99 protein-coding genes, 1 pseudogene and 5 other annotated features (2 of these 105 only partly in view) are annotated in these 115,343 nt (G+C 43.4%); of the genes and pseudogenes, 13 read left to right on the forward strand and 87 right to left on the reverse strand.

The window, feature by feature from the left end:
- The 32 genes and pseudogenes from mreC to CS921_RS01660 form a co-directional block, all read right to left on the reverse strand.
- Positions 1 to 819, reverse strand: the 5' portion of a protein-coding gene (mreC, locus tag CS921_RS01505; RefSeq protein WP_099221268.1) for a rod shape-determining protein MreC. The gene continues 87 nt to the left of window position 1, outside the view; 819 of the gene's 906 nt are visible here — the first part of the coding sequence; it begins with the start codon at positions 817 to 819; its stop codon lies off the left edge, out of view.
- An 81-nt stretch (positions 820 to 900) separates the two neighbouring features.
- On the reverse strand, positions 901 to 1,914 hold the full coding sequence (locus tag CS921_RS01510; protein ID WP_099221269.1) for a rod shape-determining protein: 1,014 nt from the start codon (positions 1,912 to 1,914) through the stop codon (positions 901 to 903).
- Positions 1,915 to 2,113: 199 nt separating this feature from the next.
- The gene (gene radC / locus CS921_RS01515; RefSeq protein WP_099221270.1) at positions 2,114 to 2,779 is read right to left on the reverse strand and encodes a RadC family protein; all 666 of its coding nucleotides are present in this window, start codon (positions 2,777 to 2,779) and stop codon (positions 2,114 to 2,116) included.
- 16 nt (positions 2,780 to 2,795) lie between these two features.
- The gene (locus CS921_RS15830) at positions 2,796 to 3,140 is read right to left on the reverse strand and encodes a prepilin peptidase (protein WP_099221271.1); all 345 of its coding nucleotides are present in this window, start codon (positions 3,138 to 3,140) and stop codon (positions 2,796 to 2,798) included.
- A gap of 109 nt (positions 3,141 to 3,249) precedes the next feature.
- Positions 3,250 to 3,501, reverse strand: a pseudogene (locus CS921_RS15835) (prepilin peptidase); the annotation flags it as partial.
- Between the two features lie 179 nt (positions 3,502 to 3,680).
- Positions 3,681 to 4,973, reverse strand: a complete 1,293-nt coding sequence (locus CS921_RS01530) for a bifunctional folylpolyglutamate synthase/dihydrofolate synthase (protein WP_099221272.1) — start codon at positions 4,971 to 4,973, stop codon at positions 3,681 to 3,683.
- Positions 4,974 to 5,037: 64 nt separating this feature from the next.
- The gene (locus CS921_RS01535; RefSeq protein ID WP_099221273.1) at positions 5,038 to 7,683 is read right to left on the reverse strand and encodes a valine--tRNA ligase; all 2,646 of its coding nucleotides are present in this window, start codon (positions 7,681 to 7,683) and stop codon (positions 5,038 to 5,040) included.
- Positions 7,684 to 7,723: 40 nt separating this feature from the next.
- Positions 7,724 to 7,943: a binding site (T-box leader), on the reverse strand.
- A gap of 41 nt (positions 7,944 to 7,984) precedes the next feature.
- Positions 7,985 to 9,274 carry a glutamate-1-semialdehyde 2,1-aminomutase gene (gene hemL, locus CS921_RS01540; RefSeq protein WP_099221274.1) on the reverse strand — a complete coding sequence of 430 codons (1,290 nt, stop codon included), beginning with the start codon at positions 9,272 to 9,274 and terminating at the stop codon, positions 7,985 to 7,987.
- The gene (gene hemB, locus CS921_RS01545) at positions 9,271 to 10,257 is read right to left on the reverse strand and encodes a porphobilinogen synthase (protein WP_099221275.1); all 987 of its coding nucleotides are present in this window, start codon (positions 10,255 to 10,257) and stop codon (positions 9,271 to 9,273) included. Before hemB ends, hemL begins: the two co-directional genes overlap by 4 nt.
- Before the next feature lies 1 nt (position 10,258).
- Positions 10,259 to 10,951, reverse strand: coding sequence for a uroporphyrinogen-III synthase (locus tag CS921_RS01550; protein ID WP_162921661.1), 693 nt, complete (start codon positions 10,949 to 10,951; stop codon positions 10,259 to 10,261).
- A gap of 10 nt (positions 10,952 to 10,961) precedes the next feature.
- Positions 10,962 to 11,894, reverse strand: coding sequence for a hydroxymethylbilane synthase (gene hemC, locus CS921_RS01555; RefSeq protein ID WP_099221277.1), 933 nt, complete (start codon positions 11,892 to 11,894; stop codon positions 10,962 to 10,964).
- A complete protein-coding gene (gene hemA, locus CS921_RS01560) occupies positions 11,857 to 13,188 on the reverse strand; it encodes a glutamyl-tRNA reductase (RefSeq protein ID WP_099221278.1) in 1,332 nt (443 codons plus the stop codon). The genes hemC and hemA overlap by 38 nt, the downstream gene beginning before the upstream one ends.
- 124 nt (positions 13,189 to 13,312) lie before the next feature.
- Entirely contained in the window at positions 13,313 to 13,900 is a 588-nt protein-coding gene (gene yihA, locus CS921_RS01565; protein ID WP_099221279.1) for a ribosome biogenesis GTP-binding protein YihA/YsxC, read from the reverse strand.
- Positions 13,901 to 14,017: 117 nt separating this feature from the next.
- The gene (thrS, locus tag CS921_RS01570) at positions 14,018 to 15,940 is read right to left on the reverse strand and encodes a threonine--tRNA ligase (protein WP_099221280.1); all 1,923 of its coding nucleotides are present in this window, start codon (positions 15,938 to 15,940) and stop codon (positions 14,018 to 14,020) included.
- A 67-nt stretch (positions 15,941 to 16,007) separates the two neighbouring features.
- Positions 16,008 to 16,237, reverse strand: a binding site (T-box leader).
- Positions 16,238 to 16,294: 57 nt separating this feature from the next.
- Positions 16,295 to 17,221 (reverse strand): primosomal protein DnaI, encoded by a 927-nt coding sequence (gene dnaI, locus CS921_RS01575; protein ID WP_099221281.1) that lies wholly within the window; start codon positions 17,219 to 17,221, stop codon positions 16,295 to 16,297.
- A gap of 5 nt (positions 17,222 to 17,226) precedes the next feature.
- Positions 17,227 to 18,633: a replication initiation and membrane attachment family protein gene (locus tag CS921_RS01580; RefSeq protein WP_240422283.1), complete on the reverse strand. Its 1,407-nt coding sequence runs from the start codon at positions 18,631 to 18,633 to the stop codon at positions 17,227 to 17,229.
- 6 nt (positions 18,634 to 18,639) lie between these two features.
- The gene (gene nrdR, locus CS921_RS01585; protein WP_099221282.1) at positions 18,640 to 19,104 is read right to left on the reverse strand and encodes a transcriptional regulator NrdR; all 465 of its coding nucleotides are present in this window, start codon (positions 19,102 to 19,104) and stop codon (positions 18,640 to 18,642) included.
- Between the two features lie 61 nt (positions 19,105 to 19,165).
- Positions 19,166 to 19,768: a dephospho-CoA kinase gene (coaE, locus tag CS921_RS01590; RefSeq protein ID WP_099221283.1), complete on the reverse strand. Its 603-nt coding sequence runs from the start codon at positions 19,766 to 19,768 to the stop codon at positions 19,166 to 19,168.
- 15 nt (positions 19,769 to 19,783) lie between these two features.
- Positions 19,784 to 20,605, reverse strand: a complete 822-nt coding sequence (gene mutM, locus CS921_RS01595) for a DNA-formamidopyrimidine glycosylase (protein WP_099221284.1) — start codon at positions 20,603 to 20,605, stop codon at positions 19,784 to 19,786.
- Positions 20,606 to 20,622: 17 nt separating this feature from the next.
- Complete coding sequence (polA, locus tag CS921_RS01600; RefSeq protein WP_099221285.1) at positions 20,623 to 23,250, reverse strand: DNA polymerase I; 2,628 nt, start codon at positions 23,248 to 23,250, stop codon at positions 20,623 to 20,625.
- A gap of 181 nt (positions 23,251 to 23,431) precedes the next feature.
- Positions 23,432 to 24,703 (reverse strand): NADP-dependent isocitrate dehydrogenase, encoded by a 1,272-nt coding sequence (gene icd / locus CS921_RS01605; protein ID WP_276106587.1) that lies wholly within the window; start codon positions 24,701 to 24,703, stop codon positions 23,432 to 23,434.
- A 13-nt stretch (positions 24,704 to 24,716) separates the two neighbouring features.
- Entirely contained in the window at positions 24,717 to 25,841 is a 1,125-nt protein-coding gene (gene citZ / locus CS921_RS01610) for a citrate synthase (RefSeq protein ID WP_099221287.1), read from the reverse strand.
- A gap of 29 nt (positions 25,842 to 25,870) precedes the next feature.
- Positions 25,871 to 26,332, reverse strand: coding sequence for a DUF441 domain-containing protein (locus CS921_RS01615; RefSeq protein WP_099221288.1), 462 nt, complete (start codon positions 26,330 to 26,332; stop codon positions 25,871 to 25,873).
- A gap of 169 nt (positions 26,333 to 26,501) precedes the next feature.
- Complete coding sequence (locus tag CS921_RS01620; RefSeq protein WP_099221289.1) at positions 26,502 to 26,882, reverse strand: FxsA family protein; 381 nt, start codon at positions 26,880 to 26,882, stop codon at positions 26,502 to 26,504.
- A 118-nt stretch (positions 26,883 to 27,000) separates the two neighbouring features.
- Positions 27,001 to 28,758 carry a pyruvate kinase gene (gene pyk, locus CS921_RS01625; RefSeq protein WP_099221290.1) on the reverse strand — a complete coding sequence of 586 codons (1,758 nt, stop codon included), beginning with the start codon at positions 28,756 to 28,758 and terminating at the stop codon, positions 27,001 to 27,003.
- Positions 28,759 to 29,068: 310 nt separating this feature from the next.
- Positions 29,069 to 30,028 carry a 6-phosphofructokinase gene (gene pfkA, locus CS921_RS01630; protein WP_099221291.1) on the reverse strand — a complete coding sequence of 320 codons (960 nt, stop codon included), beginning with the start codon at positions 30,026 to 30,028 and terminating at the stop codon, positions 29,069 to 29,071.
- A 274-nt stretch (positions 30,029 to 30,302) separates the two neighbouring features.
- Positions 30,303 to 31,259 (reverse strand): acetyl-CoA carboxylase carboxyltransferase subunit alpha, encoded by a 957-nt coding sequence (locus CS921_RS01635; RefSeq protein WP_099221292.1) that lies wholly within the window; start codon positions 31,257 to 31,259, stop codon positions 30,303 to 30,305.
- On the reverse strand, positions 31,249 to 32,136 hold the full coding sequence (gene accD / locus CS921_RS01640) for an acetyl-CoA carboxylase, carboxyltransferase subunit beta (RefSeq protein WP_099221293.1): 888 nt from the start codon (positions 32,134 to 32,136) through the stop codon (positions 31,249 to 31,251). The genes CS921_RS01635 and accD overlap by 11 nt, the downstream gene beginning before the upstream one ends.
- Positions 32,137 to 32,361: 225 nt before the next feature.
- Positions 32,362 to 35,682, reverse strand: coding sequence for a DNA polymerase III subunit alpha (dnaE, locus tag CS921_RS01645; protein WP_099221294.1), 3,321 nt, complete (start codon positions 35,680 to 35,682; stop codon positions 32,362 to 32,364).
- A gap of 90 nt (positions 35,683 to 35,772) precedes the next feature.
- On the reverse strand, positions 35,773 to 36,711 hold the full coding sequence (locus CS921_RS01650) for a DHH family phosphoesterase (protein WP_099221295.1): 939 nt from the start codon (positions 36,709 to 36,711) through the stop codon (positions 35,773 to 35,775).
- Between the two features lie 22 nt (positions 36,712 to 36,733).
- On the reverse strand, positions 36,734 to 38,050 hold the full coding sequence (gene ytoI, locus CS921_RS01655) for a CBS-HotDog domain-containing transcription factor YtoI (protein WP_099221507.1): 1,317 nt from the start codon (positions 38,048 to 38,050) through the stop codon (positions 36,734 to 36,736).
- A gap of 20 nt (positions 38,051 to 38,070) precedes the next feature.
- Positions 38,071 to 38,754, reverse strand: a complete 684-nt coding sequence (locus CS921_RS01660; protein ID WP_099221296.1) for a metal-dependent hydrolase — start codon at positions 38,752 to 38,754, stop codon at positions 38,071 to 38,073.
- Between the two features lie 189 nt (positions 38,755 to 38,943).
- Here CS921_RS01660 and CS921_RS01665 point away from each other — a divergent pair, with 189 nt between their 5' ends.
- Complete coding sequence (locus CS921_RS01665) at positions 38,944 to 40,038, forward strand: M24 family metallopeptidase (RefSeq protein WP_099221297.1); 1,095 nt, start codon at positions 38,944 to 38,946, stop codon at positions 40,036 to 40,038.
- A gap of 81 nt (positions 40,039 to 40,119) precedes the next feature.
- Here CS921_RS01665 and ald read toward each other — a convergent pair whose 3' ends face one another.
- Complete coding sequence (ald, locus tag CS921_RS01670) at positions 40,120 to 41,241, reverse strand: alanine dehydrogenase (protein WP_099221298.1); 1,122 nt, start codon at positions 41,239 to 41,241, stop codon at positions 40,120 to 40,122.
- Between the two features lie 246 nt (positions 41,242 to 41,487).
- On the opposite strand from ald, the gene CS921_RS01675 reads away from it, so the two are divergent.
- Positions 41,488 to 41,949: a universal stress protein gene (locus CS921_RS01675; protein ID WP_099221299.1), complete on the forward strand. Its 462-nt coding sequence runs from the start codon at positions 41,488 to 41,490 to the stop codon at positions 41,947 to 41,949.
- 186 nt (positions 41,950 to 42,135) lie between these two features.
- On the opposite strand, the gene CS921_RS01680 is transcribed toward CS921_RS01675, so the two are convergent.
- The 5 genes from CS921_RS01680 to sppA all read right to left on the reverse strand — a co-directional run bounded on the left by CS921_RS01680 (position 42,136) and on the right by sppA (position 46,745).
- The gene (locus tag CS921_RS01680) at positions 42,136 to 43,332 is read right to left on the reverse strand and encodes an acetate kinase (RefSeq protein WP_099221300.1); all 1,197 of its coding nucleotides are present in this window, start codon (positions 43,330 to 43,332) and stop codon (positions 42,136 to 42,138) included.
- 9 nt (positions 43,333 to 43,341) lie between these two features.
- Positions 43,342 to 44,355: a class I SAM-dependent methyltransferase gene (locus CS921_RS01685; protein WP_099221301.1), complete on the reverse strand. Its 1,014-nt coding sequence runs from the start codon at positions 44,353 to 44,355 to the stop codon at positions 43,342 to 43,344.
- A gap of 256 nt (positions 44,356 to 44,611) precedes the next feature.
- A complete protein-coding gene (gene tpx / locus CS921_RS01690) occupies positions 44,612 to 45,109 on the reverse strand; it encodes a thiol peroxidase (protein WP_099221302.1) in 498 nt (165 codons plus the stop codon).
- A gap of 83 nt (positions 45,110 to 45,192) precedes the next feature.
- Positions 45,193 to 45,714: an RDD family protein gene (locus CS921_RS01695; RefSeq protein ID WP_099221303.1), complete on the reverse strand. Its 522-nt coding sequence runs from the start codon at positions 45,712 to 45,714 to the stop codon at positions 45,193 to 45,195.
- 11 nt (positions 45,715 to 45,725) lie between these two features.
- On the reverse strand, positions 45,726 to 46,745 hold the full coding sequence (gene sppA, locus CS921_RS01700) for a signal peptide peptidase SppA (protein ID WP_099221304.1): 1,020 nt from the start codon (positions 46,743 to 46,745) through the stop codon (positions 45,726 to 45,728).
- Between the two features lie 167 nt (positions 46,746 to 46,912).
- Between sppA and CS921_RS01705 the strand changes: the two genes are divergently transcribed.
- Complete coding sequence (locus CS921_RS01705) at positions 46,913 to 47,713, forward strand: NAD kinase (RefSeq protein WP_099221305.1); 801 nt, start codon at positions 46,913 to 46,915, stop codon at positions 47,711 to 47,713.
- Positions 47,714 to 47,758: 45 nt separating this feature from the next.
- Here CS921_RS01705 and argF read toward each other — a convergent pair whose 3' ends face one another.
- The 8 genes from argF to CS921_RS01745 all read right to left on the reverse strand — a co-directional run bounded on the left by argF (position 47,759) and on the right by CS921_RS01745 (position 57,190).
- Complete coding sequence (gene argF / locus CS921_RS01710; protein WP_099221306.1) at positions 47,759 to 48,703, reverse strand: ornithine carbamoyltransferase; 945 nt, start codon at positions 48,701 to 48,703, stop codon at positions 47,759 to 47,761.
- Between the two features lie 4 nt (positions 48,704 to 48,707).
- Positions 48,708 to 49,865 carry an acetylornithine transaminase gene (locus CS921_RS01715; protein WP_099221307.1) on the reverse strand — a complete coding sequence of 386 codons (1,158 nt, stop codon included), beginning with the start codon at positions 49,863 to 49,865 and terminating at the stop codon, positions 48,708 to 48,710.
- A complete protein-coding gene (gene argB / locus CS921_RS01720) occupies positions 49,862 to 50,614 on the reverse strand; it encodes an acetylglutamate kinase (protein ID WP_099221308.1) in 753 nt (250 codons plus the stop codon). Before argB ends, CS921_RS01715 begins: the two co-directional genes overlap by 4 nt.
- Positions 50,615 to 50,626: 12 nt before the next feature.
- Positions 50,627 to 51,826, reverse strand: a complete 1,200-nt coding sequence (argJ, locus tag CS921_RS01725; RefSeq protein WP_099221309.1) for a bifunctional glutamate N-acetyltransferase/amino-acid acetyltransferase ArgJ — start codon at positions 51,824 to 51,826, stop codon at positions 50,627 to 50,629.
- Between the two features lie 14 nt (positions 51,827 to 51,840).
- The gene (gene argC, locus CS921_RS01730; RefSeq protein WP_099221310.1) at positions 51,841 to 52,869 is read right to left on the reverse strand and encodes an N-acetyl-gamma-glutamyl-phosphate reductase; all 1,029 of its coding nucleotides are present in this window, start codon (positions 52,867 to 52,869) and stop codon (positions 51,841 to 51,843) included.
- A gap of 172 nt (positions 52,870 to 53,041) precedes the next feature.
- On the reverse strand, positions 53,042 to 54,253 hold the full coding sequence (gene thiI, locus CS921_RS01735) for a tRNA uracil 4-sulfurtransferase ThiI (RefSeq protein WP_099221311.1): 1,212 nt from the start codon (positions 54,251 to 54,253) through the stop codon (positions 53,042 to 53,044).
- Complete coding sequence (locus CS921_RS01740; protein ID WP_099221312.1) at positions 54,254 to 55,393, reverse strand: cysteine desulfurase family protein; 1,140 nt, start codon at positions 55,391 to 55,393, stop codon at positions 54,254 to 54,256. It lies immediately after the preceding gene.
- Between the two features lie 90 nt (positions 55,394 to 55,483).
- Positions 55,484 to 57,190 (reverse strand): septation ring formation regulator EzrA, encoded by a 1,707-nt coding sequence (locus CS921_RS01745; RefSeq protein ID WP_099221313.1) that lies wholly within the window; start codon positions 57,188 to 57,190, stop codon positions 55,484 to 55,486.
- A gap of 250 nt (positions 57,191 to 57,440) precedes the next feature.
- Here CS921_RS01745 and CS921_RS01750 point away from each other — a divergent pair, with 250 nt between their 5' ends.
- From CS921_RS01750 to CS921_RS01760, 3 genes are all read left to right on the forward strand, one after another.
- Positions 57,441 to 57,932, forward strand: a complete 492-nt coding sequence (locus tag CS921_RS01750; protein ID WP_099221508.1) for a GAF domain-containing protein — start codon at positions 57,441 to 57,443, stop codon at positions 57,930 to 57,932.
- 219 nt (positions 57,933 to 58,151) lie between these two features.
- The gene (gene rpsD, locus CS921_RS01755; RefSeq protein ID WP_099221314.1) at positions 58,152 to 58,754 is read left to right on the forward strand and encodes a 30S ribosomal protein S4; all 603 of its coding nucleotides are present in this window, start codon (positions 58,152 to 58,154) and stop codon (positions 58,752 to 58,754) included.
- 153 nt (positions 58,755 to 58,907) lie between these two features.
- Positions 58,908 to 59,273 carry a YxeA family protein gene (locus tag CS921_RS01760; RefSeq protein ID WP_099221315.1) on the forward strand — a complete coding sequence of 122 codons (366 nt, stop codon included), beginning with the start codon at positions 58,908 to 58,910 and terminating at the stop codon, positions 59,271 to 59,273.
- 51 nt (positions 59,274 to 59,324) lie between these two features.
- On the opposite strand, the gene tyrS is transcribed toward CS921_RS01760, so the two are convergent.
- The 5 genes from tyrS to CS921_RS01785 all read right to left on the reverse strand — a co-directional run bounded on the left by tyrS (position 59,325) and on the right by CS921_RS01785 (position 64,536).
- Positions 59,325 to 60,587, reverse strand: coding sequence for a tyrosine--tRNA ligase (gene tyrS / locus CS921_RS01765; protein ID WP_099221316.1), 1,263 nt, complete (start codon positions 60,585 to 60,587; stop codon positions 59,325 to 59,327).
- Between the two features lie 119 nt (positions 60,588 to 60,706).
- Positions 60,707 to 60,904: a binding site (T-box leader), on the reverse strand.
- Positions 60,905 to 60,970: 66 nt separating this feature from the next.
- A complete protein-coding gene (gene ccpA / locus CS921_RS01770) occupies positions 60,971 to 61,972 on the reverse strand; it encodes a catabolite control protein A (protein WP_099221317.1) in 1,002 nt (333 codons plus the stop codon).
- Between the two features lie 265 nt (positions 61,973 to 62,237).
- Positions 62,238 to 63,320: a bifunctional 3-deoxy-7-phosphoheptulonate synthase/chorismate mutase gene (locus tag CS921_RS01775; protein ID WP_099221318.1), complete on the reverse strand. Its 1,083-nt coding sequence runs from the start codon at positions 63,318 to 63,320 to the stop codon at positions 62,238 to 62,240.
- Between the two features lie 235 nt (positions 63,321 to 63,555).
- The gene (locus tag CS921_RS01780) at positions 63,556 to 64,062 is read right to left on the reverse strand and encodes a YtxH domain-containing protein (protein ID WP_099221319.1); all 507 of its coding nucleotides are present in this window, start codon (positions 64,060 to 64,062) and stop codon (positions 63,556 to 63,558) included.
- Between the two features lie 21 nt (positions 64,063 to 64,083).
- Positions 64,084 to 64,536, reverse strand: a complete 453-nt coding sequence (locus tag CS921_RS01785; RefSeq protein WP_099221320.1) for a DUF948 domain-containing protein — start codon at positions 64,534 to 64,536, stop codon at positions 64,084 to 64,086.
- A 217-nt stretch (positions 64,537 to 64,753) separates the two neighbouring features.
- Between CS921_RS01785 and CS921_RS01790 the strand changes: the two genes are divergently transcribed.
- A complete protein-coding gene (locus CS921_RS01790; RefSeq protein WP_099221321.1) occupies positions 64,754 to 65,866 on the forward strand; it encodes an aminopeptidase in 1,113 nt (370 codons plus the stop codon).
- 71 nt (positions 65,867 to 65,937) lie between these two features.
- On the opposite strand, the gene CS921_RS01795 is transcribed toward CS921_RS01790, so the two are convergent.
- The 8 genes from CS921_RS01795 to CS921_RS01830 form a co-directional block, all read right to left on the reverse strand.
- A complete protein-coding gene (locus tag CS921_RS01795) occupies positions 65,938 to 66,483 on the reverse strand; it encodes a peroxiredoxin (RefSeq protein WP_099221322.1) in 546 nt (181 codons plus the stop codon).
- A 135-nt stretch (positions 66,484 to 66,618) separates the two neighbouring features.
- Positions 66,619 to 67,959: a UDP-N-acetylmuramate--L-alanine ligase gene (murC, locus tag CS921_RS01800; RefSeq protein ID WP_099221323.1), complete on the reverse strand. Its 1,341-nt coding sequence runs from the start codon at positions 67,957 to 67,959 to the stop codon at positions 66,619 to 66,621.
- A gap of 287 nt (positions 67,960 to 68,246) precedes the next feature.
- Positions 68,247 to 70,727 (reverse strand): DNA translocase FtsK, encoded by a 2,481-nt coding sequence (locus CS921_RS01805; RefSeq protein WP_099221324.1) that lies wholly within the window; start codon positions 70,725 to 70,727, stop codon positions 68,247 to 68,249.
- Positions 70,728 to 71,015: 288 nt separating this feature from the next.
- The gene (gene ytpR / locus CS921_RS01810; RefSeq protein ID WP_099221325.1) at positions 71,016 to 71,633 is read right to left on the reverse strand and encodes a YtpR family tRNA-binding protein; all 618 of its coding nucleotides are present in this window, start codon (positions 71,631 to 71,633) and stop codon (positions 71,016 to 71,018) included.
- Positions 71,634 to 71,641: 8 nt separating this feature from the next.
- Positions 71,642 to 72,418, reverse strand: coding sequence for a DUF1444 domain-containing protein (locus CS921_RS01815; protein ID WP_099221509.1), 777 nt, complete (start codon positions 72,416 to 72,418; stop codon positions 71,642 to 71,644).
- 42 nt (positions 72,419 to 72,460) lie between these two features.
- Entirely contained in the window at positions 72,461 to 72,772 is a 312-nt protein-coding gene (locus CS921_RS01820; RefSeq protein WP_099221326.1) for a thioredoxin family protein, read from the reverse strand.
- A 111-nt stretch (positions 72,773 to 72,883) separates the two neighbouring features.
- Positions 72,884 to 73,105, reverse strand: coding sequence for a hypothetical protein (locus CS921_RS01825; RefSeq protein ID WP_099221327.1), 222 nt, complete (start codon positions 73,103 to 73,105; stop codon positions 72,884 to 72,886).
- The gene (locus tag CS921_RS01830) at positions 73,098 to 74,171 is read right to left on the reverse strand and encodes a M42 family metallopeptidase (protein ID WP_099221328.1); all 1,074 of its coding nucleotides are present in this window, start codon (positions 74,169 to 74,171) and stop codon (positions 73,098 to 73,100) included. Before CS921_RS01830 ends, CS921_RS01825 begins: the two co-directional genes overlap by 8 nt.
- 170 nt (positions 74,172 to 74,341) lie before the next feature.
- On the opposite strand from CS921_RS01830, the gene CS921_RS01835 reads away from it, so the two are divergent.
- Positions 74,342 to 74,653 carry a PepSY domain-containing protein gene (locus tag CS921_RS01835; protein WP_099221329.1) on the forward strand — a complete coding sequence of 104 codons (312 nt, stop codon included), beginning with the start codon at positions 74,342 to 74,344 and terminating at the stop codon, positions 74,651 to 74,653.
- Between the two features lie 196 nt (positions 74,654 to 74,849).
- Here the strand turns inward: CS921_RS01835 and CS921_RS01840 are convergent, their stop codons facing one another.
- The 8 genes from CS921_RS01840 to CS921_RS01875 form a co-directional block, all read right to left on the reverse strand.
- Positions 74,850 to 75,698, reverse strand: coding sequence for a YtnP family quorum-quenching lactonase (locus CS921_RS01840; protein ID WP_099221330.1), 849 nt, complete (start codon positions 75,696 to 75,698; stop codon positions 74,850 to 74,852).
- Between the two features lie 79 nt (positions 75,699 to 75,777).
- Complete coding sequence (trmB, locus tag CS921_RS01845) at positions 75,778 to 76,416, reverse strand: tRNA (guanosine(46)-N7)-methyltransferase TrmB (RefSeq protein WP_099221331.1); 639 nt, start codon at positions 76,414 to 76,416, stop codon at positions 75,778 to 75,780.
- 7 nt (positions 76,417 to 76,423) lie between these two features.
- Positions 76,424 to 77,197, reverse strand: a complete 774-nt coding sequence (locus tag CS921_RS01850) for a phosphotransferase family protein (RefSeq protein WP_099221332.1) — start codon at positions 77,195 to 77,197, stop codon at positions 76,424 to 76,426.
- Between the two features lie 236 nt (positions 77,198 to 77,433).
- Complete coding sequence (mdrM, locus tag CS921_RS01855; RefSeq protein ID WP_099221333.1) at positions 77,434 to 78,903, reverse strand: multidrug efflux MFS transporter MdrM; 1,470 nt, start codon at positions 78,901 to 78,903, stop codon at positions 77,434 to 77,436.
- A complete protein-coding gene (locus CS921_RS01860) occupies positions 78,900 to 79,343 on the reverse strand; it encodes a MarR family winged helix-turn-helix transcriptional regulator (RefSeq protein WP_099221334.1) in 444 nt (147 codons plus the stop codon). Before CS921_RS01860 ends, mdrM begins: the two co-directional genes overlap by 4 nt.
- A gap of 225 nt (positions 79,344 to 79,568) precedes the next feature.
- Complete coding sequence (dat, locus tag CS921_RS01865; protein WP_099221335.1) at positions 79,569 to 80,444, reverse strand: D-amino-acid transaminase; 876 nt, start codon at positions 80,442 to 80,444, stop codon at positions 79,569 to 79,571.
- A 103-nt stretch (positions 80,445 to 80,547) separates the two neighbouring features.
- A complete protein-coding gene (pepV, locus tag CS921_RS01870; protein WP_099221336.1) occupies positions 80,548 to 81,960 on the reverse strand; it encodes a dipeptidase PepV in 1,413 nt (470 codons plus the stop codon).
- Between the two features lie 96 nt (positions 81,961 to 82,056).
- Positions 82,057 to 82,473, reverse strand: a complete 417-nt coding sequence (locus CS921_RS01875) for an NUDIX hydrolase (RefSeq protein ID WP_099221337.1) — start codon at positions 82,471 to 82,473, stop codon at positions 82,057 to 82,059.
- A 106-nt stretch (positions 82,474 to 82,579) separates the two neighbouring features.
- Here CS921_RS01875 and CS921_RS01880 point away from each other — a divergent pair, with 106 nt between their 5' ends.
- Positions 82,580 to 83,407 (forward strand): NAD(P)H-hydrate dehydratase, encoded by an 828-nt coding sequence (locus CS921_RS01880; protein WP_099221338.1) that lies wholly within the window; start codon positions 82,580 to 82,582, stop codon positions 83,405 to 83,407.
- 87 nt (positions 83,408 to 83,494) lie between these two features.
- Here the strand turns inward: CS921_RS01880 and CS921_RS01885 are convergent, their stop codons facing one another.
- From CS921_RS01885 to trpE, 9 genes are all read right to left on the reverse strand, one after another.
- A complete protein-coding gene (locus CS921_RS01885) occupies positions 83,495 to 85,108 on the reverse strand; it encodes a putative polysaccharide biosynthesis protein (protein ID WP_099221339.1) in 1,614 nt (537 codons plus the stop codon).
- 122 nt (positions 85,109 to 85,230) lie between these two features.
- Complete coding sequence (locus CS921_RS01890; protein WP_099221340.1) at positions 85,231 to 85,662, reverse strand: hypothetical protein; 432 nt, start codon at positions 85,660 to 85,662, stop codon at positions 85,231 to 85,233.
- Between the two features lie 63 nt (positions 85,663 to 85,725).
- Positions 85,726 to 86,490, reverse strand: a complete 765-nt coding sequence (gene trpA, locus CS921_RS01895) for a tryptophan synthase subunit alpha (RefSeq protein ID WP_099221341.1) — start codon at positions 86,488 to 86,490, stop codon at positions 85,726 to 85,728.
- The gene (gene trpB / locus CS921_RS01900; RefSeq protein WP_099221342.1) at positions 86,487 to 87,686 is read right to left on the reverse strand and encodes a tryptophan synthase subunit beta; all 1,200 of its coding nucleotides are present in this window, start codon (positions 87,684 to 87,686) and stop codon (positions 86,487 to 86,489) included. Before trpB ends, trpA begins: the two co-directional genes overlap by 4 nt.
- A complete protein-coding gene (locus CS921_RS01905) occupies positions 87,683 to 88,294 on the reverse strand; it encodes a phosphoribosylanthranilate isomerase (RefSeq protein WP_099221343.1) in 612 nt (203 codons plus the stop codon). The genes trpB and CS921_RS01905 overlap by 4 nt, the downstream gene beginning before the upstream one ends.
- Positions 88,291 to 89,052, reverse strand: a complete 762-nt coding sequence (gene trpC, locus CS921_RS01910) for an indole-3-glycerol phosphate synthase TrpC (RefSeq protein WP_099221344.1) — start codon at positions 89,050 to 89,052, stop codon at positions 88,291 to 88,293. The genes CS921_RS01905 and trpC overlap by 4 nt, the downstream gene beginning before the upstream one ends.
- The gene (trpD, locus tag CS921_RS01915; protein WP_099221345.1) at positions 89,049 to 90,068 is read right to left on the reverse strand and encodes an anthranilate phosphoribosyltransferase; all 1,020 of its coding nucleotides are present in this window, start codon (positions 90,066 to 90,068) and stop codon (positions 89,049 to 89,051) included. Before trpD ends, trpC begins: the two co-directional genes overlap by 4 nt.
- Positions 90,040 to 90,651 (reverse strand): anthranilate synthase component II, encoded by a 612-nt coding sequence (locus CS921_RS01920; protein WP_099221346.1) that lies wholly within the window; start codon positions 90,649 to 90,651, stop codon positions 90,040 to 90,042. The genes trpD and CS921_RS01920 overlap by 29 nt, the downstream gene beginning before the upstream one ends.
- Positions 90,648 to 92,012 carry an anthranilate synthase component I gene (gene trpE, locus CS921_RS01925; protein WP_099221510.1) on the reverse strand — a complete coding sequence of 455 codons (1,365 nt, stop codon included), beginning with the start codon at positions 92,010 to 92,012 and terminating at the stop codon, positions 90,648 to 90,650. Before trpE ends, CS921_RS01920 begins: the two co-directional genes overlap by 4 nt.
- 53 nt (positions 92,013 to 92,065) lie before the next feature.
- Positions 92,066 to 92,287 (reverse strand) — a binding site (T-box leader).
- A 45-nt stretch (positions 92,288 to 92,332) separates the two neighbouring features.
- Positions 92,333 to 92,582: a binding site (T-box leader), on the reverse strand.
- 475 nt (positions 92,583 to 93,057) lie between these two features.
- Between trpE and adhE the strand changes: the two genes are divergently transcribed.
- The 3 genes from adhE to CS921_RS01940 all read left to right on the forward strand — a co-directional run bounded on the left by adhE (position 93,058) and on the right by CS921_RS01940 (position 97,863).
- Positions 93,058 to 95,658 (forward strand): bifunctional acetaldehyde-CoA/alcohol dehydrogenase, encoded by a 2,601-nt coding sequence (gene adhE / locus CS921_RS01930; RefSeq protein WP_099221347.1) that lies wholly within the window; start codon positions 93,058 to 93,060, stop codon positions 95,656 to 95,658.
- Positions 95,659 to 95,890: 232 nt separating this feature from the next.
- Positions 95,891 to 96,808, forward strand: coding sequence for an ABC transporter ATP-binding protein (locus CS921_RS01935; RefSeq protein ID WP_099221348.1), 918 nt, complete (start codon positions 95,891 to 95,893; stop codon positions 96,806 to 96,808).
- Positions 96,805 to 97,863, forward strand: coding sequence for an ABC transporter permease (locus CS921_RS01940; protein ID WP_099221349.1), 1,059 nt, complete (start codon positions 96,805 to 96,807; stop codon positions 97,861 to 97,863). The genes CS921_RS01935 and CS921_RS01940 overlap by 4 nt, the downstream gene beginning before the upstream one ends.
- A gap of 110 nt (positions 97,864 to 97,973) precedes the next feature.
- On the opposite strand, the gene CS921_RS01945 is transcribed toward CS921_RS01940, so the two are convergent.
- The 7 genes from CS921_RS01945 to CS921_RS01975 all read right to left on the reverse strand — a co-directional run bounded on the left by CS921_RS01945 (position 97,974) and on the right by CS921_RS01975 (position 110,167).
- Positions 97,974 to 98,537, reverse strand: coding sequence for a DNA-3-methyladenine glycosylase I (locus CS921_RS01945; protein WP_099221350.1), 564 nt, complete (start codon positions 98,535 to 98,537; stop codon positions 97,974 to 97,976).
- Between the two features lie 269 nt (positions 98,538 to 98,806).
- Entirely contained in the window at positions 98,807 to 101,512 is a 2,706-nt protein-coding gene (acnA, locus tag CS921_RS01950) for an aconitate hydratase AcnA (protein ID WP_099221351.1), read from the reverse strand.
- A gap of 133 nt (positions 101,513 to 101,645) precedes the next feature.
- On the reverse strand, positions 101,646 to 102,260 hold the full coding sequence (locus CS921_RS01955) for a lytic transglycosylase domain-containing protein (protein ID WP_099221352.1): 615 nt from the start codon (positions 102,258 to 102,260) through the stop codon (positions 101,646 to 101,648).
- An 11-nt stretch (positions 102,261 to 102,271) separates the two neighbouring features.
- Entirely contained in the window at positions 102,272 to 102,685 is a 414-nt protein-coding gene (locus CS921_RS01960) for a general stress protein (protein WP_099221353.1), read from the reverse strand.
- The gene (locus tag CS921_RS01965) at positions 102,682 to 105,906 is read right to left on the reverse strand and encodes a DEAD/DEAH box helicase (RefSeq protein ID WP_420843730.1); all 3,225 of its coding nucleotides are present in this window, start codon (positions 105,904 to 105,906) and stop codon (positions 102,682 to 102,684) included. The genes CS921_RS01960 and CS921_RS01965 overlap by 4 nt, the downstream gene beginning before the upstream one ends.
- 71 nt (positions 105,907 to 105,977) lie before the next feature.
- Positions 105,978 to 109,046 carry an SbcC/MukB-like Walker B domain-containing protein gene (locus tag CS921_RS01970; RefSeq protein WP_099221354.1) on the reverse strand — a complete coding sequence of 1,023 codons (3,069 nt, stop codon included), beginning with the start codon at positions 109,044 to 109,046 and terminating at the stop codon, positions 105,978 to 105,980.
- Entirely contained in the window at positions 109,043 to 110,167 is a 1,125-nt protein-coding gene (locus tag CS921_RS01975) for an exonuclease SbcCD subunit D (protein WP_099221355.1), read from the reverse strand. The genes CS921_RS01970 and CS921_RS01975 overlap by 4 nt, the downstream gene beginning before the upstream one ends.
- A gap of 94 nt (positions 110,168 to 110,261) precedes the next feature.
- On the opposite strand from CS921_RS01975, the gene CS921_RS01980 reads away from it, so the two are divergent.
- The gene (locus CS921_RS01980) at positions 110,262 to 110,873 is read left to right on the forward strand and encodes a lysophospholipid acyltransferase family protein (protein WP_099221356.1); all 612 of its coding nucleotides are present in this window, start codon (positions 110,262 to 110,264) and stop codon (positions 110,871 to 110,873) included.
- A gap of 49 nt (positions 110,874 to 110,922) precedes the next feature.
- Here the strand turns inward: CS921_RS01980 and CS921_RS01985 are convergent, their stop codons facing one another.
- The 4 genes from CS921_RS01985 to CS921_RS02000 form a co-directional block, all read right to left on the reverse strand.
- Positions 110,923 to 111,441: a hypothetical protein gene (locus tag CS921_RS01985; RefSeq protein WP_099221357.1), complete on the reverse strand. Its 519-nt coding sequence runs from the start codon at positions 111,439 to 111,441 to the stop codon at positions 110,923 to 110,925.
- A 231-nt stretch (positions 111,442 to 111,672) separates the two neighbouring features.
- On the reverse strand, positions 111,673 to 112,152 hold the full coding sequence (locus CS921_RS01990) for a CcdC family protein (protein WP_099221358.1): 480 nt from the start codon (positions 112,150 to 112,152) through the stop codon (positions 111,673 to 111,675).
- A 76-nt stretch (positions 112,153 to 112,228) separates the two neighbouring features.
- A complete protein-coding gene (locus CS921_RS01995; protein ID WP_099221359.1) occupies positions 112,229 to 114,025 on the reverse strand; it encodes an ABC transporter ATP-binding protein in 1,797 nt (598 codons plus the stop codon).
- Positions 114,018 to 115,343: the 3' portion of an ABC transporter ATP-binding protein gene (locus tag CS921_RS02000; protein ID WP_099221360.1), read on the reverse strand. 435 nt of this gene lie beyond the right edge of the window; 1,326 of the gene's 1,761 nt are visible here — the last part of the coding sequence; its start codon lies beyond the right edge, outside the window; the stop codon is at positions 114,018 to 114,020. The genes CS921_RS01995 and CS921_RS02000 overlap by 8 nt, the downstream gene beginning before the upstream one ends.

A 115,343-nucleotide genomic window follows, 5' to 3' on the forward strand; every position in this document is an offset into this window, starting at 1 on the left:
CAAAACAATGACTTGATCAAGATGGTAAAGATCCGCACCTGGTTTGACATAGGCTGTTTGTGAAAGCCCCATCTTATCTGTCTCGGCCTTTTCAATCGTTCCGATATAAATACCTGCTGGGAATTTACCGCCCATTCCGGACGTCACAACTTTTTGTCCTTTTTCAAATTTCATATCATACGGGAGCTGCTTGAGCTCTAGTAATTGAGAATCTGAATCATAACCATTGATAATCCCGAATGCATCACTGTCTCCCTGCACTTTAGCAGATACCCTGTTTCTTGTATCTGAAGAAGAAATTAGTTCCACAGTAGAAGATTTTGCACCGGTTGATGTTACTTTACCAATGAGACCACCTGGCGTCATTACAGCCATATCTGGTTTGATACCATCTTTTGATCCTTTGTCAATCTCAACTTGTTCATTCCAATTGGTTGGATTTCGAGAGATAACAGTCGCATTGATTGGATCATAATCACGAATACTGTCTTGGATACCCAAAGACTCTTTAAGTTCTGCATTTTCTTTTTCTAAATCCGCTACTTCACTTTCAAGTTGCGCCACTTCTTCTAAACGTTTTTTTAAGCGTTTGTTTTCTTCGTAAGTATTTTTAAGATCAGATGCATCATCGATCACACCTGAAACAAATGAAGCTGGTTTGGAAATAATATTCTCACCGAATCCGGCTACATCTTTAACAAATTGTTCTGGCCAAGATGCATTTTCGCGGTCACGCAGCGAAAACCCAACTAGTGCTACTAAAACAATAATTGAGACTAAGAGAACAATCAAACGTTTATTGAGAAAAAATTGCGGCATCACGAACACCTCATTTCGCTAATCCTCTTTTTTCATTTGCAGTCAACAAGCTTGTCAGTCAAAATAAATGAGCATGTTCTCTTAATTCATTTTTTTCTTTTTATATAGATCCATGTTTTCAAGAGACTTCCCTGTACCAATTGCCACACAATCAAGCGGCTCATCCGCAATAATCACCGGCATTTTAGTTTCTTCAGAGATAACCGAATCTAAGTTGCGAAGTAATGCTCCACCACCTGTAAGAACAATTCCTTTGTCCATAATATCAGCAGAAAGCTCAGGTGGAGTGTTTTCTAGCGTGCTCTTCACTGCATCAATAATAGCAGCCACTGTATCCGCCAGTGCTTCACTTACCTCTTCTTTTGTCACTTCAATAGTTTTAGGTAGACCTGTTACAAGATCACGACCGCGAATACTAAACGGTGCTAATTCTAAATTAGCAGCATCAGCAGAGCCAATTTCCATTTTAATTGTTTCAGCTGTACGATCTCCAATTAATAAGTTATATTTTTTGCGAATATAATTAATAATAGCGTCATCCATATCATCACCAGCTGTGCGAACTGAACGACTTGTTACAATTCCTCCAAGAGAAATAACCGCCACTTCAGTTGTACCGCCGCCAATATCAACGACCATACTTCCTGTTGGATCCCATACTGGAAGTCCAGCTCCAATTGCTGCTGCAAAAGGTTCTTCGATTGTGTAAGCTTCTTTTGCACCCGCTTGACGAGTTGCGTCAGTGACAGCACGTTTTTCAACACCTGTAATACCAGAAGGAACACAGATCATAACACGTGGTTTGCTCGTACTAACGCCTTTTCCTGCTTTTTGGATATAATATTTCATCATTGCAGCTGTTGTATCATAATCCGCAATTACGCCGTCTTTCATTGGACGAATAGCTACAATATTACCTGGTGTACGACCAATCATATTCTTAGCCTCGCTACCAACTGCAACGATCTCCTGTGTATCTTTTTTCATTGCAACAACGGATGGTTCTCTTAAGACGATATCCTTCCCTTTCATATAGACAAGTGTATTTGCCGTTCCGAGGTCAATACCAATATCTTTGTTTCCAAATCCAAACATCTGTATTCTCCTTTTCTTTCAAAATAATCTTTTTATGTTTTACAGGGGATCTTTTACAGTGTAAAGGTTAGGTTTACCCTAATATCCCTTTGTGTTATGTTTCTATATACTCCAACACATAAACAACCACTATATTATAACATAAGAAGAGAAATCAGACATTAATTTTTCATGAGAAGGATGAAATTTTAATTTTTCTTTAAATGAAACCCTTTTCTTTTAAACTCAAGTATTGGTTTTTTCCAATAATGATATGATCAAGGAGTGGAATTCCTACCACATTACCTGCTTCAATCAAGCGTTCAGTAACCTGAATATCCTCATTTGATGGTGTGGGATCTCCAGAAGGATGGTTATGAAAGCATAAAATGGATGCGGCCGAATGGCGTAATGCAAGGCGGAATACCTCTCGTGGATGAACAATGCTGACATTTAAGCCCCCTACAAAAACAGTCTCTCTATGGATAACCTGATTTTTACTATTGAGAAAAAGACAATGAAAATGTTCCTGATAAAGAAATTTTAGTTCAGGCATCACAATTTTCACTGCATCTTCAGGGTGTACAATACGAAGATTCGAGAGTTCTGAAACAAAATGAATTCTTTTTCCAAGTTCAATAGCAGCAATAATCTTGGCAGCTTTTGCTACACCAATGCCATTAATTTCCTTTAACTCTTCTAATGTGGCAAATTGCATTTCTGTAAGTTGTCGAAACTTCATTACTAACCGCTCTGCTACTTCTCTTACACTCTCATTTCGCGTGCCAGTTTCCAGTAGTAATGCAATTAACTCTGAATCTTGTAATGCTTCTGGGCCAAGATATTGAAGTTTTTCTCGTGGTTGTTTGGGAATGGGGTAGACCATTTTTTAAAGGCCTCCTTTATTGAAAAGTCATGTAGCAAATAAAGCTAAAATAGATGAACGGAACAAATGGAAAATACGTTGTGTGGTTTACTTTTTTTACTAGAAACAATATACCGATGACAAGGGCTGCTGTCATTGTGGCTAGACAAAAAATATAGTAACTTCCTAAAAAACCCACAGCAGTACCTAAAATAATCAATAATTTGATGTCTCCTAAGCCGATCCCCCGCTTGAAAAAGAAATATAAGATTCCAAAAAAAAAGACCGCTCCCGATAAAATCTTGTAGTATAGGGAAAAATTCAAACTCTGTAAAGTATCTGAAAAGACAAACTGAGAGAAGAAAAAAATAAACGGCGACATTTGGAATATGCAAATAGTAACAATCAGTTAAAGTAAAAAAGGTCAACCACATAAAAAGCATGGAAGCCAAAAGAAACTGTGTTCCTTCCAGCTCTGAAAAAAAGCAGCAAATTGTAATAGGACAAAGTAATTCAAAAACCAAGTAACTTATTTGTATACGAGAGCCACAGCATTTTGCACGCCCTTTATTCCAGCAATAGGAAACAATTGGGATGATTTCTGTCATTCCTAGCGGCTGATGACAGACATCGCATTCTGAAAAACGAAACAAAAAAGATTGCTTTTGGGGAATCGCTTTTGCCGCCACGTGGATAAAAGAAAAGATAATGGATGAATAGACAAACAAATAAATATAAATCATGATGATCACCTCGAAGATTTACTTGCAGTCTAGCATGAATTAATAAATACTGCATCTTGGTAATTTTGAATTTTGCTTAGGTTCCGCTACGCAAAAAAAGCATTTTCTCTTTAGGACGAAAATGCTTTTTACACCTTAAAAAATTAATTTTTACTATTTGATTATTTAAAACAAGTTTTTTATACTAAGTCTACTTTAACGCAACTTTTTAAATAGCTTCGGACCTCTGAAATAAAATAAAGCGACCCTGTAATTATTAGCAACTCTTGCGAATGCGGTTCTGTCAAATACTTTTCTAACCATAACTGCCAATCAGGCGCAGCAGTAACCTTTAATTGCTGAGACGCTATTTGGAGCATACTTTCAGTCATAGCTCTCGGGTAGTTGAATGTAGTAAGTGTGACGGATGATTCTGGAACAGCTTGCAATTGCTTGATCATAGCCGAATAGTCCTTGTCACTCAAAATACTTGTAAGAAAATAGATGGTTTGATGTTTTTGCTTGGCTGTGTGAACTAATGTTTCTATACCTTCTGGATTGTGCGCACCGTCTAAAATAATCGCTGGTTGTTGACTAAGCTTCTCGAATCTTCCTGGCCAGACAGCTTTGGCTAATCCTGAGCGAATGGCGGTTTCGGATATGTTTTCATCTAGCATTAGCACAGTTTGAATGGCGAGAGATGCATTTCTTAACTGGTGATCGCCTTCAAGCCCAATTGTAAGATTAGAAATTCTTTCAGTTGTCCTGTTAAACAGCATCTTACTTGGGGCAATTTTTTCAATAAAAAAATCTTGGCCCAGCTGATAAATTTTAGTCTGCTTCCCTTCAGCAATATTTTGAAGTACTTTTTTTGCACCAGACTGCTCGACACCAGACACAACAGGCACGCCCATTTTTATAATTCCACCCTTTTCTCCTGCAATAGCCTCAATCGTTTCACCTAAAAATTCAGTGTGATCTAGGCCGATTGTTGTAATAACGCAGATTAAAGGGATTAAAACGTTGGTAGAATCCAATCTTCCACCAAGTCCAACTTCAATGATCCCATAATCAATCGTATCAAAATCAGCAAAATATACGAACATCATTGCCGTGATAATTTCAAATTCAGATGGAGCTCCATATTCAGTTTTAGCTACTTCGCTTGCCACTGGGCGGATACGTTCAGTCAAAGCAACAATTGCTTCGTCACTAATAGGTTGCCCGTTTACACTGATACGCTCATTGAATGTTTCGATATAAGGGGAGGTAAAGGTGCCTACTTTGAATCCGCTATTTTCAAGAATCTTTCGAATAAAGGTCACTGTTGATCCTTTACCATTTGTGCCTGCAACATGAATCCACTTATTTTTTTGTTCAGGATGCCCTAACTTTTCAAGCATAAGCTCCATTCTTTTTAATCCCGGCTTGATACCTAATCGAAGCGTTCCGTGAATCCAAGCAAGTGCTTCCTCATATTTGGCGTTGTCCATCTTCTTGACTCCTTTTGGAAAACAGACCTCAAGAAATTGTTTCACTCGAGGTCTGCCATTTATATTATAGATTTTTCAAATTTGCTATCCGTTCTGTCACGGATGCTTGTTTTGAAAGATAGTCTTTCTCTTTTGCGCGCTCTTCTGCTACTACTTGTTCAGGTGCTTTTGAAATAAAGCGCTCATTAGCTAGTTTTCCCTGGACACGTGAAACCTCTTTTTGCCATTTCTCTAATTCTTTTTCTAAACGTTTGATCTCTTCTTCGATATTGATCAACCCTTTTAGTGGCAAATAAATTTCCACACCCGATACTACTGCTGTCATAGCGGTGCTTGAAGGCTGAATATCCTGGGAAATTGTCAATTTATCAGGATTACAGAAACGCTCAATATAAGAGATGTTCGCTTCGATAATTTCTTGATAGGCTGGATTAGCGGGTTTTAATTCTAAATCAATTTTCTTGCTAAGTGGGGTTTGTACTTCTGCTCGAATGTTTCTAACGGCACGAATAATCTCCACTAATACTTTCATTGCCTCGCTAGCCTTGTGATCCATTTGTTCTTTTTTCACTTCCGGCCATGGAGCAACTGTAATCGAGTTGCCTTGGTGAGGTAGGTTTTGCCAAATTTCTTCTGTCACAAATGGCATAAACGGATGAAGAAGTTTCATCGTATTCTCAAGTACGTAGGCTAGTACAGAACGAGTAGTTTGCTTGACCTCTTCATCGTCACCATACAGTGATATTTTAGCAATTTCAATGTACCAATCACAAAAGTCGTCCCAAATAAAGTTGTAAAGTGTCCGACCTACTTCACCAAACTCATATTTTTCGACTAGAGATGTAACATTTTCGATTGTTTCATTTAAGCGAGTCAATATCCACTTGTCGCTCACTTCTTTGACATTGGTCAGATTGATTTCATCATAACTTAATCCATTCATGTTCATCAAAGCAAAACGTGAAGCGTTCCAAATTTTGTTAATAAAATTCCAAGTAGCTTCCACTTTTTCGAAGCTGAATTTCAAATCTTGGCCTGGAGCGGTTCCTGTAGACAGTGTATAGCGAAGAGAATCCGCACCATAACGGTCAATCACATCAATTGGATCAACACCATTACCAAGCGATTTAGACATCTTGCGTCCCTCAGCATCACGAACGAGCCCATGAATAAGTGTATCTTTAAATGGTCTTTCTCCAGTAAATTCGATTGATTGGAAAATCATTCTTGATACCCAAAAATAAATAATGTCATAACCGGTTACTAGTGTATTAGTTGGGAAGAAATGCTGAAAATCTTCATTAGCAGTATCCGGCCAACCCATTGTTGAAAACGGCCAAAGAGCTGAACTAAACCAAGTATCAAGCACATCTTCATCCTGTTCCCAGTTTTCAATATCCGCTGGAGGTTGTTCGCCAACGTAGATTTCACCTGTTTCCTTATGATACCAGGCAGGAATGCGATGCCCCCACCATAGCTGCCTAGAAATACACCAATCATGAATGTTTTCCATCCAGGTCGTATAAGTTTTTTCAAAACGATTAGGTACAAAATGCACTTTGTTTTCAGTGCTTTGGAGATCGATTGCCTCTTTTGCTAGTGGCTTCATCTTAACGAACCATTGTAACGATAAATAAGGCTCGACAACTGCTCCAGTTCTTTCTGAATGTCCAACAGCATGCAGATGAGGCTCCTGCTTAATAAATAGACCGAGCTCTTTAAAATCTTCTATGATTGCTTTTCGAGCTTCAAAGCGGTCTAGTCCAACATATTTACCTGCCGCTTCATTCATTGAACCATCTTCATTCATCACGATAAGGCGTGGAAGATCATGGCGATTACCAACCTCAAAGTCGTTTGGATCATGTGCAGGAGTGATTTTTACAGCACCAGACCCAAACTCACGATCCACATACTCATCTGCTACGATAGGAATTTCGCGATTCATCACAGGGAGCATAATTGTCTTCCCAATCAGATGTTGATAGCGTTCGTCTTTTGGATGGACAGCAACTGCCGTATCACCAGGGATGGTTTCTGGACGTGTTGTAGCCACTTCTAAATATCCTGAGCCATCTGTAAGTGGGTATTTCAGATGATAAAAACTACCTTCAATATCTTTATGAATGACTTCAATATCTGAGAGGGCTGTCCGAGCTACTGGATCCCAGTTAATAATATATTGACCACGATAGATTAGCCCTTTTTCATAAAGTGTAACGAAAACTTTTTTTACCGCATCTGACAAACCATCATCTAGTGTAAAGCGTTCACGAGAATAATCTAATCCTAATCCAAGTTTTTCCCATTGCTCGCGAATGAAGCCAGCATACTCTTCTTTCCAATCCCAAACTTGTTGAACAAATTTTTCGCGACCTAAATCATGGCGAGAAATAGACGATGCTCGGAGCTTTTCTTCCACTTTTGCTTGTGTGGCAATGCCGGCGTGATCCATTCCTGGTAAATAAAGCGTATCAAACCCTTGCATTCTTTTGATACGTGTAATGATATCTTGTAAAGTGGTATCCCAAGCATGGCCTAGATGCAGCTTTCCAGTTACATTTGGTGGCGGAATTACCACACTGAAGGGTTGTTTTTCCTGATTTCCTTCTGCTTTAAAAAATTCATTTTCAATCCACCATTTATAGCGGCCTTCTTCTACTTTCTGAGGCTCGTATTTGGTAGGCATTTTCAATTCTTGATCGCTCATTCTGCATCCTCCTTTTAAAATAAAAAAACTCCTTCCATCCGAAAAGGACGAAAAGAGTTTAGCTTCCGCGGTACCACCTTTATACTCAAAAATTGAGCACTTGAATTGTTAACGGTGTTTAATCCACCGGTTTTTCCTACTTTTAGTTCAGAAAAACAGCTCCCAGGCTACCTTCAATTAGTTCATTCTGAAAGTTCACACCAACCACTTTCTCTCTTGGAAAATGAAACTAATTTACTCTTCCTGTTCTTTGCTATTCATTATAAGAATGATTTCAGTTTAACAAAAGTTTGTGAAATCGTCAATCTTTCAAAACTTTAAAGGTATACTCGATAGCTTCCAAAGTTCGGTCAATTTCTTTTTCTGTATGAGCAGTAGACAAAAAGACGCCTTCAAATTGGGAGGGTGGCAAGAAGATACCTTGATTTAACATTTCCCGATAATAATGACTGAAAAAGGTCAGATCGCTCGATTTTGCTGTTTCAAAATTGATGACCTTCTGTTCGGTGAAAAAGAAGCCGAACATGGAACCTGCCTGATTGACTGCAACTGGAACTTGATATTTTTCACTTAATTGTGTGAGTCCCTCTTCCAATCGTTTGATCAAATCGCGGAACCGGTCATAATGATGCGGTGTCAGCTGTTTTAATGTCTCATAGCCAGCAGTCATGGCAATGGGATTTCCAGAAAGTGTGCCCGCTTGATAAATCGGTCCTGCTGGTGCAATCTGTTCCATAATTTCACGTTTTCCACCGTACGCACCTACAGGCAGTCCACCGCCAATTACTTTTCCTAGGCATGTTAGGTCTGGCGTTACAACAAAATAACCTTGCGCAGAATAGTAATCTACACGGAAGCCGCTCATTACTTCATCGAAAATTAGCAAGCTGCCATACTCAGTGGTTAAATCGCGGAGTCCTTCCAGAAAACCTTCAATTGGTGGGACGACACCCATATTCCCTGCTACAGGTTCGACAATCACACAGGCAATTTCTTCGCCAAAATGTTCAAACGCCGCTTGTGCTCCTTCCAGATCATTATAAGGGACCGTAATGGTGTCTTTCGCGAGGTCTTTTGTAACACCCGGTGAGTCTGGAAGACCGAGTGTAGCAAGGCCCGATCCGGCTTTTATAAGAAGGGAATCGCCGTGTCCGTGATAACTGCCTTCAAATTTTAAAATCTTGTCGCGTTTTGTATAACCACGTGCTAAACGAATCGCACTCATTGTGGCTTCTGTTCCGGATGAGACCATGCGAACAACTTCGATAGATGGGACACGTTCAATAACCAGTTTGGCTAGTTCTGTTTCAATTTCTGTTGGTGTGCCAAAGCTGGTTCCTTTTTGAGCGGCTGCTGTAATGGCACTCGTTACATGGGGATCGGCATGACCTAAAATCAGCGGCCCCCAAGATAAAACATAGTCGATATATTCATTTCCATCAATATCAGTTATGTAAGCTCCTTTTCCATGATCCATAAAAACAGGCGCCGCATCCACCGACTTAAACGCACGTACCGGACTATTTACACCGCCGGGCATAAGTTTTTGTGCTGTATCAAAAGCTTTCTTGGAGTTTGTATAGTTATTCATTCTCCGTGACCTCCTTTTTTAAGATAATTCGCAACATCTTTGGCAAAATAAGAAATAATCAAATCAGCACCTGCACGTTTCATACTGAGGAGCATTTCTAAAACAATTTTCTCTTCATCGATCCAGCCGTTTTGTCCAGCTGCTTTTACCATTGCATACTCACCACTCACGTTATAAGCAACTAGTGGTAAATGGGATGTGTTTTTTATATCACGCAAAATATCCAAATAGGATAGCGCTGGTTTAATTATAAGAAAGTCTGCCCCCTCAGTTTCATCACTAGCTGCTTCACGAAAAGCCTCCATTCGATTTGCAGGATCCATTTGATACGTTTTTCGGTCACCAAATTGTGGAGCGCCGTTTGCTGCATCTCGGAATGGTCCATAAAAAGAGGAAGCATATTTCACTGCATAGGACATAATCGGAATGTCTTGGAAACCAGCTTCATCAAGGCCAACTCGAATTGCCGAGACAAAGCCATCCATCATATTAGAAGGGGCAATAATATCTGCACCGGCTTCCGCTTGGCTAACGGCCGTTTGCACCAAAATCTCCAAAGAAGCATCGTTCAATATTTGGCCGTTTTCTACTAGTCCGCAATGTCCATGATCTGTAAACTCGCATAAACAGGTATCCGCTACGACGAGAAGCTCTGGATAAGCCTCCTTGATTAGACGCGTTGCTTCCTGAATAATCCCGTGCTCATGAAAAGCACCTGTTCCAACTGCATCTTTATGCGCGGGAATGCCAAACAAAATGACTGCCTGAATCCCGCACGCCACAATCTGCTCCAACTCCTCTTTGAGCTCATGCAAAGAAAATTGGAAAATACCTGGCATAGACGGAACCTCTGTTTTAGGCTCTTCGCCTTCTTTAATGAAAAGCGGATAAATAAAGTCATCCATTGTAAGTCTTGTTTCACGCACGAGTTCTCGCATTGCACGAGAAGATCTGAGTCTGCGGTGTCTATCAAATTGGTTCATATTAATTCGTCTCCTCTATAATCTTTCTAAGTAAATCCGTCATCGTATATCGGTCTGGTTCAAAATGAACAGAATAACCGCTTTTTTCAATAGCTTTGGTTGTAACTGGACCAATGGAGCCTATTTGAAAATGAGTCATTTCCGATTGGAATAATGACAAAAAATGTGCCCAAGCAGACGGGCTTGCAAAAGTAATAATGGGATTCTGTTCAACTAGAAGTTTTGCTTTATTTTGTTTTGCATCGTTAGGTGTGATTGTTGTATAGATGGGTTGAACGTCGATTTGATAACCTAAAGCCGTCAGCTGATTTTTTATTTCATCTTTTCCAAGGGCGCTTTGTGGGAAATATATTTTTGAAGGCGCAGGGAAAGCGTTCAACCATTCTTCTAAAAAAATAGATGTTTCAAATTTACTAGGCTGAAAGTGGACAGTCAAACCATTTTTCCTTAGTTCTGCACAAGTTTTTTCACCGATGGCTGCAATTCTCGCGTTAATCCGTCTTGGGGAAATCTTTTCGAAAAAAAAGCGCACAGTTGTGACACTTGTAAAAAAGAACCAATCAGCTTTGAGATTTTCCTCAGTGAAATCGAAATCAAGTGGGATAGTTTGGATGAGCGGAAAATTGATAAATCGAAAGCCACTTTCTTCAATGAGAGACTGATATTGCCGATTTTCTGCCTTTGCACGCGTCAAAACAATCGCTCTAGTCATTTTGTTTCAACTCGCGAATGACTTTTTCAGCACCGGAAGCCAGTAACTCCTCCGCAGCCAAAACGCCAACTTGTTCTGGATCACTGCCAATCTTGATTGTTCGATAAAACGTGCCACTTTCTGGTTCTGCTACCATTCCGCGAAGTCGCACCTGAGTATCATGTTTTTCAGCAAACCCCGCTAATGGTATTTCGCATCCACCGTCAAGTCGCTTCAAGAATGCCCGCTCGGCTCGAACGGTAAATGCGGTTTCTACGTCATGAATGGAGGCTAAAAGTTGACGAATCTCTAAATCAGTTTCTCGGCATTCTACCGCCAAAGCCCCTTGTCCTACTGCTGGCAGACAAATCTCAGCTGGTAAGGAAGCCCATTTTAGCTTGGCGTGATTGAGCCAGCCCATTCGTGCCAAGCCGGCCTCGGCTAACACAATTGCATCAAACGCTTCCTCATGGAGTTTTTTTAAACGCGTATCAATATTCCCTCGAATGGAGCGGATTTGAAAATCTGGTCGAAGCCTCTGAAGCTGGGCGGCTCGTCTTAAACTGCTAGTACCTATAATTGCTCCAGATGGTAGCTGATCCCAATGGTCAACTTGATCAAATACAAGGCAGTCAAACGGTGATTCACGCTTGGGAATGGCGCCAATTGTAAGTTCCGCAGCTAACTGAGCTGGAACATCTTTCATGCTATGTACAGCAAAATCAATTTCACCTGTTTGGAGAGCCGTTTCGACTTCGCTAACAAACAGACCTTTCCCTCCTACTTTGTTCAGTGTGACATCAAGGATTTTATCGCCTTTTGTGATGATTTCATAAATTTGAAATTCTAGTTCCGGCCGCTTCTTTTTAAGCTCTTGAATGACCCAATTTGTCTGTGTAAGTGCGAGCTTACTTTTTCGCGATCCAACGATTATCTTGCGAGACATCGGTTTCCCTCATTTCGATTGACGTTGTGGTTTCATCTGTCAAATTAAAAATTCGTTGAAAAATTTCGATTTCATGGGCTGCATCTTCGCGCGCCGCCATTTCTTTCACTTCTAAGATGGGCTGTTTCAAAAGCTGGTTGACAATACTTTTCATGTGTTTCCTGATGATCACATATTCATGCTCGGTTAAACTAGGCAATTTATGAGTTAAGCTCTCCATGACTTCTTGTTGTACGGTTAAGGCGTTTGTTCTTAGCGAGTGAATCAGCGGAACAACACCCAATTGTTTTTCCCACTCAAAAAACGCCGTTGTGGCTATTTCAATTTTTTGTTCAAGCGCTTCAGTAATCCGTCTTCGTTCGGCTGTATTCGCGGATACGATACCATCTAAATCATCGAGATCATATAAAAAGACATTGGGAATTCGTGCACAAAGCGGGTCAACATTACGTGGTAAAGCAATATCAATGACGAGTAAAGGGGCTGTTCGTTTTTGAATAACCGCTTCTACCATACCCTGCGTCAATAAATAGGAATCAGCGCCACTCGAAACTAACACGATATCCGCTTCTTCTAGCTGATCTTCAAGGGCTGACAGCGGGGCAGCAACCGCTTGAAATTGACTAGCTAACTCTTCTGCTTTTTGGAAAGTTCGATTAATAATCGTTATTTTTTCAGCTGATAGCGGCGCCAAGTTTTTCAGCGCGAGCTCACTCATTTGACCAGCTCCGATCAGTAAAATAGAACGCGAGGTAATATCAGTATACAGTTTTTTAGCTATTTCAACTGCTGCATAGCTGACTGAAGCGGCATGATCATTAATTTTCGTATCATGATGAGCATTTTTGGCAAAGCGAATCGCTTCTTGAAACAATTGATTGAGTAAAGTTCCTGTTGAACCGGCTTCTTGCGCCGTTTTATATGCCTGCTTTACTTGACCTAGAATTTGCGTTTCACCTAATACCAGTGAATCGAGTCCCGTCGTTACTTTGAATAGGTGTCTGACTGCTTCTTCTTCCTCAAAAAAGTAGAGGTAAGGTTCGATTGCCTGCATGTCTTCTTGAAACCATGTGGCTAAAAAACGCTTTAAATAATAACGACCTGTATGAAGCTGATCCACTACAGCAATGATTTCTGTCCGATTGCACGTTGATAAAATGACATTTTCAAGTATGCTTTTTTCCTGTTGCAAGGTTGTTAAGGCTAGCAACTCTTCGGTTTCTTTAAATGCGAATTTTTCGCGGATTTTAATGGGCGCAGTTTTGTGATTGAGCCCAATGGAGAGAATATACATCTCTAATCCCCCTTATATCAATTAGCTTTATTCTATCATTTTCAAATCTGACTTCCAAATAAGCCGTTTGTGAAAATAAAAAAGCGCTTCTCAGGAAATGATTACCTAAAAAACACTTTTTTTATTATTGATCCATTTTAGCGCTGATCGCGTGCCAAGCTTCGTCTCTACCCATTCCTGTCTCAGAGGAGAACATGACAAAATCGTCGGTTGGATCAAAATCTAATGTTTCCCGCACTACCTTCGCATTTTTTTGCCATTTACTTCGTGGAATTTTGTCAGCCTTTGTGGCTACTAAAATAACCGGAATCTGGTAGTATTTCAAAAATTCGTACATCATTACATCATCATTTGTTGGTTTGTGCCGTAAATCGACAATTTGGACCACTGCCCGCAGCTGTTCGCGTGACGTAATGTAGGTTTCAATCATTTCTCCCCATTTTTCGCGTTCTTTTTTGGAGACTTTGGCAAAACCATATCCTGGAACATCGACAAAGAACAACTGATTTTCAATTCGATAAAAATTGAGTGTCTGGGTCTTACCAGGCTTTTGTGAAATTCGTGCTAAGCTTTTTCGCTGGATCATCTTATTAATGAACGATGATTTTCCAACATTCGAGCGGCCGGCCAGTGCAAATTCCGGCAGTTGTTCATCTGGGTATTGTTCTACCCATACGGCACTGATAACTAGTTCAACTTGATTTACTTTCATCCGTTTTGTCCATCCTTCATTTCAAATTCTCTTTTCAGTATAACGGAAGAACTGTGAAAAAGCACGAAGAAAAAGCCGCTTTGACCAAAAATAGTGGCCGAGGCGGCTTTCAACGAATTAAAATTTTGTTACTTCAGCAATAATTTCTTGAATGAATTCTTGGATGCCCACTGTACGGGATTCTTTTTCTCCGTATTTACGAACATTTACTGCATCCGATGAAGCTTCCTGATCACCCAATACAAGTGCATAAGGGATTTTATGTGTTTGTGCTTCACGGATCTTATAGCCCAACTTTTCATTGCGTTCATCAATTTCTACACGGAAGCCAGCACGTTGCAGCTTATCTTGAACACTTTTAGCATACTCAAGATGAACATCTGCATTGACCGGAATGATTTCCATTTGTACGGGAGCAAGCCAAGTTGGGAAGGCCCCTTTATATTCTTCAATCAGATAGGCCACAAACCGTTCCATAGTTGAAACAACACCACGATGGATAACAACTGGGCGATGTTTGTCGCCGTCTTCCCCAATGTAAGTCAGATCAAAGCGTTCAGGAAGTAAGAAATCAAGCTGTACAGTGGAAAGCGTTTCTTCTTTGCCAATCGCTGTTTTTACTTGAACATCCAGTTTAGGCCCATAAAACGCTGCTTCACCTTCTGCTTCAAAGTAATCCATACCCATTTCATCCATCGCTTCTTTTAGCATGGTTTGGGCTTTTTCCCACATGGCATCATCGTCAAAATATTTTTCGGTATTCTCTGGATCCCGGTAGCTTAAGCGGAAATTGTAATCTGTAATATTGAAATCTTTGTAAACCTCTAAAATAAGTTCAAGTACACGTTTGAACTCATCTTTGATTTGATCTGGACGAACAAACACATGCGCATCGTTAAGCGTCATGCCGCGAACACGTTGCAGACCTGAAAGCGCCCCGCTCATTTCATAACGATGCATTAAGCCAAGCTCGGCAATTCGAATTGGTAATTCTCGGTAGCTGTGAATATCATTTTTATAAATCATCATATGATGCGGGCAGTTCATTGGGCGAAGAACTAATTCTTCATTTTCCATTTTCATCGTTGGGAACATATCTTCATGATAGTGGTCCCAGTGGCCACTTGTTTTGTAAAGTTCAACGTTCGCCATAATCGGTGTATAGACGTGATTGTAGCCAAGGCGTTCTTCTTTATCGACAATATAACGCTCGATTACGCGGCGAATCGTTGCACCCTTTGGTAGCCAAAGCGGCAATCCTTGTCCAACTTCTGGTGAATTGGCAAATAAATCGAGTTCTTTCCCTAATTTACGATGGTCACGTTCTTTAGCTTCTTCTTGCATTTTCAGAAACTCTTTTAATTGTTTTTTATCAAAGAAGGCCGTCCCATAAATCCGCTGTAGCATTTTATTATTGCTGTCCCCACGCCAGTATGCCCCTGCAACACTTAATAATTTAAAGACTTGCAATTTACCCGTTGAAGGTACATGCACACCACGGCAAAGATCGAAAAATTCACCTTGTGTGTAAATCGTGACTGTTTCATCTTCTGGAATGGCTTCAATTAGTTCTAACTTATAAGGATCGCCTAATTTTCCAAATCGCTCTACAGCTTCTGCACGGGAAACCACTTCACGTGTTATAGGCAAATTTTCACGTACAATCGCCTGCATTTCTTTTTCAATGGCTGGGAATGCTTCCTCACTGATGGCTGTTTCTGTATCGATATCATAATAAAAACCAGTATCAATCGCTGGACCTACGCCGAGTTTTACATCCGGATAGAGCCGTTTCAACGCTTGTGCCATCAAATGTGCTGTACTGTGCCGCAAAATTTCCAGCGCATCTGGATGATCAGGTGTTACGATTTCAATTTCTCCGTCTTCTTCAATGGGTGTTACCAAATCTACCAGTACGTGATTAATTTTGCCGGCCAAAGCTTTTTTCTTTAGGCTGGGGCTAATAGATTCCGCAATATCTGCTGTTGAAACGCCGCTTTCAAATTCTTTTACAGCGCCATCAGGAAATGTGATTTTCATATGATCTTCTCCTTTTATTCTAAACTTTAGCAAAAAGTGGATAAAAATAAAAAAACTCGCCCCTAAAACTAGGGACGAGTATTAAATACACGCGGTTCCACCCAAGATTTGATACACAAATTAGTGCATCCTCTTGTCACCGATAACGTAGGTGAGTCGTCTGTCATTACTAGTCCAAACGTTCCTGACAGAAGTTCAAAGGTGGTCCAAATCAAATTCAATGTGTGGAGGTTTCCAGCTACCCCTCCTTCTCTGTTCACTTGAGCTTTGAATGGTTGTCCTTATCATCACTGATTGCTTATTACTTGCATTATAAGCCCTAATATTTCATTTGGCAAGGACTTTTTCTGAAAATCAGTTTAGTCGGCGATTTTTACCCTCTAATTCAACTTCCTTAGCCAGATAGCGGATTCGTTCCATCAACCGTCTCGCTTTTAATTGTTCCTCCATACCGTTTTGCGAAAACGTGAGATGTGTTTCGAGCTGTGCCATATTGTAATTGGAGGAGAAGAAAGTCGGCAGCTGTTCCTGCATGCGGTATTGAAGGATTGCACCTAAAACTTCATCTCGCGTCCAAGCCGTCATTGATTCAGCTCCGATATCATCAAGCATTAAAATTTCCGTCTCTTTGGCAAATTGAATTTTTTCTCCCACGGTGTTGTCGGAAATGGCCTGTTTGACTTCACGCATGAACTCCGGCAGGTAAACAAGTGTGGTCGTGACGCCGCGCAAAGCCATTTCTCTGGCAATTGCACCTAGCAGATAAGACTTCCCTGTTCCAAAACTGCCATGAATGAAGAGGCCTTGCACCATTTTTTCATGTGTGGGATCATATTGCTGCATAAATTCACTTGCTGCAACCATGGCTAAAAGGCGCGGCTGCTCATCTGTGTAAAATTCATCAAGTGACGCCTCGACAACCTGTTTCGGCATATAAAGTGACTGAATGCGTCGTTCGATCGCACGTCTTCTATCTGATTCAATTTTCTCTGGCGTTGGATAATAGGTGACGGTCATGAACTCACCATTTAACACCAGTTTTGGGGCGTAACCAGGCATCAGAGTCACTTCATTTTCAGTGAATTTTTGATGTTGCGTCATGAATTCATACAAATTAGAAATATTTTGATTGATCAGCTGATCGGTTATTTCTGCTTCATTTTCCTTGAGAAATTGTTGAATTGGCGGATAAGCGAGGACTTTTTCTTTTAAAGTCTGATACTCTTTTTCAAAATTACGGCCTTCAAAAAGCTGTCCCAGCGTGCGTTCGATATTATCCATCTCGTTCACCTACCTTTCTTTAGATTTTGCTTGATTTTCCGAACCTGTTCTTCCAAGGCACGTTCTTCCTCTTCTGTGATGTCGAGCTTTTTCGTTTCAATTGTTTGTTCTTGTGTTGCGCCATTTTTAAACCAGTCTGGTAATACTTCTTTGCGCCCTTTTGCAGCTTTATGATAGCCTCGTCTTGCTTTGGGTTCAGTTGTTTCCTTTTCTTTTAAAGCCTTGTAGCGTTCGTGTTCGCTAACAGCAAGTTCCATTGCTTCTTTGGCCGTTTGGATTTTTTTACGTTTCCACTGGGAAGCGATTTTTTCCATATAATTTTTATAGAGTTTGCCATCTAATTGGTTCAGCACATAATCGACTAAGACCGTCATGACAGGTTCAGGCAATTTTTGCGAAGCCATGACTTCATCAATAATCTGTAGGTCAGCCTCTGAAGCCGATCCTTCCCCAAGATCAATCAGTCGCTGCTGTGGAGAAATTTTTTCAAAATAAGCCAGCAATGGATCTGTTGATGTTTCTGCTGAAAGTGAATCCGATGTTATTTCGTTTTGCGTCACGGTTTTGGACACTAATTGAGGATAATGCTTGTTGGCCAAACGATGACTATCACGCACGATCTTGCGCAACTGGTCAATATCGATGGTTCCGTCGTTTCTGGCGGCACGATATAAAAAGCGCACCATTTCTTTTTCCGTTGTCCCGTAAATATGATGCAGCTTGCGCATGGCCTTGATGACATCTGCTGTCACTTCTTTTCGCGCAAGCATATTAGGCGATAAAAGATCAAGTACAAGCGAAAGATCAAAGTCCTGCCCGTCTAATTCGATTGGAGCTGGTTCGCTGCCTGAAATCGGCTGTTCATCTGTTTCTTCAATCAGTACTTCCTGATTAGGTCGATAAGGGGCAAAAACGTCTTGGAAGGAACGGGTTACTTCTTGATAATGCTCCAGCTCTATCACCTTATCAGAAAATGATTCGCGCAATCGCTGGTAAGATTTGGCGCCAATTTGGCTATATAGATAAATATTTAAAAGGCCGTCTTGAAAAAATTGTGCAGGAGATAAAGGGGGCAATACTTCATAAAGATACTGCCGTTCATCGCCTGTTATTTTTTGATAGGATTTCAGAAGGCCCAGACCTTCAAGTTTTATGCGGGCGTCAAAAAAATCTTTGATGCCCATGTTGAGCAGGCCTAGAAGCTGCATGTGACTTTTAGGCTGGCTGCAAATCCGGTTATCTTCCACTTCTGCTACTAGCGTTGTGTAGAGCGCCAGGCAATCCGGTCCCATGAGTGGCTGATAAAGAAGCGTGACGATCCGCCGATCATAACTGGAAATAATGCCGCTTGTTTGAATCTGATACGAATCAACCGGCTTTAATTCCATCCAAAAGTCCGTCAATTGCCTCACCTTTCTTTACACTTTTTTATTTTTTTCCATTAGTTCTTTTAATTCATCGACAAATACATTGATATCTTTAAACTGGCGATACACGGAGGCAAAACGAACATAGGCCACTTCGTCCAAACCGGCAAGTTTGTCCATGACTTTCTCGCCAATCAAATCGGACGGCACTTCACTGTCGCCAATATTTCGCAGCTCACGTTCTACTTCTGTTACGATTTCTTCTAATTGCTCAATACTGACGGGACGCTTTTCACAAGCGCGAATCAGACCACGCCGTACTTTTTCCCGAGCAAATTCTTCTCTGGCACCATCTTTTTTCACTACAATCAGCGGGCTTTCCTCGACTTTTTCAAAGGTTGTAAACCGATAGCCGCATTCTTCACATTCACGGCGCCGACGAATAGAATTCCCGTCATCTGCTGGGCGCGAGTCGACAACACGTGTGCCGTTATATTTACAAGATGGACATTTCATCTCTTTCACTCCTGTCACTGAGAGGCTTTTTTCCTATTATACCACGGCGAAAAAGGCCTGGCTATTGGAAGTTTTTGAACTGTTGGATCAAGTGATCGACCTGTTTTTTCGTTTTTTCTAAAGAGCCATCATTGTCAATGACAAAATCCGCACGCTGCTCCTTTTCTTCAATCGGCATTTGCGTATCGATTTTTTGAATTGCAGCTTCTGCTTGTATCCCGTCCCTTGCCATAAGCCGCTTGATTTCTGTTTCACGGCTTGTCCGCACCACCACAATTTGATCAACGAGGGCTTCTAAATGGCTTTCGTACAAGAGCGGAATATCAAAAATGACAATCGTTTCTCCTGCTTCAAAAAGGGCTTCTCGTTCTTTTAACATGTAGGCTTTTACTTTTGGATGGACTATTTGGTTAAGGAGCGTTCGTTTTTCAGCATCCTCAAAGATGATTTTCCCGAGCTTGCCTCGATTTAATTCCCCTTCTTTTGTTAAAACCGTTTCGCCAAAATGTTGACGGATTTCTTCCAATCCGGCTGTTCCTTTTTCCACCACTTTCCGTGCGGCAATATCTGCATCTACAACTGCAAAGCCAGCTTCTTTCAGCCACTGACTAACGGTGGATTTTCCAGTAGCAATCGAACCGGTCAGCCCAATCGTTCGCTTCATTCGTCTTCACCTACTCTACTTCTGGCAGTTCGGGCAAAAATGTGTGCCTCTGCCATTTAATTTGATTTTTTCGATGGTGGTTCCACAGATCGGACAAGGCTCGCCTGCGTGGCCGTAAACTAACAGCTTCTCTTGGAATTGCCCAAGCTTCCCTTGCGAGTTCACATAGGTGCGAATCGTTGAGCCGCCAAGTGCAACAGCCTCGCGGAGAACATTTTTAGTTTCCTTGTAAATGCGTGTGATTTCAGAATCGGAGAGCGTGGATCCTGCCCGTTCTGGCCGAACTTTGGCACGAAAAAGAATTTCATCTGCATAAATATTTCCGATACCTGCAACCAGTCGCTGATCCAGCAGAGCGGTTTTCACAGCACGGCTCGTTCGTTTCAATTTTTCTGCAAAGGGTGGCAGTGTGAAGAGCTCGCTTAGGGGTTCTGGTCCAAGCTTTTGAATCGATTTTGTTTCTTCTTCGCCTTTTTTATGCGTGATTTCCATTGTGCCAAACTTGCGGACATCTAGAAATCTTAGTTCGGTGTGATCGGTAAAATGAAAGATGATATGTGTGTGTTTGCTCACTTCATCCTGCTCATTTAGCAACCGAAACTTTCCTTCCATTCGTAAATGAGCAAGGAGTGTGCAATGTGTGAGATCGAGTAGCAGAAATTTACCGCGGCGGCGAACTTCCTCAATCGTTTGACCGATCAGGGTGTGCACAAATTCATCCGGTTCCATTCCATGAATCATTTTTGGTACTTGAACGATTACTTGATCGATGGTTTTTCCGGGAACCAGCTCTTCCAATGTTTGACGGACATTTTCTACTTCTGGCAATTCTGGCATGCGACTTCTTCCTTTCTCTATTTCGCTTCGTACCAAGTATTACCATAAGCACTGTCTACTTTAAGCGGTACAGAAAGCTGAACAGCATTTTCCATCACTTCTGGTACGATTTTTTCTAATTGGGCAATTTCTTCTTCTGGTGCCTCAAAGATCAATTCATCATGTACTTGTAAAAGTAAGTGCGCCTGAAGGTTTTCTGATTTTAAGCGCTCGTTCATGAGGATCATTGCTTTTTTAATGATGTCAGCAGCACTCCCTTGAATCGGTGTGTTCATGGCCGTCCGTTCTGCAAAACTGCGCACATTAAAGTTGCGGCTGGTGATTTCTGGAATGTAGCGTCTCCGGTGTAGAATGGTTTCTACATAGCCTTTTTCTTTGGCAAAGCGGACAATATCTGCCATATATTCTTTGACGGCTGGATAGCTCTTAAAATAACGCTCGATAAAATCTTTGGCTTCTTTTCGAGTAATGCCTAGATTTTGCGATAAGCCATAGTCTGAAATACCATATACGATGCCAAAATTGACGGCTTTGGCTTGGCGACGCATCAGTGAATCTACTTGCTCTTTTTCAACATGGAAAACGTCCATCGCAGTTTTCGTATGGATGTCATAATCATGCTGGAACGCGTAGATCAAGTTCTCATCTTCGGAAATATGGGCCAGAACACGTAGTTCTACTTGCGAATAATCGGCGGAGAAAATCTTCCAGCCGGGTTCACTTGGAATAAAGACTTCACGAATCTTTCTGCCTTCTTCTAGTCGAATCGGGATATTTTGCAGGTTGGGATCCACTGAACTAAGCCGTCCTGTCTGCGTCAATGTTTGGTTAAAGCGGGTATGGACTTTTTTCTCAATCGGATCTGTTACTTTTAACAAGCCTTCAATATAGGTCGACTGAATTTTGCCCAGTTGTCTGTAAATCAAGATCTCATCAATAATCGGATGTTGGCCGGAAAGCGCTTCTAAGACATCGGCAGCAGTCGAGTAGCCCGTTTTCGTTTTTTTGATAACCGGGAGGCCTAAATTTTCAAATAAAACGATCCCTAACTGTTTGGGTGAATTAATATTAAACGCTCCGCCAGCAAGGCCGTGAATCGACGTTTCCAGATTGGCCAAACGATTGGCGAGCTCTCCTTTCATTTCTTCGAGGCGATCCGTATCTACACTCACGCCATATTTTTCCATTTTAGCCAGCACAAATGTAAGCGGAAGTTCGATATCTTCCATCAATTCGAGCTGCTCATTAGCCTCTAGTTCTTGAGTTAGAATTTTTTCTAGGTTTGCTGTTGCCACAGCTTTTCGTGCTAAATGTTCCCCGATTGCCGCTTCGTCTGGCAGCTTTCGTTTAGCGCCTTTGCCGTAAACCGCTTCATCCGACTGGACATCTGTTTCCCCATGTCGTTCTGCCACGCTGTAAAAGTCATCGATCGTTTCAGAAGGGTTCAGCAAATAGGAAGCCAGCATGTCGTCAAAAACAATCCCTGCTGATCGAACGCCAAAACGTTGACTGACGACCGCTACTTTCTTGGCATCATACGTTACCTTTTCCGCGTCACTACCAAGCCATGCTGTAAACTCTGGGCTATTTTTTGCCGTTTCTTCGTTAAAATAGTAGGTTCCTTTGTCTGAATGAAGGGCAAAACCGATAATGGGTGCCGTATGATAATTGTCACCGTCCATTTCGATATAGAGAGCCGTTTTTTTACCAAAATGTTCCTTTTTTACCACTGCTAACGTTTCAAAAGAAATTTCTTTCAGTTCCTCGGTTTGTGCTGCGTCGCCTTGTTCAAGATTCTTCAAGATCTGCTTGAACTCAAGCTCTTTTAAAAATGGGATCACTTTTTCAGGTTGATAGCCTTGATAGGCCGTTTCTTTTAGGTGTGTTTCAATTGGCGCTGAGGTATTAATTGTCGCCAGTTCCTTACTTAAAAGGGCCATTTCTTTATTTTCAATCACTTTTTCTTTCAATTTCTTGCCGCTGATTTCCTCTGCATGTTCTAGGACAGATTCCACCGTGCCATCGAATTGATGTAACAGCTTGAGAGCCGTTTTTTCACCTACACTTGGAATGCCGGGGATGTTATCAGAAGAATCGCCCATAAGTCCTTTTAGGTCAATAATTTGCGCTGGTGTCAGTCCGTATTTTTCTTGGAGTGTTTCCGGCGTATTGATTTCCATATCTGTAATCCCTTTTTTTGTGATAAAGACAGTGGTTTTATCTGTGGCAAGCTGCGTCAAATCACGGTCGCCGGTGATGATAACCGTTTCAAATCCCTCTTGCTCTGCCTCCTTTGCCAAGGTACCGATAATGTCATCTGCTTCATAATCAGCCAGCTCATAGCGCGGAATATCATACGCATCTAGCAATTGGCGAATCAGTGGAAATTGCTCAGAAAGTTCACTAGGTGTTTTCTGACGACCTCCTTTATATTCTTGATACGTCTTATGTCTAAAAGTTGTTTTCCCAGCATCAAATGCAACGAGCACATGGTCCGGTTTTTCTTTATCTAAAACATTATTCAGCATCATTGTAAAGCCAAGAACTGCATTCGTATAAATCCCTTTCTGGCTGGATAAAAGCGGTAACGCATAAAAGGCGCGACTAGCAATACTGTTACCATCTATCAAAATTAATTTACTCACGGAAAGTGGCCTCCTCATTCAAAATCAGATATATCTATTTTACCATAAGTGCCTGAGCCAAGGAACTTTGGCGCATATTTGGTTTCTTTAACAAAAAAGATGGTCTCCCGATATGGAAACCATCTAAAAGCGAACATTAATTATATAAGGCTAAAATTCAACCCAGAAAAAACATACATTTTCAAAATTTATCAATCAATCGATCTGCAAATTCCGAACATTTCACTTCTGTCGCTTGATCCATTAATCGAGCGAAATCATACGTCACTGTTTTAGCAGCAATCGTCTGCTCCATCGCCTCTGTGATCAGCTGAGCCGCCTCATGCCACCCAATATGTTCCAGCATCAAGGTTCCAGAAAGAATCACCGAAGAAGGATTTACTTTGTCGAGGCCAGCATATTTTGGCGCTGTTCCATGCGTTGCTTCAAAAATGGCGTGTCCCGTCAAGTAATTGATGTTGGCACCAGGCGCAATCCCGATTCCGCCAACTTGAGCCGCTAGTGCATCTGAAATATAGTCGCCATTTAAGTTCATCGTCGCAACCACGTCGAATTCAGCCGGACGTGTTAAAATTTGCTGCAAGAAAATATCTGCAATCGCATCTTTCACTAACAATTTGCCCGCTGCCAGCGCTTCGGATTGCTTCTTGTCCGCAGCCTCTGCTCCTTCTTGTTCTTTGATACGGTCATATTCATTCCAAGTAAAGACGCGATCACCAAATTCACGTTCAGCAAGTGCATAGCCCCAATTTTTAAATGCACCTTCTGTAAATTTCATGATATTGCCTTTATGAACGAGTGTTAATGATTTGCGGCCTTCACTTAGTGCATATTCAATCGCGGCACGCACCAAGCGTTCAGTGCCTTCCTTAGAAACAGGCTTCACACCAATTCCCGATGTTTCAGGGAAGCGTATTTTATTGACACCGAATTCAGTTTCCAAAAAGTCGATTAGTTTTTTGGCTTCTTGACTACCTTCTTGAAATTCAATGCCGGCATAAATATCTTCTGTATTTTCACGAAAAATTACCATATCTGTGTCTTCTGGCCGTTTCACAGGGGAAGGAACTCCTTTGAAATAACGAACTGGGCGTAAGCAGACATATAAATCCAACTCTTGACGAAGCGCAACATTCAATGAACGGATGCCACCACCGATTGGCGTTGTTAGTGGGCCTTTAATTGCAATTAGATATTCACGAATAGTATCAAGCGTTTCTTGCGGCAGCCACTCGCCTGTTTGATGAAAGGCTTTTTCGCCAGCTAATACTTCTTTCCAGCTGATGGAACGTTCCCCATTATAAGCTTTTTGAACAGCTGCATCCAGTACGCGCTTTGCTGCCCGCCAAATATCTGGTCCTGTTCCATCTCCTTCAATAAACGGAATGATCGGATGTGCCGGTGTTTGTAATACACCATTCTTTACTTGGATTTTTTCACCTTGTGTCATTATTTGAAAAGCCTCCTTATATTCTTTCTTCAATCGGGATAAATGGACGATCTTCCGGCCCTACATAAATAGCGCGTGGACGAATCAATCGGTTATCACGATATTGCTCAAAAATGTGTGCGAGCCAGCCGGAAACACGACTGACGGAGAATACGAGCGTAAACAGGTCGACATCAATTCCTAACGCGTGATACACGGAAGCCGAGTAGAAATCGACATTCGGGCGAAGGTGTTTCAATTCCCATACGGCCTGTTCCACTTCAACGGAAAGCTGGTACCATTTTTCCTCTTGTTTTTGTTTCGTAAGACGCTCGCTCATTACACGTAAATGTTTGGCACGGGGGTCACCATTACGATAGACACGGTGGCCAAAGCCCATGATTTTCTGCTTATTATCAATTTTATATTGAATATAATCGCGGACATTTGAACTTTGGGCATCAATTTCTTCCAGCATGTCAAACACGCGCTCATTGGCACCGCCATGCAAAGGGCCTTTTAATGCACCAATCGCCGCTGTTACACCTGAATAGACGTCGGATAAAGTGGCTACACAGACGCGCGCAGTGAATGTGGAAGCATTAAACTCATGATCTGCATGAAGAACAAGCGCTTTATTCATGGCCTCGACGGATAGCGCGTCAGCTTCTTCGCCAGTTAGCATATAGAGGAAATTGGCAGCTACACTGAGTTCCTTTTTAGGCGGAATAGGATCTAGGCCGCGCCGGATGCGTGAAAACGCGGCAACAATTGTCGGCATTTTCGCTTGCAGACGGATCCCTTTTCGATAAACGGATTCCCCGTCATCCAACTCGGCTTCTGTATCAAAGACGCCTAACATGGAAACCGTTGTCCGAAGTACGCTCATTGGATGCAGTTTTTGGTGATGCTGCATCCGAAGACTGGTAATAATCGTTTCTGATACGGCCATGTTTTCACTAAGTTCTTCATTGAATTTTTTTAATTCGGCTTTATTTGGCAAGCGTAGATGCCATAATAAATAAACAACTTCCTCAAACGAAACCTGATGCTCGATTAAATCATTGATGTCATACCCTACATATTTCAATGTGCTGTCAATGATCGAGCTGATCGACGTTTCTGCGACATAAACATTTTCCAAACCCTTTGAAACTGTCATAATTATCCTCCTTCTTCCCCTTCATTCTGTTACCGATTAAAAAGCGGAATCTGCATGATCATGTAAGCAATCCCTGAAGCAATAACTGGACCAGCTGCTAGACCGCGGAACAATACCACGGCTAAAATTGTACCAAAAACAAGTGAAACGGTAATTTGCGGATCAACGGCCATATAGTCGACACCTTTACGCGAAAGAATCGAAACGAGTATCCCCGCGCCCAGTCCCACCCAACCAGCTGCCGAACGGAACGATTCAAAGAGGTCCTTAAAACCAATCTGACCTGTGGCAATCGGGATAAGAATGGCGATCGTGATGATTGTTACACCCCAATTGATCCCTTTTGCTCCAATCGTTTCCATAATTTTTGCATCTGCATGGAATAGTTTTAATAAGATGACGACAGCAACGGCAATCACCAACGAATTGTTTTTGGCAATCAAACCTAAAATTAAAAATAGCAATAAAAATAACATACTTTCTGTAAACATAACATGCAACCTTTCCCGCACTGACCCCTTTTGTCAGATAAGAATTATTATAGCACAAATTTCATGTGTAGTATAACACAAACCTATTGAATATTTGATTTGCGATAAGAAAAGACGATCACTTCTTTTCAAGATGGAATAAAACGGGCCATCCGATTGAAAGCCCGTTTTACATGTCAAAAAAGTAAAAATGTGTATGCTTGCCTGTTTTTTGATCAAGCCATTTGGCAAGTTTCGGCTTTAAACGATTGCGAATAAAAGGAATGAACAATAATAAGCCGCAGAGTGTCGTCACAATCCCAGGAATTGTCAGGAAAAAAGCGGCGATGGCAAAACAGATACTGTCGAGTAAATAAGGTGCGACTGTTCTCCCGTCACGCAATTGGAACAAAAAACTTCCGCCTAGTTTTTTAAACATATAAATCCCAAAAACACTCGAAGCAACTTGAATCAGGATTAGTGGCAATAAGCCGATCCATTCAAAGAGCCAAATGTAAACAATCAGTTCAATCAATCCATATGCTGCCCAATATAAAATAAATCGTTTCATTATTCTCACTCCAAACGTTTGCTTGTTTTATATTATAACGTATTTTAGAGAAAGCGCGAAATGGAAAGCAATAAAAAAAGCCCAAGTCCCGAAAGACTTGAGCTTATTCATATAAATTTTAGTGTGTAGCTGTTGTACCGTTGTAGACATTGCCTTGACGTGCGTCTACTGTGATTACTTCGCCATCTTTCACTTTATCCGTCGCACCAGCAGCGCCAACGATCACTGGGATACCCAGGTTGATGCCAACTACAGCTGCATGACTTGTTAAGCCGCCTTCTTCAACCACAACGGCTGCACTCTTTTCAAATGCTGGAAGAATTTCTTTGTCAGTTGTTTTTACAACTAAAATGCCGCCTTCTTCTGCTTTTGCAAGTGCTTCTGCATTGTTTTTAGCAACAATTGCTTTACCGCTGACAGATTCACGGCCAATGCCATGACCTTTGACAACTTTTTCGCCAATTAATTGGATCTTCATAACGTTTGTTGTGCCACTTTCTGCAACTGGCACACCAGCAGTAATGATAATTAGATCGCCATTTTGAGCAAGACCGGATGAAACGGCTTCTTTTACTGCCAAATCAAACATATCGTCTGTGCTTTCTACTGGAGAAGCAAGTTGTGCATAAACGCCCCATGAAAGTGCAAGTGAGCGACAAACGTGTTCATTGAAGGTAACCGCCAAAATATGAGATTTTGGACGATATTTAGAAATCATACGTGCAGTGTGACCGCTTTGAGTAGCAGCAACGATCGTCTGAACATCCAGATTACGTGCAGTATGGCCAACCGCTTGACCGATTGCTTCCGTCATATCTGTATTTGCATGCATTTTAAGCGCAAATTTGTCTTGTGTGATCAATGCTTCTTCTGTACGAAGCGCAATTTTTGCCATCATTTGAACAGATTCTACTGGATAGTCTCCGGCAGCAGTTTCACCAGAAAGCATGATTGCATCTGTACCATCGAAAATCGCATTGGCAACGTCAGAAGCTTCCGCACGTGTTGGACGCGGGTTGCGTTGCATGGAATCAAGCATTTGTGTAGCTGTTACAACTGGTTTTCCTAATTTATTACATTTTCTGATCAATTCTTTTTGAACGATTGGTACTTCTTCAGCTGGAATTTCAACGCCAAGGTCCCCACGAGCAACCATCAAGCCTTGAGAAACTTGCAAGATTTCATCGATGTTATCAACGCCTTCTTGGTTTTCGATTTTAGGGATGATTTGAACGTGTGTCGCATTGTTTTCTTCCAAAATCTTTGTGATTTCAAGAACGTCAGAAGCACGACGAACGAAAGATGCTGCGATAAAGTCAATACCTTGACCTAAACCAAAACGAATGTCATTGGCATCTTTTTCAGTAATCCCTGGAAGATTGATGGAAACGTTTGGTACGTTTACACCTTTTTTATTTTTAAGAACGCCAGGATTTTGAACTTTTGTTACAAGTTCACGGTTGGCTGCATCTTTTTCAGTGACTTCTAAACCGATCAAGCCATCATCAAGCAAGATAACAGAACCGATTTCTACATCATCAAATAATTGATCGTAAGTAACGGAGAATTTTTCTTTCGTTCCTTCTACTTGTTTCATTGCCACACGAACAACGTCGCCTTTAGCAAATTCAACTTTTCCGCCTACCATGTCATGTGTGCGGATTTCTGGTCCTTTTGTATCTAGTAAAAGCGCAACAGGTTTTCCTGTTTTACGTGCGGCTTCGCGGATATTTTCAATACGAGCACCATGTTCTTCGTAATCGCCGTGTGAAAAGTTCAAGCGCGCTACATTCATGCCGGATTCGATCAATTTGACTAATGTGTCAACTGACTCACTAGCAGGTCCGATTGTACAAACAATTTTCGTTTTTTTCATGTTTTTTTACTCCTCCTAGAACTACCTATTCATTCATACTTCATTATAAACACATCTACTACATTTTACCAGCATCATCCTTGTGATACAAGCGGTTTGTGAAAGTTCTTCCAAAGTAAAAACTTTGATAGCGGTCGTGCCCTTCCCCTAATCCATTCTAAAGAGGAGCATGTAACGCTTCCATAAATTTTACTAAAACTTTTTTGTGTTTTCATAATTATTTTCATAAGAAAGCTGAAAACCCTATTTTCACAAACTTTTTCAAAAAAGTCACTATCTCCTAACCTGGAAATAGTGACTTCTGGTTCCGTTAGATTGAAAGGATGGATGCTAGATTGAACATATTGTCATCTAAATGATGTTTTTCTTTCAAAATTTCTGTGATGTTGTTTTCGACAATTTTGTTTTCACGAATACCAACAGCTAGACCGCCGCGGTTTTCGATCAATAGTTCAACAGCACGTGCGCCTAAACGGCTGGCAAGTACACGGTCGAAAGCGGTTGGGCTGCCTCCACGTTGTACGTGACCTAATACTGTTACACGAGCATGGTAGTCCCCATACTCAGCTAGTTTTTCAGCAAATGCATTTCCGCTCATAACGCCTTCTGCTACAACAATAATGCTGTGTTTTTTACCGCGTTCGCGTCCTTTATTCAAGCGTTCTACGACATCATCCATGTTGAATGTTTCTTCAGGCACGATAATGGCTTCCGCGCCACCAGCAAGACCAGACCAAAGCGCGATATCACCTGCATCACGACCCATAACTTCAATGATGAAAGTACGTTCATGGCTTGTTGCTGTATCCCGGATTTTATCGAGTGCATCCAAAACAGTGTTAAGTGCTGTATCAAAACCAATTGTAAAATCAGTTCCAGAAATGTCATTATCAATCGTTCCTGGAATGCCAATTGTTGGGAAACCGCGTTTTGTCAGTGCTTCCGCTCCGTGATAAGAGCCGTCGCCACCAATGACAACAAGTCCGTCGATTTGATGTTTTTTCAGCTGCTCAATCCCTTTAAGTTGGCCTTCTTCTGTTGCAAACTCAGGATAACGAGCGGAATATAAGAAAGTTCCGCCACGGTGTAGAAGATCTCCTACTGAGCCTAATTCCAATTTATGAATATTTCCGTTTACAAGACCTAAGAAGCCATAATCAATTCCATAAACTTCCAGTCCTTCATAAATACCTTTACGCACGACTGCGCGGGCAGCGGCGTTCATGCCAGGTGCATCTCCGCCACTGGTCAATACTGCTATACGTTTCATTTTACTACCACCTCAGACAATGATATTTTATCACACGCCTTATTTTACATGAAAAAACTGGAAATGGAAAGCGCCAATCCTAGCTGTTTTTGCCTGTTTTTCAGAAAAAATGACCGTTTCATCTAAATGGTATAAGCAAAAAACCTTTCAAAAAGGCTTTTTAATGGCTTTATGGATTTATTGGTATATACATTTAAGTTTTTCAAGAAATTCGGCTGTTTTTCTTGATGAGGTATAGACCAATTAAAAAACGACCCCAAAAGAGGTCGCTTTGTTAAATGGTGTCGTACACACCGATCTGTTTATATTTGTTGTAGCGCTGCTCGACAAGTTGCTCTTCTGAAAGTGCTGTGAGTCGATGCAGAGATTTATTGATGGTTTTTTCGATGGCCTTGGCTTGTGTCGCAAGGTCATGATGGGCACCGCCTTTTACTTCCGGCACAATGCCATCTGTGATTCCCAGTTCAAACAGATCCGCTGCTGTGATGCGCATAGATTCAGCCGCTTTCTTGGCTTTCGAAGCATCTTTCCACAGGATGGCGGCTGCTCCTTCTGGGGATATAACGGAGAAAACAGCATTTTCCAGCATGTAAATCTCATTGCCCACGCCAAGTGCAAGCGCGCCGCCACTTCCGCCTTCCCCAATGACGATACAAATAATGGGTACTTTCATATCGCTCATCTCATAAAGGTTACGGGCAATGGCCTCGCTTTGGCCGCGTTCTTCAGCTGCTCGACCGGGATAGGCACCTTTTGTATCAATAAAGCAGATGATCGGTCGGCCGAATTTGTTGGCCTGCTGCATTAAACGAAGGGCTTTGCGGAAGCCTTCTGGATGAGGCATACCAAAATTGCGGTACAGATTGTCTTTGGTATCTTTGCCGCGCTGATGACCGATAACTGTGACCGGCTGCCCTTTAAACGTAGCTATACCGCCGACGATTGCCGGGTCATCTCCAAATGTTCGATCTCCGTGAAGCTCCATAAAATCTTCAAATAACAGGGGAATGTAGTCAAGCGTTGTCGGACGATCTGGATGCCGAGCTACTTGGAATTTATCCCAGGCGGTCATATTACTGTAGATTTCCTCTTCTAATTTAGCGAGACGATGCTCCAGTTTTTCAATTTCATTGGTCAAATCAACATCGGCTTTTTCGTTATATTCTTTTAAGTCGATGATTTTCTGCCGCAATTCAAGAATCGGCTTTTCAAATTCCATTTCACCTGCCATCTGTTGATTCAACCTCCTCTGTTTCTGGGCGAACATGTACGCGCAAAATAAAACCTAATTTATCGCGAAGTTCCAGTCGGGATACCACTTTGTCCAACTGACCGTGCTTCATGAGAAACTCAGCTGTCTGGAAGTCTTCCGGCAATTCTTCACGAACGGTTTGCTCGATTACGCGACGTCCGGCGAACCCGATTAACGCCCCAGGTTCAGCAAGATTAAAGTCACCTAAGGAAGCAAAACTAGCCGAAACGCCACCTGTTGTCGGGTGGGTCATTACGGTTATTGCCAGTCCGCCATGGCTACTGAATCGTTTGAATGCAGCGGATGTTTTGGTCATTTGCATCAGTGAGAGCATCCCTTCTTGCATCCGGGCGCCGCCTGACGCAGTAAAAATAAGGAATGGCACCTTAGAGCGATCCGCTTCTTCAACGGCACGCAGAATCTTTTCTCCTACAACAGAGCCCATACTGGCCATGCGGAAACGAGAATCCATGACAGCAATCACAAACGGCAGGCCATCTATTTTTGCATGACCGGTTAGGATGGCTTCATTTAGTTCTGTTTTGGCCTTATCTGTTTCGATGCGTTCCATGTAATTTTCAAAACCAAGTGGATTGGCTGTTGTCAACTCGCCGTCCAGCTCGCGGAAAGAACCTTCATCCACAAGAAACTGTACGCGTTTTTGTGCGCCGATCGGATGGTGAAAGCCACAATGACTGCACACCATTAGGTTTTTCTCAAGTTCCTTCGTGTACATGATCTTTTTGCATTTCGGACATTTCGTCATGATCCCTTCCGGCACGTCATGTTTTGAGCCATCTGTCGGGATTGTCGCATATTTTTTCTTCTTTGGCTTAGTAAATAATTCTCCTAACAAAGATGAAACCTCCCTACTTACGCTTTCTACGACCGACTCATTTCAGGGTGAAAATAATAATAAAATAATAGCTGCTTAACCCTTTTTTCTTTCATAAGTCGGGAAAATGCCATTGTTCTTTGACAAAGAAAGATCAGTCTGCCAATCTAACTCGCTTGGCAGACTGTAAATGAACGTTTTCCACTCTACACTATATCATACTTTTGTTTCTTTTAGGAAATGAAATTATTTTCGGATGACATTTTCGCTGCCTAAAAGCTGACTTAAGTCTTGGCCAAGCTTCTCTGTATAGCGGATCGAAAAGCGGCTTTGAAGCGCAATCGTTTTCTTAGTTGATGGAAAATGGACGATGACGGCTTCTTTTCCTGGTGCGCTTAGTAAAATCTGCTTGACGGCTTCCAGTTGCGCTTCACTAGCAAGTCTTATATAGAGCCGTTTAGGGGGCTCCACATCTTTTAAAAGACTGGCTTCATTTAGCACAAGTTGCAGCTCGCCATTTCGCTCATCTGCTTTTACTTTGGCATAAATGAGCGCCCCTTTTTGCAGAATGGATGCTGCTTTCCGGTAGGTATCAGGGAATACGACAGCACTACGTTCGGCTGTGTCATCACTGATGGTTAAAAAGGCCATCAATTCCCCTTTTTTAGTGCGAATCGTGCGGATTTCATGCACATAGAAACCGACTGCATAAAACTTCCCTTTTTCGACCGACATGAGAGTTGCTGCTTGAAGCTGGCGCAATTTGGCCTGATAAGAAAGAACTGGATGCGAAGAAACATATTGACCGGTAAATTCTTTTTCTTTCTCAAGTTTAATATCCGCGGGCATGGGTTCTACTTCTCTGTAACGCGGTCGTTTACTTGCTTCATCGGCAAAAAGATTCAGTCCCAGTTCATTGTTGCCAAATAGCGCGATATAATCCAGCGCCCCGTCAATGGAGGCAATTAGGACAGCCCGGTCAAGTCCAAATTCATCAAAACAGCCGGCATAGATTAGGCTTTCAAGGATGGGCTGAGTGAGTTGTTTGCTTGGAATTCGTTCACAAAAATCATAGAAGTCTTTGAATGGGCCGCCATTTTTGCGTTCTTCCAGCAGGGCTAAAATAAATTTATTCGGCAACTTGCGAATCACGCGAAAACTGTAGCGAATCGTATCGGTGCCCTCCACAACAAAACCATATTGGCTTTTATTGATGCTTGGGGCCGCCATTTTTAATTGATACTTCTTCGTTTCGGCAATATATTGGCTCATTTTGGTGTCATTGCCGAAGACAGATCCTAGTAAGGCCGCCATAAATTCGGCGGGGAAATGGGCTTTCATGTACGCCAGCTGAAAGGCAATCTTAGAATAGGCGGCCGCGTGACTGCGGTTAAAGCCATAGTTGGCAAATTGGACGATCAGATCATATACTTCATTGGCGTTCTCATCGGAATAACCTTTTTGATGGGCACCGGACACAAAGGCGGCCCGCTGCTCATTTAACACTTCTCGTTTCTTTTTGCTGACCGCTCGTCGCAGTAGATCGGCTTCTCCTAGCGAAAAACCGGCCATTTGACTGGCGACCTGCATGATTTGCTCCTGATAGACGATGACGCCATATGTGACTTCGAGAATCGGCTTCAGGTCTGGATGCGGATAATGTGTGGCTTCTTTCCCATGTTTTCGGGCAATAAAAGTATCAATTTGCTCCATTGGGCCGGGTCGATAGAGGGCGTCTACAGCGACAATATCTTCAAAACTTGTCGGCCCCAGTTTGCGCAAAACGCGTCTAATCCCATCAGATTCAAATTGGAATACGCCCGTTGTGTCGCCTTTTCGGAACAGCTCAAGTGTCAAAGCATCGTTTAATGGGATATCCTGTGGCGTAAGTTGCAGATGACGATGAAAATTAACCGAACGAATCACGCGATCAAGCAGGCTTAAATTTCGGAGTCCTAGAAAGTCCATTTTCAGCAAGCCAATCTGCTCTAGTTCGCCCATGGCAAATTGCGTCAAATTGGCAGAGCCGCTTCCGGTTTGCAAAGGGACCTGCTCGACAAGTGGCCGGTCACTGATGATCACCCCTGCTGCATGGGTGGAAATATGCCGTGGCAGGCCTTCAATCGCTGTGGCAATCTCCCAGATTAATTCGTGCTGCTTATTTTTTTCAATGTGAGCCTGCAAATGCCCATTTTGTTGATAGGCTTTCTGAAGTGTGATCCCCAGCTGGTTGGGAATCTGCTTGGACCACTCGGATAATTGGATCGTATTTAGGCCAAATGTGCGGGCCGTATCCCGAATGGCCGCTTTGGCTGCCAGTGTCCCGAACGTCCCAATCTGCGCAACGTGAGACGGGCCATATTTTTCGACCACATATTGGATTACTTCATCACGGCGGTTATCTGGAAAATCTAAATCGATATCGGGCATGGTGACACGCTCAGGATTTAAAAACCGCTCAAATAAAAGATTATACAGAATCGGATCGACATCTGTGATCTGCAGGACGTAGGCCACAAGGGAACCGGCTGCAGAACCCCGTCCTGGTCCGGTCAAGATGCTAGCTTTACGCGCATAACGCATCACGTCCCACACGATGAGAAAATAGTCGGCAAAGCCCATTTTGGCAATCACGTCCAGCTCATAATCGAGCCGTTCGATATATTCGCGCTGATCAAGGCCGCGTAATTTTAGCCCTTCATAGGCGGTTTGTTTGAGCACTTGGACAGCCGCCTCCTCTGGCGGTAACGGATAACGTGGCAGCAGATGCTGATGCAAGGCGATCTCCGCTTGACAACGTGCTGCAATCCGGCCGTTTTCAGCTAGGGCCTCCTTTTCAAAAGGAGATTGAAAAAGTTCTTCTACTTCTTCCGGGGAAGCAAAGTAAGCCGGGCCGCTCGTTTCCAGATTGGTCCAGTCGATCGTCTCATTATCGCGAATTGCCGTTAAAACACGGTAAGCTTTAACATCTGTTGGCTTTAAGTAGCGCACATTTTTGCTGGCAATAGCTGGATAACCATTTGCTTCTGCGAACGTCGTGATCATTTCACTGTACCGCGTATTGCGTTTTTCCAGCGACAAATAAAAGGCGGTGCCGCCGAACATTTTTTGAAATGTCTCTGCTACTTGGCGGGCGCCGTCTTGATTTTCTTCATGTAAAAGTCTTTCAATTTCTCCTGTGATTCCGGGTGAGATCGCAATCAAGCCTTCTTTATACGAATTCAGCCATTTGAGCGGCAACTCTTCCTTTTCCGCGTGCGTTTTGATGCTGCTGGCGATTTTAAGGAGGTTTTGATAGCCGGATGTTGTCTCGGCAAGTAGCATGAGCTCAAAAGATCGATCACTTAGATAGATGCCGGGAATCTCCACTGTCATGCCGATGATTGGCTTGATCCCCGCCTGCTTGCATTTTGTATAGAACTCACATGCTCCGTATAAAGCATTTTTGTCTGTGATCGCTAGAGCCGGATAATGGTATTCTTTTGCTTTTTGAATCAGCCCGTCGATCGAGGCAGTGCTTGATAAGAGATCATAAGCACTTGCAACCTGTAAATGAACAAACGCCATTATCCTCTCTCCTTTCTTTTCCTCTTTTATTATACCGATTCTTATGCAAAAAAGAAAGTTTGTTCGTATAAAAAAACAGCCTGCAAAAAATCAGGCTGTTTCAAGACAGATGGCAATCAGTTTACGTTTCATCTCATCCATTTCTGCTTGGGTATGAATAGTCGCACCGGATGCAAGCGGATGACCGCCACCGCCGTATTCTTTTGCGAGTTCATTGATTACCGGGCCTTTTGAGCGAAGGCGCGCCCGAATCACATCACCTTCTTGGATAAACATGATCCACGCTTTTAGGCCGACTGCACTGTCGATCACGTTGACCAGTCCGGAAGCTTCGCGCGGGTCCACTTCAAAACGTTTCAGCAACTCTTCGGAAAGAAAAACAGTGGCAGCACCGCTTTCTTCCATTTGGAAATGCTCCAGAATGTAGCCGGCAAGACGTGTCATCGGTAAGGATTGCTCATACAAATGCCGATAAAGTGACGGGCGATCAAATGGAAAATGTACCAGTTTTGCCGTCAAACGGAAAGTCTCGCTAGTGGTGCTTGGATACATAAAACGACCTGTATCTCCTACAATTCCAGCATAGAGAAGGCGCGCCGCTTCTTCGTTTAGTGAAAGCTCCTCTGCAAAAGTCTCATAAAAAGAAACGATCATTTCACTGCAGGATGATGCGCTAGTATCCACCCAGAGTAGGTCTCCATATGGTTCATCATTTGGATGGTGATCGATCTTAATGAGCATCTTCCCTTCTGTATAGCGCCGATCGGAAACGCGCGCCGTATTGGCTGTGTCACAAACAATCACAAGTGCCTGCTGATAAACATCGTCCGCAATTTCGTCCACTTGTCCTAGAAAACGAAGTGACAATTCATCATTTCCAACTGAAAAAACCTGTTTTTCAGGAAAGCTTGCGCGAATGATGGCTGCAAGGCCCATTTGTGAACCGTACGCATCGGGGTCTGGCCGCACATGGCGGTGTAAAATTATCGTATCATGCGCCTTAATGGCTGCTAAGATTTCTTCTTTCATTTTTTCGCCTCAATCTTCTTTTTTATCGTTCCATCATTTGGCAGGCCACGATGGCTTTTCCGGCTAAAATCCCTTCCAGATAAAGCTCAACATCCAGCTTGCCTGCCTTACGCCCCATTTCAAGGACGCGCGGCTTAATGGTCATCGAGGCGTCCATCTGTACCGGTTTCAAATAATACATCGTCACATTTTCAATGACGACATTTCGCTTTTTCATGCTGAATAGTTTTTGTTGCACAACATCACAAACGATTTGCGTGAAAACGCCATATGAAAGCGTTCCGAGTGAGCTTGTCATCTGCGGTGTTACTTTGAATTCATAAACGGCTTCCTCGCCATTTTGGCCGCTGCGTTCCTCTAGTTGCGCCGTGATGGTATCATCAATTGTTTCGCCCACCTGCGGCTGCTTTTGGATCATCTGCATGGATTTTAGAATGTCCTGCCGGCTGACGATGCCGATTAGTGTCAGATCATCTTTTACAACGGGGATCACTTCGATGCTTTCCCAGACCATCATATGTGCGACGGAAGCGACACTCATCTTAGGTCCGACAGTTAGGGGGTTTTTGGTCATAACCCGCTCGATCGAGATGGACGGATTTTTTTCCAAAATATCTTTGCTGGTGATCATTCCGGTTAAACGGAGGCTTTTATTGACGACGGGAAAACGGCTGTGGGAAGTGGCTTCTTGCAGTTTATGCCAATCCTCAACTTTCTGCGTCGTTTCTAAATAGGCCGTTTTATCAAGCGGTGTCAAAATATCTTCTACTAGTACGACTTCTTTTTTAATCAGTTGATCGTAAATGGCCCGATTGATCATGGTTGCAACCGTAAAGGTATCATAGGATGTGGATAAAATCGGCAGTTCCTTTTGATCAGCCAGTCTTTTCACTTCATCGCTCGTATCAAAACCACCTGTAATCAGAACAGCCGCGCCGCGTTGGAGTGCCAGTTCATGCGCTGAGACACGGTTTCCGACAATCAGTAGGTTGCCCGCTTCCGTGTAACGTTCCATCGCTTCGACGGTCATCGCCCCAATCACAAATTTATTGAGCGATTTATAGAGCCCTTCACGACCGCCCAGCACCTGTCCGTCAATCATATTCACGATTTCAGCAAATGTCAGCTTCTCAATGCTGTCTTTTTGTTTGCGTTCAATCCGGAGCGTTCCGACACGCTTAATGGTCGACACGAAACCGATAATCTCTGCATCCTTGATGGCGCGATAAGCTGTCCCTTCACTGACGGAAAGATTTTTGGCGATTTTACGGACGGAAATTTTTTCGCCAACTGCGAGATTTTCAATGTATTTCAGTATTTGCTCATGTTTTGTCGCCACATTTTTCACCTATCCTGTTCCTAAAGTTCGATTTCATCACCGATCTCCATGACTTTCCCCTGAATGCCTTCTGAAAGTGAGTCGGCAAATTTGTACGGATCCTGCTCAATCAGCGGGAATGTGTTGTAATGCATAGGAACGACGATTTTCGCTTGAAGAAAATCAGCTGCGATTTTGGCATCTTCAGGTCCCATCGTGAAGTTATCCCCAATCGGCAAGAAGGCAAGTGCAAGCGGATGAAGCTCGCCAATCAGTTTCATATCAGAAAATAATCCGGTGTCACCGGCATGGTAAATGTTTTGTCCTTCCAGATGAAGAATGATTCCGGTCGGTAGGCCTAAATTGATCAACTGCCCATCCACAATCGTGGCCGATCCGTGGAAGGCCTGTGTTAATTTAATCCAGCCGAAATCAAAAGTACGTTTGCCGCCAATATGCATAGGGGCGATGTTTTCAAGTCCCTGCAAGCTTAAATATAGGGCCAATTCGTTATTGCAAATAATCGTAGCGCCAGATTGCTTGGCTAGTTGAACTGTATCACCAACATGATCATCATGTCCATGAGACAGGATGATATAATCCGGCATTTCCTCGGCCACACGAAGGTCACATTTTTCATTTCCGGAAATAAAAGGATCAATCAAAATCGTTTTGTCCTTTGTGACTATTTTGATGCAAGACTGCCCGTGAAATGAGATGTTCATTTTCCTCGACTTCCTTCCTTAAATAAAAATCTGTATTTGTCGTTTTCTGTTCTATTATAGCACAGAGCAAAATGAAGATACAGTTTCCCTTCTCTCGCACCTGATGATTCCCCACTTTTGTGAAGCCTGCCATTTCAAAGAATTCGTGGTATGATAAGAAGGAGATTATTTGTGAAAGAAGGATGACTTATGGAAAAGAATATCGATGTACTGCAAGAATGGTTGCAGGGACAGGACGCAGAAGCAGCATTTATCACAAACCCGGAGAATGTAGCTTATTTTGCCGGTTATCACAGCGAACCTCATGAACGTGTTTTGGGACTAGCTGTTTTTCCAGATGCGGAACCATTTCTTTTTGTTCCGGGACTCGAAATGGAAGATGCCAGTGGAAGTGATTTTCATCATGAAGTTTACGGTTACAGCGATACAGAGGATCCTTGGCGTATCATTGCAGAACAAATCAAAAAACGGGCACCGCATGCAAAGAAAATCGCAATTGAAAAGTCACATATGAGTGTAGATCGTTTCGAGGCGTTATCCGGTCATTTCCCTCATACAATCTTTATTCCAATTGAAGAAAAAATCCAAATGATCCGTGTTATCAAAACGCCTGAGGAAATCAAGATTATGAAGGAAGCAGCTTTACTGGCTGATGAAGCGGTAAAAATCGGGATTGCTGAAATTGCGGTAGGACGTACGGAAGCAGAAATCGTAGCAAAAATCGATTATGAAATGAAGAAAAAAGGTGTCAGCGGCATGAGTTTTGAAACGATGGTACTGACGGGTAAAAATGGGGCACTTCCGCATGGGACGCCTGGTCAGACAAAAATTCAAAAAGGCGATTTGGTCCTCTTTGATTTAGGTGTCGTTCACAAGGGTTACTGCTCAGATACTACAAGAACGGTTGCTTTTGGCGAGGTTTCAGATGAACAGAAAAAAATCTACGAAACTGTTCTAAAAGCACAACTGGCAGCCATTGAAAAAGTCAAAGCCGGTGCTCTTGCAAAAGAAATCGATCTGACGGCCCGCAATATTATTCGTGAAGCTGGTTATGGTGACTACTTCCCTCACCGTTTGGGACATGGTCTAGGAGCGAGTGTCCATGAATTCCCTTCGATTACGGAAACCAATGAATTGCCACTTCAAGAAAATATGGTCTTCACGATCGAACCCGGTATCTATGTGCCAGGTGTTGCTGGTGTCAGAATTGAGGATGACATTGTTGTAACGGCAAACGGTTGCGAAATCCTAACCGAATTTACGAAAGAACTTTACTATGTATAAATAATTTTTTGCCTAAATAATAAAAGAAGCAAGTTGGAGAACAGCCGTTTAAGGCATCTCCTTCTTGCTTCTTTTTTGATATCAGTCGTTTTGAAGTAGTGGAGCCAGTTCATGATAGTCATAGCCTAAACTGTCTGCCACGGCTTTATAAGTAATAAAGCCGTCAAATGTATTCACACCGCGATAAAGATGGGGGTCTTCTTTGGCTGCCTGAACAATCCCCTTTTTCGCTAGTTTCAAGCCAAACTGTAAGGTGGCATTTGTGAGCGCAATCGTGGAGGTTCTTGGGACAGCTCCCGGCATATTTGCCACCGCGTAATGAACGACTCCATGCTTGATGTAGGTTGGCTGGTCATGGGTGGTCACTCGGTCGCTCGTTTCAAAAATGCCGCCTTGGTCAATGGCAATATCCACCAGAACGGCGCCCGGCTTCATTTGCTTCACCATCTCTTCTTTCACAAGTTTTGGCGCTTTGGCCCCCGGAATCAAAACGGCCCCGATCACGAGGTCAGATGCTTTGACAGATTGCTCAATATTAAAATCATTACTCATCAACGTGGTAATATCATGACCAAAAATATCATCTAATTCGCGCAGTCGCTGCAGATTCAAATCGAGAATGGTCACTTTGGCCCCCAACCCGATCGCGATTTTCGCCGCATTCGTTCCTACCATGCCCCCGCCGATAATCGTTACCTGACTGCGGTCAACACCAGGAACGCCACCAAGCAGAACCCCCATGCCGCCATGTATTTTTTGCAAAAACTGTGCGCCAATCTGAGTGGCCATTCGCCCCGCCACTTCGCTCATTGGACTTAGAAGCGGTAAAGAGTGATCCTCCAGCTCCACCGTTTCATAAGCAACAGCTCGTACTTTTTTATCAAGCAAGGCCTTTGTCAGTGCCGGCTCATTGGCCAAATGAAGATACGTGAAAAGCAGGAGTCCTTCACGGAAATAGTCATATTCAGATGCAATCGGCTCTTTGACTTTGACGACCATTTCAGCCTCCCATGCTTCTTTGGCTGTCTCGACAAGCGTGGCACCTGCTTGTTCATAATCACTATCGTGGAAATTCGACCCTTCGCCCGCCCCTTTTTCAATTTTGACCGTGTGTCCTGCATTCACATAAGAAAGAACACTTGCCGGCGTCATTGCCACGCGATTTTCATTATTTTTAATTTCTTTCGGTACCCCAATGATCATCGTCATTCTCTCCTTCATAGGTATAAAAACCCACAGTTAATCGCTTACATTTGTATACTAACACATTGGTCCTAAATTGCACAAATACAAGGGACTATTTTGGGGGAGATTTTATTTCAGTAAATCAGCACTTCCTTTTTTTGACATTTTTTTAAATTTCTTCTTTTTTTAATGGTTGTTTCTGAGAAAAAAGGGTAAAATAAGGAGAGAACAAAAATAGATAATTTCCTTTGGGAGGGATTGTAAATGTTACAACAATACAAAAGAGTACTCGTAGCAGTGGATGGATCGAAGGAAGCTGAAAGAGCCTTTCAAAAAGCGATTCAAGTAGCCAAAAGAAATGACGCCACTTTAGGTTTGGTGCATGTCATCGATACACGTGCTTTCTCTTCTGTTGCGAACTATGACACGAGCATGGCTGATAAGGCAACTGAATATGCGGATGAACTTTTAAGCGGTTATAAAGAAGATGCTTCTAAAGCTGGCGTTGCTAGTATCGAAACCTATATTGAATATGGTTCGCCAAAAACTGCCATTACAAAAGAAGCCGCAAAAGCATTCCAAGCTGACTTGATCATGTGTGGTGCGACAGGTCTTAATGCCGTTGAACGTTTACTCATCGGTAGTGTATCTGAATACATTATCCGCCATTCCCCATGTGATGTTCTAGTCGTTCGTAATGATATTCCTGAATATGAAGCTGAATAAGCAAATCGTAAGTTTGGCCCGTAACCGCTAGTTGGTTGCGGGTTTTTTATTTAGGGGCATCAAATGCGCGGCCGGACCAGTCGACATAAGAAGGAAGGCCACACTCATTTCATACAAAAAAACCGGAAATGGAACCCGCCTTTTGTTCAAAGGAAGATTCGATTTCCGGTTTCTATTTATAATGACTTATGCACGTTCTGCTTTGATTTTTTCAACGTCACGAGCAATCATTAATTCTTCATTTGTTGGAATAACAATCACTTTGACTGGTGAATGCGGGAAGTTAAGGAAGGCTTCTTCACCATGCACTTGGTTCAAAGCTTTATCCCAGTAAACACCCATGAATTCTAAGCCATGAAGAACTTTTTCACGAATGAATGCACTGTTTTCACCGATACCAGCTGTGAAAATGATGGCATCAACACCGTTCATACGAGCAGCATAAGAACCGATATATTTGTGGATACGATCAACAAACACTTCTAATGCCAAATCAGCACGTTCGTTTCCTTCAGAAGCTGCTTTTTCAAGGTCGCGAAGATCCGATGAAATACCAGATACACCTAGCATACCGGATTCTTTATTCAGCACGTCCAGCACTTGTTCAGCTGTTTTACCTGTTTTTTCCATGATAAATGGAATCAAGGCTGGGTCAATGTTCCCGGAACGAGTTCCCATTGAAACCCCTGCAAGCGGTGTGAAGCCCATGGAAGTATCCATTGATTTGCCGCCTTCGATTGCCGCAATACTTGCACCGTTACCTAAGTGACAAGTTAAAAGACGAAGCTCTTCTACAGGACGGCCTAAAAGTTCAGCGGCGCGTTCGGAAACGTATTTATGACTTGTACCGTGGAAGCCGTATTTACGAATGCCGTAATCTTCATAGTAGCTGTAAGGCAAGCTGTAAAGGTAGCTTTCCGGTGGCATCGTTTGGTGGAAAGCAGTATCAAAAACGGCTACCGAAACGATGTCCGGAAGAACTTTTTTGAATGCTTTAATGCCTGTTGCATTCGCTGGATTATGAAGAGGTGCCAGTTCAGACAACGCTTCAATATCGCGAATAACTTGGTCGTCAATATAAACAGATTCAGGGAATTTTTCGCCGCCGTGTACAACACGATGTCCCACACCTGTAATTTCGTCAAAGCTTTTGATGATGTTATGAGAAATCAGTTTGTTAAGTAGCATTTGTACAGCTACTTCGTGATCGGGAATATCCACGACTTCTGTCACTTTTTCGCCATCAACAGTGATGGTAAAAATCGAATCTTTCAAACCGATTCGTTCAACGATTCCTTTTGTGATGACCTCTTCAGAAGGCATGTCGTAAAGTTGAAATTTCAAAGAAGAACTACCAGCGTTAATTGCAATTGTTTTTTCCATTGTGTTTATTCAATTCCCTTCATGTGTATTATCTTCCAACCAACTATCAATCTGCTTTAAAATCGGCGCAAGTTCATGCGGATTCGTCAAGCTTGGAATATTGGCAAGAAGAACCTCTTTCGGTGCTTTGATGTCAGCACCTTTCTTTTGTAAAATCAGAATATTTTTCCGCGCTTGCTCAGTTTTGAACAGTGTATCCGGCAGCTTTAAAATGCCGAGCGTATGACCATATTTTTTAATGACACGGTCAAGCTTTGCGAAATCAGCTGTTTCAAACATGCGTTCCGGAACTAGGAAAAATAAGTAGCCACCTGGTTTTGTATAACGAAGCCCCTGCTCAATCAATAAAAAATGAGCAAAAGAGTGGCCCTCTTCGTGTGCTGCTTCAAAATCAGCTGCACGTGCATCATCTGGATAATACCCGATTGGCAAATCACTTGCGACGACGTCCACCGGGTCGACAAGTAAATTGGCAAGGCCATCCTGATGCAGGAATGTTGTCTCCAAACCTTGCAGGTCAGAGCCTACTAGCGCAAGCGAAATCAGCAGATCGTCCACCTCGACACCTGTTGCATGCACATCTTTTTTACCGTCCATTTTCAATTGATTGACAATTGTGGATAGCAAATTGGCTGTGCCACATGCAGGATCTAAAAGAGCGATTTTCTGCGTTTTCCGCATGACCTTTTCGACCAAATAAGCAATGATAAAGCCGATCGAGTCAGGCGTCATTTGATGATTGGTTTGGATACCGTGTTTCATGCCTTTTAAGAGCGCTAGTTGGAAACTTTTACGGATTTCTTCTGGCGCATATTCTTTTAAGTCAATCTCACGATAGCGTTCCGCAAGTTTGGCCGCTTCTTTTTCAGAAAGCTCTTCAGTTTGAAGGACTTCTTGCTGGAACAAATTCTCGCTTGTTTCATAAACCGCTTCCAAGTAGCTCATTTCAAGTGCATTTTGCAAAATGATGGCTGTATCATCCAAGACCTGAAACAGTTCTTCTGGAGTTCCGCTATTCGCCAAAAGTAACACCTCTATTATTCTTCATTACTAACACCAAAAATCATTATACCGCATTTACTGTGAACTTAAAAGCATTTATCGAAAAAACTACTATAATACAGTTTGTTTTTCACAAGTAATACAGATTAATACAGATTTCATCAAAAAAGAAACTAAAATCAAGTGATCACCATTTCCATAAATGGCGCTAATCCTTGACTTTAGCTTCTCCTATTTTTCAATTATCTACCAGCTGCCTCGACTTGTCGCCATATTTTCAGGCGTTTTTCGCTGCTTCGATGGCTTTTTCATAATCTGGGTGATTGGTTCCTTCAGATACATATTCAGCGTAAATAATTGTGTCATCCGCATCGACTACAAACACTGATCGTGCTAAGAGACGCAATTCTTTCATCACGACACCATAAGCGGTGCCAAACGACAAATCACGATGATCAGATAGGGTGACAACATTTGGTAGCCCTTCAGCGGCACACCATTTCTTTTGCGCGAACGGTAAATCGACGGAAACTGTCAAAACAACTGTATTGGATAGATCACCTGCTTCTTCGTTAAAACGGCGCGTCTGCTTGGAACAAACGCTAGTATCAATCGATGGTACGACACTGATAATTTTCACCTTTCCAGCAAAATCTTTCAGTGTGACAGGTGCCGAGTCCTGATCCAACACGGTAAAATCAGGTGCTTGATCACCCGCTTGACGTTCTTCGCCAATCAGCGTCATTTTATTGCCTTTAAATGTCACATTTGCCATATCCGTTACCCCCTTGAGAAATCTTTCATCTTCTATTTTAAAGAAATTCTGGTCGGGTGACGAGTCATCTGCTTACTGGGTGTTTAAAGAGCTTCTTCCCAGTCTTGATTTTTCTGTAAAAATGATTCATGAACGACGGTTGTCTGCTCAAATAAATCATGAATTCCTTGTTTTTTAGGCGTAAAAGCGACCACAAGATACAAGGGCCAGACTATTTTTTGAATAAAACGCCAGATCCCCTCGCGAAAGAATACATTCCCCCATGTGAGTGGCTTTTTATCAGCGCGAATCACTTTCAGCCCGAAAAGCATTTTGCCGAGGGTTTGATTGAATCGCTTGGTCATCAGAATAAAATAAGCGATAAACAGCAAGGCCGTCAAAGCTCCATAGAGTGAAAAAATACCGCCGTTTACCGGGTGATGTAGCAAACGAAAAATCGGTCGGATCAAAATTCCTGTCAGGGCTGAGGCCGTTAATAGATCCACTAAATAGGCTAAAAAACGCAACCAAAAGCCGGCACAGTAAACTTTGTCCAACGATTCAAACGGGGCCTGCTTCTTTTCATAGTGATAGACTGGGCGATTTTTTTCGATAGATTGTTCCACCTGTCCTCACCTCAATTCCCATACAGGTACATCATGCGCGGCGCTTCCATGGTACCCATCTGTTTCATTAGTGTGACGATATCTGCATTTTCTGATTGGGAAAGTCCAGCTGCTGCCGTTTGGAATAATGATTCGAGACCGCCCGTTCCATTTTCATACTCCATCACTGTAGCATTTGTCAGGTTTTGTTCCTTTTTGAGCGACTGCAAGGCATCTTCCTTGTAACCAAACTCATCCACAAGCCCATTTTCCTGCGCTTGTTTTCCGTCATAAATTCGACCGTCTGCAATTTCACGCACCTGTTCTTCAGTCATATCGCGTCCCTCTGCGACAACCTTAACAAATTCGTTATAAGAGTCATCGATCATCGACTGCATGATCGCTTTTTCTTCTTCTGTCATCGGCCGGGAGCTGCTCATAATATCTTTATGTGCCCCACTTTTAATCGTGTTATCGGAAATGCCGACTTTTTTCATTAGTTCGCTATAGTCATAGCCTTGCATGATCACACCGATCGATCCGGTCATGGTTTCTTTTGCAGCGAAAATTTTATCTGCAGGTGCGGAAATATAATATCCACCTGATGCCGCCATACTTCCCATGGACACATATACAGGGATTTTTCTTTCTTTTTTAATTTCCAGAATTTTATCGCGAATCTGCGCCGATTCCATGACACCTCCGCCTGGCGAATTCACATAGAGCAGAATCCCTTTTACACTTGGATCATGTTTGATCGTTTCAAGCTGCTCCATGAAAAAAGAATGATTATACCCGGATGAACTGAATAAGGAAGTGGTCTCCCCTGTATCCTGAATCGTCCCTTCCACTGATAGGACAGCAATTTTATCGTGACTTCCCTCTTCAATCACTTTTTCCGTTAGTTCATTGGTAGATAAAATACTGCTGAGCGCGCTTGTGGTGGTTTCCTTTTCTTCCGTTGCCAGAAGGGTGGAAGTTACTTTTGTGATGCCTGCCACAACAAGCAAAACAGCCAGTATTCCCAGCGCGATCCATCTTTTTGCACTCATCTTTTTCTCCCCTTTTCCTTTGAATTACCTTCAGTTTAGCAGTTCTAGTATCAAATCACAAACAGCTTCTGAACAATTGATCAAATTTGGCATCCCATTTTATTCAAAAAGGAAATGGACAGCAAGTCATGTTATAATAAACACAAACCTACACTGGAGGGATTTTTGTGACGAAAACCACTTTTTACTTTTCCTACCGAAAAACAGAAGAATTACATGCGAAGGCAAAAGAATTAAAAAAGTTTACCTTGGATTACGGCTTTGCACTGACAGATGACTATCGTAAGGCAGATGTGATTATCAGTATTGGTGGAGATGGCGCATTCTTAAAATCCGTGCGTGAAACACAATTCCGTCAAGATTGCCTCTATGCTGGAATTGCGCTTACTGAACAACTTGGTCAGTACTGCGACTTTCATATCAATGAGCTGGAGGAAATTATCAAGGCAACTGCTGAAAAACGCTGGCTGGTGCGGCGCTATCCGACCATTTACGGAACGGTCAACAATACCAAGGCTTTCTATGTATTAAATGAATTCAATATTCGTTCATCAATTATTCGGACTTTGACAATGGATCTCTATATTAATGACAGTCATTTTGAAACATTCCGTGGGGATGGCATGGTGATTTCAACTCCTACCGGCAGTACGGCTTACAATAAATCGTCTGGCGGCTCGATTGTGGATCCACTATTACCGTCTATGCAGGTGAGCGAGCTGGCTTCCCTGAATAATAATAAATTCCGCACACTGGGATCCTCTTTTATCTTAAGTCCAAAACGGAAGCTAAAACTGAAGATTGGTTCGGAAGGCAATAATGAATTCCCGCTGATTGGCATGGACAGTGAGGCGCTTAGCATTCAGCATGTTCATGAAATCAACTTGGAGGTAGGCGACCGCTTCATTAATATCATTAAGCTTCCCGATAATTCTTTCTGGGATAAAGTGAAACGAAACTTCTTATAAAAAATGGCAGCTGGCCTTGATTCTTTTCAAAGCGAGCTGCCATTTTTAATTTTCCAATGTTAGGGCTAAAAGGGCTTTTTGGGCATGCAGTCGATTGGCCGCCTGTTCGTAAACCAGTGAATGCGGGCCATCAATTACAGCTTCTGTAACCTCTTCGCCGCGATGTGCTGGCAAGCAGTGCAAAAAGCCATAATCTGTCTTGGCACCGGCTGCCAGTTCTTCATTAATTTGATACTTTTCAGCAAAGGCTTGAAAACGCGACTGATTTTCCTTTTCCTGTCCCATACTTGTCCAGACGTCTGTATAGATAAAATCTACTTCTTGAACGGCTTCTACTGGATCATTGGTCAGCTGAATAACCGACTTGCTTTCTTTGGCTAATTTTTGGGCCTGATCCAGGATTTTTTGGTCAATTTCATAGCCGACAGGTGTGGCGATACGTATATTGACGCCCACTAGAGTAGCAGCCAGAAGCAGAGAATGACAGACGTTGTTCCCATCTCCCACATAAGCAAGTTCCACGCCCTGAAAATGATCTTTTATTTCATAAATCGTCAGGAGATCTGCCAAAGCCTGACACGGGTGATGCAGATCGGTTAAACCATTGATGATTGGAATGGCGGCGTGTTCGGCTAGTTCTTCTACTTCCTGATGACTGAATGTCCGAATCATAATGGCGTCGATATAGCGGCTCATGACATTCGCGGTATCTTTGATCGGTTCCCCACGTCCAATTTGCAGCTCTTTGCCGTTCATAACGATCGCTTGTCCGCCAAGCTGAAGCATGCCCGCTTCAAAAGAAACTCTCGTTCGTGTGGAAGGCTTATCAAAAATCATCCCAAGAATTTTTCCGCTAAGCACGTGCCGGTAGTGACTCGGATTTGTTTTCATTGCCAGGGCCAATTTGATCAAATGAATGATCTCGTCTTTGTCCCATTCGAGTAAGGTCAGCATATCTTTTCCGTACATTTCTTTTTCTTCCACCAACATATCATCACTCTCCTATTTTCACCGATAATAAAGTATCCTCTAAAATTGCCACCGCTTGATCCAGTTCGTCATAGCTGACCGTAAGTGGAGGTAAAATACGCAGCACTTGGCGATCTTTGCCGGCTGTCAAAACGAGTAGGCCCTGGCTTTGCAGCGTCTCAATCTGTGCTTGCAAAGGGGCTTTCATCACAATTCCAAGCATGAGTCCTTCCCCTCTAATCGCTTCGACATATGGGCTTTTGGCGATATTCTGCTCAAGGGACGTGCGGAAATAGTCTCCTTTTGCTTGGACTTCTTCTAGAAATCCCGGTTCATGCAGCAGGTCTAATACGACAGTAGCGGCCGATAGCGCTACAGGATTTCCGCCAAAAGTCGAGCCGTGACTGCCATATCCGAAGGCTTCAGCTAGTGTCTGTTTGCCAATCATGGCACCAATCGGCAGCCCGTTGCCGAGAGCTTTGGCGACTGTGATTATGTCCGGTTCAAGTCCGCTGTACTGATAGGCAAATTTTTTACCGGTTCGACCAATGCCCGTTTGAATTTCATCTATGATGAGTAAAGCACCGACTTGTTTGGCTTGCTGGGCCACTGCGAGTAGCCAGGCAGTTTCAGCAGGTTGAACGCCGCCCTCTCCTTGGATGATTTCCAGCATGACGGCAGCTGTTTCAGCGGTAATCAACTCGGCCAGTCCATGCCCATCATTATAAATGCCATATGTGAAATGCGGTAGCAAGGTGCCAAAGCCGTCCTGAATTTTCGGCTGACCGGTTGCTGTCATGGCGCCGAATGTCCGACCATGAAAGGAGTTTTGAAAGCTTACGATGCCATCACGTCCAGTTGCTTTACGTGCCAGCTTTAAGGCTGCCTCATTGGCTTCTGCACCACTATTGGCAAAGTAAACCGCATAGCTGGCATCTGGAATCAGCTTTTTCGCGACTTCTTCCTGCAAAGAGCTTTCAAAAAGATTGGAGGTATGCCAGATTTTTGAGAGCTGCTCTTCAATGGCCTTTTTAATTCGCACAGTTCCATGACCAAAGCTTGTGACTCCAATGCCGCTTGTAAAATCCAAGTATTCTTTCCCCGTTTGATCGATCACATGTGTGCCTTCCCCTTTTACAAGTTCCAGTGGAAAGCGCTGATAGGTTGGAAATAAAAAACTCATAAACTATGCACCTCACTTTTTATCCTCGTGCCTGAATGATGGAGATCGTCGGTGATATAGACAGCTTGCACATTTTGCTGTAAGGCGGTACTGGCACTTTTCAGTTTGGGCTCCATGCCGCCAGTTACGATGCCCTGTTTGATCAATGTGGCGATCCGTTTGGTAGAAAGTTGCGCCGCTACCTGTCCCTCTATTTTTACACCCGGGACATCGGTTAAAAGGTAAAGTCGTTCAGCATGTAAGGCGCCAGCAATGGCACAGGCGGCCATATCTGCGTTTACATTCAGCCAATTCCCACCTGCATCCATCCCTAGTGGAGCAATGACCGTCATCAAGTCGGATTCGAGTAAATTTTCGAGCAGTTCCGTTTTCACCCGCGTGATTTCTCCGACTAGACCAATCGCTGGTTCTGTGATTGGCACGGCTGTCAGCAATCCGTCATCTGCTGCACTCAGGCCAATTGCTTTGAACCCATTTCTTTTAAGCTTTGTCATAATAGTGGGCTGAACCTGGCCGATCAGCACCATACGCGTTACTTCCAGCGCCTTTTTATTTGTAACACGCAAGCCTTGATGCGTGGCGATTGGGAGATTTAATTTTTGCATCATCGTCGAAATATAATGCCCGCCGCCATGAACAAGGACGATTTTTTTTCCATTTTCTTGCCAGAGACGGATTTTCTCGAAAAAATTTTCTGTCAGCGCGTCGCTTGCGGCACCACCGATTTTGATCACAATCACATCTTCCATTTTTTCCTCCCCCTATGTTCTGTAACAGGCGTTAATTTTGACATAGTCGTAGCTTAAATCACATCCCCATGCCAAGCCTTTTTCTAGTCCTTTATGCAAGTCGACTTGAATATGCAGCGCGTCATTTTCTTCTAGATAAGTCGTCAAGGCTTCTTTATCATAAATTGTTGCCACGCTTTTATCCAAAATACAGTGCGGGCCAATTGAAATTGTAATATAATCCGGTTCAAAACGCCCACCCGAATAGCCAATCGCACAAATGATTCTCCCCCAATTCGCATCCCCGCCGAACATTGCGGTTTTAACCAAGCTGGAAGATACGATTTGCTTGGCGATCATGCGTGCATCTTCTTCCGTCGTCGCCCCGCTCACTTCTACTTCAATCAGCTTAGTGGCACCTTCTCCGTCTCTGGCAATACTTTTGGCCAAATGTTCCGCAATTACTTGAAACATTCTGCTGAATTTTGCAAAATCGGCATGCGTCTCTACAAGCTGTTCATTCTGAGCGAGTCCATTGGCCATCACGATCACCATATCATTGGTGGAAGTGTCGCCGTCAACGGTAATTTGATTAAACGTCTGGTGAACAGTCCCTTTGAGTAAGCGCGTCAATGTATCCGCTTCAATCGCAGCATCGGTTGTGATGAAACCGAGCATTGTAGCCATATTGGGATGAATCATGCCGGAGCCTTTTGCCACGCCGCTCATCGTCACCAGCTTGCCGCCGATCCATTCCGTGATTGTCAGTTCTTTTTCAGTCGTATCGGTTGTCAGAATCGCTTCATGGAATCCTTTTGGCGAGCCGTTCAGTAAATGCAGCCTCTCCATCCCCGCTGTCACTGTATCAATATCCAGATATTCGCCAATCACCCCTGTGGACGCTACGGCAATCTCGCTTTCTGGAACACCCATCTTTTGCGACGCTTTTCGCTGCATTGTTTTCGCCGCCTGATAGCCTTGCTCACCTGTACAGGCATTCGCATTCCCGCTGTTAACGATGATGCCTGACAAGGTGTGGCTTTTTGCAAAAGCTTCTTTGGTTACAGCAATGGGGGCCGCTTGTACTTGATTCGTCGTATAGACAGCTGCCGCTTGGGCCGGTACCTCTGAATAAATCCAGCCTAAATCCTTTCTTTTACGTTTCAACCCCACATGCTTCCCGTCTGCATGAAAACCTACTGGTGAAGCAATTGTACCTTGGATAATCTCCATTTTCCCATCCCCTTTTATGGATAAAGTGGGACAAAATCAAGTCCCGCCTGTTCATCAAAATGAAAGTAACGATTCATATTTTGGATTGCTTGACCAGCTGCTCCTTTCACCAGATTATCAATCACAGACACAATCGTCAGCCAACCAGTTCGTTCATTATAGACCAACCCGATATCGCAAAAATTGGAGCCGATGACCTGCTTTAATTCTGGCAGTGTTCCTTCTGGTTGAACGCGAACAAATGGCGCTTGCTGATAGTGCTGCTGATAGTATGAATAAAAAGTTTTAAAAGAAAAATCCAGTCCCATTTTTATGTAAAGTGTCGCAAAGATCCCTCGTGTAACAGGAATCAAGGATGTCTGGAATTGAATCGCCGGAAAGCCTCGTCGCCATTTTTGCAGCTGCTGTTCAATTTCCGGGATGTGCTGGTGTGCATCAGGCTTATAGAGCTGCATATTTCCATTCATTCGCGAAAAATGACTGGTTGCGGTCGGATTTTTGCCTGCTCCCGAAAGCCCTGATTTTGCGTCTATAATCACCGTTTCATTCACGCTATACTGACTTTCAGCGAGTGGTTTCAAGGCGAGTAGAGCAGCGGTCGCATAACAACCCGGATTACTGATAAAAGTAGCGCCGCTTCCTCCGCCATTTTCAGCCAGCCCGTAGTGCGCTTTTTCGAGATGCTCCGGTTCGGCTGCCGGCTTGTGATACCAAGCTTCGTAGACTGCTTTTGGTAAACGAAAATCACCTGATAGATCGATTACGGGAAAATCTGCTTCGATAAATGGCGCTGCATGCTGACTGGTCACCCCGGATGGTGTCGCAAAAAAGAGCAGATCGGCCTCTGCCATGATGGCTTCCGGATCAAATGGCTGAAATAAATCCGTGTATATGTGAGCCAAATGTGGATATAGCTCACTTAATGGTGCATCTCCCTGTTGCATTCGATGAAGAGAATGAATCTTCACCTGCGGATGTTGATGAAGCAAGCGTATAAGCTCCAGTCCGCTATAACCTGTCGCACCTGCAATGGCAACTTTCATGCTAACACCTCCTGTATGTTTTTCGAATATTAATACATATTATAAAACTGTATATTTATAATGTAAAATGATTTTTTATTTATTTTTAAAGCTATTTATGCACTTTTCGTGAATATAATATTCATTTCAAACAAAAAAACTGACAAGTTGTAAAGACTTGTCAGTTCGTTTTTTATAATAGATCCGCAAATTCATCAGTTACTTTTTCTTCGTCGGCTACTTGGACGGAAAACGTCTCGACATGGGCAAGTGCCGTTTCAATCATCGCATCAAAATCAATAAAACTTTCGTAATACTCGACTTTTTCCAGTTTTGGCTTTGTTTTAGGCGCGGCTGGTGTGAAAATCGTACAGCAATCTTCAAATGGCTGAATGGAAAGTTCAAATGTGTCGATTTTTTTAGCAATCTCAATAATTTCATTCTTGTCCATCGATACAACTGGACGGATAATCGGTGTAGCAGTAACGGCATTGATCGCAATCATGCTTTCTAGCGTCTGACTGGCCACCTGACCAAGACTCTCACCATTGACGATTGCCAACCCATTACGGCGGCGACGAAGTTCATCGGTTATACGCATCATCAGGCGGCGCGTCACGGTCATAATATAGCTTTCGGGAACCTGCTTCTTAATGGTTTCCTGAATTTCTGTAAACGGGACAACATGCATTTGAACCTGACCTGCATAGCGAGCAATTTTCTCCGCCAAATCTACCGCTTTTTGACGCGCTTTTTCACTCGTATAGGGTGGACTATGGAAATGCACAGCTTCCACTTCCACACCGCGCTTCATGGCCAAATAGCCGGCGACAGGACTGTCGATCCCGCCGGAAAGCATCAGCATGGCTCTTCCCGATGAACCAACTGGCAAGCCGCCTGCCCCTTGAACCGTTTGACAGGAAAGGAATACTCCATCCAGTCGAACTTCCACATTTAGTTTAATCGTTGGTTTTTTAACATTCACAGTGAGCCCTGGAACCGTCTGCAAAACATGGGCACCGATTTCCTGATTTAGCTCATTGGAGTCCAGTTCAAATTGATGATTGCTACGACGGGCAGCCACTTTAAACGTCGCTCCCGGAACGAACAGATCACTGACAAGCTTTGTTGCAGCTTCCTTAATCGCCTCTACATCGAGCGCCGTTTTCACAACCGGACTGAAAGATTGAATCCCGAAGACTAAGCGTAAACGTTCCATGACAACATCTGGATCCGCCCCATTTAAAAAGAGCTGCATGCGATCGCGTTCCCCATGAACTTTCACATTTGGCATATCTCGTACCACTTTTTTTACATTACTGGCCAGCCGTGCAACAAATTGCTTCCGATTCTTGCCTTTTGTTGAAAGCTCACCATATCGAATTAATATACGTTCAAATTCCACTCAATTCACCACTTCATTTAATTTTTTTAAAACTTCTTGAAAAGTATCAACAAATATTTCAGCTTCCGCCAGCTGATTTTGATAACCCAGACTGATTCGAATCGCAGAAACCGCTTCTTTTTCCGGCACTTTCATCGCATGGAGCGTACTGCTTTCTAGCTTACTGCGCGAGGAACAGGCACTTGTAGTCGACACATAAATATCCGCTTCTTCAAGCGCATGAACCAATACTTCCCCGCGACCGCCCGAAGCGGCTGACAGACAAAGAATATGCGGAGCGGCACCATTTTCGGGCGTATGAACGATTACTCCTGGCAAATTTTGCAGTTTTGTCCGCAAAAAACTCTGGATTTCCTGCATCTTCGCTTTTTTCTCATTCATTTCAGCAATCTCCAGCCGCAGTGCTTTTGCAAAGGCTACAATTCCAGCCGTGTTTTCCGTTCCGCTACGCCAATTTTGCTCCTGTCCGCCTCCTGAAAAAAGTGGGGCGAGCTGCCAGTTCTTCTTTTTATAGAGCAGTCCTGTGCCGCGGAGGCCGTGAAGCTTATGACCCGAAACGGATAGCAGATCGACATGACGCAAATCGAGCGACTCCTTCCCGATTCCCTGAACGGCGTCCACATGAAAGGCAATCTGCGGAAAGTCCGCTAAATAGTCTGCAATTTCAGCGATTGGCTGAATCGTGCCCACTTCATTATTGACGTGCATGAGCGAAACTAAAATCGTCTCTTTCAGGATGGCTTGTTTTAAATCTGTTAAAGAAACACGCCCCTCCGCATCCACTGGCAAATAGGTCACCGAAAATCCTTCTGCCTCAAGCTGCTTCATGGCTTCTCGAACCGAGGGATGTTCCACAGCCGACGTGATGCAGTGCCGACCGCGATTTTGATATTGATAAGCAATCCCTTTGATCGCCAAATTGTTACTTTCTGTCCCGCCAGAAGTGAAAATCAGCTCTTCTGGTAGCGCCCCCATGAGCTGAGCCGTTTGTTTGCGTGCCTGTTCCTGCAAATCGTGGGCTTTTTGTCCGAAACGATGCAAAGACGAGGGATTGGCAAAAAACAGGCTGGCCGCTTTCTGATAGCTTTCTAGTACCGCATCAGCCGGCTTTGTCGTGGCGCTATTATCAAAATAGATCATTTTGTTTCCCCCTTCATACCTTTAATATTTTAACATATCTGTCAACCCTCGAAAAAACTCTTTCTGCACAGTTGGCAGAAAGAGTTTTGATTAATCTTCTGAATGGGAAGCGGCATATTGCTTCTCAATTTTTTTGAATGCCCCGGTTTCAATCCGTTCGAGTGCTGTGACAGCAATCTCAAGCGCCTTTTTATACTGATAATCCTGATAGAAATGATTTTCAGCTTCACGCAGCTCTGTAGCCAGTTCTGGATTTTTCAAGCGGTAACGATTGGCATATTGAATGACCTGCTCAACCAGTTCCGCATTTTCGATCATTTCATCCGTCTTATCCGTCAGATGGGCAAGATCTTCTTTCGCGACCCGCCAATCTTGCGAGACAGCTTTCATATTCAGCGGCTTTTCATTCAAACGATCTTCCAGCTTCCGAATGGAGTCTTCCATGTGTAGAGCGAGCTCACGATACTCTTCTGGAACCCCTGGAAGACGCGCACGATCAATTTTGCGGGAGAGATTCACCACTTGGCGATGCATTCTTTCCGCATCCTCACGGGCTTCCAGTTCGTCTTTTCTAAGAGAACGCAGCTCTTCACTGATGGCATCTTGTTCTTCCGCAGCATGGTTCAGCTTCGATTCAATCTCTTTTAGTGTATCCTGTGCAGCTGAGTAGGCTACCTTTGCTTCTGAAAGCAGTTCGGTCACTTTAGCCAAATCCTGCGCCTGTTCAGAAATGGCGGAGGATGTCTTCAAATAATGCGCCAGCTCCTCTTCGCCGATATGATAAGTTTGTTTAACTTCCGTGATTTGTTCCGCCAGCTGTTCTGAAATCTCTTCACGTGCGCGCAGTTTTTCTTCCACGACACTTCGATTTTCCTTGACAAAGCTGCGGGCGGACACTTCTTGCTCAAGCGTTTCGTAGAAGTGTTCAATTTCCGTATGGAGCTCAGTCTGCCCCAGCTCAGCCGCGTCCAGCTCTCGCAATTTGATATTGGTAAGAATTTTGTTAATTTGGTCGCCCATTCTTTCAAACTCTTTATCAAATTCAAGCTGTTCCAAAAAATAGCCTTTATGTACCATTTCTTCATAACCATTACGTAAATTTTTAATTTCATCTGGTAAAACCGTTTCTGTTTCATGAAGCAAACTCGGGATGCGTTCCACTTCCTTGGCGGTTTTTTCAAGGTTTCGTTTCACAGCCACAATGATTTCGCGTGCCTCAAGATGATCCCCTTTATCTGTCAAATCATCATAGGCGACAATTTGTTCACCATAACCGTCCAGCTCTTTTTCGATAATTGGTAGCACCTCGCCCAATCTATAACCACGAGCTAAAATTTCCCGACGAAGTTCCGTATATTTTTCTTTTGTCGAGCGGCTTTCTTTGGCATTTTTTTCCTCACTTGTCAAAAGTTCTTTCAGACCGCCAAGAATTTGATTCATTTGCTGATCGATCGTCACGAGCATTTGTTCCAGATCGTTTTCAGCATGGGTCGCAGCACTGAACCGGTACCTGTCCGTACACATCTCTGCCTCTAGCATCACTTCTTCAATATCCGGGAAAAGCTTGGTTTCAATCTCATCCCAAGAAGCGCGCCAGGATTCAAACAACTCTTCTGTCTGCCCTGTCAGCTTTAGTTTTTTCACCTTCGATAATTCATCAATGACCGGCCGTTCCCTTAACATAATTTTCTTTTCTTCTAGTTCATTGATTCTGTTATAATGTTTTTTCTTCAGCAAATAGCCTGCGCCAATCACAAGGATGACGATGACAATAAAACCGATCAATAGATAAAGCATCCAAAATCCTCCCATCAAACTTCCAACTGGTCGATTCCTAACCAGTATAAATATTCATTATTTGTATACGCAATGACTCCCCTTCGTCATTTCATCACCTTGATAAAACAATAGGAGCCTACACATTTTCTATTTTAACAGAAATACGCCTGTTATTCATCATTTTTACCAAAAAATTAGGCACATTCTTTTTTCCATGCAAACGGCTATGGTATAATTTGGCTAATTGAGTAGAAATGTGGTGAATAAATTGATTGAAATCCCTAAATTTAACGGCACTAAAGAAGCGAATTATCAGCTTTGTCTAAAACAAGTGGAAGCAATGACAAAAGATGAACCCAACTTGATTGCCAATCTCAGCAACGTCTCAGCACTACTGAATCAGGCTTTGACAAATATCAATTGGGTCGGCTTTTATTTATATGAAGAAACAAGCAAGCAGCTCGTTCTTGGACCGTTCCAGGGACTGCCTGCCTGTATTCGCATTCCACTTGGAAAAGGCGTATGCGGAACGGCGGCTCTTTCGAATGCAATTCAGCGGATCGATGACGTCCATGCTTTTCCCGGGCATATTGCATGTGACGCTGCCAGCAAATCAGAAATCGTCTTGCCCCTTTCAAAAAATGGCCAGTTGATTGGTGTCCTTGATATCGATAGCCCCCATCTTGCCCGCTTTGATGAAACAGATCAGCTCTGGCTTGAAAAAATCGTTCAAGCATTGCTTCTTGAAATCTCTGTCTGAACATTGACAAGAAGTAAATAAGTACGGTATACTAGAAGGCGTGTAAAATGCAGCTTGTATGTACTCGTTTAAAGATCGTTGTTTACCCCCAGTCTAACTGTGGTATATTGTGTAACCCTGCGGCTGCAAAGGTGAAGATATATAAAGGTAAACTGCCCTCTAAGCGACACGTGCTCGTTTGTTTTTATGCCAAAAACAAATTAAAGGAGGAGTCTCTTAATGGCTCGTTACACTGGTCCAAGCTGGAAGGTATCTCGTCGTCTTGGCATTTCCCTATCCGGCACTGGTAAAGAATTAGAGCGTCGTCCGTACGCTCCAGGACAACATGGTCCTAATCAACGCAAAAAAATGTCTGAATATGGTTTGCAACAAGCTGAAAAGCAAAAATTGCGTCATATGTATGGACTAACTGAACGTCAATTCAAAAACACGTTCAACAAAGCTGGCAAACTTCAAGGTAAACATGGTGAAAACTTCATGATCCTTCTTGAACAACGCCTTGACAATTTGGTTTATCGCATGGGTCTTGCTCGCACTCGTCGTGCAGCTCGTCAACTTGTAAACCATGGTCACATCCTAGTAGACGGCAAACGTGTAGATATCCCTTCTTACCAAGTTTCTGTTGGTCAAGTGATTTCTGTTCGTGAAAAATCTGCTAAAAACTCTGCAATTATTGAAAGCTTGGACGTATCAAGTTTTGTACCTGAATACGTTACTTTCGACGCTGATAAACTGGAAGGTTCTTTAAACCGCCTGCCAGAACGCGCTGAACTTGCTGCTGAAATCAACGAAGCATTCATCGTTGAATTCTACAGCCGTTAATCGTTTTGCAGTGATGAAATACCCGCTCTTTTGGAGTGGGTATTTTTTTATGACAAAATTGTAAGTTTAATAGTGTGCTTTGTCATCTCTTTCGAGGGAACCTTTATTGATCCTTTGATAAACTGATAGTATCAATGAAAGAGAGGGTTCCATATGAAAAAAGCATTTTTTATAACGATTAGTGTTATTTTAGCGCTTGGCATCCTTGCAGTCCTGGCCTTACGCTTTATTAATTTTAATCAAATCGGCGCTGATCAGTACTATGTGCAAATTACTCAAAACGGTGATAAACAAACCGAATATGCGGATGATGGCGAAGATATCTCTCGCTACAATTATGAGCTGACGGGGTACGACGAAAATGGAAAGGCTAAAAAGTTGTCTTTCGATGCTGAAAAAAATTTACGTCTCAACGCATATCTGCGTGTTTACTATAAAAATGATGTCGTTTCTAGTTACGAAGAAGTGCAAAAACAAGATATTCCCCAAAAAGCCCAGACACAACTTGCTACACAATAAAACAGGAAAATCCAAATGTGCCACTTTCGCACATTGGACTTTCCTGTTTTTTTATCCGTTATAGGAAATCAAAAAGTATTTTTTCTTGCCGCGTCTAATCAGCGTATAACGATCTTCAATCCGATCTTCCTCTGTCAGTACTTTTTCCAGATCCTGTGTTCGTTCCCCGTTGATATAAATCGCCCCATTGGTCACATCTTCACGCGCTTGACGTTTGGATGGTTCAATACCGATTTCCACCAGCCAATCAATAAGCGGATGTGGCTCTTTCGTTGTCTGGAATGTCGGAACATCCTTAAAGCCTGTTTCAATCTCGTCTGCAGTAAGTGCCGCGATATTCCCGCTGAAAAGCGCTTCTGAAATTCTGATCGCCTGCTCAAGCGCCTCCTCACTGTGTACAAATTTTGTCATTTCAGCAGCTAGTGTTTTCTGTGCTTTTCGCAAATGCGGCTCGTTTTTAACCTGCTCCTCTAATGCACTAATTTCTTCTTCCGTTAAGAAAGTAAAGTACTTAAGGTAGCGAACGACATCACGATCATCCGTATTGATCCAAAATTGGTAGAATTCATACGGTGTCGTTTTTTCTGGATCTAGCCAGATAGCGCCACCTTCTGTTTTTCCAAATTTTGTTCCGTCTGCTTTTGTAAGAAGTGGGATGGTAAGCCCAAACGCTTTGGCATCCTCCCCTTGTTTTTTACGGATCAAATCTAAACCGGCTGTGATATTGCCCCACTGGTCGCTACCACCGATTTGGAGCTTGCAATCATGGAATTCATAAAGATGGTTGAAATCCATCGCCTGCAAAATCTGATAAGCAAATTCGGTAAAGGAAATCCCCACTTCCAAACGACTTGCCACGATATCTTTCGCAAGCATTGTATTGACATTAAAGTTTTTGCCGTAGTCACGCAGGAAGTCTAGGATGGTCACATCTTTGGTCCAGTCATAGTTGTTGGCCATCGTTGCTGCTGCTTCCCCGTCGAAATCAAAAAAGCGTTCAAGTTGAGCCCGTAATCGCTGAACATTTTTTTCGATCTGCTCCACCGATTGGAGTTGGCGTTCTTCTTTTTTACCACTAGGATCGCCAATCGTCCCTGTTGCCCCACCAACCACAATGATCGGTTTATGTCCGGCATTTTGGAATCGTTTTAGAATCATAAACGGAATCAAGTGGCCGATGTGCATCGAATCACCTGTTGGATCTATCCCGCAATAAAGGGAGATTTTTTCTTTTTCCGTCAATTCTTTCAAGCCGGCTTCATCTGTTTGCTGATAGATTGCGCCCCGCCAAGTCAGTTCATCAATAATATTCATGTTTAATTCCTCCTTTTAAACTCCTATACAAGTAAAGACTGTCCACGCTGGGAATAGACACTCTCCTTATATGCTCCACCTAATAAGCACCAATAAAAAAAGCCCTTCGCAAAAATATGCGAAGGGACGTATGTGACAACGTGGTACCACCCAACTTGAGACTTCATTTCATAACGGCTTTGACACCGGCCGTACCATTTCCTGTACAGCGTGACTCCTGGATGTAATTCGGTCTACTCCATATATATCGGTTCACAGCACCACCGACTCTCTTAAATAGGGATGGATGACCTACTTCGTCCAATCATTGTCATTTACATTCTTTAATTGATATTATTCTTTATATCATGCTAGTCAAACACTTGTCAAGCTGCCTTTGATTCTTACTGCTTAGTCGAACCGCGCAATTTCTCACTATGTGGTAAAATAACGGTTCTTTCATCTACTTCTTCGTTCGTCATCAGTTTTGTCAAAAGACGCATGGCCACAGCACCGATATCATAAAGAGGCTGTACGATGGTCGATAATTGCGGACGGCTCATCAGTGTCAGCTTGGTATTGTTGCTTGTCATTACTTCAAGCTCTTCCGGCACATTCACACCTTCATCTAGCGCAGCATTTAAAATGCCGATTGCCAGTTCATCTTCAGAAGCAATCACTGCATCCGGTTTTTGAGCAAGTTTTGAAAGCTCTTGCCACGCTTTGACTCCCGCATCATAATTATAATCAGATTCTACAATCAAGGACTCATCAAATGAAAGGCCTGCTTCTTTGAGCGCTTGTTTGTAGCCTTCTAATTTTAATTCACGATTGACAGGCTCTTCCAGTGATCCACTGACAAAGGCGATGCGTTTCCGACCGTTATCAGCAAAACGTTTCACAGCAGATTTTGTTGCTTCCAGATAATCAATATTAACAGAAGCCAGTTTGTTTTCCAAGTCAACTGCCCCAGCAAGTACAACTGGTGCCGGCGAACGGTCAAACTCTTCTTGCAACTGGTCCGTAATTTTTTCACCCATGTAGATAATTCCGTCTACTTGTTTGCCAAGCAACGTATTAAGCACTTGAAGTTCTTTGTCTTCATTCTCATCTGAACTACTCAAAATGATATTGTACTTATACATAGTCGCAATATCTTCAATTCCTCGTGCAAGCTCTGCATAGAAGACATTGGAAATATCCGGAATAATGACTCCTACTGTCGTTGTCCGCTTGCTGGCAAGACCACGCGCTACCGCATTCGGACGATAACCCAATTGATTGATGACATCCAACACCTTTTTACGTGTTACAGGTTTCACGTTCGGATTGCCATTAACGACACGCGATACTGTTGCCATTGACACGTTTGCTTCACGTGCAACATCATAAATCGTTACATTCATCTTTCTCACACTCCAACATTCAATTATTTTAACGGCGTTTATGTACCATTTGTAAACGTAAACATTATTGCCTTCTCTTTATAATACGATAACTTTTCGAGAGATGCAATTGTTTTCACTTCTTATTTTCATTTATTTTCATAGAAAAACAGCATGATTTAAAGAAATACGATCTCAAAATTAGATATATCGAGTTTTATTCCCAAAAATGCGTAACGTAGAAAAAGGCTCGAACCGTCTACCACAAGTTCGAGCCTTGAAAAAGTTAAATATTTTGTTTCATAAGGTTGGAAGAAAGAATTTCGTTCCAAAATGCGTCAAATTCTGGTAAATTCATCTGTTGTGCTGCGTCAGAAAGGGCCACGGCAGGATCTGGATGCACTTCTGCCATAACGCCATCTGCATCGATAGCCAGAGCCGCTTTCGCACATGGGAGGAGCAGATCTTTGCGGCCAGTTGAATGCGTTACATCCACCATTACCGGCAGATGGGTTTCTTTTTTCAAAATCGGTACAGCCGAAATGTCTAAGGTGTTCCGAGTCGCCTTCTCATAAGTCCGAATACCACGTTCACACAGGATGATTTGACCGTTTCCTTGTGACATAATATACTCGGCCGCTCCAATAAATTCTTCTATCGTTGCCGAAAGCCCCCGTTTTAACAAGATCGGTTTGTTGACACGACCTGCCTCTTTTAATAGTTCAAAATTCTGCATATTCCGCGCGCCGATTTGAATCACATCCACATAGTCTAGTGCTGTTTCAATATCAGCAGGTGTCACAATCTCACTGATCACACGCAGATCATATTCATTCCGAATGCGTTTCAAAATTTCAAGTCCTGGTACACCGAGTCCTTGGAAGTCATATGGGCTTGTCCGTGGTTTGAATGCCCCGCCACGAATAAATTTCAGTCCCTTTTCTTGAATTGCTGCTGCAACTTGCGCGACTTGATCATACGATTCCACCGAGCATGGACCGAAAACGAAGATCTGTTCACCATCTCCAATTTTCACACCATCAACATCGACAATCGTATCCGCTTGCTTGCTTTTTCTAGAGACAAGCAGTGCTTTTGAATGATCCTCTTCTTGAAGTTCAAGACCCGCTTTGAAAATTTCTTTGAATAAATGCTCAATGGTCGAATCATCAAATGGACCAGCATTTTGTGCAACAAGCTGATTCAACATTTCACGCTCGCGAACTGGATCAAAGCGAAGTGATCCCTGCGCTCCTTTAATCTTGCCGATTTCTTGTACGAGATTCGCTCGCTCGCTTATTTTCTTTAGAAGCTCGATGTTTAGTGTGTCAACTTGATTTCTCAGCTCCTCTAAATGTGTATTGCCCATTTTCCTTCCACCCTTCTGCTTCAAAACCGCTAAGTTTACCAATCATTATAACGGACATTTTCGCTTTTGTCACGATTACTTCTCTCACTTAATCGCTTTTAAGTGTTAAAGTAAATATGTATGAATTATCTTATCATCCTTCCAAAAAGAATGCAACCTTTTATTTTTCATTTTTTAAAGCCACAAAAAAAGAGACGCAGTCACCCGCATCTCTTTTTGTCAGAAAAAGCTTCACTTATTTTTTCACAATTTTTTCTGCTGCATCTTTACCTTCTGCTGCAGTTTTTTGTACATCTTTTTTAGCAGAGTCTGCTGCTTTTTCTACATCACTTGCAGCAGATTTTGCTTCGTCTTTCACTTTGTCAGCCGCTTTTTCAATGGCTTCTTTATCTTCGTCCGCATTTTTTTTGATTGTTTCTTTCACTGTTTTGCCTTGTTTGCTGACGGTATCAGCCACTTTGCCTGTCTTATCTTTTACAACACCGACAAAACCGCTTGCAGTACCGACTAATTGTTCTTTTTTGTCTTTGGCGACATTGCCGATTTCGATTCCTTTTTCATAAGCAACATCTTTCCATTCGTTGCCTTTTTCTTTTAGTGTACCCACTTGGTCATTTAAATCACCACGTAGTTCTTTACCAGATTTCGGTGCTAAAAGTAGCGCTGTGACTGAACCTACGATACCACCAATTAATCCACCAATTAGAAAATCTTTTACATTGATACCTTCTTTATCTGCCATCAGTAATCCCTCCAAAATTTTTTAGAATGTTTCTTCATGTGCCTCTTTTGCTGCTTGCTTTGCTGATTTATTCGCTTTGAACTTGTCACGGAATGCCAGTATCGAGTTGCTGATTGAAACAGCCTGAGCCAGCCGCGCCTCGTTCTCACCTACTTTATTCGTTGCAAGTGTTGCCAGTTGTCTGACCGACTGACTTAAGCCGAGTAAAGAAGTCCCGATATCGCCAACAGCGTCAAATACAGGATCAACCTTGCCGACTTTACCATTGACATCTTCTAGCAGATCATTGGTCTTGTCCAGCAGTTTCTCGGTTTGATCGGTAATTCCCTGTACTTCAACCGTTATTTTTTCAATAGACTTACTGACTTCCTCCATCGTCTGAGCAGTCGATTTCAACGTCTTACTTACAGAAATCGCAATCACTAGTAGTGCAATCCCCGCGATCAGTACCCCGATATATAAGATAACGATCATGTCCACACCTCCATATTCCTCGTTCACTTTACCCTTTTCAAGCATATGTAAACGACGAGTAGTTCCTAAGTCGCGTAAAATCGTCCGCGGAAACCATCGTTAGCCTTATTTTAGCATGGAAACTAAAAAAAATAAACTAATAAGGAGCCGTCTCTATGAATTTGATTCTTTTCATGTAAAATAGAAAGTGAACTTATTTTTAAAGGAGGAACATATTTTGAGAGATCCACGCATTCAAACACTCGCACATAACCTGATTAATTACTCAGTAAAGCTTAAGAAAGGCGAAAAAGTACTCATTGAAAACTTTGGCTTGCAAACAGAATTTGTTGAAGCGCTGGTAGAAGAAGCTTATCAAGCCGGCGGATATCCTTTCGTCTCATTGAAAGAACCCAAAATCGATCGAGCACTACTTTTAGGCGCCTCAGAAGAGCAGTACCAACAAGTCGCTCATTTTGAAGCCAATGTGATGAAAGAAATGGACGCATATATCGGCCTCAGAGCAGGAAATAACATCAACGAACTATCGGATGTTCCAGCTGATAAAATGAAAATCAACGGTGCAACAGTTGGCAAAATGCATACAGATATCCGCGTGAAGAAAACCAAATGGGTCGTGCTAAGATATCCATCCTCTTCCATGGCACAACTATCTGGCATGAGTACGCGCGGCTTTGAAGATTTTTATTTCCAAGTTTGCAACCTTGACTACAGTAAAATGAGTCACGCCATGGACGCACTTGTCGAGCTGATGAACCAAACCTATCAGGTGCGTTTAGTCGGACCGGGCACTGATCTGCGTTTTTCCATCCAAGATATTCCGGCTATCAAATGTGCAGGTGAATTAAATATTCCAGACGGCGAAGTTTATACAGCCCCTGTTCGCGATTCGATCAACGGAACATTATCTTATAACACGCCTTCCCCTTACCAAGGCTTCGTATTTGAAAATGTCTCCTTCACATTTAAAGATGGGCAAATTGTCGAGGCAACCGCCAATGATACCGAACGCATTAATCGCGTGCTAGATACAGATGCAGGAGCCCGTTTTATCGGCGAATTCGCCATCGGTGTCAATCCTTTCATTCACGAACCCATGCAGGACATTCTATTTGATGAAAAAATTGAAGGCAGCTTCCACTTTACGCCTGGTCAGTGCTACGATGATGCATATAACGGCAATCATTCTTCCATTCACTGGGATCTCGTCAATATTCAGCGTCCGGAATACGGCGGCGGCGAAATCTATTTTGACGATCGGTTGATTCGCAAGGACGGTCGTTTCGTGATTCCTGAACTTGCCTGCTTAAACCCTGAAAATCTCCTATAAAAAAACGTGAAGCTGTTTAAGCCGAGATTCTATCATCAGATCTCGTGCAAAAATAGCTTCACGTTTTTCTTTTAAGAAAGCGTTTGTTCGCCTGGCTGCCAATCAATCGGGCAGAGACCGCCTGTTTGAAGAGCTTGCAAGACGCGTAGCACTTCGTCTACTTCCCGTCCCACATTATTATGATGCACCACTTCGTATTGAATCTCGCCTTCCGGGTTAATGATGAACAGGCCACGCAGTGCTACGCCTTCCTCTTCAATCAACACCCCATAGTCGCTAGTTGTCTGGTGATTCATGTCGCTTGCCAGCGGGAACTTAAGCTGACCAATTCCACCTTCTTCAAGACGCATATTTGTCCAAATCAGATGGGAATGGATTGAGTCCGTTGAAACACCGATAATTTGCGTTTCCAGCCGCTCAAACTCCTCCGCTCTGGCCGACAAGGCAACAATTTCAGTTGGACAAACAAACGTAAAATCCATTGGATAGAAAAACAAGACTGTCCATTTCCCATCTGCCAGTTGATCCTCTAGTTTGATTTTTCCAAATGTACGATCTGGCATCACTGCATCCAGTTCAAAACGCGGTGCCGGCATGCCAACTAATCGTTCTGCCATCACTAGATCCCTCCAAGTTAGTAAAATATCTCACAAAAATCATTGTAATACAACGGCTCAGCTCTTGTAAAGCCGCTTTTAAAAACCGCCTCAACCCGTAATGGACTGAAGCGGTGATGATAAGCTTTTAAACGATTAATTGATGGCCCGTTGATCGGCCTCTGTACGAATCTCTGTATGATCAAGAATTTTTTCATAAGCGGCCTGGAATTTTTGCACATCGCCTGCACCCATGAAAAGAATCACTGCATCATGATAGGGAAGCAGCTCTTCGGTATGATTTTCTTTGATTACATGGTGGCCTTTTGTCAGCTGTGCCAAATCTAGTATGGATAGATTCCCCGCTTTTTCACGTGCCGATCCAAAAATATCACAGAGATACACTTCATCCGCCATATTCAAACTATCTGCAAAGCCTTGTAAAAATGCTTGCGTACGTGTAAATGTATGGGGTTGGAAAACCGCCACTACCTGCCGATCTGGATATTTCTGCCGTGCTGCGTTGACAGTTGCACGAATTTCAGACGGGTGGTGGGCATAATCATCTACTAAAATTTGATATTTTTTCTCTGTGATGCTGAAACGCCGTTTGACGCCAGCGAAAGACAGAAGCTCATTTTTGACTTCTTTGACTGACAGATTTTCATACACACAAAGCGCAATGACGCTCAGTGCATTCAATACGTTATGATCACCATATGTAGGAATCTCAAAAGTATCAATAAATTCACCTTGATGATACACGTCAAAAATCGTCCCAGTCGTTTGCTTGATTACATTTTTAGCTTGAAATTCATTTTCCGCGCCAAAGCCAAAATAAATAATCGGCACTTCCAATTCCAAGCGTCGCAATTGAAGATCGTCTCCTAGTGCAAAAACGGCTTTTTTCACTTGCTTGCCCAGTGTTTCAAACGCATTGAAAACATCGTCTACACTCTTGAAATAATCTGGATGATCCCAGTCAATATTAGTCATGATGGCATAGGTCGGCTTATAGGCAAGAAAATGGCGCTGATATTCACATGCCTCAAGCGCAAAATAACCATCTTCCTTGGAGCCCCTACCAGTACCATCCCCGATCAGATAACTGGTGGGCGAAAGCGACTCAAGCACATGCGAAAGAAGCCCGGTTGTGGATGTTTTCCCGTGCGAACCAGTCACCGCAATACTTGTATAGTCTTCAATCAGCTGCCCTAAAAACTTATGATAACGAATCACAGGTAGATCCATTTGAATCGCCCGTTCAATTTCTTCGTGCGTGTCAGGAAAAGCATTGCCGGCAATAATCGTCAGGCCTTCATGAATGTTTTCTGCTGAAAATGGTAAAATTTTGATGCCTTTATCTTCTAAAGCTTTTTGCGTAAAGAAATATTTTTCAACATCAGATCCTTGAATCTGATAACCTTTGTCATACATAATTTGAGCTAGGGCACTCATCCCTGCTCCTTTGATTCCAACAAAATGATACACTGTCATAATAATCGAACCCCCACTATTTACTTGGAAGAGGGTGTCTAGTAGATTGCTTTTTCAAGCAGTTAAACGTGATGTATTCTTCCCGTTTTTCTTAGACATCTTCTTACTTTTTCAGTTCATACTTCTACATTACCCAAATTTCATTTTTTCACAATTTTATATGAATCACCTGTACATTATAGCACTTTCCCTATGAATAGAAAAATCTTTCATCAAATTTGTGAAAAATGGCTTAGTTTTATCCTCGCGTTCCATTTTTCATTCACAGAGAAAGCATGCAGATAGTACTAGAAACTGTTATTTATTGGCATTTCCCGTTTTTCACGAAGTTTCTGCAATTGTTCATGCGTGATAATGACGTCGCGCGGTTTTGAACCATTCGTACCAGAAACAACACTGTTTTCTTCTAAAGCGTCCATCAGTCTGGCGGCGCGATTATAGCCAATTCGGAAATGACGTTGCAAGAGTGATGTCGAAGCAGCATTTTGTTTCAACACAAAGTCGCATGCGTCGTCAAACAGCTCATCCTCCGCCTCCCGTGTGCTTTCTTTTGCCAAAAGCTCTTTTTCTTCAAATAAGTAATTCGGTTCTCCCTGCTTACGGGCGCACATGACAACCGCATCGATCTCTTCATCACTGACAAAAGTGCCCTGCAGACGGACAGGCTTATTCGTACCGTTTGGCAAAAATAGCATGTCCCCTTTTCCAAGCAGTTTTTCTGCCCCCGTCGCATCTAAAATCGTGCGCGAGTCGATCGAACTTGAAACCGAAAACGAAATTCTGGTTGGAATATTCGCCTTGATCAAACCGGTAATGACATCGACAGAAGGCCGCTGTGTCGCAACGATCATATGAATTCCACAAGCACGAGCTTTTTGGGCAATCCGGCTGATCGATTCCTCTACATCATTTGGGGCAACCATCATCAAATCGGCTAATTCGTCAATGACAATCAAAATATATGGCAGCTTCTCGCCGGAATGTTCCGGATGGCTGGCATATTCATTATATTTTTCCATATTCCGCACGCCTGTATGAGAAAACAGCTGATAACGGCGTTCCATTTCTTCCACTGCCCATTTCAAGGCTGCAGTAGCTGCTTTGGCATCCGTAATAACAGGACTCACAAGATGCGGAATGCGGTTATAAGGGGCCAGTTCGACCATTTTAGGGTCAATCAGTAAAAGCTTCAACTGATCTGGGCGCGCTTTGTAGAGCAGGCTGACTAAAAGAGAGTTGATACAGACGCTTTTTCCCGACCCTGTCGCACCGGCAATTAAACCGTGCGGCATTTTTTGCAGATCGGTTGCAATTGGATTGCCTGAGATATCCAAACCAAGTGCAGCAGTCAGCGGTGACGGATTCTCTTGGAACACTTCTGCTTTCATAATTTCAGAAATCATTACCGGCCGAGAGTGCTGATTCGGAATCTCGATCCCAACAGTGCTTTTCCCTGGAATGGGCGCTTCGATTCGGATGTCTTTTGCCGCCAAGCTTAACTTGATATCGTCGGACAAATTGGTAATTCGGCTCACCTTGACGCCTTTTTCCGGCTGAACTTCAAAACGTGTTACAGCTGGTCCCTGTGTCCGATTAACAACATGCGCCTGAACATTAAAGTTCAGCAGTGTTTCGTTTAGCAATTCTTCTTGTTGATCCAGCCAGACATCATTATGTTCGACAAAAACTGGTGGATTTAAAAGCGCAAGTGATGGAAAACGATAATCACCCGTTGAACTACTCGTTAGCGTCTCCGTTTTAGGCGTTTCAGGAACAGCTTCCGTCGAAAGAGGTGTTTTTTCAACTACCGCGACTTCCGGCTGCGTATGTAGATCGGTCTGTTCAGCTGGCGGCTTCTGGCGTCCCTTCGCTCGATCCTGATTGACCATCATCACATTAAAAGGAATACGCGTCCTGCTTAAGCGCTCAACCCGCTTGGAGATACTCTCCGCTTCGCTTACAGGTGGCGTTTTTTCTGTCATTTCAGGCTCGACTACTTCACCAGAGGTTTCTGCCACTGGCTCTGCTTCTTCCTGCAATCGTTCAATCACTGGCTCACTAATCTCATCAACCGGTTCAACAGCTATTTCTTCAACAGAAACAGCGGCAACTTCTGGCACCGCTTCTTCTTCCTGTTGGATGATCGCTGAGAAATCATTTGGCGTCGTTTCGATCGTCTCGCTTAAATGGTTCCGCTCTTCTTGAATGACTGGTGTCGAATTTTCTACTTCAACAGCCGCATCTTTTATTAAAACAATTGGCTCCTGTACTTCGGCTGATTCCTTTTTTCCAAGCGAAAATTCAAAATTGCTTGGCCGTTTTTGAAAAGCAAAGACTGGAGATGGTACTTCGGTTGCTTGAAAAGGCTTTTTCTTTACAACAGTTTCTTCTTTTTGGGCAACAGGAATCGGTTTTTCCGCCTGAAAAGAAACAGGTCTTTGTGTAGATTGGCTTTTTACAGGCTCGTTTTGCATCGCTTGATCTGGAATGACTGGAAAACGAAATTCACCTTTTGGATATTGATAAACCATTTTCGTTTTAACTGACCGTTTTTTAGCGCCAGTTTGTTGTCGATTCACACTTTTTGCAGCGGGTCTCAAATAGGTCTCTGGTTCCTTCTTTTGCGCCTTAACCGATTGAATAGGCACTGTCTGCAACTTTTTTTTCTCTCGTTTTTTTGGTTGTTCTTGTACAGCTTTACTTGGCTGTACAGGTTCTACTGCTGTTTCTTCAAAATCTCCAAAGAAAAAGTCTTTAAACCATCCCATAAATCATCACACCTAAAAATTTATTTCTTGTTTGATTCTAACAAAATATAATTTTGATTGCTATCGAAAGTTAATTTTACAGGAGAAGTTGACTATTTGTAAAGCATTAATCGTTGATAATAAGCGATTTTCATAGCAATAAGAAATAATTATCACACGCCTCCAAAACGTTCGTTATACAATTCCGCGCTTTTTTGTACACTAAATATAAAAACGCCACAAACCGTGTGTTTTGTGCAAACAAAAAGTCGAGACTCCTTGATAAGTCTCGACTTCATTTTCTATTCATTAAAAAGTGGTGGCAAATACTGATCCCGTTTCCGTTTCACCACCTAACACGAGGATCCCCTTTTCTTGCGGTGCATCGGGAATCGCTAGCTCACGTGCTGCACATAGCATGCCGAACGAGTCTGTACCACGCAAATTCGACGGCTTGATAACAAGTCCACTCGGCATCACTGCACCCACTTTTGCTACGACAACTTTTTGACCTGCTTCTACATTTGGGGCTCCACAAACAATTTGCAGAACTGCCTCCCCAACATCTACTTGACAAATACTCAGTTTATCCGCATTTGGATGCTTATCCTTCGACTTCACATAACCAACGACGAATTTAGGCGAAAGATCTGCTTCAATTTCTTCTTCAAAACCATTCTCTTTCAAGATGCGGTTAAAAGCAGCAATTTTCTCTTCTGTTAAAGAAACTTTTCCTTTTTCATCAAGTGTTAAATACCGACGAGCATGAAAGACATTATACCCCGCTACCGCCCCTGTATCTTCTTGATAAATTTTCGCCACATCGCCTTTGCGTTCAAAGGTTCTTTTTTCTGCATCGATGTCCCCTACCGTAATGATCAGCGTATCACCGATGCCTTTTTCATTATAAAATGCATTTACTATCACGTCTCGTTCTACTCCTTCGGTTGATTTTTTGCCAAAATAAAGATTGGTTCCAGTTTACCATGCTGATAAACAAATGGTAAAGAGGTAATCGGCACTAACCCTTCCGCAAAAAATTGCAGGTTCATATGTGCCAGTATATCATAGCCCGTGTCATTTCGGATGTCCGCCACGACCAGTACGTCCTGATGAGGCACAGCCACGACCGTTTCCCCCTGAAATTCTTTTGCCAGACTATCCAAAAACGGCCGATTCAAGATTCGACTGGCATCGTAGCCATCATTCGTTCGCACAAAATAAAAATCATTTCCCGCTACACGATCCACCTTAAACGGATTCTCTTTTACCAAAAGATTTTGCTGCGCCAGATGATCCAATTCCGCTAAATCCAATTTTGCCTGCGCAGCCATTTCTTCTGTAAGCAAACGATAGGATGCACCCAGATCATAGGCGTAATAAATGCGCGTCTCAGCCGTATGCTCCTTGCTGATGAATTTTTGTCCCGTTTTAGAAGCCAGTGGAAAAGAGGCCGCCCGAACAATTGGCAAAATCCGCTTGCTAGATCGGGTTAATTCGACGGCAGCCGACTCAGCTTTAAAACCCTCTACCACATAGTAGCAGATTTTCCGAATCGCTTCCTCCCCTTCCTCCTCATAACGCGCAATAATAGAGGGCAGCGAAAGCTTTATTTTCCGGCCATTCTCTTCGATTGTCAATTGATCTTTCTCACGGTCAAACAAAAAGCGACGTCCAGGCGCATTTAAAAGTTGCTCTATTTTCCCTTTCATCGTCCAGGTATCGATTTTCAAAGAGCCCACCGTCCTTTCGTTCTATAATGCAGCTAAAAAGTCATTGATTTCTTCTTTTGTTTTGCGGTCTTTACTTACAAATCGCCCTAGTTCTTCGCCGTCTTCAAAAGCAACGAAACTTGGAATGCCGAAGATTGACAACTCCGCGCATAAATCGATAAAGGCATCGCGATCCACATAATAGAAATGGAAATCATCATTTTCCGCTTCGATTTCTGGTAAAAACGGTTCAATAAATCGGCAATCTCCGCACCAATCTGCACTAAACATAAAAACCGTTTTCCCATTTTCTTTTAGTCGTTCAAAATCTTCTACTGTCTTTAATGCTTCCATGACACAATCTCCCTCATTTCTTTTCTTACATGCTACTGTCTAGCTGTTCATTCGTCCAGAAATCAGCTCAAAAAGAAGGCTTGACGCAGAAAAGCACGCCAAACCCACCACCTAACGAATCCGCTCTTGTTTCTTGCGTTCATATTTATACGCATTGGAAAAAGCGAATCCAAGAATGAGCATCCCTGAAACAAGCGTTGTGATAATCCAGCCCCAACCAGTTTTTTCAAAATAGCCAATCTGAAGAATCGTTCCCGCCGCAAACATCACTCCAGCTGCGAGCATCAAATAACCAACCACAAAAAGCGGCTGTTTCCATTGTTTTTTAAGCATTGTTCTTGATCGATTCAAAAGTCGACTTATCCAGCGTCCGAATCACTGTAAGAAGCATCTCTTTGGCCGCCGCATAATCGTCAACATGTAAAATCGAATTCGTGGAATGGATGTAGCGGGCAGGTACGCCAATGACAGCACTAGGAATTCCGCTTAATGAAGTATGCACTTTTCCAGCATCCGTTCCGCCTGGCGAAACAAAATATTGATATGGAATCTGTTTCGACTCAGCTGTATCAAGCAAAAATTCGCGCATTCCGCGGTGCGTCACCATCGTGCGGTCGAAAATACGCAGCAAGAAACCTTCTCCGATTCGTCCAAACTGATCTTTAGCACCAGCAATATCATTTGCCGGACTGGCATCAAGAGCAAAGAATATGTCTGGCTGAATCATGTGTGTGCTGACACCAGCGCCGCGCAGTCCAACTTCTTCCTGCACATTCGCACCAGCATACAGTGTATTCGGCAACTTTTCTCCATGAATCTCTTTTAAAAGTTCGATTGCCAGGCCAACGCCATAACGATTGTCCCAAGCTTTTGCCATGATTTTTTTCGGATTAGCTAGCGGAGTGAACGCCGCGACTGGCACAATAAACTGCCCCGGACGAATACCAATTTTTTCAGCATCCTCTTTTGAATCCGCGCCGATGTCAATCAACAATTTGCTAGGCGGGGTCGGTTTTGCCTTTTCTTCATCTGAAAGCAGATGCGGCGGCACCGAAGCAATCACACCGACAATCGGTCCATTTTTTGTCATCACTTGCACACGTTGTGCCTGCAAAACCTGTGGATTCCAACCACCAAGCGTCTGGAAGCGCAGTAGCCCTTGCTCTGTAATCTGGGTGACCATAAAACCAACTTCATCCATGTGCGCCGCCACTAAAACACGTGGCCCTTCTGTCGCGCCTTTACGAAGGCCAAAAATCCCGCCGAGTCCATCTTCGACAATTTCATCCGTTACAGGCGCAATTTGTTCCCGAATATAGTTGCGCACGCGCCATTCATCACCAGAAGCGCCCGGAAGCTCTGTCAGGGTTTTAAACATTTCAAGTGTATGCTTTTCCATTATTACCATCCTTTATCTCAAGTCTCTCATTTATTATAACAAAGAAAGCTTTCGTTGTTCGAACATTTACTCACGAATGAAAAAAACTTTCCATTCTCAGAAAGTATAGTATAATAAAAGAGGAAATTTAGAAAATCTTGATATTTTATGAGATACTGGGGAGGAAAAACATGAACTGGAAAGCTTTTTTCGCCGGCACATTGGCAGGAGCTGCAGCAGGTCACTTGGTCTATCATTGCCTTCTTAATGATAAAACCGTGTCTGGGGATGTTATCTTAGAACGTGTTAAAGATGCTTTTAAAAAAGAAGGACCAATTGAAGGCTCATGGATACAACTAAAAAAACAGCATTATAAGAAATATGCGATCGATACTTTGGTTTACCATGGTGGAATCACCGCAATACGCGAAGGCGAGAAAAAACATTTTGAGTTTATCGCCGATGCAGCAACCGGTACGATTATTGATATTTACTTAACTTGATTAAATCTTTACAGAAAACTGAGTCAGCTTGGCTCAGTTTTTTTGTTTGCCCAAAACTCTATATACCCCCTATATGTATATTTAAGAAAATACCCCTCACCCGTATAATACCCATGGCATTGCAAGCAGTTTAAAGCTTAATTAGCACATTTTTAAAAATACCCATAAAAAAAGATGCCGAAAACTCAGCATCTTTTTACTGCTCCCGTAAAATACACGCAAGCATTTCCCCCGATTTATTGTACTTGATCGCCCGGTAATAGGCATCATGATAAAATAAGAACCAACTTTCTGCATTCATCCACTGACTAAAAAAATGCTCCTTCTGAAAAATGGAGGTCATAGGATAATCATCATAGGCCGTTACCCAAAGAACGTTTTGATGCGCATGGGTTGGGAAAATATCTGCCATATGAATCGCCCGCTCGCCGTTTGACTCAATCGTGATGACTGCATGTCCAGCGCTATGACCGCCCGTATGTCGCAAACTAATGCCCGGCGCAATTTCAATGTGCTTTTTATAAGGCGTGATTTGAGCCGCAATTGCTTGAAAATTTTCCGGCCAATAAGTCGCTTGCGAACGAATATTCGGATGTTGCATTTCTTCCCATTCCGTTTCTTCTACGATAATTTGGGCATGCGGAAATAGAGAAACCAGTTGATTTTTACGTGAATCAAATGTGGAAAGACCCACGACATGGTCAAAATGAAGATGCGTCATCAAAATAAAATCAATGTCTTCCGGTCGAACACCCAGCGTTGCCAAATCCTCTATCACGAAGGATTCCTCCGACACACCGTAATTTCGCCGCTGCTTTTCTGTTAATCGACCACGTCCAATGCCTCCATCAATCAAATAATGCTTGCCCTGAAAATAAAAATACATTGGATCCGTGACATTTGGCACCTGATTTTTTTCATTAGCCGGATATTTTTTCTGCCACAGCGCTTTTGGAACCACACCAAACATGGCACCTCCGTCAAAACCTGTTACCCCACCTCGCAGCCAGTGAATCTCTATTTCTCCAATTTGCAGTTTATTCATCATGCCCTCTCCTAGTTTACATAATATGATTATCATCTATTAAAACAGGCTTCCTGTTACAGAAGCCCATTGTCTGATTTTAGCGGAACACAGCTTCCAAACGATAGATTGGATAGCCTTGCTGAGAGAACTTCTCTTCATATTCTGTCATCACATTTCCCTCGAAATCACTTTTGTGAAGATCTAGCGAAACATGATGGAGCACCATTCCATATTCCGACAGCGCATGCAGCGAATATTCAAACAAACCGCGATTATCGGTCTTAAAATGAATCTCCCCATCTTTTGGTAAAAGTGCTTGATAAAGTGTTAAAAACCGCGGATTGGTCAAACGACGCTTGGCATGACGTTTTTTCGGCCACGGATCGGAAAAATTCAAATAAATTCGGCTGATTTCGCTTGGTTCAAAATAGTCCTGCAAACTTGCCCCGTCTACCGCTAAAAGTCTCACATTCGGCACTTCTGCTGCAAGCACCTTATCGAGCGCAATCACAAGTACGCTTTCTACCACTTCAATACCGATATAATTGATGTCTGGGTTCTGTTTAGCCATTCCCGCAACGAATTGCCCTTTACCAGAGCCAATTTCAACATGAATGGGCTGATCATTGCCAAAAATTTCGTTCCAGCGGCCTTTGCAAGATGCCGGATCCTGAATAACAACCGCAGAATGGGCCGCTAATTTTTCTTTTGCCCAAGGTTTATGTTTTACACGCATGAATTTCTTACCTCTCATCCTTCAAAATCATTTGTAACAGTTGATCTAATTTATATTTTTCTTGCTTGGTTCTCTTGATTTGACGCTGATAAAGAGTCTGCACAAGCGCAAACCACTTTAATTTATGCAAATAGGACGGCGTCAGTGCCAGATTATTCGCGCTCAACCAATCGCCCCAGTCCTTAAAATCAATATACTGGTATAAAAACATACTGATATCCGTTGCCCGGTCGGCAAGCATCGCCTCATCCCAGTCAACTAAAAACAGCTCATTCTCTTCTGAAATAATCCAATTGTTATGATTGATGTCGCCGTGACAAACAACATGCGTTTCCTCTTCAAATGAGTCAAAGCGCAATTCCAGTTGGTCCAGCGCCTGTGTTTCAAGCTCATTAAGGCCGTTTGGCAGGTATTGTTTGGTTCTCTCTAAAAGCTTGCGTGCAGAAAAATCACGATCTTCTATTTTGGCGAGCATTTCCTTCAGCGGTTTAGAGTGGTGGATCCTCCGAAGCAATTCGCTCACACGCATGTCCGTCATTTCTGCCGCGGATAGCACATGGCAATTGATCCACTTTTGGGCTGTAATCACATCGCCAGTTTCCACGCGTCGTGTCCAAATCAGTTTCGGCACGATATTTTCTACAGAAAGCGCAGCTAAAAAAGGCGAAGAATTCCGTTTTAAAAAGAATTTTTCGTCTTCATGAATTGCGATAAATGCTTGACCGGTCTCCCCTCCAGCCGGACTGATTTCATACTCTATCCCAAAAAATTGATCCTTCATACCAAACACACCTTTTCTTCTTGAAAGGTTCTCAAAAAATTTCTCACCAGTATCACTAAAATTGATTTTACTTCTCTTCCTGATGCACGTCAAGTCAACATATGTTCGTAAAGAAGAAAGTGATTTTTTAAAACAGCTTCAGAAACAAATACAACCCGCAATAGGCCTTATTTATTCGCATATTCTTACAAAAAAAGAAACAGTTGTGAAAAATTATCACCCTGTTTCTTTTTATTTTATGATTGTGCTTCCTTGTGAACGACGGGTTCCAAACCACTTGGATTTTTGCGGATGAAAAGCGTCAATATACACGCAATAACAGAAAGAATCGATGCAGCTAAAAAGGCCGTTTCAATCCCGTGAATCAAAATGTGATCCGCAATCTGCTGCTGTGTTTTCCCGGCAACCTCTGCACCTGTCAACTGCTTTCCAAAACTTGCGGCGCTTTTTGACATGACTGTGATTAGCGCGGCAGTCCCAATCGAGCCGGCAACCTGCCGGATTGTATTAAACATTGCCGAACCATGTGCAGCAAGTGAAAGAGGCAAAGAATTTAGCGCGGCCGTTTGAAGCGGCATCATGACCATGGCCATCCCACTTGCCCGAATGGTTTGGACGATAACAATGTAAAGTAGTGTTGTTTGCTCATCCAGATTTGTAAATAAGAAGGTGGTCGAAGCCATAATGAGGAGCCCGATTAGCGACAAATACTTGGCGCCAAAACGGTCGAACAGCATCCCTGTTACCGGTGAGAGAACCGCAGTCATGAGTGCACCCGGAAGCAGGACCAGCCCCGAATCGAGCGGTGAAAAGCCGCGCACATTTTGTAAGAAAATCGGCAAAAGTAGCATCCCGCCATATAGCCCCATCATGACGAAAAAGCTGATCGTAGTGGTTAATGTGAAAGTTGGATTTTTAAAGACGTTGAAGTTTAACAGAGGTGTGCGGCTACGGCTCTGATACCAAATAAATAGGCATAAGACGACCAGGCCTAGGAGGATAAAACCAAGTACTTTCATAGTGAGCCAGTCGTGATCGCCGGCATTACTGAAACCGAGCAGGAGACTGCCAAAGCCGACAGTTGACATAAGGAGCCCCAAAATATCCAGTTTCGGAAAAGTTCGTTTCCCGACATTGCGCAGTAGAAAAATGGCTACCACAATATCAAGTAGTGCAAACGGAATAATAATGAAAAATAAATCGCGCCATGCGAATTCCTGCACGATCCAGCCGGAAAGTGTCGGTCCGATCGCAGGGGCAAAGTTCATGGCAAGCCCAATCAGCCCCATTGCCCTGCCGCGACGTTCTATTGGAAATAAGTTCAAAACAACTACTGTGAGAAGCGGCATCACGACCCCTGCTCCAACAGCCTGAATCATTCGACCGGCAATCAGCATGCCATAATTTGCGGCAAAGCCACCTACTGCTGTCCCAATCGCAAACGTAATCATTGCAAACAGATAGAGTTGTCTTGTTGTAAATCTTTCAATTAAAAACGCAGTCGTTGGGATCATTACGCCATTTACAAGCATAAAACCAGTCGAAAGCCATTGTCCTTGACTTGCGGTAATGGAAAAATCCCGCATAATACTCGGAAGCGCCACATTCATCAATGTCTGATTGAGAATGGTTACAAAGGCACCCATCAGCATAACGATCAGGATGCCGTTTCGCTTGACGCTTGTTACATTTGCTTTCATATTCATGTATCCTTAGATCCCTCTCTTTCTAAAATCGCCAAAATTGCACGGTGCGTCTCTAAGAGTTCATGGAGGGGCTCAGACCCTGCTTCTAAAATCGGTTCCAGTCGTTTGAAAAACAGTTCATATGTTTCGCTCGCTTTTTCTTCGCCAGCTTTTGTTAGGACTAAATTAAGCGTACGTCGATTTTCTGCGTTTCGGGCACGTGTTAAAAAACCCGCTTTGACAAGTCGGTCGACAATTCCAGAGGCAGTACTTTTACTTAATTTCATTCGTTCGGAAAGCTCACCGAGTGTTAAATGTGGCTCTTTGCGAATCAAGCTGAGTGCCAACAGCTGCATCACCGTAATCCCATGCCGAGCCGCTTCATCCGCCAGAAAATGATTGATCTTTTTATGCACATCTCGAAATGACAGCACGACTTCACGAACCAGATTTTCATCCATGTTTCTCTTAACCCCCCCGTAGTTTCGCATGCGAATAATTCGTATGCGAACAATTAGCAATCATAACTTTACGCCTGATTTTCTTCCTTGTCAACGATTCGTTTTCCACCGCATTTTTATGCAAACGATCCCAATCGCACCACATCAACTTATAATAGAATTGAAAAAAATTACAAAAAAAGAATGTCGATAGCAAAACCGACATTCCCTTCCTTATACGCCCTCTTATTTAGCCGTAATAAGTGCACCTTCTCCGCAGCGCCGTTCAATTTCTTTTTCAAATAGTTCATGAATACGTGCTGTCACTGGGCCACGTTTCCCATCTCCTACTGTTTGACCATTCAAATTGATGATCGGTGTAACCTCAAGCGTCGTACTAGAAATGAAAATTTCATCGGCTGTTTCAAGATCCTGAACAGTAAAATCTGCTTCATGGACAGTGATGCCAGCCTCACTTGCCACTTGATTAATCACTTGACGCGTAATACCATTTAAAATTAAATTATCTGCACCATGAGTCCATAGCTCGCCATTTTTAATGATCGATACATTTGAAGCAGAACATTCTGTCACCAAGTCTCCGCGATGCAGGATGGCTTCTAACGCGCCTGCTTGATGCGCTTTATTTTTTGCCAAAATATTTCCTAATAAACTGATACTTTTAATGTCACAGCGCAGCCAGCGAACATCTTCTAGTGTGATCGCTTTGCCGCCCGCCACAAATTGCCCCTCATTGCGCGGCACATTTGAAGCAGAAGCCGTTAAGATACCTTCAAGTGGAAACGCATCTGGAATGACGTGATTGCGCGGCATTTGGATTCCGCGTGATACTTGCAGGTATACATTGCCAGTTTGAATGTTATTCTCTTTCACCAAACTTTCTAACAACTCACGCAATTTATCTTTTGAATAAGGAATTGTAAGTTCGATTTTGGCGGCGCTGGCATACAAGCGGTCAATATGTTCTTCATATGTAAAAAATTGACCGTTATAAAGACGAACCACTTCATACACACCATCGCCAAACTGATAACCGCGGTCTTCGATGTCTACTTTCGCTTCGTCACGTTCCACCAATTGATCATTTACTAAAACTTTCATTTCTTTCACTCCTTATTTTTTCTACTTGAAAGCTTTTAAAAAATAAGAGCCGCATGCAAACTCTGAGGCCTGCACACGGCTAGAATTTTTTCAATTATACCCTTTATTTTGCCAGTTTGTAAAGGGCTTCTGCATAAATAGCAGTAGCTTTTAGTAAATCATCAAAGTAGCTGAATTCATCTTTTTGGTGCATCGTGTCTTCACGTCCTGGGAACAAGGCGCCAAATGCTACCCCTGTTTCAAGATGACGCGCGTATGTACCGCCGCCAATTGAAAGCAGTGTTGCTTCTTCGCCAGTATGTTTCGTGTAGACTTCTTGCAAAATTTGAATAAGCGGATGATCCTGTGGCACAAATAGTGGTTTGGAATCATTGTAATGCGAGTACTCGGCATTATATTCCAACACGACTGTTTCTGCTTTATTTTTCAGTTTATCCATGTCAGCTGTTACTGGGTAGCGGAAGTTTAAGCCATAACGGCCGCCTTCGCTTACGCTATAGCGGATTACGCCAACATTCATTGTAAGCTCGCCGCTTTCTTTATCTTCATAGTTGATACCTAGTTTGACTGCACGTGAATCGCCAAATAGATAGTCACGACCAAATGCAACAAAATCTTTAGCCGCACCTGTCAGTTCAAAACCGCCAAGGAAAGCCACTAAATGAAGACCGGCATTGATCCCATTGTTCGGTTCCATCGCATGGGCAGATTTTCCGACAACAGAAATAGTAGCCTGTGTGCCTTCTGTTTCAATTTCGCCTGTTACATCATGATTTTGCAAGAAATCCGCAAAAGCTTTTTCAAGTTTGTCCACATCTTTTACGTCTTCCAAAACAACGCGTGCATGATCTGGCACCATATTGTAGCGTTCGCCAGATTCAAAGCTGATCAAACGGAAATCAGCTGCTCCGTCTTTTTCGCCACCTTTAAAGGAAACGTCCAGTTCGGAAATCCCTTTTTCCGCGTGAATGATTGGGAATTCTGCATCTGGAACAAAAGCAACAGTTGGTTGTTCTTCTGTTTCAAAATAGCGTTCTACACAGCTCATTCCACTTTCTTCATCAGAACCGACGATAATTCGAATTCTGCGTGAAATTGGCAGACCAAGCTCCTTGATAATTTTCAGTGCATAATAGCCAGCAATCGTTGGGCCTTTATCGTCCGCAACTCCGCGTGCATATAATTTGCCATCTTTTAGAATGGGATCGAATGGATCGTGGCTCCAGCCGTCACCAACCGGTACAACATCCACGTGACCAAGCACGCCGACAAGCTCTTCACCCGCACCATATTCTAAATGGCCGGCTACGTTCCCAACTTCTTTTGTTGTAAATCCGTCTTTTGCACCTAGTTCGATCATATAATCAAGTGCACGTTTTACATCAGGGCCAAATGGCGCATCTTCTGTACTCTTGCTATCGTCCCGCACGCTCGGAATGCGAAGCAACCCTTCTAGATCTTTTAGAAAATCGTCTCGGCGACTTTCCACTTCTTTTTGCCAATCGATTGTACTCATTCGCTTTTCAGTCCTTCCACTTATTACTTACGTCTACTATTGTAAACCCTTTTTCCCTACTAGGAAAGCCGTAACTTAAAAAAAAGAAAATTTCACTTATCTTGCGCCCATAAAACCCTTGATTGCCTCAAAATCCCAACGCGCCATTCGGTCGGCAAACACAATATCCATTTGTGCAAGTGAGGCTTTTTCAAGCGGCAAAAATTGATAAGCAACATGTTCTTCTGATAAACGAATCGTTCCGTTTTCCGGCATTTCGACCAAGTAGAAAACACCTGTAATCTGATAATCAGGTTGAAAATTTTCCCACGTGTCATAAAGAATAAACGGCTGTACTTCAAGGCCTGTTTCTTCGTAGACTTCACGGAAAAGGCATTCGCCATGCGTCTCGCCAAAATTCATTTTTCCGCCAGGCAGTTCATAAACATCTCCCGCTTGGCCTTTCTTTTTTAAAGCAAGAAACGTATCCCCTTTGACGATCACTGCTTTTACAGCAGGAATAACAGGTTTCATTTTACAAATCCCCCTTTCTTCCGATATGATGAGATGGATGATCCGCCCTCTATTTTAGCGCGATTGCTGAAAGAAATTCAAGTAGAAATCGAAAGGAAGTCAAATCATGAAAAAAATTACACCCAAGCACGTCTGCCATGTTATTCATGAACGAGATGAGGAGGGCTATAAAAATCAATATGGGAAAGTATTGATTGTAGCAGGAAATGACATGTATGGCGGTGCAGGTATCATGGCCGCTGAAGGAGCAGTCTATAGCGGCGCAGGCCTCGTTACCCTCGCCTCACATCCCGTCAATCGAAGCGCCCTTCATGCCCGTTTGCCTGAATGTATGTTTCTCGACTATACGGATAGCAAGCGCTTGAAAGAACTTTTGCCAAATTTTGATACCCTTTTGATTGGGCCGGGGCTTGGGCTAGACGAGACTGCCCATGAACTGCTGTCTCTGATTCTTGCGGAAAGTTTGGCAGAGCAGCAGCTAATTATTGATGGTGACGGGATTACACTTTTTGCTAGAAATCAGTTACCAAAGCCAAAAGCCCAACTGATTTTCACTCCGCATCAAGGGGAATGGGAGCGTCTGAAAAATCTGCTTCCAAAAACGGATGATCCGGCAGAATTTGCCGAACAGCTGCCCGCTACCCTCGTTTTAAAAGGACACCGGACACGGGTTTATACATCCGCTGATATTTGGCAAAATGTTTATGGGTCTCCCGCCATGGCGACTGGTGGAATGGGTGATACGCTTGCTGGTATTATCGCAGGGCTGCTTCACCAAACGGAGCAACCTATCGACGGATTGCTCGCAGCTGTCTTTTTTCACAGTTATATTGCCGATACTTTAGCGAAAAAATGTTTTGTGGTTCGTCCAACCGAAGTGGCTGCCCAACTTCCAGCGTACTTGAAGATTTTTAGTGAAATGACAGAAAGCTGAAAAAGCGCACATCCCCTTTTAATATGAAACGCCTGAACTCACTCACAAGCGTTTTTACATATTAAATAGAAGAGATGTGCGCTTTTTTTAACGAATGCCCAAGCGTTTTCTAAGAGCAGTTCCTCGTGGTCCGAACAATTTATCTGACAAATGCAGTTTGAGCGACAGATAGCCATAAACGATTGCGCCAATCCCACCGCAGATGATCACAAGGAGGAGCGCGCTTAATTTATGATCTGGACTGATAAACGTGGCAAGACCAAAGTAAGCAAGCAAAACTGCGCCTGCCATTGCGGCTGTCAAAAAGAAAAATAGGACGGTTCGCCGAAAAATAAGCGAAAAGGAAAAGCGGACATATTTTTTAATGATATAGAGCATGAAGATGCAGCTGACGGCATAGCCAATTCCTGTAGCAAGAATGGCTCCCTTTGCTTCAAAAAGCATAATCAGCGGCATTTGCAGCACCGTTTTTGCAAGCAGTCCGAGTAACAGCCCGAGGACCGTAAACCGCTGCTCATCAATCCCTTGTAAAACTGCGGCGGCCACGCTGAACAATGAGAACAAAATCGCGATTGGTGCATAAAATTGCAGTAAGTCTACCCCAGTTTCACTCGCTGTAAAGAAAACGGTAAAAAGTGGTCTTGCCAAGAGAGCAATCCCAAAACATGCCGGTATCGTCAAAAACAGCAGAATCTGAAAAACATCATTTAGTTGGCGTTTGACCTGTCCGCGTTCTCCTCGGACATAAGCGGCTGTCACAAGCGGAACCAGCGCCATGGAAAAAGCGATCGCAAGCGTGCCCGGAATCAAAATTAGTTTTTGCACGTCAAAGTTGATGATGGCCACGTAGGAATTCACTTTGTCTGCTGCAACACCAATGTAGCTGAGCACTCGTCCCAGTGTGAACTGATCGACCAGTTGATAAAGGGCATTGGATGAACCCACGATAATGAACGGAATTGCGGACAGAATGATCTGTTTGTAGAGCGTGCCGATCGACACGTGCAATTCACCGCGCGTTTCAAGCAGCAGCCGGTCGAGCCCTGGTTTTCGTTTGAAATAGTACCATAGAAGTAGAAGCAGGCTGGCAAGCGCACCCACAAAGGCCGAAAATGTCGCTAAGCTGATGGCGGTCACCACATTACCATCTAGCACATACATCACGACAAAAGTGCTACCCAGCAAGAAGATAATTCTGACTACTTGTTCAATGACTTGCGAAATGGCTGGCGGTCCCATCGAATTGTACCCTTGGAAAAAGCCGCGGAGTAAGCTCATCACCGGAATGATCAAAAGGGCGAAACTGACGGCGCGAATGACCTGGATGCCATCTTCCAGACTGTACCCGCCTTCTAGCTGCTGCATACTGGCAAGAATCGGTGCTAGGGCGTACATCGCAATAAAGCATAGGATACCGGAGGCAATCATGAGATAGACACCCGTTCGGAAGAGTCTTCGGCCGATTGCATATTCTTCCATCGCATTGTACTTGGCAATATATTTAGCAACTGCAAGCGGAATCCCGGCAGTAGCTACACTGAGAAACAGCTGGTATGGCACATAACCGAAATTATAAAGAAGGGCCGGCTTGTCCCCGCCAATAATGGCATAAAACGGAATGACATATAAAATACCTAACACTTTGGAAATGAGTGTTCCGAGTGTCAGGATAAATGTCCCTCGAAGTAATTTTGATCCCATCGCTTTACTTCCTTATCTAAAAAATAGTAACATTCTTGTCTACTTTACCATTTAATTACTCAAAAAAAAAGAACCTTCCTGCAAAAATTGATTAAGATTACAGAAAGATTCTTTTTAAGTCGTTAGGATATCTCTTTTTTCATTTTTCTGACGCTGAAAAAAGAGAGTGCTGCAAACACGATTAGAGCAAATGGAATGACGAGATTACCAACCTGTGCCGTCTGCTTTACAAACATCATCACAACGGAAAAAATAATGTAGGCGATGTAAACGAGATAGACAAGCCCTGAAATCGGCTCGTCTTTTTTTAATTTAAAAAATGTCAGCAAAAGCCAACCGCCGATTGCTAAAAAAGCCACCGTATTGAGCCCGCTGTTTAGAATCATCTTTTGGAAATCTGCTTCGGATAATTTGGCCACAATCTCACTTCTCATGGAATTCACGGCAACCAGCCCGATAATCGATAATAGCCCTTGCAAAATGGAGATGACGGAAAGTGTCATCGTGACGTAGCGCGTCGTTTTGTGCAGATACGTTTCTTCTGTTTCTTGCATATTTTCGGCCTTCTTTCTATTCGCTTTCTACTAAAACGACTTTACCACGACTGCCTTGGCTTTTCAACTCTCGCTTTCTGCTGCTTGTTGGATAAAAGAAATCAGTTCCTCTTCCCGCTTTTCATGAAACGCTTGGACAACTTTACTGCCGATTATGACTCCATCTGAAAACCTGCTGAAAAAACGGACGTGGTCAAGTGTGGAGACGCCAAACCCTGCCAAAACGGGCACCTCACTGATCCGACGAATAAAGTCAAAATGCTCCTGCAAATGCGGATCGAAAGCTGGGCGTTCTCCTGTTGTCCCATTGACCGTAACGGCATAGACGAGTCCTTCTGCCTGCTCCACAAGCTTTTGCACACGTTCTTTGGGACTCGTCAGGGATACGAGTGGAATCAGGGCGAGATCGGTTTCTTGTAAATAGGGGGTTAGAAAATGGCTTTCCTCGGCAGGTAAATCAGGAATGATCACACCTTTCACTGGCGTCTTTTTAAGCTGCTCGACAAAGCGCTGTGTGCCAAAATGGAAAACCGGATTGAAATAGGTCATGACGATTAGGGGGATTTCCGTTTGAAGCTCTGCCAACTCGTTCAGGACTTTTTCAAGTGTCACACCTGCTTCAAAAGCTCGCAAACCGGCAAGCTGAATCACAGGGCCATCTGCAACCGGATCTGAAAACGGGATGCCGATTTCGATGGCAGCGGCTCCGGCCTCCTCAAGCAGCTGGATGCGCTCAGCTAAATTGTCCAGCCCGCCGTCCCCTGCCATAATATAAGGAATAATCAGTGGCTTTGGATGACTTTTCAATTTTTTAGTCAATGTTTTCATTCGTCTCTTCCTTTCAGTTTCGACCTGACCTGCTCGACATCTTTGTCCCCGCGGCCCGAAAGATTAATGATGATGGCTTTATCTGCTGGCAGCCCCCCTGCTAATTTGACGCCAAAACTGATCGCATGGGCGCTTTCCAAAGCTGGAATGATTCCTTCCATTTGTGCTAATAATTGAAAGGCAGTAAGGGCTTCCTGATCGGTCACTGAGACGTATTCCGCTCGACCAATTTCCTTAAAATGACTATGTTCAGGTCCAATTCCCGGATAGTCAAGGCCAGCTGAGATTGAAAAGGCTTCTAAAATCTGCCCGTCCTCATTTTGCAGAACATCCATCATCGCACCATGCAGAATCCCTTTTTCACCTTTCGCAATGGTCGCCGCATGCTGATCAGTATCAAGGCCAGCCCCTGCTGCTTCCACGCCATACATGTCCACTGTTTTGTCTTCAATGAACGGATAAAACAAGCCCATCGCATTGCTACCACCACCCACGCACGCCACAATCGCTTCCGGCAGTCTTCCCTCAGCCGCTAAAAACTGGCGCCTTGCCTCATCCCCAATGATCCGCTGATAGTCACGGACAATCTCCGGAAATGGGTGCGGTCCTAAAACAGAACCCATGATGTAATGGGTATCCTGCACATTTGCCACCCAGTAACGCAGCGCTTCGTTGACGGCATCTTTTAAAGTACGGCTGCCCGATTTTACGCTGACTACTTTTGCCCCAAGCAGCTCCATTCGGAAAACATTCAGCGCCTGTCTAGCCACATCTTCTTCTCCCATGAAAATGGTGCATTCCATATTAAAGAGGGCGGCCACGGTGGCAGTTGCGACACCATGCTGTCCGGCGCCTGTTTCTGCGACTACTTTTTGCTTGCCCATTTGTCTAGCAAGAAGGGCCTGCCCAATCGTATTATTGATTTTATGGGCGCCCGTATGATTAAGATCTTCTCGTTTCAAATAAATCTTGGCGCCACCTGCATAGGCGGTCAGCTGCTCTGCAAAATAGAGCGGCGTTTCCCTGCCCACATAATTTGCTAAATAATAGGAAAGCTCTTGTTGAAAGTTTGGATCCTTTTTAGAAGCCTTGTATGCATCCTCCAGCTCAAGAATCGCCTGCATCAGTGTCTCAGGAACAAATCGGCCGCCATAGCTGCCAAAAAAGCCATTTTGATCAGGTGCTTTATAGGTCATTTTTTTCTCTCCTTTGCTTGCTTAATAAATTGCTTGATTTTGTACGGATCTTTCTTGCCATTTGTTTCGACGCCGGTGGAAACATCGACTGCAAACGGTGTAAATTTACGAATCGCCGTCCCTACATTGGCACTCGAAAGCCCGCCGGCAATGATCAGTCGTTCCGTTGGCAAGGCTTTTTCATCGAGCTTTTCCCAATCAAACGCGATGCCCCCGCCGCCTTCATATTCTGTGCTGGGCGCATCCAGCAAAATCAGACAATCTGGATAGGCTGTAGGATTGCCTTGGATCGTGCCGTCTTTCACCTTGAATGCCTTGATAACTGGCGCAGAAAGTCTGCTTGCAAAAGCGGGTGTTTCCTTTCCATGAAGCTGGACATAGTCGAGCGGCACCTGCTGAATGGCTTCTTCCACTTCCTCGAAAGTCGGGTCAACGAAAACGCCTACTTTTTGAACGAAATCCGGTAGTTCGGCAGACATTTGGGCCGCTTCTGGAAGGCTCACCTGCCGCTTGCTGGGTGCAAATACAAAGCCGATAAAGTCTGCTCCTTCTAGCGCTGCAAATTGCGCATCTTCTTTTGTTTTTAGTCCGCAAATTTTCACTTTCATCGTTTCACCTTCAATCTTTTCGCTGCTACCACTGGATCTTCTGCCCGCATCAACGCTTCACCGACCAGCACCGCCTGATAGGCCCCTTTGACCCGCTCGACATCTGCCGGCTCGCGAAAGCCCGATTCACTGATATAAAATGGACCTTCTGAAAAGTTTGCCGCCAAACGCTCGCTGACTGCAAGATCCACTTTAAAACTGTGCAGATCGCGATTATTGACGCCAATCAGCTCAGCGCCAGAACGTTTGGCTATCTCAAGTTCGACCGCATCGTGCACTTCGACGAGCGTCTCAAGTCCAATCTGCCGCGCTATTTTCAAAAGTTCCTGCAAACGCTGCTCTCCCAAAGCCGCAACAATCAGCAGTGCCACCGATGCCCCGTGATTGCGCGCTCGAATCAGCTGCTTTTCAGAAATGATAAAATCTTTACAAAGCACGGGAAGCTGAACGACCCTTGCGACTTGCTGAAGATCTTCCATTGAACCTTTAAAATAGGTGGTATCTGTCAAAACGGAAATCATGGCTGCCCCGGCCGCTTGATACTTTTGCGCCTGCAAAACCGGATCCACTGTCAGATGAATGGCCCCTTTTGAAGGAGAGGCACGTTTTACTTCAGCAATCAGTTGCAACGTATCAGCATGTTCTGCCAAATAGTCACTAAAGCCAAAGATGGGCGGTTGATCTTCCCGCAATTTTTCATTCGCCAGGTTGGCTACCTCGATTTCTTTTGCCTGTAAAATTTCTTTTAAAAAAGTCATCCTGCGACAACCTCCTTTTGTTTTTCAATCAGCTCCTGTAATTTTGCGAAAGCTGCGCCAGAGTGGATAATCTCCCGGGAAAGTTCGACTCCTTTTTCAATCGTATCGACACGTCCATAAGCAAATAAACCTAGTCCGGCATTTAAAAGGGTCGTATCCAAATAGGCACTCGGCTCTCCTTTTAACACCTGCTTCAAAATAACCGCATTGGTTTTTGCATCTCCACCGCGAATCGCTTCAAGCGGCATTTGTTTCAGCCCTACATCTTCTGGCGCAAACTGATGCAAGGTGATCTGGTTCTGATTTAAATAGGCGTAATGGTTGACCCCTGCAAGCGTCGCCTCATCCAGTCCCCCGGCACCGTGGACCACCACCGCTCGCTTTCTCCCCAAATTTTTGAGGACATAGGCGATCTGCTCTAAAAGATCTCCCCGATAAATGCCCACCAGTTGCGCTTCAAGCGGTGCCGGATTTGTCAGCGGTCCAATCAGATTAAAAACAGTGGGCGTGGCTAGCTTTTGCCGCACTGGCATGACATACTTCATATTTGGGTGAACTGCCGGCGCAAAGAGAAAGGCAATCCCCACTTCATTCAGCAGGCGCGAAAGTTCGGCTTCCGATTGTGTGATGCCCACGCCAAGTTCGGCAAGTACATCTGCGCTTCCCGATTTACTGGAAATGCTTCGGTTGCCATGCTTGGCTACTGGAATCCCGGCTGCTGCTAAAACAAACGCCGCCGTCGTACTAATATTAAAACTGCCCGACCGGTCCCCACCTGTTCCGCAATTGTCCATCGCCCGAAGTTCACTTACCGGCAGCTTGAGTGCGACTTCTTGCATCGCTTCTGCAATCGCCGTTATTTCTTCAATCGTCTCACCTTTTATTTTAAGTGCGACAAGAAGTGCGCCCAGCTCCGCCTCTGAAAGATTCCCCTGAAAAATTTGATCAGCTACTTGCCGCATCTCCTGCTTGGATAAATTTTGCTGTTCATAGACTTTTTGCACTAAATTTTCCATGTTGCTGTTCCTCCTTCACGATTTCAATAAAATTTTGCAAGATTTTTTGACCAAAAGGACTGCCAATGGATTCGGGGTGAAATTGCACGCCATAAATTTTTTCTGTCCGGTGCCGAATCGCCATGATTTCCCCATCATCCAGGGCTCTCGCTGTCACTTCCAAGCTTTCTGGCAACAAATCTTCTGTCAAAACGAGCGAATGATACCGCATGACTTCCAACTGTTCAGGCAGGTCTCGAAAAAGCGGATCCCCCTTTTTTAGCTGGTCAATCTCAGATACCTTGCCATGTCGAATATGTTGTGCTTGTTTTATTTCACCGCCCAATACTTCTCCAATGGCCTGGTGTCCCAGACAGATCCCGAGCATTGGCTTTTGGCCTATCATTTTCCTAATCAAGCCTTCCATCTGTCCGGCCTCACTTGGAATTCCTGGCCCCGGTGAAAAAACGAGGGCCTCCGCGCGATCCGCTTCCTCCTGCAATTGCGGGGCATCATTCCGCAAGATGACCACCTCGCTATATTCCCCTAAAAGTTGCGCTAAATTATATGTGAAAGAATCATAATTATCGATTAGTAAAATCATTTGCCCACCTCCAGCAATGCTTTAGCCTTTTGCAAGGTTTCTTCATATTCTTTTTCCGGATCCGAATCATAGACAATGCCAGCACCTGCCTGGACATAGGCCGTTTTTCCTTTCAGAATCATCGTCCGCAAGATAAGCGCAAAGTCCATGTTGCCGCGTCTGGTCAAATAGCCTGCCGCACCACCGTAAGGACCGCGTTTGACATTCTCCCATTCGTAGATCCGCTCGATCGCACGGATTTTTGGCGCCCCACTTACTGTTCCGGCCGGAAGGGTTGCCTTTAGCGCTTCAAGCGGTCGAACATCTTCCCGCAGTTCGCCGGACACGACGGACACTAAATGCATTAAAAATCGGTACCGCTCGATCGTCAGGTAGACTGGTACTTGCACGGAGCCAATTCGACTAATTTTCCCAATATCATTCCGCCCTAAGTCGACCAGCATTTTATGTTCTGCCAACTCTTTTTCGTCCGTTTGCAACTCTTTGGCAAGTGCTTGATCCTCTTCTTTGGTTTGCCCTCGCCGCCTCGTTCCGGCAATCGGATTCGTCTTAACAATTCGATTTTTCACGCTAATCAGACTCTCAGGCGATGAACCAATCAATTTTGTTTCGCCAAAATCCATATAAAATAGATACGGGGAAGGATTTAGCAGGCGCAATTTCCGATAATAAACAAAGGGATCCGCATGAAAATCAGCTTTCAGTCGTTGTGACAGGACTACTTGAAAAAAATCTCCTTGTTGAATAAATTGTTTCGCTTTTTGAACCTTCTCCATAAAGTCCGCTTTCGAATAGTTGCTTGTAAATTGCATTTTCCCAACAGATACCTGTGTGGATAGTGGCTGAGCATCATAAAATTTAGCGCGTCGCAATGCAAGTTTTTCTGCCATTTCTTCCTTTGAACGCTTAGAATAGACATTTTCTTCAACTAAAGTCAGCGTTTCCTGCTGATGATCAAAAATGGCATAAGATTCATACAGAAAAAAATGACTATCCGGCAAATCGAGCTCATCCTTTGGCGCTTTCCCCACTTTTTCATAGTATGCCGCCACGTCAAAGCTCACATAGCCAACAGCCCCAGCTTCAAAAGGCAGCTCTTCATCTTCATTTTCTTTCGTCAGCACAATATCCTCGACTGTCGCAAGCGGATCCTCTGTCTCTATCTCCTCCTCATCCAGAAAAAATTGGCCCTCTCGAATGGTTATTTCGTGGACAGGATCATAAACGATAATCGAAAAACGCCCCGCTTCCGTATCTTTCGCAGCACCTTCCAGTAAGCTTTTAAAAGTTCCTTCCAACCGTTCAAATGCCATTATTGCCGTAAATGTATCTGCTTGAAGTAATGTTTGAATTCTTGCCATTTTAGTCACCCCTTTATCAAAATAAAAGCCCTCTACACGCAAATAATCAGCATGCAGAGGGCGAATGTCTCGCGGTACCACCTCTTTTAAAGAGCGTTTCACTCTTTATCTCCAGCTATTAACGGAGCAACCCGGATCCTCCTACTTGTTGAAGCGCTCGTTCAAAGGATCACGCGCAGGGCCCACTTCCGACTTGATTGTCTATCGGCTCCCACCAACCGCCGACTCTCTTTAAGACTTCATCAAATCCTACTCTTCCTGCTTCATGCTTTTTCAATGATTTCTAAATAAAAAAGGGCCCCTCTCCATGTCTAATGAAAGACAAGGACGAGGGACCCGTGGTGCCACCTTGATTAACGAAAAATTCGCTCACTCTCCAGCCAAACTTCTTACATTTGAATGGTTGCCTTGTGTAACGATAAGGCCTAATCGCCGTTCCTACTTGGTTATCCAACCGTTCAAAACAGAGGCTCCAAAGTCCATTCACATCATTTCCGCTACTGCCTCACACCACCCGGCAGCTCTCTTTAAACTTCCATCATGCTACTTACTCTTTATCAACGCCAAAAATATCTTGCATTTACTATAGCAAAACAGCCTGTAGATTGCAAGCTATTTTTATTCATTTCTGAAAAAGGTAGTTTTTGAACAAAAAAATAGTTTGTCTCAGTAAAGAAAATGCTGATTTAAGCAGTGTTTCTCTTTCCCGTGAAACAATTTCAAGTCATTTTCGTTACAGGAACAACTAATATCCGAAAAAACGAATAAAATGATGAAATTTTGATAATAAAAAGCACTTTTATGGTCAACCAAAAGTCTTAGAAAACGCTTTATTTATAAGACGATATGCCCATTTTTATCATCTTGTGAAACTTTTCACGTGAAATACTGGACAAACTTTTTTTTATCGCTTATACTAACGTTGTAATCAAATAAATCCGAAAGACGCGGCAAGTCGACTGCCAAATTTTTTTGGATGATTAGGGACACTATTTGTCTAACAAGGACATTACCCGTCCCACTCTATTACTAGGAGGTTCAAATAATGGCAATTAAAGAAGAAGCAACTCGCGAAGTATTAGAAGTAACAAAAATGATCGACCAATTAGCTGAAAATGGACAAAAGGCGTTAAAGGCTTTTGAGAACTACGACCAAGAGCAAATCGACCATATCGTTCATGAAATGGCCCTAGCAGGACTTGATCAGCATATGCCGCTTGCAAAAATGGCAGTCGAAGAAACAGGCCGCGGACTATATGAAGACAAATGTATCAAAAACATTTTCGCAACAGAATATATCTGGAACAACATTAAAAACAACAAAACAGTCGGCATTATTAACGAAGACAAACAAACGGGCGTCATTGAAATCGCTGAACCGGTTGGCGTGGTTGCTGGGGTTACACCTACTACAAACCCAACTTCTACAACACTTTTCAAATCAATCATTGCGATTAAAACTCGTAACCCAATCATCTTCGCTTTCCACCCAAGTGCACAAAAATGTTCCGCTGAAGCAGCTCGCATTGTGTATGAAGCAGCTGTAAAAGCAGGTGCTCCTGAAAACTGTATCCAATGGATTGAAAAACCATCTATTGAAGCAACTAAACAATTGATGAATCACGAAAAAGTAGCCCTTGTTTTAGCAACTGGTGGTGCCGGCATGGTTAAATCCGCTTATTCAACTGGTAAACCTGCTCTAGGCGTTGGTCCTGGTAACGTACCAGCTTACATCGACAAAACAGCTAAAATCAAACGTGCGGTCAATGACCTAGTTCTTTCAAAATCATTCGACCAAGGGATGATTTGTGCTTCTGAACAAGCAGTTATTGTCGACAAAGAAATTGTAAAAGAAGTAAAAGATGAATTCATCGCCAACAACTGCTACTTTGTAAAAGGTGCCGAATTCAAGAAACTGGAAAGCTTTGTCATCAACCCTGAAAAAGGTACATTAAACCCTGACGTTGTTGGTAAATCCCCTGCTTGGATTGCTGAACATGCTGGCTTTAAAGTTCCTGCTGATACAAAAATCTTGCTTGCAGAAATCAAAGGTGTTGGCGACAAACATCCACTTTCTCATGAAAAACTTAGCCCAGTCTTGGCATTTATTGAAGCAAAAGATCAAGCAGAAGCATTTGATCGTGCAGAAGAAATGTTGGAATACGGCGGTCTAGGTCACTCGGCTGTTATCCATTCGACTGACGTAGAAGCACAAAAACAATTCGGTCTTCGCATGAAAGCTTGCCGGATCATTGTTAACGCACCATCTGCTCAAGGCGGAATCGGCGACATTTACAATGGTTTCATCCCTTCCCTAACACTCGGTTGCGGATCTTACGGTAAAAACTCTGTATCACAAAATGTTAGCGCGACAAACTTACTCAATGTAAAACGTATCGCAGATCGGAGAAATAATATGCAATGGTTCAAATTACCACCAAAAGTCTTCTTTGAAAAATATTCCACGCAGTATCTGCAAAAGATGGAAGGCTTGAATCGCGTATTTATCGTAACAGACCCTGGTATGGTTCAATTCAAATATGTGGATGTTGTAATCGACCACTTGAAACGCCGTTCGAACGATGTTTCTTACCAAGTATTTGCAGACGTTGAACCAGATCCATCCGATGTAACAGTTTATAAAGGCGCTGAACTTATGAAAGACTTCAAACCTGATTGCATCATTGCTCTTGGTGGTGGTTCTGCTATGGATGCTGCAAAAGGTATGTGGCTCTTCTATGAACACCCTGAAGCTTCCTTCTTCGGCCTAAAACAAAAATTCTTGGATATCCGTAAACGTACATTCAAATATCCAAAACTTGGTGAAAAAGCGAAATTCGTTGCGATCCCTACTACAAGTGGTACAGGTTCTGAAGTAACACCATTCGCCGTTATCACTGATAAAGAAAACAATATCAAGTACCCTCTTGCTGATTACGAACTAACACCAGATGTTGCAATTGTCGATGCACAGTACGTTATGACGGTTCCAGCACATATCACTGCTGATACTGGTATGGACGTTCTGACTCACGCAATTGAATCTTATGTATCGGTTATGGCAAGTGACTATACTCGTGGCCTTTCAATCCGCGCTATCGAACTTGTTTTTGAAAGCCTGCGTGATTCCGTACTAAAAGGCGATCCAGATGCACGCGAAAAAATGCACAATGCTTCAGCAATGGCTGGTATGGCATTTGCGAATGCATTCCTAGGTATCAACCACAGCTTGGCACACAAAATCGGCCCTGAATTCCACATTCCACACGGTCGTGCAAATGCCATCTTGATGCCGCATGTTATTCGTTACAATGCACAAAAACCTTACAAACATGCGCTCTTCCCTAAATATGAAAGCTTCACAGCTGATGAAGACTATGCACGTATTGCACGCACTATCGGCCTAAAAGCTTCCACTACAGAAGAAGGCGTACAATCACTTGTTGACGCGATCATCAAACTAGGTAAAGATGTCGGCATTGACATGAGTCTGAAAGGACAAAATGTTGATAAGAAAGCATTTGACGCAGTGGTTGATACACTTGCAGATCGTGCCTTCCTTGACCAATGTACAACAGCTAACCCTAAACAACCACTTGTAAGCGAACTAAAACAAATCTACATCGAAGCTTACAAAGGCGTATAAACCTTACTAACTTGTCCACCTTTTATATAAGTTAGCGTGATACATGCCTATTATTCTTTATTCCCTTGATGGTAATAGGATGTATGCACGAAAAGACTCATCTTGGATATTCTTCCGAGATGGGTCTTTTCTTTTCCTACTTAAGACGGATAACCTCCCCTTCTGCAGTATAATGTTTTTATCATTCAAATGGTATATAATGATTTTATTACTAAAAAAAGGAAGTGAAAATATGAAAGCTACCGTTCTACAGCTTGACCAAGTGTCAAAGAAAATTGGAAAAAAGACTCTGGTCGAAAATATCAGCTTTGATGTAAAGCAAGGGGAAGTTTTTGGCTTGCTTGGTCCAAACGGCGCTGGTAAAACAACCATCATTCGCTCCATCGTAGGACTTATCAATCGCACCACTGGAAAAGTACATATTAATGGAATTGATATTGATCAAGATTTTAAAGGGGCTATCAAAGATATTGGTGCCATCATTGAAAACCCTGAGTTTTACATGTACATGAGCGGCCTAGATAATCTGAAGCAATTTGCTCGAATGAGTCGAAAAACAGTCACCGACGAAGAATTGGCTCGCATTATTGAGCGAGTAAAATTAACACATGCGATTCAACAAAAAGTAAAAACCTATTCACTAGGCATGCGCCAACGTCTAGGTGTCGCTCAAGCACTCCTCCATAGTCCCGCCCTACTTATTTTAGATGAACCAACAAACGGTCTTGATCCGCAAGGGATGGCCGAATTCCGCGATCTGATTCGTGAATTGGCTCACTCTGGCACATCCGTCCTTATCTCTAGTCATTTATTAAGTGAGATCCAACAGATTACAGACCGATTTGCCATTATCAATCAGGGAAAACTAACCCATATTGAAAGCATGTCTGATCTCACTTTAAGTGCGCACCATAAATACCGCCTCGTCGTATCGGACGGTCAAAAAGCCGCTTCTCTCCTTGCCCAACTAGAACCCGAACAATTAATCATTGATGGCAATACGCTTGAGATCGCGCTAGATGCTGAGCTTGTGCCACAAATTGCCAAGCTGTTAGTTCATAGCGAAATCGACTTGCTTGAAATGGCCTTGCATCAAGCCTCTCTTGAAGAACGATTCTTGACCCTAACGAATGGAGGCGATACAAAATGACCGCACTTTTAAAAAATGAATGGCTGAAACTTTTTAAACGGAAATCCAGTTGGATCATGCAAATCATTCTGGTTGTGATTGTTGCACTCATGGCCATTATGATATTTTCAATCACCAAAATCACCAATGATTCCTCTGAACCTACTGCCAAAGACGGTGGAATTACTGCCTATACGAATGAGAATGGGCAGCAGGTCAGCGAGGAAGAGTACTCTCGTTCATTTGACAGGAACGGCAAAACCAATTATCATGCCGTACAGTTGTCCTTGCAAGATTCTGTCAACTCACTCAAAGAACAATTAAAGCAAGCACCGAAAAGTGAAAAAGAACAGATTCAAAATCAAATTGATTATTATCAAGCCTATATTGACGCTGGTGAAAAGCCGCTTGTAATGAATGACTTTTCTAATGCTTCCTTTTTCGGCTCTTTGGGCTCCTCTGCAACGGTTGCCACGATATTAGTTGTAATTGTGGCAAGTACCATTGTGGCTTTTGAGTTTTCCGGCGGAACGATTAAATTGCTGCTTGCTCGGCCGTATTCGCGCTCTCAGATTCTGCTTTCCAAATATTTGATTTGTATCGCATATGCGGTTATTACAAGCATCACCCTATTCGTATCATCGCTCATTTTCTCTTTTATTTTGCCAAAAGTTTCACTGTTTCTACCACTAAGTCCAAGCACAGGTGCCACCACAGCCTTTACACAAGCCATACAGCTATCCGGTTCTAACTTTATCCTGATGTTACTTTTCTTGACCATCGCCTTCTTATTCTCTACAGTCGTTCGTTCTCAGGCGTTGGCAGTTGGCGTGGGTATCGGGATTCTATTTTCGGGAAACATTCTTGCCAGCCTTTTACCACTTGCGATTGCTAAATATGACTGGCTGAAATGGCTGCTTTTCAACTTATTAAATCTCAATCAGGCAGTCATGGGGAATCCTGTAGCAGGCGGGCTCGACATTTGGCAAATCATTGTCGGCATCTTTATTTATATGGCTCTCCTACTTGCTTTGACTTTCACCATTTTCCGCAAACGCGATGTGGCATTAAGCTAGCTAGTGAATAAAAAACCAGAAATCAGTTACGCTGGTCGGATATCGAGCAAGCAGGACGGAGATATTTCCTCCTGCTTGACACCATTCCGATCACCTGATTTCTGGTTTTTTTATAGAGAAGCGCTATGACATGGGCAACTGACTTCATGATCATCAATGATGCCAATCGCTTGTAAAAAGGAGTAGATGATGACTGGGCCAACAAAAGAAAAGCCTCGCTTCTTCAAGTCTTTACTGATTGTCTCGGAAAGCGGACTTTGTGCTGGCATCTCACTGCTATCCGTCCAGTGGTTCACAATCCGTTCCCCTTTGGTAAAATGCCAGAAATAAGCATCTAGTGAGCCGAATTCTGCCATCACCTTCTGAGCGGCCTTGGCATTCTTTCTCACAGCCTGAATCTTAAGACGATTACGGATCACTTCACCGTTTTCGCGAATGTCTGTTAACTCCTCTTCAGATAAAACCGCACAACGATCCACTTCAAAATGATGAAAGGCCTTTTGATAGCCTGCCCGTTTTAATAAAATCGTTCGCCAGGAAAGGCCTGCCTGCGCGCCTTCCAAATTCAGCATTTCAAAAATATAACGGTCATCATGACTGGGAACACACCATTCTTTATCATGATAGTCTTTCATCACTGCATCATTTTCTGCCCAACTACAACGTTTTTCCATTCTTACACCCCTCTGTTATCTTTGCTATGTATGTGTAAAAAAGCCGCACAAACCCGAGCCAACTGCTTTCTAAATTATTCCACTCTAAATAACCAAGCTTTCCTTGTATGCATTTTAAAGGTGGAACTTCTTCTACCTGTAGCAGTAATAAGCTCAAAATCCTCATGGCAGTTTTTTATCCTCTCTCTCATTATAGAACATTTGTTCGTTTCGTGCAATCCTTATGATAAAAAAACTCCCCAACAACTTGATTGGAGAGTTTTTCGTTATTAAGCTTCCAGTTTTTGTCTGAGCACCATCGGAAGGATGCCACCGTTTCGATAGTAATCAATTTCTACCTCAGAATCAAAGCGCACGACTGCTTGGAATTTCTTGGTCGCTCCGTCCTCAGATACGGCAGTCACATCTACCAAATCATGCGGCCGTACCTTTTCATCAACAGCAACAGAAATCGTTTCTTTGCCTGTCAAACCAAGTGTATCTGCACTCTCACCTGGCTGGAATTGCAGCGGCAGAACGCCCATCATGACTAAGTTGGAGCGATGAATGCGCTCGTAGCTCTTAGCAATCACTGTTTTAATTCCGAGCAGGTTCGTCCCTTTGGCAGCCCAGTCTCGAGATGATCCCATACCATAATCATCACCAGCTAAGACAACAAGGCCCGTCCCATCAGCTAAATACTTGCGAGATGCGTCATAAATGGACGTCACTTCACCGGTAGGCCAGTATGTCGTGTAGCCGCCTTCTGTACCCGGTGCAATCTGATTTTTAATCCGAATATTGGCAAATGTCCCGCGCATCATCACGTCATGGTGTCCACGTCTTGAACCGTAGGAATTGAAATCCCGAATAGCCACACCTTCTGCTTGTAAAAATTGACCGGCTGGTGTATCTTTGCCAATTGCACCGGCTGGCGAAATATGGTCCGTCGTAACGGAGTCACCAAATTTACCAATCACCCGCATGGAAGAAAGCGGCTCTACACGACCGGCTTCTTTGGAAAGATGCTCAAAAAATGGCGGATTGGCAATATAGGTGGATGACTCATTCCATTTGTAAAGCGGTTCGTCTGTCGTTTCAATCGCATTCCAAGCTTCATTTTCATCAAAAACACGGGCATATTGTTCGCGGAAAAGTTCTGGCGTTACAGTCTCTTCGACAAGCGCCTTCACTTCCTCAGCACTTGGCCAAATATCATCCAAGTAGATCTCTTTGCCGTGATGACCCCGACCGATCGCTTCTTTTGTCAAGTCAAGATTTGTCGTACCCGCGAGTGCATAAGCCACAACAAGTGGTGGTGAAGCTAGAAAATTCGCCTTGACAAGCGCGTGGATGCGACCTTCAAAGTTCCGGTTGCCACTTAAAACGGCCGACACAAGAAGATCGTTGTCCTGAATAGCCTGCTCGATTTCATCTTTCAAAGGCCCAGAGTTCCCGATACACGTTGTACACCCGTAGCCGACTAAATCGAAGCCCAACTTTTGTAGATAAGGGGTTAAGCCGGCTTTTTCCAAATAGCCCGTCACCACTTTAGACCCCGGAGCAAGGGAGGTCTTGACAAATTTCGGCACTTCCAGACCCGCTTCAACAGCCTTTTTAGCAACTAAGCCCGCTGCCAGCATAACGTAGGGGTTCGATGTATTGGTGCAGCTGGTAATGGCCGCAATCGCCACAGCCCCCGTCTTCATGATCGATTCATCCCCGTTGCCAAATACGACTTTAGCTTCTTTTTCCAGATCACTCTCTTTCAGCCCAAAGCCCTGATTGCCAGCAGGTGCTGTGATCGACTTTTGGAACGTTTCTTTCATTTTGGAAAGTGGAATCAAATCCTGTGGGCGTTTTGGCCCGGAAAGGTTTGGTTCAATTTCATCCAGACGAATTTCTACTGTTTCTGTATACGTTGGTTCCGGTTTGTCTGCTGTAAAAAATAGATCGTTTTCTTCCAGGTACTTCTGTACAAGTGCGATCTGCTCTTCGCTACGCCCTGTTAGACGTAAGTAGGCAAGCGACTCCGCATCCACAGGGAAGAATCCGCATGTTGCACCATATTCAGGCGCCATATTGGCAACTGTCGCCCGGTCAGCAAGTGGTAAAGTCGAAACACCAGGACCATAAAACTCAACAAATTTGCCCACTACTTTTTTCTCGCGCAATACTTGCGTCACTTTTAAAGCAAAGTCTGTGGCTGTGGCTCCATTTGGAAGCGCGCCAGTAAGTTTGACACCCATTACTTCTGGAATTGGGAAATAAGACGGCTGACCCAACATGCCGGCTTCTGCTTCAATCCCGCCAACTCCCCAGCCAAGAACGCCGATCCCGTTAATCATCGTTGTATGACTGTCGGTACCGACCAGACTGTCCGGATAAGCTACCCATTCCCCATTTTCGTCCTTCTTAGCCGTTACTACATCGGCTAGATATTCCAAGTTGACCTGATGGACGATCCCGGTTGCAGGCGGTACTGCACGATAATTATCAAAGGCTTTCTGCGCCCAGTTTAAAAACGTGTAACGTTCCATATTTCGCTCAAATTCGAGCTCCATATTGATTTTCAAAGCTTCTGGATTGGCATAACTATCGACTTGAACCGAGTGGTCGACAACAAGGTCAACAGGGATTTCCGGATTAATTTTTTCCGGATCGCCGCCCATACCTGCCATCGCTTTTCTAAGGGAAGCTAAATCAACCACAGCTGGCACACCCGTAAAATCCTGCAAGATCACTCGCGCCGGTTTAAAAGGAACTTCTCCGCTTGTTCCAGCTTTTGACCATTTTGCCAGTCTTTCAATGTGTGCATCTGTAATCACACGTCCGTCGCGCTGTCTTAGAACAGATTCTAGTAGAACACGGATGGAATACGGCAATTTCTCGATTTTTGTTTCTTGGTTCGCTTCTAACGTATTTAGTTTGTAATAATGGTACGTCTGATCATTTAGTTGAAAAGACGCCTTCGCTTGTTCTTTCCAATTTGTCATGTCTTCGTTTCCTCCTTCGCTTGAAACGCATATCTACCTACCTATTGTACTGAAAATTGATTGATAAGTAAACAAAGATAAACTCGCTCATTTCGATAAGTTTTTGTTATCAACGCATCAAAAAAAGAATGGCTCAATGTGCTTTTTGCCATTCTTTTTGAAATTTATTTTTATAAGCCATGATGTCTCGCACGTATTTCTCGCTATGGTTATATGCAAAAACGGCTTTCTCAACTTGTCCATCTCTGGCGCCATTATCCGCAAGAAAATTAGCTGTACTAAAAACGGCATCCTCTAAATCCCACGGGTCAGCCTTGCCATCGCCATTTGCATCTACGCCATAACCGCCATGCTTTTTAATATAAGCAGGATCGGTCAAGTCTTTTTGCGCAATCTCACCCACACCATTTGTTAGCGGACAACTTTTCTCCTGCCAGCCGACAAAACTGCAAGGCATGAACTGCATCGGCCCGATTGCACCTGCTTTTGAAATCATCGGTTCAGCCGTTGAAAATTTTGTTTCCACACGATGAACGGCTGCTAAAAGAAACCAGCTAATCTGGTACTTTTTGGCCGCTTTTTGGTAAATTGGAATGAAATCTTCTGGAATGCTCGTTTCGTATTTTTGCGTATCCTTTTCCGTGGTTGACTGCATGACGATAATGAGGATGAGGACTGCTGCAACTAAACTCACGAGACTTAGAGCAATCAGAACGGCTCCTCGTTTTTTTAGATTGAGCTTTTTCATATGAAACCTGCTTAGCGTGCTAGAACTAAGATATCCCCTTGATCGAGATGTTCAATAAGTTGATCGATTTCTTCCTTGGTCAAATCAAAATCGCCCAAAAGCCGGCGAACACTTTTGTCATCTGTACGTGAAAACCATTTTGCAAACGGTCCAGCCGCATAAAACGCGCCATTTGGTGTATAGACTTGCGGTAAAACAAGACCGCCACTAAGCGATTGCAGAATACCGGAAATGATGCCGAAAGCTTCTTCGTTGACCGGCCGTTCCACTTCTACTTGCTCTTCTTCAGCCAGATCCTCGATTTCTTTTGGACGCTTGGCAAGGATTGAAATATCTTCCTTTTGATAGCCTGCGAGTTCCAATTCTTTAATTTTTTTCACTGCCTCGTCTTCTGTTGCTGTTGCAAATACTTCCCATTTTGTCATGATGATCCCTTCCTTTCATTTTCCAACATTAGAATTTCTTTCATTTCATCCAGTGTTAATTTGGTCAGCAGTTTTTCACCCGGCTGAATAATTTCATCGACGAGTGCTTGCTTTTTCTGCTGCAAGTCATAAATTTTTTCTTCGATTGTCCCTTTTGTGATCATTCGCATCACTTGGACCACCTTTTTCTGTCCGATTCGGTGCGCGCGTGAGGCCGCTTGTTCTTCTACAGCCGGATTCCACCAAAGATCATATAAGATCACCATGTCCGCACCGATTAAATTCAGCCCCGTCCCGCCAGCTTTTAGCGAGATTAGGAAAATACGCTTCTGTCCTTCATTAAAAGCGGTGACCATATTGAGCCGTTCTTTTACCGGTGTCTGACCATCCATATAATAAAACGCATAGCCTTCTTTTTCCAATTGATCACGAATTAACCCCAGCATGCTGGTAAATTGAGAAAAAATGAGCAGCCGATTGTTGTTTTCTTCCGCCGTCTTTATTGTATCAAATAACTGCTCGAATTTGCCAGAATGACCTTGATATTCCGGTAAGAAAAGGCGTGGATCACAGCAAATTTGCCGCAAACGCGTGAGACCAGCAAGCAGCTTCATCCGTTCTTCCCCGTTCACCAAGTGCGGATCTAGCAAATCCTGTTGAATTTTTTCTAAATACGCCAGATAGAGGGTCTTTTGCTCGTTGGTCAGCTCAGACAGCAGATTTGTTTCGATTTTTTCTGGCAGTTCCTTTGCCACATCCTGTTTTAAGCGGCGCATTAGAAACGGCCGGATCAATTTAGCGATGCTACGCGGTGGAATCTGCTTGAATTTTTGCAGCGTTGGGAAAAAGCCCGGCATCAACGTTTGGAAAATCGTCCACAGTTCATCGATTCGGTTTTCAAGCGGCGTGCCACTTAGCGCGAACCGAGCACTTGCTTTGATGGAACGAACGGCAAGCGAACCTTTCGTCTGATAATTTTTAATCGTTTGCGACTCATCTAAAATCAGACAGGAAAAGCTTTTTTTGCTGAGGGCGATTTCATCTTGACGCACACTTGGATAAGAAATCAGGTACACACAGCCTGGCTGCATCTCGTCTATCATCGTGAGCCGCTGATTTTTATCTCCGTAGATGACCTCTACTGGAACTTCAGGTGAAAAACGCTGCCACTCACTCTGCCAGTTGTAAAGCAGTGAAGCAGGCGTGACGATCAGGATAGGCGCTAGATCCGGCCGCTCTTCTAAAATGCCTGTTAGAAAAGCAATCGTCTGAATCGTTTTACCAAGACCCATGTCATCTGCCAAAACACCACCCAGACGATACTTATAAAGCGATCGTAGCCACTGATAGCCGGTAAGTTGATAATCACGCAGTTCAGCAGTCAGCTTTTTAGGAAGTGGATACTGATCTGGGACAGTTTCTGTAATATCCTCCAGCAGATGCTTGAAGTCACGATTAAAACGATGACTTTCATCGACGCGCTGAATCCCAAGCTCTTCATAAATCTGAACGCCGCGATAAAGTGGAACCTGTAGCTCACTCTGAACATCTTTTTTACGAATATCAAGCAGCTCGAATACTTGCTCCATCTCCTGATAGCTGCGCGCTTCGAGTGACAAAAAACGGCCATTTTTCAAGCGGTGAAAGGCTTGTTTATCACGTAAGGATTCGAGGACCTGCTGAATTTCATCCTCCGCAATTCCCTCAAATTCAAAATTAACAGCCAAGAAATCGCCACTTTTTTCCAAATTCAAGGCGAGAACAGGCTTCACGCGTTCCTCAATCATTTCCTCCAACCCGTCCTCCAAATAAATCTCGACATATTCAGAAAGACGCGGCACTATATGGTAATAAAACTGGTAGAGCTCTTCTTCTTTTTGGGACACATAGATCGAGCCGCTGACAAAATGGAGCGGTGCCTGTTCGATCAAATTCATGATATAGCTTTCTTTTTCAATATCACGAATAATGACTTGCTCCCCGTCTAAATTACTTTCCTCTGTTTGGAAAGGATCAAACACCTGATTTTCATAATGATAGCGCAGCTGAACTTCGTGACGGAGGTCTTTTTGCCGAATCGTCATTTTGGCCTCAAGGGGCGCCTGCATAATTCGCCCAGCAATCGATGAATCAATGGTAACCGTGCCGCTTTTCTTCAAAGTTGGCAGCACATAGGAAATCATCTCGCTTAATTTCTGTTCGCTAAACTGAACAAACTCTGCATTGGTCACTTGATGAAAAGCAATCAGCGGTGCTAGTTCCGGCCAAATTTTATCCAGACCAATATATAAAACACCCTCGCAAAAAATCAACTGGTAGGCTTCCAAAAAGATCGCCTGCTGAAGCATATCAAGCTCCAGTTGATAATCGCCTGCTTCATTTTTTGTCAATGTATAGGCAAAATCCGGTTTTCCTGACGCCAGTCGAATATGCGGGTAGGTAAACGCCGAATTGCCTTTATTATCCAGCACCACAAGTGTAAGCGGCTGCTCGACCAGTTTGTGACACAATTCGACCGCCATACTGGCTGGGAGCATCAGCATCTTATCGTCTGAATAATTCCGCGACCAGTAATCAGCGTCTTGCTCGAACATCTTGGTCATCTCACTGATTTGAATCAGCAGCTTTAAAATCGCCTGATCCTCTGGGCTAAATGTATGTTCTGACGGATCATAACTGAAGGTTTTCGTAAAATTGTAGAGCTGACCTTTTGAAACGGCCCGCAAGAAAGTCCGGATGTTTTTGACAATATAGGTGCGTTTGGGGCCCACTTTCAATTCAAGTACGAGAACATGCTGGTCTTTTTCCTGTTTGATTTTCAGCTGGTAGTGAATGAGCAGTGTTTCCTTGGCACGCAAATCTTCCGGCTGATAATGCTGCGACATACTGGTTTGAAAAAGGCTCAGCAATGTTTCGGCCTCTTGTTCTAAAATGCGTTTTTTAAAATCAGCAGACTTCTTCGCATGTTCCGCATCTCGGCGTAAAAGGGAAGCCGCATAAATATGAGCACAGACTGGTTCTGCACCACTAACATGAGGGGGACAACTGCAGTCAAAATCATTCGCACCTAGATAAACCGCTTCGGCCTGATCGGAAAATAAATAACTTATTTTCTGCCCTTCTTGCTCGGTTTGGATGTCCGTTTCACTGGCAAGCTGTTTACCGGCTTGCTTGATGCGGTACGGAATCATTTGGTTTTCAATATCGACTTTGGTATCCAACACAACTGCCCCTTTCAAATTACCTGTAAAACTTCATTATAACTTATTTCGCAAGCATCGTAAATCCACGCTTAATTTTGGAGAATAAATTGGGTCGTGCTGCCCCGATTACTAGCTGTGACAACCAGTTTGGCCGGAATACGTTCTTTCAGTTCAGGCACATGCGAAATGATCCCCACTAGTCGACCGCTTTCCTGCGTTTCCAGTAAACATTCAATCGCCATTTCAAGCGATTCCGGATCCAGCGTTCCAAAGCCCTCATCAATAAACATAGTCTCAAGCGAAATCCCACCAGCCATTTCCTGTACGACCTCAGCCAGTGCCAAAGCAAGCGCCAAGGATGTTTTAAAACTCTCCCCACCGGAAAGGGTTTTAACGTGGCGCGTTTGGCCGGTATATTCATCAAAGACTTCCAGTTCCAAGCCGCTTTGAACATTGCCTTTTGCCCGCTCCTTTTTTCGTCGAAGCAAGAACCGCCCACCCGTCATTTTAGCAAGCCGAACATTGGCACGCTGAACGATCGTATCTAAGAAGGTGGCCAATACATACCGTTCAAAAGTCAATTTACGGTCATTTTTCCCACGGGCCATATCCGCCAAAAAGCCAATATTCGCATATTCAGCTTCATATTTGGCTAAGCGGACAAGCAGTGCATCCAATCTGTCAGCCAGCTGCTCCTGCTGCCGAATCATTTCAATGATACCAGCTCGACGCTCTGCAAGTTCCGTACGCGCCTCCTTCTGTTCAGAAAAGTGCTGTTCTAGTCTGGTCAAGTCAGGCTGCTCCTTTTGATCGACCTTTTGGCGTAAGGCTGCGACTTTCTCCTTTGTCAGCAAACAATCATGCTGGTAGCGTTCGAGCTCGGCTAGAAGTGTAGTCAACTCGCCCACTCCCTCCAAATAGGCCAAATAGTCTGCTGCATCCTGAAAGCCCTTTTCATCGAGTGCCGTCTGAAAAACAGTGGCTGCCGTATTTGCTGCCTGCTCTGCTTGGAAAAATTGTCCTTCGAGTCCTTTTAACAGAGACCCTGCTTGCACCATCGCAATTTTAGCATCTTCGGCCGCCGCCTTTGCAGAAGTCTCTTGCTTTTCAAAATGCGCCATATTCGCAGAAATTCTTTTTTGGGTGGCATAAAACGTTTCTGGCACGCGCAGCGGCTCAGGAATGGCCTCTTGCAAAAGCGTTTGCTCATGAAGCAGCTTGGTCAACTGCTCCTTATTATGTGTCCGATCTGGCGCCAATTGCAAAAGCTGGGCCTGATACTCTGCTGCTTTTTGTTCCAGCGCCAATTTATCCTGTTGGTTTTGCTGGCGTTGCACCAACTGCTCTTTTAAAAATGACTTTTCCTTTGCCAGCTCATTTTTTTGGCCAATAACCGCTTGATAATGGATTTCATAGCTTTGAAGCGTTTCGCCATTCTCCCGCTCCGCCTGCTCGATTTGCCAAATAAAGTGCTGCCGTTCTTTTTCTAACACCGCAAGCTCTTCGTTAATCTGTGCCAGTTCTTTTTCTGCTTGTTGTTGCTCATCTGAGTGCATCGTTTCCTGATGAACCGCTTTTTGTGGATGATGCGCGGATCCGCAGACTGGACAGGCTTCTCCTTCCACAAGTGTGGCAGCCAGCATGGCCGCTAGTTCCTGCTGTTCAGCGGCTCGTATAGCAACCAGTTTCGTTTCAATCGCTTTTTTTCGAGCAGAGACTTGTTCCCACACTTGTGTTTTTTGCTGTAGCATCTTTTGCCACTCTTGAAGCGACTTTTCACGTGCAATTTCAGCAGCATAGTCTTCAGCTAATCGTGTTAAATCGTCCAATTGTTTTTCTAAATGATAATAACGACGATCCAAATCATTCGTATCATTTAAAAGTGTTTCTTTCAGACTGATCTCTTGCTCCGTCCGCTCTTTTTGCTGTTCAAGCTCCGTATAACGTTTTTCCAGTTGCTCCACCTGTCGGCTCACTTTGTGCAACTCCGACTCAATCGTTTGCAGTCGACTGATCTTATGGGCAATCTCATCAAATTGAATGCTATTTCGCCGCCATTTTTCATATTGCGGGCGTTTCTCCTCTAATTCTGCCAATTCTTGATGGCTTAGTCGTTCTGTTTCCGTCGCGCGAGCCAATTGTCTTTCCATCTCAAGTTTGGCCTTTTCTGCCTCTACTTTCGCTTTACCACTTTGGATTTGTTGTTCATACAGTGGTTTCAAGCGTTCGGCTAGTTGAATCCGATTGATACGTGCAGCCTGCTCTTGAAATTTAGCTTGCTGCGCCTCGAGATTTTCCAATTGTTTTTCCGCTTGTTCTTTTTCAGCCAAATCTGCCAGCAACTGCTTGGCCACCGCGATTTTTTGGAGAGTCTGCTCAATTTCCTGTTCCACTACCTGCAGATTTTGATCCGCTTCATGTTTAGCCGCCCGCTTTTCTTCTAACTGTTTCTCGATCAGCGCACGTTCTTCTGCTGCCGTTAATGCTTCCGGTACATCATCTTGAAAGAGCTGCGCTAAAATCAAAGCTTTTTCCTGCTCGGCCTGCGCCACCTGCTGATACGCCTGCTTTTGTTTTTCAAGAAACGCTTCTTCCATTTTTTGATAAAACTGTGTGTGGGCAAGTCGCTGCAGAATGGCCTCTTTTTCTTTACTTTCCGAGACAAGCAACTCGCGAAATTCGCCCTGCGGAATCATCAAAATCTGCCGAAATTGATGTACATCTAATTGTAAGATTTCCTCCATTTTAGTCGTTACATCGCGCACCGAACTCGCCAAGAGCTTTTCTTCCCCGCCTGTCCGTTCATAGAGTGTCGCCTTTTGATTGAGCGTTCGCATACCGTCACCGCGCTGTTTTTGCACATCCTGAGTAGGCGTTCGTTCGATCAGATAGGTTTTGCCACGCAATTCAAAAGAAAGTGATACACGCGTAATTTCCTGCGGATCTGCAAAATCGCTGCGCATGGAAAAACTTTCTCGATCATAGGTATTGGCTCGTCCAAAAATTGCAAAACTGATTGCGTCAAAAATGGTTGACTTACCGGCACCCGTTTTCCCTGTAATGACAAACATTCTTTCATCGCCCAACTGCTCAAAATCAATCACTTCTGTCCCTGCATAGGCTCCGAATGCCTGCATGGTCAATTGAAGAGGCCTCATTTTTCATCACCTGCTTTCACTTGTCGAATCACATCTTGAACCAGCTTTTTTTGGTGCGCTGTGATTTCAGTGCCACTTACCTCATGAAAAAATTGTTCAAACAGTTCCAAATCATCTTTTTTAACAACCTCTTCAAAGGCTTCGGTTTTTACCGTCTGCTGATTGGCGCGCTTTCGTTCAAGGTGTAAAATATTCGGATAAAATTTACGCAGTTTGCCGATTGGATCAATGAGCGCGCCAGAATCCGTCAATTTAATTTGCAGATAGTCATCTGGTCGAGCGTCAATATGGGTGGTTAGTTCCTCTAGTGATCCTTCGATAATTCTCAAATCATGCTTAGGCGTTAGCAGCCGTTCTCGTACCGTCAGTTGCTCCCCGTTCAGTTCCACAATGCGCACACTTTTATGGTCATTCGCTTCTGAAAAAGAATATTTAAGCGGTGAACCACTATAATGAATCACATCATGTCGAATCGCATGCGGGTGATGCAAATGACCAAGCGCCACATAGTCGAACCCGTCAAATACATCGACCGCTACCCGGTCCACATTTCCAATTGAAAGCTGCCGTTCAGAATCACTCGGAAGGCCCCCGCTGACAAAGGCATGACCCACTAAAATTTGCCGCTTACTGGAATCCTGCTTTTTCCGAATATCCATCGTGATCTGCCGGAAAGCATCATCAAAGCTTTTCACAGCGTCATTTTTAGAAAGCGCACGAAAAGTCGCCGGTTCATGATACGGCACCAGCCAAATTTGCGCATCTTCAAAGGAAATCGGTTCAATCTCAGCCGTTAATTTCCCCGCCATAAAAAACTGTTGCTCACGGTACCAAGCGGCCCCAAAAGCGAGCCGATCTGCACTGTCATGATTCCCGCTGATCGCAAAAACCGGCTTGCCCAGCTTGACATTCCAAGTATAGAGCGTATCATTCAGAAGATTGACCGCTTCGGTTGGCGGCACAGAACGGTCATAGAGATCGCCCGCCAAAAGAATCGCGTCAACCGCTTCTTCTTCAATGATCGTCGTAATTTGTTTTAAAATATAGGCCTGTTCCGCAAGCATGGAAACGCCATTTACTATTTTACCTAAATGAAGATCTGCTGTATGTAAGAGTTTCATGATATCCTCTTTTCTACTATTTTTTTCGTGCAAATTGCCATCTTTTTAAGTATACTATATTTTAGGCATGTTTTAATATAGGGAGTGAAGTAGGTTGTTCTACAAATTTGCCAAAACCGTCGTTCATGTGATTCTCGTCTTACTTGGCGGCCGTATAAAAATTCAAAATAAAGATAAAATCACCCAAACCCCATATGTACTCGTTTCGCCGCATACCTCATGGCTCGAAATTATTTATCTGGCTTTTGCGGTATATCCTACCCAGATTCATTATATGGCGAAGCAGGAACTGTTTAAAGGAAAACTGCTCAACTGGGCAATGACGCATTTCGGTGCCTTTCCAGTCAATCGAGAAAATCCTGGACCCAGCGCCATTAAGTCGCCGATCCGGATTCTCAAACAGGGAAAAGTCGTCGGCATCTTCCCGAGTGGCACGCGCAGTCAAGCAAACCTTCATTTGAAACGGGGAGCAGTAACCATTGCTTTTAAAGGAAAAGTGCCCATTCTGCCTGCCGTTTATGACGGTCCGAAGAATTTCAAAGAGGTGCTAAAACGTAAGCCCGTTTACATCCGTTTTGGTGATTATATTTATTTAGACGATACGGATAAGGAACAAAAGGAAATCTTGGAACATAAATCGAATGAACTGTTAGACACTTTTGCCACACTACAAAACGAAATCAATGCGACGAAAAAGAAAAAATAAAAGCGTTTTGAATCTGCCCTTTTGCGGCGGCTTCAAAACGCTTTTTATTTTACATTGTATCGGTAATAATGTCTGATCCTGCAAGACCGTTGTCTTCCAAGATCTTCGCAATTTCATCAGAAGCTTTTTGCATCGCTTCATCAGCTGCTGTTGTATCCGGTGCATCTGCTTTCAGTGCTTCTGCTTCTTGTTTATAAGCATCACTCAGATCTTTCACCGCTTTTTGGAAGTCTTCTGTTGATTTGCCGATATCGGGTACTTTTTCGGCTGCTAGAGCTTCAGAAACCTTTTCAGCAGAAGTTGAGCCTGCTGCTGCAAGTTGCTTCAACTCATCAGCTGACGGCGCAGGATCTGCACCCGCCTGTGCCACATACGTACTGTAATCGCCATTATCTGCAGTAATTGTATCCACAAGACTCATATAATAGTCCAATACTTTTTCTTGTGATTTAGACTCCGATGTTTTGCTGCTTTCCTCTTTTTTACTGGAATCGCTGTTAGAACTTGAACATGCCGCAAGTGAGAACAGCAAGACAAAGCCTAAAATCCCTACTAGTAATTTTTTCATTTTCTTCCTCCTCTAATTCAGTCACTTTTTGGAGGGTACATTGACAAAAACATTATTTTTCAGATAATTTAAAACTGTAAATCAGAAATTTCACCCTAAATAGAGCTCTCCCTTTTGTCATTTGTGCCCCATTCCCGATACTTCAAAGTGTAAAGCACAGAACCACATTTATTATAGCGTGTTCTATACGGCAAAACAAGGGGAAATAAATACTTTCCCCCAATTTGCCTCTTAAGCAACTTCCCCGTTTCCCGCCAGCTTTTGTGCTACATTTTTATATTGAAAATACATCGCGATTCGCCAGGGAACAATCATTGCAAAGGCCATAATCCAAAACATGCCTGAAAGCTCACCCACTTCAACGCTTCCGCTAATCCAATACTTGACAAACAAGCGAATCAAAAGCAGCCCCATCAAAATAACCGGAAAAGCTTTGGTCCTTTTAATAAAAACAAATTGATGTCTAATTTCAAATTTTGTTGTCCAAATCAAGATGAGTGAAAAAACAAGCCCCATTACAACAGCTTCTAAAATATCAAAACCTGAAACGCGAAAATATGGGACGACAAACATCAATGCCCCCGTTGACATCATGACTGGCGGCAAAATGATCCCCTTGATCGACGCCGGTCGTTTGGATGACTTCATTCGAATCAAAATAATCATTGAGCCAAAAACCAGCGTAACAATAAATGAAAGAATGAGTGACATATGTAATTCCCCCTTATGATTAGCTATTTGCATTATAGCCCTAAAGAAGGGAAAAACAAATTAAAATGCCTGCCAGTTAAGCCATATCCATCCCGCTGTTTTGTAATTGATACATGGACTGATAAATGCCATTTTGCCGCACTAATTCTTCATGTGTGCCTCGCTCGACGATCTTGCCCTTACTTAGAACGAGGATCAAATCGGCATCCTTAATTGTCGAAAGTCGATGCGCAATCGCAATGGTTGTCCGTCCTTCCCGCATTCTCGCAAGCCCCGTTTGAATGAGCGACTCTGTTTCCGTATCAATACTAGCAGTAGCTTCATCCAACACGAGAATCTGCGGATTGGTTACTACCGTTCTGGCAAATGAAATGAGCTGTCGCTGCCCACTTGAAAATGAGGCGCCGCGCTCAATGACCTTATGATGATACGTGTCGTCCAGCGTTTGAATGAAGCGATCCGCCTGGACAAATTCAGCTGCATCTTGAACCGCCCGATCGGAAATCGACTGATCGTAAAGCCGGATATTACTGGCAATGTCGCCATAAAACATAAAGCTGTCTTGTAAAACCAGCCCCATCTTTTGTCGCAACTCTTGAACCGGATATTGCTTGATCGAACGGCCATCTATCAGAATATCCCCTCGTTCAAATTCATAAAAACGCATCATCAGATTGATAACAGAGCTTTTGCCACTGCCGGTATGCCCGACAAGAGCCACCGTTTGCCCAGGAAGAGCCGTAAAGCTGATGTCTTTCAGCACATCATGTTCACCATCATAAGCAAATGACACATGTTGAAACTCGATTTGCCCTTTTTCAATTTTTGCTCCTTCTGCTGGCACTTGAGCGGGCACTTCTTCCGTTTCATCCATAATCCGAAATACCCGTGAAGCAGCTGTAATGGCCTCTTGATACATGGCCAGCCGTTCCATCACATTGTAAATCGCCTCTAAAAAGCGGTCGAAATAACTGATAAACGCATAAACCGTCCCAATTGCAACTGGCCCGATCAAAGATTCTGCCCCAAAGAAGCTCAAGATAATCACCACTGCAATCGCATAAATAAAATCGATCGCCGGTCCCAGAAGCAGTGCATTAAACTTAATGTTCTTCATGCCAACATCATAATAGTCCTTGTTAATCGCTTCAAACTCGGCCGTCAGACGTTTTTCCTGATTGAATTGCTGGATGATGGCCATTCCTGAAATCGATTCGCTGATTTTGGCATTCAGTTGACTCAGTTTTTCCCGGCGCGCCCGATAAAATTTCGAACTATACTTTCGATAAACAATAATGATCAAGACAATCAGCGGAAAGAGAATCAAACTGTAAAAAGCAAGCTGTGTATTCAGCACAAACATCGAAGCATAGATTCCCACCAGCATAAATAAACTCTGGATTGCCGTGGAAAGCACATTGATAAACATATCTTTAATGGCTTCCGTATCATTGGTCACGCGGGATACCAAGCTGCCCGCCGGTGTCTGATCAAAATAACGCATGCCCAGACTATGCAACTTACTAAAAATATCAATACGAATTTGTTTGACAATATTCAGCGCGATTTTCTGGAAAAAGACCAGCTGAAAATACCAAACGATCGCTTTCCCCAGCACTAAGCCAAAATAGCCACAGCCTAAAATGACAAAGGCCTGAATATCGATATTCATGGGTGTCAAATAATCATCCAGGAATTTCCGAATAATCAGCGGGGCATACACATCCGCCAGTGTAACAAGTAGCACGAGCACCATCGTCACGCACAAAAGCGGAATATGATACTTCGTGTAACGCATCAAGCGCAGCAAAACCGCCCGATGCTCACGACCTGTCATCGTTTCCAGTTCCTGATTCGTTTGTGCTTCATTCATTTGCCCCACCTCCTTTTTCAAGCGCTTCCTCCAGCTGCTGCTCCCGGTAGATCTCTGCATACCAGCCGTCTTTTTCCAAGAGTTCCGCATGTGTGCCTCTCTCTTTAATCTGCCCATCTTCCACCACAATGATCAAATCAGCATGTTCCACGGAGCTTAAGCGATGCGCACTGATAATCGTTGTTTTAGCCGTACGTTCTTGCCGCAAGTTAGCCAGAATTTTTTCTTCTGTTTTGGCATCTACCGCCGACAAGGCATCATCCAAAATCAATAATTCAGGATCTAAAATCAGTGCACGCGCAATCGCCAGCCGCTGCTTCTGACCGCCAGAAAGTGAAACGCCACGTTCACCCACAATCGTGCGGTAGCCATCTTTGAACTCTACAATATCATCATGAACTGAAACCAGCTTTGCAACCTCTTCCACTTGCTGATTACTTGCATCTGGATAGCCAAAGCGAATATTATCCGCCACAGTTGTCGAGAATAAAAATTGGTCTTGCGGTACATAACCAATGGCTCTACGCAACACTTTCGTCTGATAAGCCGTAAGCGGTTCCTCGCCAAGATAAATATCGCCTTGATACGAATCATACTCCCGTAAAAGTAGTTTGAGCAGCGTTGTTTTTCCTGAACCCGTCCGTCCAACAATGCCCAGCGTCTCACCTGCACGAATCGAAAAGGCAATATTTTGGAGTACAGGCTCTGTTTCATCTGGATAGGTAAAGCTTTTCAGGTCAAATTGTAAATCACTGCTTGAAATGACCGTTTTAGCATCAGGCTGATCGACAATGTCTTCCTTTTCTTGTAACAACCGATCCACCCTGTCATACGAAGCGCTTCCTCTTTGAAGAATGTTATACAGAAAACCAAATGCCAGCATCGGCCATATCAATAAAAATAAATAATTGACAAATGAAACGAGCTGCCCAATGGAAAGTGAGCCATCCACCATAAACTTAGCGCCCACACCCAGCGTAATTACAAACGACATTCCGACCACGATAGAAATCATCGGATCATAAAGTGCATCAATTTTAGCCACTTTCATATTTCGATCTACCACATCCACCGTCTGATCAGAAAAGTCCGCAATATCTTCTTTCTCCTGACCAAAAGTTCGTGTCACCTTGATCCCGGCAATGCTTTCCTGTACCTTATCATTTAATCTGGAAAATGCAGCCTGTGCCTCATGAAAGCGGTCATGTAGCATTTTCCCCAGCACCGAACTTCCGATAACCATCAGCGGCATTGGTAGCAGAGCAATCAATGTCAAGCGCCAGTCGATACTGATCGCCATCATGGCAATCACCGTTCC

Source organism: Listeria costaricensis (assembly GCF_900183385.1).
In the GTDB taxonomy this organism is placed as follows: Bacteria; Bacillota; Bacilli; order Lactobacillales; family Listeriaceae; genus Listeria; species Listeria costaricensis.

Bases quoted from the DNA above. Each gene is read 5' to 3' on its own strand.
- pepV (WP_099221336.1), bottom strand. From the start codon at position 81,960: ATGAGTACAATCGATTGGCAAAAAGAAGTGGAAAGTCGCCGAGACGAT.
- mdrM (WP_099221333.1), bottom strand. From the start codon at position 78,903: ATGAATATGAAAGCAAATGTAACAAGCGTCAAGCGAAACGGCATCCTG.
- CS921_RS01905 (WP_099221343.1), bottom strand. From the start codon at position 88,294: ATGAAAGTGAAAATTTGCGGACTAAAAACAAAAGAAGATGCGCAATTT.
- dat (WP_099221335.1), bottom strand. From the start codon at position 80,444: ATGAAAGTTTTAGTAAATGATCAATTGGTGGAACGTGACGAAGCGAAA.
- CS921_RS01975 (WP_099221355.1), bottom strand. From the start codon at position 110,167: ATGAAACTCTTACATACAGCAGATCTTCATTTAGGTAAAATAGTAAAT.
- yihA (WP_099221279.1), bottom strand. From the start codon at position 13,900: ATGAAAGTAAATCAAGTTGAACTAGTTATCAGTGCCGTATGGGTAGAA.
- CS921_RS01970 (WP_099221354.1), bottom strand. From the start codon at position 109,046: ATGAGGCCTCTTCAATTGACCATGCAGGCATTCGGAGCCTATGCAGGG.
- CS921_RS01995 (WP_099221359.1), bottom strand. From the start codon at position 114,025: ATGAATGAAGCACAAACGAATCAGGAACTGGAAACGATGACAGGTCGT.
- trpA (WP_099221341.1), bottom strand. From the start codon at position 86,490: ATGAAAACATTGACTAAAAAATTGAAAAGTCATCCAAAGCCACTGATT.
- CS921_RS01660 (WP_099221296.1), bottom strand. From the start codon at position 38,754: ATGAACATCTCATTTCACGGGCAGTCTTGCATCAAAATAGTCACAAAG.
- argC (WP_099221310.1), bottom strand. From the start codon at position 52,869: ATGAAAGTTGCCATTGCAGGTGCGACAGGTTATAGCGGACTGGAGCTT.
- argF (WP_099221306.1), bottom strand. From the start codon at position 48,703: ATGTTGGTGGAAGAAAAAGAAATGTACGGAAAAGATATGCTGACCTTA.
- CS921_RS01985 (WP_099221357.1), bottom strand. From the start codon at position 111,441: ATGAAAAAATTACTAGTAGGGATTTTAGGCTTTGTCTTGCTGTTCTCA.
- hemA (WP_099221278.1), bottom strand. From the start codon at position 13,188: ATGTATATTCTCTCCATTGGGCTCAATCACAAAACTGCGCCCATTAAA.
- trpD (WP_099221345.1), bottom strand. From the start codon at position 90,068: ATGGAAAATTTAGTGCAAAAAGTCTATGAACAGCAAAATTTATCCAAG.
- murC (WP_099221323.1), bottom strand. From the start codon at position 67,959: ATGACAGTGTATCATTTTGTTGGAATCAAAGGAGCAGGGATGAGTGCC.
- citZ (WP_099221287.1), bottom strand. From the start codon at position 25,841: ATGACAGTTTCAAAGGGTTTGGAAAATGTTTATGTCGCAGAAACGTCG.
- hemB (WP_099221275.1), bottom strand. From the start codon at position 10,257: ATGAACCAATTTGATAGACACCGCAGACTCAGATCTTCTCGTGCAATG.
- CS921_RS01835 (WP_099221329.1), top strand. From the start codon at position 74,342: ATGAACTGGAAAGCTTTTTTCGCCGGCACATTGGCAGGAGCTGCAGCA.
- CS921_RS01775 (WP_099221318.1), bottom strand. From the start codon at position 63,320: ATGGGCAATACACATTTAGAGGAGCTGAGAAATCAAGTTGACACACTA.
- trmB (WP_099221331.1), bottom strand. From the start codon at position 76,416: ATGCGTGTAAAACATAAACCTTGGGCAAAAGAAAAATTAGCGGCCCAT.
- CS921_RS01680 (WP_099221300.1), bottom strand. From the start codon at position 43,332: ATGGAAAAAACAATTGCAATTAACGCTGGTAGTTCTTCTTTGAAATTT.
- CS921_RS01620 (WP_099221289.1), bottom strand. From the start codon at position 26,882: ATGAAACGATTTATTTTATATTGGGCAGCATATGGATTGATTGAACTG.
- pyk (WP_099221290.1), bottom strand. From the start codon at position 28,758: ATGAAAAAAACGAAAATTGTTTGTACAATCGGACCTGCTAGTGAGTCA.
- CS921_RS01675 (WP_099221299.1), top strand. From the start codon at position 41,488: ATGTTACAACAATACAAAAGAGTACTCGTAGCAGTGGATGGATCGAAG.
- adhE (WP_099221347.1), top strand. From the start codon at position 93,058: ATGGCAATTAAAGAAGAAGCAACTCGCGAAGTATTAGAAGTAACAAAA.
- trpC (WP_099221344.1), bottom strand. From the start codon at position 89,052: ATGACTTTTTTAAAAGAAATTTTACAGGCAAAAGAAATCGAGGTAGCC.
- trpB (WP_099221342.1), bottom strand. From the start codon at position 87,686: ATGACCTATAAAGCACCTGATCAAAATGGCTTTTTTGGCAGCTATGGC.
- CS921_RS01955 (WP_099221352.1), bottom strand. From the start codon at position 102,260: ATGAAAAAGCTCAATCTAAAAAAACGAGGAGCCGTTCTGATTGCTCTA.
- CS921_RS01760 (WP_099221315.1), top strand. From the start codon at position 58,908: ATGAAAAAAGCATTTTTTATAACGATTAGTGTTATTTTAGCGCTTGGC.
- CS921_RS01890 (WP_099221340.1), bottom strand. From the start codon at position 85,662: ATGCAAGAAACAGAAGAAACGTATCTGCACAAAACGACGCGCTACGTC.
- CS921_RS01880 (WP_099221338.1), top strand. From the start codon at position 82,580: ATGAAAAAAATTACACCCAAGCACGTCTGCCATGTTATTCATGAACGA.
- argJ (WP_099221309.1), bottom strand. From the start codon at position 51,826: ATGGAGATTATCCAAGGTACAATTGCTTCACCAGTAGGTTTTCATGCA.
- CS921_RS01990 (WP_099221358.1), bottom strand. From the start codon at position 112,152: ATGTCACTCATTCTTTCATTTATTGTTACGCTGGTTTTTGGCTCAATG.
- CS921_RS01665 (WP_099221297.1), top strand. From the start codon at position 38,944: ATGGAAAAGAATATCGATGTACTGCAAGAATGGTTGCAGGGACAGGAC.
- CS921_RS01920 (WP_099221346.1), bottom strand. From the start codon at position 90,651: ATGATTTTACTAATCGATAATTATGATTCTTTCACATATAATTTAGCG.
- thrS (WP_099221280.1), bottom strand. From the start codon at position 15,940: ATGAAAATCACATTTCCTGATGGCGCTGTAAAAGAATTTGAAAGCGGC.
- CS921_RS01850 (WP_099221332.1), bottom strand. From the start codon at position 77,197: ATGAAGGATCAATTTTTTGGGATAGAGTATGAAATCAGTCCGGCTGGA.
- hemL (WP_099221274.1), bottom strand. From the start codon at position 9,274: ATGAATAACTATACAAACTCCAAGAAAGCTTTTGATACAGCACAAAAA.
- CS921_RS01820 (WP_099221326.1), bottom strand. From the start codon at position 72,772: ATGGAAGCATTAAAGACAGTAGAAGATTTTGAACGACTAAAAGAAAAT.
- hemC (WP_099221277.1), bottom strand. From the start codon at position 11,894: ATGTCTCGCAAGATAATCGTTGGATCGCGAAAAAGTAAGCTCGCACTT.
- argB (WP_099221308.1), bottom strand. From the start codon at position 50,614: ATGGAAGATGTGATTGTGATCAAAATCGGTGGTGCCGCAAGCGACGCG.
- tyrS (WP_099221316.1), bottom strand. From the start codon at position 60,587: ATGAATATTATTGATGAACTGACTTGGCGGGGCGCAATCTATCAGCAA.
- CS921_RS01830 (WP_099221328.1), bottom strand. From the start codon at position 74,171: ATGGAAAAGCATACACTTGAAATGTTTAAAACCCTGACAGAGCTTCCG.
- CS921_RS01510 (WP_099221269.1), bottom strand. From the start codon at position 1,914: ATGTTTGGATTTGGAAACAAAGATATTGGTATTGACCTCGGAACGGCA.
- CS921_RS01780 (WP_099221319.1), bottom strand. From the start codon at position 64,062: ATGGCAGATAAAGAAGGTATCAATGTAAAAGATTTTCTAATTGGTGGA.
- CS921_RS01860 (WP_099221334.1), bottom strand. From the start codon at position 79,343: ATGGATGAAAATCTGGTTCGTGAAGTCGTGCTGTCATTTCGAGATGTG.
- dnaI (WP_099221281.1), bottom strand. From the start codon at position 17,221: ATGGATAATATCGAACGCACGCTGGGACAGCTTTTTGAAGGCCGTAAT.
- trpE (WP_099221510.1), bottom strand. From the start codon at position 92,012: ATGGCAAGAATTCAAACATTACTTCAAGCAGATACATTTACGGCAATA.
- CS921_RS01840 (WP_099221330.1), bottom strand. From the start codon at position 75,698: ATGAATAAACTGCAAATTGGAGAAATAGAGATTCACTGGCTGCGAGGT.
- ald (WP_099221298.1), bottom strand. From the start codon at position 41,241: ATGATCATTGGGGTACCGAAAGAAATTAAAAATAATGAAAATCGCGTG.
- CS921_RS01960 (WP_099221353.1), bottom strand. From the start codon at position 102,685: ATGACAAAATGGGAAGTATTTGCAACAGCAACAGAAGACGAGGCAGTG.
- CS921_RS01815 (WP_099221509.1), bottom strand. From the start codon at position 72,418: ATGAAAGGGAAAATAGAGCAACTTTTAAATGCGCCTGGACGTCGCTTT.
- mutM (WP_099221284.1), bottom strand. From the start codon at position 20,605: ATGCCAGAATTGCCAGAAGTAGAAAATGTCCGTCAAACATTGGAAGAG.
- CS921_RS01935 (WP_099221348.1), top strand. From the start codon at position 95,891: ATGAAAGCTACCGTTCTACAGCTTGACCAAGTGTCAAAGAAAATTGGA.
- CS921_RS01530 (WP_099221272.1), bottom strand. From the start codon at position 4,973: ATGGACAACGCCAAATATGAGGAAGCACTTGCTTGGATTCACGGAACG.
- CS921_RS01825 (WP_099221327.1), bottom strand. From the start codon at position 73,105: ATGCTTAAAAAACAATGGAAACAGCCGCTTTTTGTGGTTGGTTATTTG.
- coaE (WP_099221283.1), bottom strand. From the start codon at position 19,768: ATGAAGCGAACGATTGGGCTGACCGGTTCGATTGCTACTGGAAAATCC.
- nrdR (WP_099221282.1), bottom strand. From the start codon at position 19,104: ATGAAATGTCCATCTTGTAAATATAACGGCACACGTGTTGTCGACTCG.
- radC (WP_099221270.1), bottom strand. From the start codon at position 2,779: ATGGTCTACCCCATTCCCAAACAACCACGAGAAAAACTTCAATATCTT.
- CS921_RS01615 (WP_099221288.1), bottom strand. From the start codon at position 26,332: ATGTTTACAGAAAGTATGTTATTTTTATTGCTATTTTTAATTTTAGGT.
- rpsD (WP_099221314.1), top strand. From the start codon at position 58,152: ATGGCTCGTTACACTGGTCCAAGCTGGAAGGTATCTCGTCGTCTTGGC.
- CS921_RS01805 (WP_099221324.1), bottom strand. From the start codon at position 70,727: ATGGGATGGTTTAAAGACTTTTTCTTTGGAGATTTTGAAGAAACAGCA.
- sppA (WP_099221304.1), bottom strand. From the start codon at position 46,745: ATGAGTGCAAAAAGATGGATCGCGCTGGGAATACTGGCTGTTTTGCTT.
- CS921_RS01650 (WP_099221295.1), bottom strand. From the start codon at position 36,711: ATGAAAGAAGAAATCTTAGCAGCCATTAAGGCGCATGATACGATAATT.
- CS921_RS01785 (WP_099221320.1), bottom strand. From the start codon at position 64,536: ATGATCGTTATCTTATATATCGGGGTACTGATCGCGGGGATTGCACTA.
- CS921_RS15830 (WP_099221271.1), bottom strand. From the start codon at position 3,140: ATGTCGCCGTTTATTTTTTTCTTCTCTCAGTTTGTCTTTTCAGATACT.
- CS921_RS01535 (WP_099221273.1), bottom strand. From the start codon at position 7,683: ATGAGCGATCAAGAATTGAAAATGCCTACCAAATACGAGCCTCAGAAA.
- CS921_RS01795 (WP_099221322.1), bottom strand. From the start codon at position 66,483: ATGGCAGAACGATTAGTTGGCATGCCGGCACCGCGTTTTGAACTGGAT.
- tpx (WP_099221302.1), bottom strand. From the start codon at position 45,109: ATGGCAAATGTGACATTTAAAGGCAATAAAATGACGCTGATTGGCGAA.
- CS921_RS01745 (WP_099221313.1), bottom strand. From the start codon at position 57,190: ATGCTTTATCTATTGATCGGTTTTATTGTCATCGTCATCCTTGTGATT.
- ccpA (WP_099221317.1), bottom strand. From the start codon at position 61,972: ATGAATGTAACGATTTATGATGTTGCACGTGAAGCAAACGTGTCAATG.
- CS921_RS01945 (WP_099221350.1), bottom strand. From the start codon at position 98,537: ATGGAAAAACGTTGTAGTTGGGCAGAAAATGATGCAGTGATGAAAGAC.
- CS921_RS01885 (WP_099221339.1), bottom strand. From the start codon at position 85,108: ATGGGATCAAAATTACTTCGAGGGACATTTATCCTGACACTCGGAACA.
- pfkA (WP_099221291.1), bottom strand. From the start codon at position 30,028: ATGAAACGTATAGCAGTATTGACCAGTGGCGGAGATGCACCTGGCATG.
- CS921_RS01875 (WP_099221337.1), bottom strand. From the start codon at position 82,473: ATGAAACCTGTTATTCCTGCTGTAAAAGCAGTGATCGTCAAAGGGGAT.
- acnA (WP_099221351.1), bottom strand. From the start codon at position 101,512: ATGACAAATTGGAAAGAACAAGCGAAGGCGTCTTTTCAACTAAATGAT.
- CS921_RS01635 (WP_099221292.1), bottom strand. From the start codon at position 31,259: ATGGCAGGTGAAATGGAATTTGAAAAGCCGATTCTTGAATTGCGGCAG.
- CS921_RS01940 (WP_099221349.1), top strand. From the start codon at position 96,805: ATGACCGCACTTTTAAAAAATGAATGGCTGAAACTTTTTAAACGGAAA.
- CS921_RS01715 (WP_099221307.1), bottom strand. From the start codon at position 49,865: ATGAGTTTTTTATTTCCAACCTATCAGCGCTTTCCACTGGAACTTGTA.
- dnaE (WP_099221294.1), bottom strand. From the start codon at position 35,682: ATGGCGTTTGTTCATTTACAGGTTGCAAGTGCTTATGATCTCTTATCA.
- CS921_RS01740 (WP_099221312.1), bottom strand. From the start codon at position 55,393: ATGATCTATTTTGATAATAGCGCCACGACAAAGCCGGCTGATGCGGTA.